Annotated in this window: 97 protein-coding genes and 4 pseudogenes; 70 read left to right on the top strand and 31 right to left on the bottom strand. The window is 70.9% G+C overall.

Annotation, left to right across the window (positions count from 1 at the left end; all coding sequences use genetic code 11):
* The first annotated feature begins 330 nt into the window (after nucleotides 1–330).
* The 7 genes from AB0M95_RS16160 to AB0M95_RS16130 all read left to right on the top strand — a co-directional run bounded on the left by AB0M95_RS16160 (nucleotide 331) and on the right by AB0M95_RS16130 (nucleotide 9853).
* Nucleotides 331–1062, top strand: a complete 732-nt coding sequence (locus AB0M95_RS16160; RefSeq protein ID WP_363764507.1) for a metal-dependent hydrolase — start codon at nucleotides 331–333, stop codon at nucleotides 1060–1062.
* Nucleotides 1063–1279: 217 nt separating this feature from the next.
* The gene (acnA, locus tag AB0M95_RS16155) at nucleotides 1280–4015 is read left to right on the top strand and encodes an aconitate hydratase AcnA (protein WP_363764504.1); all 2736 of its coding nucleotides are present in this window, start codon (nucleotides 1280–1282) and stop codon (nucleotides 4013–4015) included.
* Nucleotides 4016–4279: 264 nt separating this feature from the next.
* A complete protein-coding gene (locus tag AB0M95_RS16150) occupies nucleotides 4280–5005 on the top strand; it encodes a TSUP family transporter (RefSeq protein ID WP_358510269.1) in 726 nt (241 codons plus the stop codon).
* A 229-nt stretch (nucleotides 5006–5234) separates the two neighbouring features.
* Nucleotides 5235–6359 carry a substrate-binding domain-containing protein gene (locus AB0M95_RS16145; RefSeq protein WP_363764501.1) on the top strand — a complete coding sequence of 375 codons (1125 nt, stop codon included), beginning with the start codon at nucleotides 5235–5237 and terminating at the stop codon, nucleotides 6357–6359.
* 100 nt (nucleotides 6360–6459) lie between these two features.
* Nucleotides 6460–7236: an ATP-binding cassette domain-containing protein gene (locus AB0M95_RS16140; protein WP_358510264.1), complete on the top strand. Its 777-nt coding sequence runs from the start codon at nucleotides 6460–6462 to the stop codon at nucleotides 7234–7236.
* Complete coding sequence (locus AB0M95_RS16135; protein WP_363764498.1) at nucleotides 7233–8486, top strand: ABC transporter permease; 1254 nt, start codon at nucleotides 7233–7235, stop codon at nucleotides 8484–8486. Before AB0M95_RS16140 ends, AB0M95_RS16135 begins: the two co-directional genes overlap by 4 nt.
* Nucleotides 8487–8650: 164 nt before the next feature.
* The gene (locus AB0M95_RS16130; RefSeq protein WP_363764570.1) at nucleotides 8651–9853 is read left to right on the top strand and encodes an ROK family transcriptional regulator; all 1203 of its coding nucleotides are present in this window, start codon (nucleotides 8651–8653) and stop codon (nucleotides 9851–9853) included.
* A gap of 29 nt (nucleotides 9854–9882) precedes the next feature.
* Here the strand turns inward: AB0M95_RS16130 and AB0M95_RS16125 are convergent, their stop codons facing one another.
* Entirely contained in the window at nucleotides 9883–10659 is a 777-nt protein-coding gene (locus AB0M95_RS16125) for a neutral zinc metallopeptidase (protein WP_363764496.1), read from the bottom strand.
* A 178-nt stretch (nucleotides 10660–10837) separates the two neighbouring features.
* Between AB0M95_RS16125 and dxs the strand changes: the two genes are divergently transcribed.
* The 3 genes from dxs to AB0M95_RS16110 all read left to right on the top strand — a co-directional run bounded on the left by dxs (nucleotide 10838) and on the right by AB0M95_RS16110 (nucleotide 15514).
* Nucleotides 10838–12793 (top strand): 1-deoxy-D-xylulose-5-phosphate synthase, encoded by a 1956-nt coding sequence (gene dxs / locus AB0M95_RS16120; protein ID WP_363764493.1) that lies wholly within the window; start codon nucleotides 10838–10840, stop codon nucleotides 12791–12793.
* 142 nt (nucleotides 12794–12935) lie between these two features.
* Complete coding sequence (locus AB0M95_RS16115; protein WP_363764490.1) at nucleotides 12936–14420, top strand: amino acid permease; 1485 nt, start codon at nucleotides 12936–12938, stop codon at nucleotides 14418–14420.
* Nucleotides 14421–14506: 86 nt separating this feature from the next.
* The gene (locus AB0M95_RS16110) at nucleotides 14507–15514 is read left to right on the top strand and encodes a LacI family DNA-binding transcriptional regulator (protein ID WP_363764487.1); all 1008 of its coding nucleotides are present in this window, start codon (nucleotides 14507–14509) and stop codon (nucleotides 15512–15514) included.
* 52 nt (nucleotides 15515–15566) lie between these two features.
* On the opposite strand, the gene AB0M95_RS16105 is transcribed toward AB0M95_RS16110, so the two are convergent.
* Complete coding sequence (locus AB0M95_RS16105) at nucleotides 15567–16838, bottom strand: HRDC domain-containing protein (RefSeq protein ID WP_363764484.1); 1272 nt, start codon at nucleotides 16836–16838, stop codon at nucleotides 15567–15569.
* Nucleotides 16835–17437: a DUF3000 domain-containing protein gene (locus AB0M95_RS16100; RefSeq protein ID WP_363764481.1), complete on the bottom strand. Its 603-nt coding sequence runs from the start codon at nucleotides 17435–17437 to the stop codon at nucleotides 16835–16837. The genes AB0M95_RS16105 and AB0M95_RS16100 overlap by 4 nt, the downstream gene beginning before the upstream one ends.
* 757 nt (nucleotides 17438–18194) lie before the next feature.
* Here AB0M95_RS16100 and hemE point away from each other — a divergent pair.
* Nucleotides 18195–19232, top strand: coding sequence for a uroporphyrinogen decarboxylase (gene hemE / locus AB0M95_RS16095; RefSeq protein ID WP_363764478.1), 1038 nt, complete (start codon nucleotides 18195–18197; stop codon nucleotides 19230–19232).
* Between the two features lie 6 nt (nucleotides 19233–19238).
* Here hemE and AB0M95_RS16090 read toward each other — a convergent pair whose 3' ends face one another.
* Entirely contained in the window at nucleotides 19239–20303 is a 1065-nt protein-coding gene (locus AB0M95_RS16090) for a DUF4349 domain-containing protein (protein ID WP_363764475.1), read from the bottom strand.
* 162 nt (nucleotides 20304–20465) lie between these two features.
* On the opposite strand from AB0M95_RS16090, the gene hemG reads away from it, so the two are divergent.
* The 5 genes from hemG (at nucleotide 20466) to ligD (ending at nucleotide 25600) form a co-directional block, all read left to right on the top strand.
* Complete coding sequence (gene hemG / locus AB0M95_RS16085; RefSeq protein ID WP_363764472.1) at nucleotides 20466–21914, top strand: protoporphyrinogen oxidase; 1449 nt, start codon at nucleotides 20466–20468, stop codon at nucleotides 21912–21914.
* 81 nt (nucleotides 21915–21995) lie between these two features.
* Entirely contained in the window at nucleotides 21996–22700 is a 705-nt protein-coding gene (gene hemQ, locus AB0M95_RS16080; RefSeq protein WP_358510230.1) for a hydrogen peroxide-dependent heme synthase, read from the top strand.
* A gap of 231 nt (nucleotides 22701–22931) precedes the next feature.
* Nucleotides 22932–23492 carry a hypothetical protein gene (locus tag AB0M95_RS16075; protein WP_363764468.1) on the top strand — a complete coding sequence of 187 codons (561 nt, stop codon included), beginning with the start codon at nucleotides 22932–22934 and terminating at the stop codon, nucleotides 23490–23492.
* Between the two features lie 102 nt (nucleotides 23493–23594).
* Nucleotides 23595–23996 (top strand): peptide-methionine (R)-S-oxide reductase MsrB, encoded by a 402-nt coding sequence (gene msrB, locus AB0M95_RS16070; protein ID WP_358510224.1) that lies wholly within the window; start codon nucleotides 23595–23597, stop codon nucleotides 23994–23996.
* A gap of 584 nt (nucleotides 23997–24580) precedes the next feature.
* Nucleotides 24581–25600, top strand: a complete 1020-nt coding sequence (gene ligD, locus AB0M95_RS16065) for a non-homologous end-joining DNA ligase (RefSeq protein WP_363764465.1) — start codon at nucleotides 24581–24583, stop codon at nucleotides 25598–25600.
* Between the two features lie 85 nt (nucleotides 25601–25685).
* Here ligD and AB0M95_RS16060 read toward each other — a convergent pair whose 3' ends face one another.
* Nucleotides 25686–26525 (bottom strand): LLM class F420-dependent oxidoreductase, encoded by an 840-nt coding sequence (locus tag AB0M95_RS16060; protein ID WP_363764462.1) that lies wholly within the window; start codon nucleotides 26523–26525, stop codon nucleotides 25686–25688.
* 139 nt (nucleotides 26526–26664) lie between these two features.
* Nucleotides 26665–27813 (bottom strand): PfkB family carbohydrate kinase, encoded by a 1149-nt coding sequence (locus tag AB0M95_RS16055; protein WP_358510215.1) that lies wholly within the window; start codon nucleotides 27811–27813, stop codon nucleotides 26665–26667.
* A gap of 199 nt (nucleotides 27814–28012) precedes the next feature.
* Between AB0M95_RS16055 and AB0M95_RS16050 the strand changes: the two genes are divergently transcribed.
* On the top strand, nucleotides 28013–28345 hold the full coding sequence (locus AB0M95_RS16050; protein WP_363764458.1) for a hypothetical protein: 333 nt from the start codon (nucleotides 28013–28015) through the stop codon (nucleotides 28343–28345).
* Nucleotides 28346–28388: 43 nt separating this feature from the next.
* Nucleotides 28389–29741: a 6-phospho-beta-glucosidase gene (locus AB0M95_RS16045; RefSeq protein WP_363764455.1), complete on the top strand. Its 1353-nt coding sequence runs from the start codon at nucleotides 28389–28391 to the stop codon at nucleotides 29739–29741.
* A 183-nt stretch (nucleotides 29742–29924) separates the two neighbouring features.
* Here AB0M95_RS16045 and AB0M95_RS16040 read toward each other — a convergent pair whose 3' ends face one another.
* Nucleotides 29925–30401 carry a hypothetical protein gene (locus tag AB0M95_RS16040; RefSeq protein WP_363764452.1) on the bottom strand — a complete coding sequence of 159 codons (477 nt, stop codon included), beginning with the start codon at nucleotides 30399–30401 and terminating at the stop codon, nucleotides 29925–29927.
* Between the two features lie 237 nt (nucleotides 30402–30638).
* On the opposite strand from AB0M95_RS16040, the gene AB0M95_RS16035 reads away from it, so the two are divergent.
* Both AB0M95_RS16035 and AB0M95_RS16030 read left to right on the top strand, forming a co-directional pair.
* Nucleotides 30639–31373 carry a BTAD domain-containing putative transcriptional regulator gene (locus tag AB0M95_RS16035; RefSeq protein WP_358510203.1) on the top strand — a complete coding sequence of 245 codons (735 nt, stop codon included), beginning with the start codon at nucleotides 30639–30641 and terminating at the stop codon, nucleotides 31371–31373.
* A 143-nt stretch (nucleotides 31374–31516) separates the two neighbouring features.
* Nucleotides 31517–32038 (top strand): hypothetical protein, encoded by a 522-nt coding sequence (locus tag AB0M95_RS16030; RefSeq protein ID WP_358510200.1) that lies wholly within the window; start codon nucleotides 31517–31519, stop codon nucleotides 32036–32038.
* Nucleotides 32039–32131: 93 nt separating this feature from the next.
* Here the strand turns inward: AB0M95_RS16030 and AB0M95_RS16025 are convergent, their stop codons facing one another.
* From AB0M95_RS16025 to AB0M95_RS16010, 4 genes are all read right to left on the bottom strand, one after another.
* On the bottom strand, nucleotides 32132–33202 hold the full coding sequence (locus AB0M95_RS16025; RefSeq protein WP_363764567.1) for an ATP-dependent DNA ligase: 1071 nt from the start codon (nucleotides 33200–33202) through the stop codon (nucleotides 32132–32134).
* A 26-nt stretch (nucleotides 33203–33228) separates the two neighbouring features.
* Nucleotides 33229–33951, bottom strand: a complete 723-nt coding sequence (locus AB0M95_RS16020; RefSeq protein ID WP_363764447.1) for a pyrimidine reductase family protein — start codon at nucleotides 33949–33951, stop codon at nucleotides 33229–33231.
* A gap of 73 nt (nucleotides 33952–34024) precedes the next feature.
* A complete protein-coding gene (glgX, locus tag AB0M95_RS16015) occupies nucleotides 34025–36157 on the bottom strand; it encodes a glycogen debranching protein GlgX (protein ID WP_363764444.1) in 2133 nt (710 codons plus the stop codon).
* A gap of 390 nt (nucleotides 36158–36547) precedes the next feature.
* Nucleotides 36548–36976, bottom strand: coding sequence for an OsmC family protein (locus AB0M95_RS16010; RefSeq protein ID WP_358510191.1), 429 nt, complete (start codon nucleotides 36974–36976; stop codon nucleotides 36548–36550).
* On the opposite strand from AB0M95_RS16010, the gene AB0M95_RS16005 reads away from it, so the two are divergent.
* Nucleotides 36951–37343: a hypothetical protein gene (locus AB0M95_RS16005; protein WP_363764440.1), complete on the top strand. Its 393-nt coding sequence runs from the start codon at nucleotides 36951–36953 to the stop codon at nucleotides 37341–37343. The genes AB0M95_RS16010 and AB0M95_RS16005 overlap by 26 nt on opposite strands.
* Before the next feature lie 200 nt (nucleotides 37344–37543).
* On the opposite strand, the gene AB0M95_RS16000 is transcribed toward AB0M95_RS16005, so the two are convergent.
* Nucleotides 37544–38188, bottom strand: a complete 645-nt coding sequence (locus AB0M95_RS16000) for a hypothetical protein (RefSeq protein WP_363764437.1) — start codon at nucleotides 38186–38188, stop codon at nucleotides 37544–37546.
* Nucleotides 38189–38419: 231 nt separating this feature from the next.
* On the opposite strand from AB0M95_RS16000, the gene AB0M95_RS15995 reads away from it, so the two are divergent.
* Nucleotides 38420–39193, top strand: coding sequence for a CPBP family intramembrane glutamic endopeptidase (locus tag AB0M95_RS15995; RefSeq protein WP_363764435.1), 774 nt, complete (start codon nucleotides 38420–38422; stop codon nucleotides 39191–39193).
* 98 nt (nucleotides 39194–39291) lie between these two features.
* Here AB0M95_RS15995 and AB0M95_RS15990 read toward each other — a convergent pair whose 3' ends face one another.
* The gene (locus tag AB0M95_RS15990) at nucleotides 39292–39849 is read right to left on the bottom strand and encodes an ATP-binding protein (RefSeq protein WP_363764432.1); all 558 of its coding nucleotides are present in this window, start codon (nucleotides 39847–39849) and stop codon (nucleotides 39292–39294) included.
* Nucleotides 39850–40617: 768 nt separating this feature from the next.
* Here AB0M95_RS15990 and AB0M95_RS15985 point away from each other — a divergent pair.
* The 5 genes from AB0M95_RS15985 to AB0M95_RS15965 are packed head-to-tail and all read left to right on the top strand — an operon-like array spanning nucleotide 40618 to nucleotide 47098.
* Nucleotides 40618–42159 (top strand): ABC transporter substrate-binding protein, encoded by a 1542-nt coding sequence (locus tag AB0M95_RS15985; RefSeq protein WP_363764429.1) that lies wholly within the window; start codon nucleotides 40618–40620, stop codon nucleotides 42157–42159.
* Between the two features lie 4 nt (nucleotides 42160–42163).
* On the top strand, nucleotides 42164–43153 hold the full coding sequence (locus AB0M95_RS15980) for an ABC transporter permease (RefSeq protein ID WP_363764426.1): 990 nt from the start codon (nucleotides 42164–42166) through the stop codon (nucleotides 43151–43153).
* Entirely contained in the window at nucleotides 43150–45102 is a 1953-nt protein-coding gene (locus AB0M95_RS15975) for a dipeptide/oligopeptide/nickel ABC transporter permease/ATP-binding protein (RefSeq protein WP_363764423.1), read from the top strand. Before AB0M95_RS15980 ends, AB0M95_RS15975 begins: the two co-directional genes overlap by 4 nt.
* Nucleotides 45102–45917, top strand: a complete 816-nt coding sequence (locus tag AB0M95_RS15970; protein ID WP_363764420.1) for an ATP-binding cassette domain-containing protein — start codon at nucleotides 45102–45104, stop codon at nucleotides 45915–45917. Before AB0M95_RS15975 ends, AB0M95_RS15970 begins: the two co-directional genes overlap by 1 nt.
* Nucleotides 45917–47098: a M20 family metallopeptidase gene (locus AB0M95_RS15965; RefSeq protein ID WP_363764417.1), complete on the top strand. Its 1182-nt coding sequence runs from the start codon at nucleotides 45917–45919 to the stop codon at nucleotides 47096–47098. The genes AB0M95_RS15970 and AB0M95_RS15965 overlap by 1 nt, the downstream gene beginning before the upstream one ends.
* A 63-nt stretch (nucleotides 47099–47161) precedes the next feature.
* Here the strand turns inward: AB0M95_RS15965 and AB0M95_RS15960 are convergent, their stop codons facing one another.
* Nucleotides 47162–48637, bottom strand: a complete 1476-nt coding sequence (locus tag AB0M95_RS15960; RefSeq protein WP_363764414.1) for a hypothetical protein — start codon at nucleotides 48635–48637, stop codon at nucleotides 47162–47164.
* A 244-nt stretch (nucleotides 48638–48881) separates the two neighbouring features.
* On the opposite strand from AB0M95_RS15960, the gene AB0M95_RS15955 reads away from it, so the two are divergent.
* On the top strand, nucleotides 48882–50330 hold the full coding sequence (locus AB0M95_RS15955) for a hypothetical protein (RefSeq protein WP_363764412.1): 1449 nt from the start codon (nucleotides 48882–48884) through the stop codon (nucleotides 50328–50330).
* A 70-nt stretch (nucleotides 50331–50400) separates the two neighbouring features.
* Here the strand turns inward: AB0M95_RS15955 and AB0M95_RS15950 are convergent, their stop codons facing one another.
* Nucleotides 50401–50775 carry a hypothetical protein gene (locus AB0M95_RS15950; RefSeq protein ID WP_363764409.1) on the bottom strand — a complete coding sequence of 125 codons (375 nt, stop codon included), beginning with the start codon at nucleotides 50773–50775 and terminating at the stop codon, nucleotides 50401–50403.
* A gap of 13 nt (nucleotides 50776–50788) precedes the next feature.
* Between AB0M95_RS15950 and AB0M95_RS15945 the strand changes: the two genes are divergently transcribed.
* Nucleotides 50789–51013 carry a hypothetical protein gene (locus AB0M95_RS15945; protein WP_363764406.1) on the top strand — a complete coding sequence of 75 codons (225 nt, stop codon included), beginning with the start codon at nucleotides 50789–50791 and terminating at the stop codon, nucleotides 51011–51013.
* Between the two features lie 107 nt (nucleotides 51014–51120).
* Here the strand turns inward: AB0M95_RS15945 and hisC are convergent, their stop codons facing one another.
* On the bottom strand, nucleotides 51121–52191 hold the full coding sequence (gene hisC / locus AB0M95_RS15940; protein WP_363764403.1) for a histidinol-phosphate transaminase: 1071 nt from the start codon (nucleotides 52189–52191) through the stop codon (nucleotides 51121–51123).
* 116 nt (nucleotides 52192–52307) lie between these two features.
* Nucleotides 52308–53033, bottom strand: a complete 726-nt coding sequence (locus tag AB0M95_RS15935; protein ID WP_363764400.1) for an FCD domain-containing protein — start codon at nucleotides 53031–53033, stop codon at nucleotides 52308–52310.
* Between the two features lie 174 nt (nucleotides 53034–53207).
* On the opposite strand from AB0M95_RS15935, the gene hpaD reads away from it, so the two are divergent.
* The 12 genes from hpaD (at nucleotide 53208) to AB0M95_RS15875 (ending at nucleotide 67759) form a co-directional block, all read left to right on the top strand.
* A complete protein-coding gene (gene hpaD / locus AB0M95_RS15930) occupies nucleotides 53208–54053 on the top strand; it encodes a 3,4-dihydroxyphenylacetate 2,3-dioxygenase (RefSeq protein ID WP_363764397.1) in 846 nt (281 codons plus the stop codon).
* Nucleotides 54054–54174: 121 nt separating this feature from the next.
* The gene (locus AB0M95_RS15925; protein WP_363764395.1) at nucleotides 54175–55341 is read left to right on the top strand and encodes an aromatic ring-hydroxylating dioxygenase subunit alpha; all 1167 of its coding nucleotides are present in this window, start codon (nucleotides 54175–54177) and stop codon (nucleotides 55339–55341) included.
* 11 nt (nucleotides 55342–55352) lie between these two features.
* Nucleotides 55353–56270, top strand: coding sequence for a PDR/VanB family oxidoreductase (locus AB0M95_RS15920; RefSeq protein WP_363764392.1), 918 nt, complete (start codon nucleotides 55353–55355; stop codon nucleotides 56268–56270).
* A 19-nt stretch (nucleotides 56271–56289) separates the two neighbouring features.
* Nucleotides 56290–57927 carry a thiamine pyrophosphate-dependent enzyme gene (locus tag AB0M95_RS15915; RefSeq protein ID WP_363764390.1) on the top strand — a complete coding sequence of 546 codons (1638 nt, stop codon included), beginning with the start codon at nucleotides 56290–56292 and terminating at the stop codon, nucleotides 57925–57927.
* On the top strand, nucleotides 57924–59366 hold the full coding sequence (locus AB0M95_RS15910) for an aldehyde dehydrogenase family protein (RefSeq protein ID WP_363764387.1): 1443 nt from the start codon (nucleotides 57924–57926) through the stop codon (nucleotides 59364–59366). Before AB0M95_RS15915 ends, AB0M95_RS15910 begins: the two co-directional genes overlap by 4 nt.
* Before the next feature lie 97 nt (nucleotides 59367–59463).
* Nucleotides 59464–60627, top strand: a complete 1164-nt coding sequence (locus AB0M95_RS15905; protein ID WP_363764384.1) for an ABC transporter ATP-binding protein — start codon at nucleotides 59464–59466, stop codon at nucleotides 60625–60627.
* 76 nt (nucleotides 60628–60703) lie between these two features.
* The gene (locus tag AB0M95_RS15900) at nucleotides 60704–61858 is read left to right on the top strand and encodes an ABC transporter substrate-binding protein (protein ID WP_363764382.1); all 1155 of its coding nucleotides are present in this window, start codon (nucleotides 60704–60706) and stop codon (nucleotides 61856–61858) included.
* Nucleotides 61859–61893: 35 nt separating this feature from the next.
* A complete protein-coding gene (locus tag AB0M95_RS15895; RefSeq protein ID WP_363764379.1) occupies nucleotides 61894–63339 on the top strand; it encodes a fumarylacetoacetate hydrolase family protein in 1446 nt (481 codons plus the stop codon).
* 34 nt (nucleotides 63340–63373) lie between these two features.
* Nucleotides 63374–64306 carry a 4-hydroxy-tetrahydrodipicolinate synthase gene (dapA, locus tag AB0M95_RS15890; RefSeq protein ID WP_363764377.1) on the top strand — a complete coding sequence of 311 codons (933 nt, stop codon included), beginning with the start codon at nucleotides 63374–63376 and terminating at the stop codon, nucleotides 64304–64306.
* Nucleotides 64303–65781 (top strand): 5-carboxymethyl-2-hydroxymuconate semialdehyde dehydrogenase, encoded by a 1479-nt coding sequence (hpaE, locus tag AB0M95_RS15885; protein ID WP_363764374.1) that lies wholly within the window; start codon nucleotides 64303–64305, stop codon nucleotides 65779–65781. The genes dapA and hpaE overlap by 4 nt, the downstream gene beginning before the upstream one ends.
* A gap of 64 nt (nucleotides 65782–65845) precedes the next feature.
* The gene (locus AB0M95_RS15880; RefSeq protein ID WP_363764372.1) at nucleotides 65846–66427 is read left to right on the top strand and encodes a hypothetical protein; all 582 of its coding nucleotides are present in this window, start codon (nucleotides 65846–65848) and stop codon (nucleotides 66425–66427) included.
* A 153-nt stretch (nucleotides 66428–66580) separates the two neighbouring features.
* On the top strand, nucleotides 66581–67759 hold the full coding sequence (locus tag AB0M95_RS15875) for an XRE family transcriptional regulator (protein WP_363764369.1): 1179 nt from the start codon (nucleotides 66581–66583) through the stop codon (nucleotides 67757–67759).
* A gap of 456 nt (nucleotides 67760–68215) precedes the next feature.
* Here the strand turns inward: AB0M95_RS15875 and AB0M95_RS15870 are convergent, their stop codons facing one another.
* The gene (locus AB0M95_RS15870) at nucleotides 68216–68530 is read right to left on the bottom strand and encodes a hypothetical protein (protein ID WP_363764366.1); all 315 of its coding nucleotides are present in this window, start codon (nucleotides 68528–68530) and stop codon (nucleotides 68216–68218) included.
* A gap of 146 nt (nucleotides 68531–68676) precedes the next feature.
* Here AB0M95_RS15870 and AB0M95_RS15865 point away from each other — a divergent pair.
* From AB0M95_RS15865 to AB0M95_RS15770, 20 genes and pseudogenes are all read left to right on the top strand, one after another.
* A pseudogene (locus tag AB0M95_RS15865) lies at nucleotides 68677–68907 on the top strand (aldehyde dehydrogenase family protein); the annotation flags it as partial.
* A 149-nt stretch (nucleotides 68908–69056) separates the two neighbouring features.
* Nucleotides 69057–69278: pseudogene (locus AB0M95_RS15860) on the top strand (aldehyde dehydrogenase family protein); the annotation flags it as partial.
* Between the two features lie 87 nt (nucleotides 69279–69365).
* Nucleotides 69366–70952 carry an ABC transporter substrate-binding protein gene (locus AB0M95_RS15855; protein WP_363764363.1) on the top strand — a complete coding sequence of 529 codons (1587 nt, stop codon included), beginning with the start codon at nucleotides 69366–69368 and terminating at the stop codon, nucleotides 70950–70952.
* Nucleotides 70934–71932 carry an ABC transporter permease gene (locus AB0M95_RS15850; protein WP_363764360.1) on the top strand — a complete coding sequence of 333 codons (999 nt, stop codon included), beginning with the start codon at nucleotides 70934–70936 and terminating at the stop codon, nucleotides 71930–71932. The genes AB0M95_RS15855 and AB0M95_RS15850 overlap by 19 nt, the downstream gene beginning before the upstream one ends.
* Nucleotides 71932–72777, top strand: a complete 846-nt coding sequence (locus tag AB0M95_RS15845) for an ABC transporter permease (protein ID WP_363764357.1) — start codon at nucleotides 71932–71934, stop codon at nucleotides 72775–72777. Before AB0M95_RS15850 ends, AB0M95_RS15845 begins: the two co-directional genes overlap by 1 nt.
* Complete coding sequence (locus tag AB0M95_RS15840) at nucleotides 72774–73730, top strand: ABC transporter ATP-binding protein (RefSeq protein WP_363764354.1); 957 nt, start codon at nucleotides 72774–72776, stop codon at nucleotides 73728–73730. The genes AB0M95_RS15845 and AB0M95_RS15840 overlap by 4 nt, the downstream gene beginning before the upstream one ends.
* Nucleotides 73717–74376, top strand: coding sequence for an ATP-binding cassette domain-containing protein (locus tag AB0M95_RS15835; RefSeq protein ID WP_363764351.1), 660 nt, complete (start codon nucleotides 73717–73719; stop codon nucleotides 74374–74376). The genes AB0M95_RS15840 and AB0M95_RS15835 overlap by 14 nt, the downstream gene beginning before the upstream one ends.
* Before the next feature lie 137 nt (nucleotides 74377–74513).
* Nucleotides 74514–76679, top strand: a complete 2166-nt coding sequence (locus tag AB0M95_RS15830; RefSeq protein WP_363764348.1) for a heavy metal translocating P-type ATPase — start codon at nucleotides 74514–74516, stop codon at nucleotides 76677–76679.
* Between the two features lie 7 nt (nucleotides 76680–76686).
* A complete protein-coding gene (locus AB0M95_RS15825; protein ID WP_363764564.1) occupies nucleotides 76687–77376 on the top strand; it encodes a 3-oxoacyl-[acyl-carrier-protein] synthase III C-terminal domain-containing protein in 690 nt (229 codons plus the stop codon).
* A 5-nt stretch (nucleotides 77377–77381) separates the two neighbouring features.
* Nucleotides 77382–77627, top strand: a complete 246-nt coding sequence (locus AB0M95_RS15820) for a phosphopantetheine-binding protein (protein ID WP_363764345.1) — start codon at nucleotides 77382–77384, stop codon at nucleotides 77625–77627.
* Nucleotides 77628–77675: 48 nt separating this feature from the next.
* Nucleotides 77676–78539: a TauD/TfdA family dioxygenase gene (locus AB0M95_RS15815; protein WP_363764343.1), complete on the top strand. Its 864-nt coding sequence runs from the start codon at nucleotides 77676–77678 to the stop codon at nucleotides 78537–78539.
* Nucleotides 78536–78877 (top strand): annotated as a pseudogene (locus tag AB0M95_RS15810) (FcoT family thioesterase); the annotation flags it as partial. The gene AB0M95_RS15815 and the pseudogene AB0M95_RS15810, both read left to right, overlap by 4 nt.
* Nucleotides 78878–78899: 22 nt before the next feature.
* Nucleotides 78900–79691 (top strand): annotated as a pseudogene (locus AB0M95_RS15805) (AMP-binding protein); the annotation flags it as partial.
* Nucleotides 79689–80138, top strand: coding sequence for a hypothetical protein (locus AB0M95_RS15800; protein ID WP_363764561.1), 450 nt, complete (start codon nucleotides 79689–79691; stop codon nucleotides 80136–80138). The pseudogene AB0M95_RS15805 and the gene AB0M95_RS15800, both read left to right, overlap by 3 nt.
* Nucleotides 80139–80162: 24 nt before the next feature.
* A complete protein-coding gene (locus AB0M95_RS15795) occupies nucleotides 80163–80414 on the top strand; it encodes a phosphopantetheine-binding protein (protein WP_358510081.1) in 252 nt (83 codons plus the stop codon).
* Nucleotides 80407–84801: an amino acid adenylation domain-containing protein gene (locus tag AB0M95_RS15790; protein ID WP_363764341.1), complete on the top strand. Its 4395-nt coding sequence runs from the start codon at nucleotides 80407–80409 to the stop codon at nucleotides 84799–84801. The genes AB0M95_RS15795 and AB0M95_RS15790 overlap by 8 nt, the downstream gene beginning before the upstream one ends.
* The gene (locus tag AB0M95_RS15785) at nucleotides 84798–86246 is read left to right on the top strand and encodes an MFS transporter (protein ID WP_363764339.1); all 1449 of its coding nucleotides are present in this window, start codon (nucleotides 84798–84800) and stop codon (nucleotides 86244–86246) included. The genes AB0M95_RS15790 and AB0M95_RS15785 overlap by 4 nt, the downstream gene beginning before the upstream one ends.
* Before the next feature lie 85 nt (nucleotides 86247–86331).
* Nucleotides 86332–87414 (top strand): ABC transporter substrate-binding protein, encoded by a 1083-nt coding sequence (locus tag AB0M95_RS15780; RefSeq protein WP_363764337.1) that lies wholly within the window; start codon nucleotides 86332–86334, stop codon nucleotides 87412–87414.
* A 3-nt stretch (nucleotides 87415–87417) separates the two neighbouring features.
* Entirely contained in the window at nucleotides 87418–88539 is a 1122-nt protein-coding gene (locus AB0M95_RS15775; protein ID WP_363764335.1) for an iron ABC transporter permease, read from the top strand.
* On the top strand, nucleotides 88536–89309 hold the full coding sequence (locus AB0M95_RS15770) for an ABC transporter ATP-binding protein (RefSeq protein ID WP_363764333.1): 774 nt from the start codon (nucleotides 88536–88538) through the stop codon (nucleotides 89307–89309). Before AB0M95_RS15775 ends, AB0M95_RS15770 begins: the two co-directional genes overlap by 4 nt.
* Nucleotides 89310–89446: 137 nt before the next feature.
* Here AB0M95_RS15770 and AB0M95_RS15765 read toward each other — a convergent pair whose 3' ends face one another.
* The 5 genes from AB0M95_RS15765 to AB0M95_RS15745 all read right to left on the bottom strand — a co-directional run bounded on the left by AB0M95_RS15765 (nucleotide 89447) and on the right by AB0M95_RS15745 (nucleotide 93182).
* On the bottom strand, nucleotides 89447–90028 hold the full coding sequence (locus AB0M95_RS15765) for a sigma-70 family RNA polymerase sigma factor (protein ID WP_363764330.1): 582 nt from the start codon (nucleotides 90026–90028) through the stop codon (nucleotides 89447–89449).
* A gap of 126 nt (nucleotides 90029–90154) precedes the next feature.
* Nucleotides 90155–90709 carry an MFS transporter gene (locus AB0M95_RS15760; protein ID WP_363764328.1) on the bottom strand — a complete coding sequence of 185 codons (555 nt, stop codon included), beginning with the start codon at nucleotides 90707–90709 and terminating at the stop codon, nucleotides 90155–90157.
* Nucleotides 90710–90934: 225 nt separating this feature from the next.
* Nucleotides 90935–91495 carry an MFS transporter gene (locus AB0M95_RS15755; protein ID WP_363764325.1) on the bottom strand — a complete coding sequence of 187 codons (561 nt, stop codon included), beginning with the start codon at nucleotides 91493–91495 and terminating at the stop codon, nucleotides 90935–90937.
* 108 nt (nucleotides 91496–91603) lie between these two features.
* Entirely contained in the window at nucleotides 91604–92236 is a 633-nt protein-coding gene (locus AB0M95_RS15750; protein WP_363764322.1) for a cadmium resistance transporter, read from the bottom strand.
* A 145-nt stretch (nucleotides 92237–92381) separates the two neighbouring features.
* A complete protein-coding gene (locus AB0M95_RS15745) occupies nucleotides 92382–93182 on the bottom strand; it encodes a thiolase family protein (RefSeq protein ID WP_363764558.1) in 801 nt (266 codons plus the stop codon).
* Between AB0M95_RS15745 and AB0M95_RS15740 the strand changes: the two genes are divergently transcribed.
* Genes AB0M95_RS15740 through AB0M95_RS15720 form a run of 5 tightly spaced genes read left to right on the top strand, consistent with a single transcriptional unit; the run spans nucleotide 93063 to nucleotide 99163 of the window.
* The gene (locus AB0M95_RS15740) at nucleotides 93063–93920 is read left to right on the top strand and encodes a phosphate acyltransferase (protein WP_363764555.1); all 858 of its coding nucleotides are present in this window, start codon (nucleotides 93063–93065) and stop codon (nucleotides 93918–93920) included. The genes AB0M95_RS15745 and AB0M95_RS15740 overlap by 120 nt on opposite strands.
* Nucleotides 93921–93925: 5 nt before the next feature.
* The gene (locus AB0M95_RS15735) at nucleotides 93926–95524 is read left to right on the top strand and encodes a carboxyl transferase domain-containing protein (RefSeq protein ID WP_363764319.1); all 1599 of its coding nucleotides are present in this window, start codon (nucleotides 93926–93928) and stop codon (nucleotides 95522–95524) included.
* Between the two features lie 11 nt (nucleotides 95525–95535).
* Complete coding sequence (locus AB0M95_RS15730; RefSeq protein ID WP_363764316.1) at nucleotides 95536–97548, top strand: biotin carboxylase N-terminal domain-containing protein; 2013 nt, start codon at nucleotides 95536–95538, stop codon at nucleotides 97546–97548.
* Nucleotides 97545–98309, top strand: a complete 765-nt coding sequence (locus AB0M95_RS15725; protein ID WP_363764314.1) for an enoyl-CoA hydratase-related protein — start codon at nucleotides 97545–97547, stop codon at nucleotides 98307–98309. The genes AB0M95_RS15730 and AB0M95_RS15725 overlap by 4 nt, the downstream gene beginning before the upstream one ends.
* The gene (locus AB0M95_RS15720; RefSeq protein ID WP_363764312.1) at nucleotides 98306–99163 is read left to right on the top strand and encodes a TIGR03084 family metal-binding protein; all 858 of its coding nucleotides are present in this window, start codon (nucleotides 98306–98308) and stop codon (nucleotides 99161–99163) included. The genes AB0M95_RS15725 and AB0M95_RS15720 overlap by 4 nt, the downstream gene beginning before the upstream one ends.
* Before the next feature lie 216 nt (nucleotides 99164–99379).
* Here AB0M95_RS15720 and AB0M95_RS15715 read toward each other — a convergent pair whose 3' ends face one another.
* The 4 genes from AB0M95_RS15715 to AB0M95_RS15700 all read right to left on the bottom strand — a co-directional run bounded on the left by AB0M95_RS15715 (nucleotide 99380) and on the right by AB0M95_RS15700 (nucleotide 108811).
* A complete protein-coding gene (locus AB0M95_RS15715) occupies nucleotides 99380–100273 on the bottom strand; it encodes an IS5 family transposase (RefSeq protein WP_363764310.1) in 894 nt (297 codons plus the stop codon).
* A gap of 126 nt (nucleotides 100274–100399) precedes the next feature.
* Nucleotides 100400–100732: a snapalysin family zinc-dependent metalloprotease gene (locus AB0M95_RS15710; RefSeq protein WP_363764307.1), complete on the bottom strand. Its 333-nt coding sequence runs from the start codon at nucleotides 100730–100732 to the stop codon at nucleotides 100400–100402.
* Nucleotides 100733–100946: 214 nt separating this feature from the next.
* Entirely contained in the window at nucleotides 100947–101300 is a 354-nt protein-coding gene (locus AB0M95_RS15705; protein WP_363764304.1) for a colicin immunity domain-containing protein, read from the bottom strand.
* A gap of 50 nt (nucleotides 101301–101350) precedes the next feature.
* The gene (locus AB0M95_RS15700; protein ID WP_363764301.1) at nucleotides 101351–108811 is read right to left on the bottom strand and encodes an RHS repeat-associated core domain-containing protein; all 7461 of its coding nucleotides are present in this window, start codon (nucleotides 108809–108811) and stop codon (nucleotides 101351–101353) included.
* 232 nt (nucleotides 108812–109043) lie between these two features.
* On the opposite strand from AB0M95_RS15700, the gene AB0M95_RS15695 reads away from it, so the two are divergent.
* Nucleotides 109044–110123 carry a Dyp-type peroxidase gene (locus AB0M95_RS15695; protein ID WP_363764298.1) on the top strand — a complete coding sequence of 360 codons (1080 nt, stop codon included), beginning with the start codon at nucleotides 109044–109046 and terminating at the stop codon, nucleotides 110121–110123.
* A gap of 299 nt (nucleotides 110124–110422) precedes the next feature.
* Here the strand turns inward: AB0M95_RS15695 and AB0M95_RS15690 are convergent, their stop codons facing one another.
* The gene (locus tag AB0M95_RS15690) at nucleotides 110423–110701 is read right to left on the bottom strand and encodes a hypothetical protein (protein WP_363764295.1); all 279 of its coding nucleotides are present in this window, start codon (nucleotides 110699–110701) and stop codon (nucleotides 110423–110425) included.
* A 231-nt stretch (nucleotides 110702–110932) separates the two neighbouring features.
* On the opposite strand from AB0M95_RS15690, the gene AB0M95_RS15685 reads away from it, so the two are divergent.
* Entirely contained in the window at nucleotides 110933–111976 is a 1044-nt protein-coding gene (locus AB0M95_RS15685; RefSeq protein WP_363764292.1) for a DUF6461 domain-containing protein, read from the top strand.
* Nucleotides 111977–112364: 388 nt separating this feature from the next.
* Nucleotides 112365–113678, top strand: coding sequence for an ISL3 family transposase (locus AB0M95_RS15680; RefSeq protein WP_363764552.1), 1314 nt, complete (start codon nucleotides 112365–112367; stop codon nucleotides 113676–113678).
* Between the two features lie 128 nt (nucleotides 113679–113806).
* Here the strand turns inward: AB0M95_RS15680 and AB0M95_RS15675 are convergent, their stop codons facing one another.
* Genes AB0M95_RS15675 through AB0M95_RS15665 form a run of 3 tightly spaced genes read right to left on the bottom strand, consistent with a single transcriptional unit; the run spans nucleotide 113807 to nucleotide 115042 of the window.
* On the bottom strand, nucleotides 113807–114283 hold the full coding sequence (locus tag AB0M95_RS15675; RefSeq protein WP_363764289.1) for a hypothetical protein: 477 nt from the start codon (nucleotides 114281–114283) through the stop codon (nucleotides 113807–113809).
* Entirely contained in the window at nucleotides 114271–114468 is a 198-nt protein-coding gene (locus AB0M95_RS15670) for a hypothetical protein (protein ID WP_363764286.1), read from the bottom strand. Before AB0M95_RS15670 ends, AB0M95_RS15675 begins: the two co-directional genes overlap by 13 nt.
* Before the next feature lie 19 nt (nucleotides 114469–114487).
* Nucleotides 114488–115042, bottom strand: a complete 555-nt coding sequence (locus tag AB0M95_RS15665; RefSeq protein WP_363764283.1) for a hypothetical protein — start codon at nucleotides 115040–115042, stop codon at nucleotides 114488–114490.
* Between AB0M95_RS15665 and AB0M95_RS15660 the strand changes: the two genes are divergently transcribed.
* A partial coding sequence (locus AB0M95_RS15660; protein WP_363764280.1) for a hypothetical protein occupies nucleotides 115041–115343 on the top strand: 303 nt, incomplete at its 3' end. The genes AB0M95_RS15665 and AB0M95_RS15660 overlap by 2 nt on opposite strands.

Raw genomic sequence — 115343 nt, 5'->3', positions numbered from 1 at the left:
GGATGCGAACCTTCCGTCACCGTACGGCGGAACGTGCCAAAAAATAGTGACGCAGCTCACGAAAATCCGGGAACAGGTCCTGAGATTCGAGCGTTACCACCTATCGACGGGTCCGTTCTGCTTTGAGAGGGCTGGGGGGTGCTCTTGGAGCGGAACGGTCCCGTCTGTCTATTTCCGGCCTCTTCCCGTCGCCGCCCCTACTGCCGAGTGACCTTCCGGTCCCGGTCAGGGTCACCTATCTCCGGGGCAAGCGACACGCCGGGCCGTTGGGGGCACGCTTCCCGGATATGACCGGGATTTTGCCGTAAGGTGCCCGAACGTGATCTACGCATGATGGGGCATACGCACGCGCTGAGCGGGGCTGCCGCCTGGTTACTCCTCGCGCCGGCGCTCACCGCCCTTCCCGCGCTCGGAGGTCCCGCCGCCGACCTCGCCCCCATGGTCGCGGGCGTGCTGTCGCCGGGCGAGCTGATCGCGGGAACGCTCGTCTGCGCCGGGGGCGCGATGCTCCCGGACCTGGACCATCCGCACGCGACGATCGCTCAGACCTTCGGCCCGGTGACGTGGGTGCTCAGCAAGGTGGTCAACTGGGTCAGCGGCGGCCACCGCCACGCGACCCATTCCCTGGCGTTCGCCGTCGCCGCCGGTTTCGGGGCATATTTCCTCGCCGACCGTTATCCCGTCGGCCGCGACATCGTCGTCATCCTCATGATCGGCCTGGCCGTCCGCGCCATCGGCATCGGCATCCCCGGCAAGACCGTCGTCTCGGCCCTGGTGAACATCGCGATCACCGCGGGGGCGTTCATCCTGTTGCAGTCGCGCGGGGTGGACTACCTCTGGCTCGGCTTCGCCGTCGCGATCGGCTGCCTGGCGCACGTGGTGGGGGACTGCCTCACCGAGCGCGGGTGCCCGGTGCTGTGGCCGCTCCAGCACCGATGGCTCCTGCCGTGGAAGATCGGCATCAAGACCGGCCGGGCGTTCGAGGTGAAGATCCTCGGGCCCGTCCTGTCGGTGGTCGTGATCGGCCTGTTCGCCGCCCGGCTCATACCGGTCGCCACGTGAGGCGCGCGACGCGGCGGTAGGCTACTCACTGTTAACTTGATGTCGAGATACATGACCAGATATCTTGATATCGAGACATCCTTCGCGCGTGCGAGGTTAGGTCCACCTAACTGCGGTGGTTACTCCGCCGGTGCGGCAGGATCTATGGGGCGAACCCGGCATTACGTGTGCGACCCACCATCAGTGGCGATGAGTTGGAACAAGGAGGCGAGTCCCTGTGTCCGCGAACAGCTTCGGTGCCCGTGACACACTTCGCGTCGGTGACGCGGCCTACGAGATCTACCGGCTGGACGCCGTCGAGGGGTCGGCGCGCCTCCCGTACAGCTTGAAGATCCTCCTGGAGAACCTGCTCCGCACCGAGGACGGCGCGAACATCACCGGCGAGCACATCCGCGCGCTCGGCCAGTGGGACCCGAAGGCCGCCCCCAGCGTGGAGATCCAGTTCACCCCGGCCCGCGTGATCATGCAGGACTTCACCGGCGTGCCCTGCGTGGTCGACCTCGCCACGATGCGCGAGGCCGTGCGCGACCTCGGCGGCGACCCGGCGAGGATCAACCCGCTCGCCCCCGCCGAGATGGTCATCGACCACTCCGTCATCGTCGACTTCTTCGGCGGCCCCGACTCCTTCCAGCGCAACGTGGAGCGCGAGTACGAGCGCAACCGCGAGCGCTACCAGTTCCTGCGCTGGGGCCAGACCGCCTTCGACGAGTTCAAGGTCGTCCCGCCGGGCACCGGCATCGTCCACCAGGTCAACATCGAGCACCTCGCCCGGGTCGTGATGACCCGCGACGGCAAGGCCTACCCCGACACCTGCGTCGGCACCGACTCCCACACCACGATGGAGAACGGCGTCGGCGTGCTCGGCTGGGGCGTCGGCGGCATCGAGGCCGAGGCCGCCATGCTCGGCCAGCCGATCTCCATGCTGATCCCGCGCGTGGTCGGCTTCAAGCTCACCGGCGAGCTCCCGCCGGGCGCGACCGCCACCGACCTGGTCCTGCGCATCACCGAGATGCTCCGCCGCCACGGCGTGGTCGGCAAGTTCGTCGAGTTCTACGGCGAGGGCGTCGCGGCCGTCCCGCTGGCCAACCGGGCCACGATCGGCAACATGAGCCCCGAGTTCGGCTCCACCTGCGCGATCTTCCCGATCGACGACGAGACCGTGAAGTACCTCAAGCTCACCGGCCGCCCGGACGAGCAGGTCGCGCTGGTCGAGGCGTACGCCAAGGCCCAGGGCCTGTGGCACGACCCGTCCCGCGAGCCGGACTTCTCCGAGTACATCGAGCTGGACCTGTCCACCGTCGTGCCGTCCATCGCCGGGCCCAAGCGCCCGCAGGACCGCATCGCGCTGGACGCCGCCAAGGAGACCTGGCGCCGCGACGTGCGGGTCTTCGTGCCGGACGCCGACGGCGTGGACGAGGAGGGCGAGGAGTCGTTCCCCGCCTCCGACGCGCCCGCGTCCAACTTCCGCGCCGACGGCGCGCGCCCGCACAACCCGACGCCGGTCACGCTCGCCGACGGCACGTCCTTCGAGATCGACCACGGCGCCGTCGTGATCGCCGCGATCACGTCCTGCACCAACACCTCCAACCCCTACGTCATGATCGGCGCCGCCCTGCTCGCCAGGAACGCCGTGGACAAGGGGCTGACCCGCAAGCCGTGGGTGAAGACCTCGCTGGCCCCCGGCTCGCAGGTCGTCACCGGCTACTTCGAGCGCGCGGGCCTCACGCCCTACCTCGACAAGCTGGGCTTCAACCTCGTCGGGTACGGCTGCACCACCTGCATCGGCAATTCCGGCCCGCTGCCGGAGGAGATCTCCGAGGCCGTCCAGTCCGGCGACCTCGCCGTCACCGCCGTCCTGTCCGGCAACCGCAACTTCGAGGGCCGGATCAACCCCGACGTCAAGATGAACTACCTGGCCTCGCCGCCGCTCGTCGTCGCCTACGCCCTGGCCGGCACGATGGACCTCGACCTGAACACCGAGCCGCTCGGCACGGGCGCCGACGGCGAGCCGGTGTACCTCAAGGACATCTGGCCCTCCCCGGAGGAGGTCAGCGCGGTCGTCAACTCCTCGATCGGCGAGGACATGTTCAAGCGCGACTACGCGGACGTCTTCACCGGCGACGAGACCTGGCGCTCGCTGCCGATCCCGACCGGCGACACCTTCGAGTGGGACCCGTCCTCCACCTACGTCCGCAAGGCGCCGTACTTCGACGGAATGCCGAGCGAGCCCGAGCCGGTCACCGACATCGCGGGCGCGCGCGTGCTCGCCCTGCTCGGCGACTCGGTGACGACCGACCACATCTCGCCGGCCGGTTCCATCAAGTCCGACTCGCCCGCCGGTCGCTACCTCAGGGAGAACGGCGTCGAGTTCAAGGACTTCAACTCCTACGGCTCGCGCCGCGGCAACCACGAGGTCATGATCCGCGGCACGTTCGCCAACATCCGCCTGCGCAACCAGATCGCGCCGGGCACCGAGGGCGGCTTCACCCGCGACTTCACCCAGGACGGCGGCCCCGTCTCCACGATCTACGACGCCTCGGTGAACTACCAGGCGGCCGGGACCCCGCTGGTCGTGCTCGCGGGCAAGGAGTACGGCTCCGGCTCCTCCCGCGACTGGGCGGCCAAGGGCACCGCGCTGCTCGGCGTCCGCGCCGTCATCGCCGAGTCCTACGAGCGGATCCACCGCTCGAACCTCATCGGCATGGGCGTGCTGCCGCTGCAGTTCCCCGAGGGCCACAGCGCGGCGTCGCTCGGGCTGACGGGCGAGAAGACGTTCGACATCACCGGCGTCGAGGAACTGAACGCGGGCACCATCCCGGCGACCGTGACGGTGACGGCCGACGGCAAGGAGTTCCAGGCCGTCGTCCGTATCGACACGCCCGGCGAGGCCGACTACTACCGCCACGGCGGCATCATGCAGTACGTCCTGCGCTCCCTGCTCGCCAAGAGCTGAGCAGGGTCACCGGGGCGCTCCGGCCCCGCACTCGGGGGTCACGAACTCCGACGACGACGGCCCGGCGTCCCACCCACACGCCGGGCCGTCCGGCTTTCCCGCCCCGGAGCCGTCCGGCGCGGTCCTACGGACGCTCCAGGTCGTAGGCGAGGGTCGGCCACGCGGACCGTCGCGACCACCGGTGCCGTTTCCGGGCGGGAGGCGCCTCGTCGCGAGGGATGACCCTTTGCGATGGGTGGGGCGCCGGAGTCTACGGTGCTATGCATGGGTCACGAGGTACTTCTGATATTTCTGGGTGGTTTGGCGGTATTCGTCGGGGCGGTGGTGCAGGGAGGGGTCGGGTTCGGGCTGGGCTTGCTGGCCGCGCCGATCATCACGGTGCTGGACCCCACGGTCATGCCGGGCGGCGTCCAGGTGGTCAACGCCACCCTGCCGCTGCTGACGCTGGTCGCGGAATGGCGCGCGATCGACTGGCGGGGGCTGGGGTTCGCGCTGCTCGGCAGGCTGCCGGGGACGGCGCTCGGCGGGCTCGTCGTCCTCTACGTCAGCACGCGGGCGCTCGGCGTCCTGGTCGGCGTGATGGTGCTCGTGGCGGTGGCGGTCACGGCCTCGGCCCTGGCCGTGCCCAAGAACGGCTTCACGCTGACCGCCGCCGGGCTCATCTCCGGGATCACGGGAACCGCCACCGGCATCGGCGGGCCGCCGCTCGGCATCGTGTACCAGCACGAGAAGGGGCCGAGGATCCGCGCGACGCTGGCGCTGTTCTTCTTCCTGGCCGCCCTGCAGTCGCTCGGCGTCCTCGCCGTCGTCGGCAGGCTGCCGCTCCGGTCGGTCCTCTGGGGCGCGGCGCTGATCCCGTTCATGGTCGCCGGGTTCGCGGCGTCGGGGCCGCTGCGGCGGTTCATGGACGGGGGAAGGATCCGGACCGGGATCCTCGTGGTGGCCGCCGTCTCGGCCTTCGTGCTGATCACGCGCAGCCTCGCAGGTTAAGCATGCGTTTCCCGATTGTTACCGGCGGCAACAAATTTTGACGCCCGGAGGTCTGGCGCACCGGCCCGGATCGGAATACGTTGCCGCAAACAACATTCAAGAAACGGCCAAGCCGCGACCCGGTGGAAGCCGTTCCTTCCCCCGGTCAGAGCTCGGCCGGGCACCTTCCACCCAGACCCCCAACGCCACGCCTCCCGTGGCGATCTCTGCAGAAAGGACCCGTGCACCCATGCGCAAGGGGATCCTCGGCCTGACCGCCGCCGCGGCGGCGCTCACTCTCGGTCTCACCGCCTGCGGGGGCAGCGACAGTGGTGACACCAGCGCGGCACCGTCCAGTGGGGGCGCCTCCACGTCCTCCGAGGCCAAGCCGGGCAAGATCGGCGTGATCCTGCCCGACAGCAAGTCGTCTCCCCGCTGGGAGACCGCCGACCACAAGTTCCTCGAAGAGGCGTTCAAGGCCGCGGGCGTCGCCTACGACATCCAGAACGCGCAGAACGACAAGACCGCGTTCCAGACGATCGCCGACCAGATGATCACCAACGGCGCCACCGTGCTGCTGATCGTCAACCTGGACAGCGGCACCGGCAAGGCCGTCATCGACAAGGCCAAGGCCCAGGGTGTCCCGGTCATCGACTACGACCGCCTGACCCTCGGCGGCGGCGCGTCGTACTACGTCAGCTTCGACAACGTCAAGGTCGGCCAGCTTCAGGGCGAGGGCCTGGTCCAGTGCCTCACCGACAAGAAGGTCGACAAGCCCATCATCGCCGAGCTCAACGGCTCGCCGACGGACAACAACGCGACGCTGTTCAAGCAGGGCTACGACGGCGTGCTCCAGCCGAAGTTCGACTCCGGCGAGTACACCAAGGGCCCGGACGAGTCCGTGCCGGAGTGGGACCCGGTCAAGGGCGGCACGATGTTCGAGCAGATGCTGACCTCCCAGCCCAAGATCGCGGGTGTGCTCGCGGCGAACGACAACCTCGGCAACGCCGCCATCACCGTGCTGAAGAAGCAGAAGCTCAACGGCAAGGTGCCGGTGACCGGCCAGGACGCGGGCGTCCAGGGCCTGCAGAACATCCTCACCGGCGACCAGTGCATGACCGTGTACAAGGCCGTCAAGAAGGAGGCCGACGCGGCCTCCCAGCTCGCCATCGCGCTCGCCAACGGCGAGAAGCCGACCGTGAGCGGGGTCACCAAGGACGCCCAGACCAACCAGGACGTCCCGTCCGTCCTGCTGGACCCGCAGGCGATCACCTTCGACAGCGTCAAGGACGTCGTCGCCGACGGCTTCGTCAGCAAGGACGAGCTCTGCACGGGCGAGTTCGCCGACCTCTGCACCAAGGCCGGAATCCAGTAGAACCGAGGTCCGGTACGGCCGCCGCTTCCCGGGGAGGCCTCCCACAGGAGGTCTCCCCGCCGGGGTGCGCGGCGTGTACCGTCAATCTCTTAGGAGCAACGTGTCATCGCAACCCGTCCTGGAGATCCGCGGGCTCGACAAGAGCTTCGGACCCGTGCAGGTCCTGCACGAGGTCGCCTTCTCGGCGTACGCCGGAGAGGTCACCGCACTTGTCGGCGACAACGGCGCCGGCAAGTCCACCCTGGTCAAGTGCATCGGCGGCACCTACCCGATCGACGCGGGCGAGATGCTGTTCGACGGCCGCCCGGTGCAGGTGAACAGCCCGCGCGAGGCCGCCGACCTCGGCATCGAGATCGTTTATCAGGACCTCGCCCTGTGCGACAACCTGGACATCGTCCAGAACATGTTCCTGGGCCGCGAGAAGAGGAGCGGGCTCGTCCTGGACGAGGCGACGATGGAGGAGATGGCGGCCAAGACCCTCGACAGCCTCTCCGTCCGCACCGTCAAGTCGATCCGGCAGCTCGTGTCCAGCCTGTCCGGCGGCCAGCGGCAGACCGTCGCCATCGCCAAGGCCGTGCTGTGGAACAGCAAGGTCGTCATCCTGGACGAGCCCACCGCCGCGCTCGGCGTCGCCCAGACCGCCCAGGTGCTGGAGCTGGTGCGCCGGCTGGCCGACAACGGCCTGGCGGTGATCCTCATCTCGCACAACATGAACGACGTCTTCGCCGTCTCGGACCGGATCGCGGCGCTGTACCTCGGCCGCATGGCCGCGCAGGTGAAGACGGCCGACGTCACCCACGCGCAGGTCGTCGAGCTGATCACCTCGGGACGCAGCGGCGAGCTCGGCCTGCAGAACGTCAACGGAGTCACCGCATGAGTACGACGATGCTTCCCGGCACGAAGACCGCCGCGCCGTCGCCCGGCATCGGCGAGAACGTCCGTGCCTACATCGGACGGGTCCGGGGCGGTGACATGGGCGCCCTGCCGGCCATCCTCGGGTTGCTCGTGCTGTGCACCACCTTCGCGATCCTGCGGCCGGTGTTCCTATCGGCGATCAACTTCGCCAACCTGTTCACCCAGGGCGCCGCGATCAGCGTGATCGCCATGGGACTGGTCTTCGTCCTGCTCCTCGGTGAGATCGACCTGTCCGCGGGGTGGACCAGCGGCGTCTGCGCGGCGGTGCTCGCCGTCGCCATGACCCAGAACGGCCTGCCGTGGTACGTCAGCGTCGGCGCGGCGATCCTCACCGGCGTCGTGATCGGCCTCGCGCTCGGCGCGCTGGTCGCCAAGCTCGGCATTCCCTCCTTCGTGGTGACGCTGGCCGCCTTCCTCGCCTTCCAGGGCGCGCTCCTCGTCCTGGTGCGCGAGGGCAACAACATCGCCATCCGCGACCCGGTGATCATCGCGATCGAGAACAGGTACCTCCCGCCGGCCCTCGGCTGGATCTTGTACGCGGTGTGCGTCCTCGCGTACGCCGCCCTGCAGATCGTGCGGGCGCGCCGCCGCGCCGGCCGCGGCCTCTCGGCCGACCCGGTCACGCTCATCGCCGTCCGGGTGGGCGCGCTGGCGATCCTCGGCGGGCTCGCGGTCTACGCCCTGAACCTGGAGCGCAGCCGCAACGCCCTGCTGGTCTCGCTCAAGGGCGTGCCGATCGTCGTCCCGATCATCCTGGCGCTGCTGATCTTCTGGACGTTCGTCCTGCGCCGCACGGCCTTCGGCCGGCACATCTACGCCGTCGGCGGCAACGCCGAGGCCGCCCGCCGCGCCGGCATCAACGTGGACCGCATCCGGGTCAGCGCCTTCGTCATCTGCTCCGGCATGGCGTCCGTGGGCGGCATCGTCCTGGCGTCCCAGGCCAGTTCCGTCGACCCCAGCACGGGCGGCAGCGACGTGCTGCTGTTCGCGGTCGGCGCCGCGGTCATCGGCGGCACCAGCCTGTTCGGAGGCAAGGGCAGGGTGCTGGACGCGCTGCTCGGCGGCGCCGTGGTCGCGGTCATCAACAACGGCATGGGCCTGATGGGTTACAGCGCGAGCGTCAAGTACATCGTCACCGGGCTGGTCCTGCTCCTGGCCGCCGGGGTCGACGCGCTCTCCCGCAAGCGCGCCGCCGCCTCTGGTCTAGGGTGATTCCTGCCTGTCCGTCCCAGTAATTTGCCAAGGAACGTCTATGGTGTTCATATGAACACCGGCGGGGTTCCCGTGCCGGTGTGCCGCCGGCGCGCGGCCTGTCCGGGGACGGCCTCGCCGCTCCGCCTATGTGACAGCACGAACGAACCAGAGGACCAACGATGATGCGCGCGGGGCCCTCGCAGGAGGAGATCCGGCGCCAGAACCTCGGGGCGCTCCTGCGGCACGTCCATCTCAGCGGGCCCACCTCCCGCGCCGAGCTCACCAGCAGGATGGGGCTCAACCGCAGCACGATCATGGCGCTCACCGCCGACCTCACCGCGGCGGGCCTCGTCCGCGAGGAACTGCCCGGGGAGACCGGGCGGGCGGGCCGCCCGTCCCTGGTGGTGCGTCCCGAGTCGTCCCGGGTGTACGTCCTGGCGTTCGACATCGGCGTCGACCGGCTCGTCGCCGCCCGGGTGGGCCTGGGCGGCGTGATCCTCGACCGCGTCGAGTCCCCGCGCGAGCGTGGCCCATTCTCGCTCGGCGAGGTGTCCGGCCTGCTGGCGGGCTTCACCGGCCGGATGCTGAAGAAGGTCGGCGCCGACGCGGTGTGCGTGGGCGCGGGCGTCTCCTTCTCCGGCGGCGTCCGCCGGCTCGACGGCGTCGTCAGATTCAGCCCGAACCTGGGCGTCTCGGACGTTCCCCTCGGCGCGGAGCTGGAGTCCAGGCTGGGGCTCGGCATCCCCGTCGCCGTGGGCAACGACGCCAACCTCGGCGCGCTCGCCGAGCAGGCCCGGGGCGTCGGGGCCGGGTCCCGTGACCTCATCTACCTGCACGGCGACGTCGGCATCGGCGGCGGCATCATCGCCTCCGGTCAGTTGCTCGGCGGCCACGGCGGCTACGGCGGCGAGGTCGGGCACATGGTGGTCAACGCGGGGGGACGGCCGTGCGGCTGCGGGTCCCGCGGCTGCCTGGAGGCCGAGGTGGGGGAGCGGGCGCTGCTGGAGGCCGCCGGGCGGTTCGGCCACCAGGTCGGCCGTGACGCCGTGCGCGCGGTCGTGGACGCCGCCGACCGCGGCGACGTCGTCGCCCGCGAGGCTCTGCTGCGCGTGGGCGACTGGCTCGGCCTCGGCGTGGCCAACCTGGTGAACATCTTCAACCCCGAGATCGTCGTCTTCGGGGGCATGCTCAGGGAGATCTACCTGGGCGCCGCGGCCCAGGTGCGCAGCCGGATCAACACCGACGTCCTGCACGCCTCCCGCGAGCACCTGCGGCTGCGCACCCCCGTGCTCGGGGACGACACGACGCTGGTGGGGGCCGCCGAGCTGGCCTTCGCCCAAGTGCTCGCCGACCCTCTGGACGCCCTCGCCCGCGTGGGCGCCTAGCCGGGCCGCTCTCTGCCGGGGACCGCTCTCTACGCCACCATCGAGGCGCCGGCGATCCAGGAGTTGCACGCGGCCGGGCCCGCGGCCTTGAAGCCGCGGTTCAGCCAGTTGGCGATGTTGCGGCCCTTGCCGTGGTCGCGCGCGTCGGTGGTCTCGTCGCCGCTGCGCCGGTCGGCTTCCAGCAGCGCCCGCCAGTCGTCCGTGGAACGGTCGAGGGAACTCCAGACGCTGCCGATGAAGGCGCCCGCCAGGCATTCGGCCTGGAGTTCGTGCCTGCGGGTCTGCTCGTCGTACTCCGACCGGCCGCGGCCGGGGAGGTTGTTGTAGGCCTTCCACATGCCCGCGAGGTTCTGGACGTGGTGGCCGTACTCGTGGGCGATCACGTCCATGAGGAAGAGGTCCTCGGCGTTGCTCATGACGGACTTGTCCAGCAGGAACACGATCTGGCGCGTCGGGTTGCAGTAGATCGCCTGGACGTACTTGCCCCACTTGTCCCCGCACGCCCGCTGGGGCTTGGTGATGAACTTCACAGTCGGCGCGACGAACGGGATGCCCGCCCGCTTGAACTGGGCCGACCACACGTCGTTCAGGCACGAGACCAGCGGAGTCAGGTAGCGCTTGGCCGAGGCGACGTCCCCCGCCTCCACGGGCTGTTCGGGACAGGACGTGCGGGGAAGAGGCCCGGAGGAGTACAGCGGGCTCCCGGTGAGGACCGGCGCGTTCTTGATCGGATAGGCCCAGGATGTGCCCTGGAAGAGCAGCGGTGCGACCAGGGCCAACAGGACGACAAGGGAGAGCTTGCGCATGACCCCATGAGGGTACGCGACACGCCCACACCTCGTAAAACCGATCTAATGTGGGCAAGCTGTGAAGGTTTGGCGAGGCTCTCACGGGAGCGCCGCCGGGGTGGGATCCTTGGGCAAATAGACTTCGGGCCAGGTCGGCGAACAGGTAAACAGGCGAGCAAGTGGAGGAGATGATTCCGTGAGCGAGCGGAGCCAGCGGAGCGACGGTCCTGATGACGGACAGGCCGACCTTCTCGCCTCGGTGAAGGGTCCAGGGGACCTCAAGCGGCTGGAGCCCGGCGAACTGCCCCTCCTGGCCGCCGAGATCCGTGACCTTCTCGTCTCCACGACCTCCCGTACGGGCGGTCACCTCGGCCCCAACCTGGGCGTCGTCGAGCTGACCATCGCGCTGCACCGCGTGTTCGACTCCCCGCGCGATCGCATCCTGTGGGACACCGGCCACCAGGCGTACGTCCACAAGATGCTCACGGGCCGCGCCGGCGACTTCGACACCCTGCGCAAGGAGGGCGGCCTGTCGGGGTACCCGAGCCAGGCCGAGTCCGAGCACGACATCATCGAGAACTCCCACGCCTCGACGGCCCTGTCCTACGCCGACGGCCTGGCCAAGGCCTACAAGCTGCGCGGCGAGACCGGCCGCACGGTCGTCGCGGTGATCGGCGACGGCGCGCTGACCGGCGGCATGGCCTGGGAGGCGCTCAACAACATCGCCGGCCACGCCAAGGACCCCGACCTGCCGCTGGTCATCGTCGTCAACGACAACGGCAGGTCCTACTCGCCCACCATCGGCGGGCTGGCCTCCCACCTGGCGTCCCTGCGCATGACGCAGAACTACGAGCACATGCTGGAGTTCGTCAAGCACAACCTCGGCCGCGTCCCCGTCGTCGGCGCCCCGCTGTACGACACGCTGCACGGCGTCAAGAAGGGCATCAAGGACGTCCTGGCGCCCCAGGTCATGTTCGAGGACCTCGGGCTGAAGTACGTCGGCCCGATCGACGGCCACGACGAGCAGGCGGTCGAGGCGGCCCTGCGCAAGGCGCGCGACTTCCGCGGCCCCGTCATCGTCCACGTCCTCACCACCAAGGGCCACGGCTACGCGCACGCCGAGAACCACGACGAGGACTGCTTCCACTCGCCGCAGCCCTTCGACCCGCTGACCGGCGAGGAGCAGCCCCGGCCCCACGGCTGGACCAACGTCTTCGGCCAGGAGCTCGTCCGGCTCGGCGCCGAGCGGCCCGACCTGGTGGCGATCACCGCCGCCATGCTGCACCCCACCGGCCTGGCCGCGTTCGCCGAGGCCTACCCCTCGCGCATCTACGACGTCGGCATCGCCGAGCAGCACGCCCTGACCAGCGCGGCGGGCCTCGCCCTCGGTGGCGTGCACCCGGTCGTCGCCGTCTACGCCACGTTCCTCAACCGCGCCTTCGACCAGCTCCTGATGGACGTCGCGCTGCACCGCCTGCCCGTCACCGTCGTGCTGGACCGCGCCGGCGTCACCGGCGACGACGGCGCGAGCCACAACGGCATGTGGGACCTGTCGATCCTCCAGGTCGTCCCCGGACTGTCGATCGCCGCGCCGCGCGACGCCTCGCGGCTGCGCGAGCTGCTCGGCGAGGCGGTCGAGGTGGACGACGGCCCGACCGTCCTGCGGTTCCCCAAGGGCGCGGTCGGGCCCGAGATCCCCGCCACCGGAAAGCTCGGCGCGATGGACGTCCTGCGGGACGGCGGTGAGAGCGCCGACGTCCTGCTGGTGGCCGTCGGCCCCATGGCCGCGATCTGCCTGGAGGCCGCCGCACTGCTGGACGCGCACGGCATCTCGGCCACCATCGTCGACCCGCGCTGGGTCAAGCCGCTGGACGACGCGCTGGCGGGCGCCGCGCGCGCCGCCCGGCTCGTCGCCGTCGTCGAGGACAACGGCCGGGTCGGCGGGGTGGGCGACGCCGTGGCGCGCCTGCTCAGGGACGCCGAGATCGACGTCCCGGTGCGCACGTTCGGCGTCCCCCAGCGGTTCCTCGGCCACGCCAAGCGGCCCAAGATCCTCGCCGAGGCGGGCCTCACCGGGCAGGACATCGCCCGCCGGATCACCGAGACCGTCACCCGCGGCGCGCCCGTCCTGGAGGAGCACCCCGCCTCCTGACCGACGCCCGTGATCCTCCTTTCCGCCGGTCGGCGCCCGGCGGAAACGGGGAGGAATGTTCGGTCTGACCTGGGGTACTCGTGGTGTGCGCTTTCCTCGTGAAGGTGTAGCACATGGTCGAGGGCGATCAGGGGCGTGCCGAATGTCTGTGCTGCGGACGATGTTCCGGACGAAGCCGGTCGAGCTGTCGATCGAGGACACCGAGGGTTCCGGGCATCGGCTGCGGCGCCACCTGAGCGCGCTCGACCTGACCGTGTTCGGCGTCGGCGTGATCGTCGGTACGGGCATCTTCGTCCTGACCGGGCAGGTCGCCCGGGAGACCTCCGGCCCGGCGGTCGCGCTGTCGTTCGTCATCGCCGGCGTCGTCTGCGCCCTCGCGGCCCTGTGCTACGCCGAGTTCGCCTCCACCGTGCCGGTGGCCGGGTCGGCGTACACCTTCTCCTACGCCACGCTCGGCGAGTTCCCGGCGTGGATCGTCGGCTGGGACCTCATGCTGGAGTTGGCCCTCGGCGGGGCCGTGGTCGCGGTCGGCTGGTCGGGGTACTTCGCCGAGCTGCTGGCCGCCATGGGCGTCGACCTGCCGTCGTCGCTGACAGGGGAGAACGCGACGTTCAACGTCCCGGCGGCCGTCATCGTGCTGGCGCTCACGGCCGTGCTGGTGGCCGGCATCAAGCTGTCCGCGCGGTTCAACCTCGTCATCGTCACCGTCAAGGTGGCCGTGATCCTGCTGGTGATCGTGGCGGGGCTGTTCTTCGTGAGGAGCGCGAACTTCACCCCGTTCATCCCGCCCGCGCACCCCACGCCGGCGGTCGAGGGGCTCAAGGCGCCGCTGATCCAGACCCTGTTCGGCCTCACCCCGGTCGCCTACGGGGTGCTCGGCGTGTTCTCGGGCGCCGCCATCGTCTTCTTCGCCTTCATCGGCTTCGACATCGTCGCCACCGCCGCCGAGGAGACCCGCCGCCCCCAGCGCGACCTGCCGGTCGGCATCATCGCCTCCCTGGCCATCTGCACCTTCCTGTACGTCGCGGTGTCGCTGGTCGTCGTCGGCATGCAGCGGTACGACCGGCTGAACAGATCGGCCCCGCTGGCCGGCGCGTTCCGCGCGCTCGGGCAGAACTGGCTGGCCACGATCATCAGCGTGGGCGCGCTGGCGGGGCTGACGACGGTCGTGATGATCCTCATGCTCGGCCAGAGCCGCGTGTTCTTCGCGATGAGCCGCGACAACCTGCTGCCCCGGCCCCTGGCCGCCGTCCATCCCCGCTTCGGCACGCCGTACGTCATCACGATCATCATCGGGGCGGTCACCGCGCTGCTGGCGGGGCTGATCCCGCTCTCGGCGCTGGCCGAGCTGGTCAACATCGGCACGCTGTTCGCGTTCGTCCTGGTGTCGGTGGGCGTGGTGATCCTGCGCCGCACCCGCCCCGACCTGCCGCGGGCCTTCCGCACGCCGCTGGTGCCGCTCGTCCCCGTCCTCTCGGTGCTGGCCTGCCTCTACCTCATGCTCAACCTGCCGGCGGAGACCTGGCTGCGCTTCCTGGTCTGGATGGGCGCCGGAGTCGTGATCTACTTCCTGTACGGCAGGCGGCACAGCCGCGTCGAGCGGGAGTCCCGGGTGCCCGTCACCTGATCGTTGCCGGGATCGGTTACCGTGCGTATGGGGGTCTGGGCCGTCGGTCCGGCCCCGCGGCGGCACGCCGGCCACGGGAGGCGATCATGGCCACGCTCGAAGACATCGCCAGGCACGCGGGGGTGTCGCTGGCGACCGCCTCGCGGGTCCTCAACGGCAGCACACGTCACGTCGGCGCGGTCATGCGCGAGCGGGTCGAGTTCTCGGCCGCCAAGCTCGGCTACCGCGTCGACGCCGCAGCCCAGACCCTGGCGCGCGGCGCGAGCAACGTCGTCGGCATCGTGATCCAGGACCTCACCGACCCCTACTTCGCCGCCATCGCCGACGGCGCGATCCGCGCGGCCGACGGCCACGACATGGTCGTCACCCTGGGCACCACCTACCGCGACCCCGAGCGCGAGATCGCGCTGGTGGCCACGCTCAACGCCCAGCGCGCCCGGGCCGTGCTGATCGCGGGCTCCCGGGTCACGGACGAGGCCGTCCTGCGCCGGCTGCGCGCCGAGCTGGACGTGTACCGCGCCGGCGGGGGACGCGTCGCCGTCATCGGCCAGGACATCCTCGGCACCGACACCGTGGCCCCGCTGAACCGCGAGGGGGCCTACGACCTGGCGGTGGCGCTGGCCGGCCTCGGGCACCGCCGTTTCGCGACGCTCGCCGGGCCGCCCAACCTGCTGACCGCGATCGACCGCGCCGGGGGGTTCGCCGCCGCGCTCTCCGACCTCGGGCTCCCGCCGCCGCTGGTGGTGCGCGGCGCGTTCGACCGCGACGGCGGGCACGCCGCCACCTGCGAGCTGCTGGCCCTGCGCAGTGACGTGACCTGTGTGTTCGCGGTGACCGACGTCATGGCGACCGGAGCCCTCGCCGCCCTGAGGGAGAACGGCGTCGAGGTGCCGCGCGACATGTCGCTCGCGGGGTTCGACGACATCGCCCCCCTGCGCGACCTGGTCCCCTCCCTCACGACCGTGCGGCTGCCGCTGGCGCGCATGGGCTCGCTGGCGCTGGACCTGGCCCTCGGCCACGAGGGCGTCCCCAGGCGCGAGACGGTCGGCGGAGAGGTCGTGCTCCGCGACAGCGTGAGGCCGGTGACCGGCTGACCGGCCCCCCGCTGTGCCGAAGGTCCGCGGGCGCCGTGGCGGTGCCCGCGGGTCAGTTCGTCAGGGACGCGGGCGGGGGCTCGTCGATCTCGCCCTTGACCACGAGGCGGATCAGCGCCTGGGACAGGGGATGCGCCGTCAGCTCGATCTGCCACCCGCGCGCCCCGAGCTCGCGCAGCCGCGCCGCCACCCCCTCGTCGCCGAGGTCGGCGGGCGGCTCCCAGGTCAGGCGCCGGATCGCCTCCGGCTGCAGCAGGTTCTCCGTGGGCATGCGGTTGGCGTCGGCCAGGGCCGCCACGGCGGCGCGGGCGGCGGCCAGGCGCCTGGCCGCCGCGGGGTCGCGGTCGGCCCACCGGTTGGCGGGGGGAGGACCCTCGCCCGGCCCGCTGGGCTGCGGGAGCTCGGTCTCGGCCAGCGCGCGGGCGCGGCCGATGGCGTTCAGCCACTCGCGCAGGTGACGCCGGGCGCTGCGCCCGGTGAACGGCGCGATCTCGGTCAGCGCCTTGGTGGTGCGCGGCTGGTCCAGCGCCGCGGTCACGATCGCCGAGTCCGGCAGCACGCGGCCGGGCGCGAGGTCGGACTCGCGGGCCAGTTCGTCGCGCAGCGTCCACAGCTCGCGCACCACGGCCAGCCCGCGCAGCGTGCGCACGCGGTGAATGCCGGAGGTGCGCCGCCATGGGTCGGTGCGCGGCGGCGACGGGGGAGCGGCGAGGATGGCGGCGAACTCCTCCTGCGCCCACGTGAGCTTCCCGCCGGTGGAAAGCTCCTCGTACAGCTTGTCGCGCAGCTCGATGAGCACCTCGACGTCCAGCACGGCGTAGCGCAGCCAGTCCTCGGGGAGGGGGCGCTGCGACCAGTCGGCCGCCGAGTGGCCCTTCTCCAGGCGCAGGCCGAGGACGTTCTCGACCATCGTGCCGAGGCCGACGCGCTCGTACCCGAGCAGGCGCCCGGCGAGCTCGGTGTCGAACAGGGTGCGGGGGGTGAAGCCCAGCTCGGCGAGGCAGGCGAGGTCCTGCGTGGCGGCGTGCAGCACGATCTCGGCGTCGGCCAGCGCCTCGTCGAGCTCCGACAGGTCGGGGCAGGCGACCGGGTCGACGAGCACGCTGCCCGCCCCGGCGCGGCGGAGCTGCACCAGGTAGGCACGGCCGCTGTAGCGGTAGCCGGAGGCGCGCTCGGCGTCGACGGCCACCGGGCCCGTGCCCTTGGCGAACGCGCGGACGGCCGCCGCGAGCGCGCCGGCGTCCTCGATGACCGGCGGGATGCCCTCGCGGGGTTCCAGGAGCGGCACTATTTCGGATGCGGGGATGATTTCGTCGTCGGTCACGTCCTGAAGGGCTCCGGGTCTTCTCGACGCGCGGACCGCGGCGGGAGGGCCGCGACGTCAGGTGGCAGGGGTGGGATGCCCGCCGCGAGGCACATCAGGTCGCACCATGCGGCGACGTGGGCCGACAGGTCCTCCTCCAGCGGGGACCACGACGCGCGCAGCTCCAGCTCGGTGGTGATCGGGTCGTCGGCCTTGTTGCCGAAGCCCTCCGACACCGCGCGGGTGACGGTGCCGCCCGCCGCGGCGTACCCGGCCCCGTGGGAGTCGAGGGCCTCGGTCAGCCAGCTCCACGCCACAGGCCCGAGCATCGGGTCGGAGGTGATCTCGGGCTCCATGTCGGCGCGGACGTAGGCGACCAGGCGGAAGGGGCCGTCCCAGCCGCGCTGGCCGTCGGGGTCGAACAGCATGATCAGGCGGCCGACGGCGAGCTCGTCGTCGCCGCGGTAGACCGACGCGCCGACCGCGCCGGAGTAGGGGGCCAGCCGCTGCGGCGCGGGGATGTCCTCCAGCTCGATCTCCGGCCTGACATCGGCGGGACGCAGGCTCGCCAGGGCCCGCCGGAATGCGGCGGGGGCCGGCGGCGCGTCACCGATGGTCATGATTGCAGCGTAGGCCGGAACGGGTGGTGCCGGGAACAGGGGGGTATGCGCGGAATGCATGGATGGTGATCAAGCTCTCGTCACCGGGGCGCCGCCACGCTCCGCACACCCCAGGAATCGGCGGCCGTCGTGCGCGTCGAGGCGAGGGAGCCGCGCCACGCCCCGTTCGACGGCAAGGTGCGCACAATGCACAGTGCGGTGCTCGGAGGAACTCCACATCGCGGTCATCGCGGGCCTTTCGTCGGGTCCCAAGATCGAGAGTTCGCGCGGACAAGACTGCGCGCCGCCTGGCCGACGCTCCCCCCGCGGGCCCTGTCCGTGAACTCGGGGCTGGTCCGACGTTGACACGTCACGGCGACATTTCCCCGCAACGCGCTCGGCGTGTCCCGAAAGTGGTCACCGAATCGCCGCCGCGCGGCGATTTGACGAACATTTGAACCAGCCGCGACATGATCACGGACCTCTCGTGAGACGTACTGTACCCGTGCCTGGGAGCGCGTTGACGCGGCCTGCCCTCCGGTGCGGGCCCTCGGCCGGCCGTCGAACCAGACATAGTGTACGGATCGCGGCTTCCATCATCATCGCCGGACATCCGCCCGGTAAATATCGTTTTCGCGGCAAGCTTTGGTATTGCCCCCGGGACCACCTCCGGTGCCCGCGAAACCGCCCGGACCGGCCCCCGTCGCCCTCCCGGGCGGCGAGATCTGAGCACGCACGCGATACGTGGACCGGCACCCCTCCATGGCACTCTGGAAGGGTGAACTCCGAGACCGCCGAATCCCTGTTCATCCGCGCCTGCCGCCGCCTGCCGGTGCCGCACACCCCCGTCTGGTACATGCGGCAGGCGGGCCGCTCACTGCCCGAGTACCGCGCCGTCCGCTCCGGCGCGCCGATGCTCACCGCGTGCGCGACCCCCGACCTCATCGTGGAGATCACGATGCAGCCCGTGCGGCGGTACGGGGTGGACGCGGCGATCTTCTTCAGCGACATCGTCGTGCCGCTCAAGGCCATCGGCGTCGACCTCGACATCAAGCCCGGCGTCGGCCCCGTGGTCGCCGAGCCGGTCCGTGACCGCGCCGCGCTCGACGCGCTGCGCCCCCTGGACCCCGACGACGTGCCCTACGTCACCGAGGCCGTCCAGGCGCTCGCCAAGGAGCTCGGCCCCACCCCGCTGATCGGCTTCGCGGGCGCGCCGTTCACGCTCGCGTCCTACCTCATCGAGGGCGGCCCTTCCAAGAACCACGACCACACCAAGGCCATGATGTACGGCGACCCCCGGCTGTGGCACGCGCTCATGGGCCGCCTCACCGACATCACCATCGCCTACCTGCGGGTGCAGGCCGACGCGGGCGCCTCGGCGCTCCAGCTCTTCGACTCCTGGGTCGGCGCCGTCGCCCCCGAGGACTACCGCGAGTTCGTCCTCCCGTACACCAGCCGCATCTTCGCGGGCCTGGCCGACCTGGACGTGCCGCGCATCCACTTCGGCGTGGGCACCGGCGAACTGCTCGGGCTGCTCGGCGAGGCCGGCGCCGACGTCGTGGGGGTCGACTGGCGGGTGCCGCTGGACGAGGCCACGCGCCGCGTCGGCCCCGGCAAGGCCCTCCAGGGCAACCTCGACCCGGCGATCCTGCTCGCGCCGTGGGAGGTCGTCGAGCGCCGTGCCCGCGACATCCTGGCGCGCGGGCGGGCGGCCGAGGGGCACGTGTTCAACCTCGGCCACGGCGTGCTGCCGTCCACCGACCCCGCCCAGCTCGCCCGCCTCACCGACCTCGTCCACGAGGCCTCCGCCCGCTGACCGCCGTCACGCCTCCGGCCGCCCTGGCTCGGGGGCGGGCGAGCCCTCCGCCGCGGCCTCGCGACGCTCGCCCTCGCCGTCGGGGGCCGCGGGCGCGGCGGCCACGGCCACGACGCGCTCGGCTTCCGCGCGCTCGGCCTCCGCGCGCCGGCGCCTTGCGCGGCGGCGTACGGCGGAGACGGCGAACCACACCACCGCCAGCACGACCAGCCAGGGCAGCAGCGCGCCCAGCACCGTCAGCACGACCTTGAAGCTCGTCACCAGGGCGTCCCAGCCGTCCCTGAGACCGCTCAGGAAGCCCGGCGGGTCGTCTTCCGGATCCGGGATGACCGCGGCGGGCCCGACGACGCGCAGGGTGAGCGTGGCCTCGGCGGTCCGCGCCGCCAGCGACTTCTGCCGGGCCTGGAGCGACTCCAGGTCGGCCTCCCTGGTGGAGATCTCCCGTTCGACCGACAGGACCTCCCCGATCGTCTTGGCCTTGCTCAGCAGCGAGCGGAGCTGGTCCAGCGAGGACTGCGCCGACTTCAACCGGCTGTCGACGTCGGCGACCTGCTCGGTCACATCCTCGGTGGCCTGGCGCAGCGCCTCCCGCTTGCCGAGCTCCTTGCCGAGCCGCCCGAGAAGGGCCTGGTAGCCGTCCGGCGGCACCTTGAAGACCAGCGTCGCGCCACCCCCGCCCTCGTCCGAGGTGGACTCCTCGGTGTCCAGGCGCCCGCCCGACGCGGCGACGATCTGCTTGGCCTTCTCCGCGGCCGCGGTCACGTCCTTCGCCCGGACCGTCATGTCGCCGGTGTAGACGATCGACCGCACCGGTTCGGCGATCTTCACGGGGGAGCCCGCCTCACCGGCCGCCGCGTCCCGCTGAGGGGCCGCGCCGCCGGAGCCCGCCGAGCCGCTCGCCACCTCCGCACTCGCGTCGGCCGGGACCGGCATCCGCGCCGCGTCCTGGCGCGCGGCGGGCGCGCTGCCGACGGCGACCATGCCACCGTCTCCGCCTCCGCAGCCCGCCAACAGGACGACGGCCCCTGTGAGGGACGCCAGCAGGGCCGCACGGCACCGTAATCTGCTCATGCCCCTGTTGACGGGTGCGGCGGGCCCGCGGTTGGGTGGCGCACGTCACAATGCCGTCACGTTCTGGGCGGCCGCCCGGCCCCCTACCGCCGAGGGGTTCGTCCCCAGGCCGGGCCCGGCCGCCGTCCGGGGCGACGCCCTAGGCGGGTAACGTCTTGGGGCATGGAAGGGACTCGGCGGCACGTCGTGGTCGTGGGCGGGGGCATAGCGGGCCTGGCCGCGGCGTGGCATCTGCGGCACGAGGACCCCGGCCTCGCCGTGACAGTCCTGGACGGCGCTCCCCGCGTCGGGGGCAAGCTGCGGACCTCGGAGGTCGCGGGCATCCCCGTCGACGAGGGCGCCGAGGCCATGCTGGCCCGCCGTCCCGAAGGCCGCGAGCTGGCCCGCGCGGTGGGCCTCGGCGACGAGCTCGTCCACCCCGCCCCGGCCGGCGCCTCGATCTACAGCAGGGGCGCGCTGCGCGCCATGCCGAAGCGGCAGGTCATGGGCGTCCCCGCCGACGTCGCCGAGCTCGGGCGCTCGGGCATCCTCTCGCCGGCCGGGCTGGCCCGGGTGCCGGTCGACCAGATCCTTCCGGCGACGCTGATCAGCTCCGACGTGTCGGTGGCCGCCTACATCCGCGCGCGCATGGGCGGCGAGGTCGTCGACCGCCTGGTCGAGCCGCTGCTCGGCGGGGTCTACGCCGGCCGCGCCGAGACGCTCTCGCTGGACGCCACCATGCCGCACATCGCGGCCGTGGCCCGCACCGAGCGCTCGCTGCTGAGGGCCGCGCGCGGCATCGCCGACGACGCCCCCAAGGACGCCGGGCCCGTCTTCACCACGCTGAGCGGCGGCATGGGCGGCCTGCCCGAGGCCGTGGCCCGCGCCTCGGGCGCCGAGATCAGGACCGGCGTCATGGTGCGCGAGCTCGCGCGCACGCCCGAGGGCTGGCGCCTGGTGACCGGTCCCACGAGGTCGCCGGAGGTCGTCGAGGCCGACGCCGTGGTGATCGCGGTCCCCGCCCCCGCCGCGGCCCGGCTGCTCGCCGCCGAGGTGCCCAAGGCCGCCGCCGAGCTGGCCCGCATCGAGTACGCGAGCATGGCGATCGTCACGCTCGCCTACCCGCGCGCGGCGTTCCCCGAGCCGCCGGCCGGCAGCGGCTACCTGGTGCCGCCGGTCGAGGGGCGCGCGGTCAAGGCGGTGACGTTCAGCTCGGTGAAGTGGCCCCATCTGGCCGACGCCGACCCCGGCGTGCTGGTGCTGCGCTGCTCCGTCGGCCGCCTCGGCGAGGAGTACCTGCTGCAGCGCGCCGACGACGAGCTGGTGGCCCTGGCCATGGGCGAGATGGCCGAGGTCATGCGCGTGCGCGGGCTGCCCCTGGACAGCCGGGTGACCCGCTGGGGCGGCGCCCTGCCGCAGTACGAGGTCGGCCACCTGGACCGGGTGGCGCGCGTCCGCGCGGCCGTGGCCGTCCAGCCGGGGCTCGCGGTCTGCGGCGCGGCCTACGACGGGCTCGGCGTGCCCGCGTGCGTGGCCACCGCGCGCACGGCCGCGGCGGGCATCCTCGCGTACCTCGACGAGCGGCGCGAGGGAGAATGGCGGGAGGGGCATCCCGCGGCCGGCGCCCGCTGAGCGGCCCCGCACCCAGCTGAAGAACGGCGCCGGGTCGACCGCGCCGGGAACGACGAACGCTTCGATGGAAGGCGAGTTCAAGTGACGACGGAGAGTGGCGCGCGGCCGAAGGCCCGCGATCTCAACCAGGTCATCCGCTACACCATGTGGTCGGTCTTCCGGGTGCGCGAGCCGCTGCCGGGCGACCGGCAGGAGGCCGCGCACGAGGTCGAGTCCGTGCTGTCGCAGGCCGCGCAGAAGGACGTCGTGACGCGCGGGGCCTACGAGGTGGCGGGGTTCCGCGCCGACGCCGACTACATGTTCTGGTGGCACGCGCCCACGCCCGAGGACCTGCAGGAGGTCTACGGCCGCTTCCGGCGCACGTCCCTGGGCCGCGCCAGCGAGCCGGTGTGGTCGGTCATGGCGCTGCACCGGCCGGCCGAGTTCAACAAGTCGCACATCCCGGCGTTCCTCGCGGAGGAGGAGCCGCGCGGGTACGTCTGCGTGTACCCGTTCGTGCGCTCCCTCGAGTGGTACCTGCTGGAGGACTCCGAGCGCCGCGCCATGCTCGCCGAGCACGGCAGGCTCGCCCGTGACTATCCCGACGTGCGGGCGAACACGGTGGCGTCGTTCGCGCTCAACGACTTCGAATGGATCCTCGCGTTCGAGGCCGACGAGCTGCACCGCATCGTCGACCTGATGCGTCATCTGCGCGCGTCGGAGGCCCGCAGGCACACCCGGCTGGAGGTGCCGTTCTACACCGGCACGCGCAAGCCGCTGGAGGAGCTGGTCACCGCCCTGCCGTGACCGTCGAATCCCCCAGAACGGGACATCCGTCACCGACGCCTCAAAAGCGACCACGTCTGATATTTCAGGAACAACCCACGCGGGCTCGCGATCTTTGGCATACTCGTGGGTGATTCCCGTGTCGATGTGAGGCAGAGGGTGAACAGGGGCAATGGCCTGGTACGTTCCAGGCGAGGGGGGCACAGGCGGCGCAAAAGCCGCCGTGCGTGGTTATTGCAGATCTTCTCCGGGGTGGCGGCCGTAGTGGTGGCGGCCCTCGCGGTCGTCGCCGTGTTCGCGCGCCCGCAGGACGGCGCCGCCGCCGCGCCCGCGCCGGCCGGCGGGGGCGTCGCGCCGTCCGTCCCGGCGGACCTGGGCGTCACGGCGGGTCCCAAGGCCACGGCGGGTTCCGACGTCACGGCCGCGGAGGCCGCTCCCGCCAAGAAGGCGAAGAAGAAGCGCCGCGACCCCGCCGACACCGCGTCGGGGCCGAGCCGGCACACCGACGGCAAGGCGATCAGCTACTTCAGGCAGCGGTGGGCGGACGACAAGGCGGTCAAGCGGATCACCGACATCAGGACGACCGGGAAGTACCTTCGCATCTACACCGACCTGCCGCAGTCGGCGCACAACTCCAAGTCCGCGCTCGACCTGTGCAAGCGGGGCATGGAGTACCTGCTCCAGGAGGTCGGCGACCAGAGCCCCGTGGTGTTCGTCCAGGCGAAGTACGGGCAGAACGGCAACCCCGTCCTCGCCAACATCGCCGGCCCGGACGACACCTCCTGCCGCCTGTCCGCCCCCTCACCCAAGTAGGCGGCAGCCCGGCCACGGCAAGGGATTACGAGGCCCTTACATGTCCCCGCGGCGCACGCCCGCGGACGGCGGCCCCGCCCCGGCCCGCATAGGCTTGAGGGCATGGAAAAGGTGGTCAAGAGCGACGCCGAGTGGCGGGTCCAGCTGTCTCCCGAAGAGTTCCGCGTCCTGCGCCAGGCGGGCACCGAGCGTCCGTTCACGGGGGAGTACGTCGACACCAAGACCGTGGGGGTCTACTCCTGCCGCGCCTGCGGGGCCGAACTGTTCCGCTCCGAGGCCAAGTTCGATTCCCACTGCGGGTGGCCCTCGTTCTTCGAACCGGCCGAGTCCGACGCCGTGACGCTGATCGAGGACCGCTCGCTCGGCATGGTGCGGGTCGAGGTCCGGTGCGCCCGCTGCGACTCCCATCTCGGGCACGTCTTCCACGGTGAGGGCTACCCGACCCCCACCGACGACCGGTACTGCATCAACTCCGTCTCCCTCCACCTCGAACCGGTCGGCTGACCGGCCCGTGGTCCGCCAGGGTGATCGCTCGCGTTCGAAGAGTAACGAACGGCGCATGGCCGCGTCATGCGCGGGTAGAGACGCTTGTGGGGTGGTGCCACCCGCAGACTCTGGTTTGGTTCGGTCTGGAGCTCTGTGCACATACGCCACAGGTGGGACACCATCGAGGCCATCGGCCAGGTGGTGACGCAGCGCTGCGAGATCTGTGGCAAGACCCGGGTACGGGTGAGGAAGCCCCGCAAACCCCCTCGACCCCGACCGGACTGACCGGGCGGTGCACAACCCCGGGCGCGTATACGGACCGTCGGCCCGGCGGAAAGCTTTCCGTCGCGAGCATCCTGCCGGCCCGGTTCCGGCGTCTTCACCGGTATGGGGGCTGATCACCTCCTACGAGGAAGATCGCCGGTACATCCCCGCTTCCGCGCGCCGTTCGGGGAGGTCACCGGGCGGGGGAGACGTCAGCGCCCGTCCGGCGGGCGATCCCGGGGGGTCCGTCCCGTCCGAGCGCGGTCCGCCACAGAGGCGCTCCGGGACGGACCGTCCCCCGCCCGCCTTTTGTCACAGCCGGAGGGTACGGTCGGAGCATGGCGTCGCCGTTCATCGAGCTCAATGTCGGAGACCGGGTCATCAAGGTCACGAACCCGGACAAGATCTATTTCCCCGAGATCGGGGCGACCAAGCGCGACCTGGTCGAGTACTACATCTCCGTCGGCGATGGCGCGCTGCGCGCCCTGAAAGATCGCCCGACCTACCTCAAGCGCCACCCCGACGGCGTGGCCACCGAGGCGATCTACCAGAAACGCATGCCGCCCAAACACCCCGAGTGGCTGCGGACCGTCACGATCCGTTTCCCGAGCGGGCGCACGGCCGATGCCCTGCGGGTGACCGAGGTGGCCGCGATCGCCTACTGCGCCAACCTCGCCACGATCGACTTCCACCCCTGGCCCACGCGCGCCGACGACGTCGAGCATCCCGACGAGCTGCGCATCGACATCGACCCCCAGCCCGGCACCGGCTTCGAGGACGCGCGGGCCGCCGCGTTCGTCGTCCGCGAGATCCTCGACGAGCTCGGCATGCGCGGCTTCCCGAAGACCTCCGGCAGCCGGGGCATCCACATCAACGTGCGCATCGCGCGCGACCGGTCCTTCACCGAGGTCCGCCAGAGCGCCATCGCCCTCGCCCGCGAGGTCGAGCGCCGCCGTCCCGACCTCGCCACCACCGCCTGGTGGAAGGAGGAACGCGGCGAGAAGGTCTTCATCGACTACAACCAGAACGCCCGCGACCGCACGATCGCCAGCGCCTACTCCGTCCGCGCCAAGCCGCACGCCCCGGTCTCGGCACCCGTGACCTGGGAGGAACTGGCCGAGGTCGACCCGCGCGACTTCGACATCCGCACCGTCCCGCCCCGCTTCGCCGCGCTCGGCGACGTCCACAGAGAGATCGACGACCGCGCGTTCACCATCGAGCCGCTCCTGGAGTGGTACGCGAAGGACGAACGCGGCGACCTGCCGTACCCGCCCAACTACCCCAAGATGCCCGGCGAACCGAAACGCGTCCAACCCAGCAAGGCCCGCCCGTCCGCCCCTGAAACGGAGGCGGGCTGACCGGGTCCTCGGCCACCACGTCGCCCCCCCGGATGGGCCGCGGCGACTTCGGCGGCCCCTCCGGTGTCCGGGCGTGAGACCCGGTTCAGGAGAACAGCACCTCGGCGAGGGCGCGGTACCCCGGCAGCGGGTCCTGGTCTTCGGCCGTCAGGAGCTGGACGCTCACGTGGTCCGCGCCCGCGGCGAGGTGCTCGTCCACGCGGCGCTTGATCGTCGCCGGGTCGCCCTGGGCCACGAGCGCGTCGACGAGCCGGTCGCTGCCCCTGCCCGCCAGGTCGTCGTCGCCGAACCCGAGCCTGCGCAGGTTGCTGGTGTAGTTGCTGAGGCGAAGGTAGAAGTGCACCGTTTCCCGCGCGATCCGCCGGGCCGCCTCGGCGTCCTCCGACACGACGACCTTCTGCTCAGGGGCCAGCAGGACCCCATCGCCGAGGATCTCCCGCGCCTGCCGGGTGTGCTCGGGAACGGTCAGATACGGGTGCGCGCCCGCGCTCCTCTCGGCGGACAGCCGCAGCACCTTCGGCCCGAGCGCGGCCAGCGCCCTGCCCTCGACCGGGACCTTCGCCGCGTCGAGCCCGTCGAGGTAGGCCGCGAGCGCATCGTACGGCTTGGCGTAGCGGGCCGTGGCCTCGCGGTGTCCGGCGCCGACGCCGAGCAGGAAGCGGCCGGGATGGGCGTCCGCGATGCGGTGGTAGGCGGCGCCGATGGCGGCGGCATCGTCCTGCCAGATGTTGACGATGCCGGTGGCCACGGTGAGCGTGGCGGTCGCGGCGAGGATGTCCTCGGCGATCCGCAGGTCACCGCCGGGGGATCCGCCGAGCCAGACGGCGCCGTAGCCGAGTTCTTCCAGTGACGCCGCCAGGGCGGGCGTCACCTGCGACGCGTTGCGCCACACCCCGACCTTGCCGAGCGCGGGCCATGTCGTCATGGTGCTCCCCTTCTTCACAGTCGTTCCGAGACCAGGCGCGGGAGGACACCCGGGCGCCCGACGGGCCCAGGCGCGACAACCCCCGCCGCCGGAGGGCTATTCCCTGTGAGAAATGTAGGGAATTCCGGGCGGTGCGCGCTCAGTTTCCCTTCTTGTCGACCGGCTCGGCTCCGGCGGAGACGTCGGCGTGCAGGGACATGGTGGCGGCCGCGCGCCGGACGGCCCCCACGGGCACGGTCGGGACCAGGGTGTCGAGGAAGGCGTAGCGGCGGGCGAGCGATTCGATGTAGGCCCCGCTGTGTCCCGCGGCCTCCCGGACGTCGTGCCACCAGTCGGCGATGTCCCCCCACCCCGGCGCGGCCAGCGACCCGCCGAACTGCTGCACGGCCAGCGCCGAGCAGACCCCCGCGAAGGCCAGGCGGTCGCCGAGCGGCCAGTGGGCCAGGGTGCCGAGCACGAGCCCGGCCCCGAAGACGTCCCCGGCGCCGGTCGGGTCGAGCGCGGTCACCCGCAGCGCCGGGACGTACGCCTCCTCGCCGGTGGTGGAGTCGATGGCCATCGCGCCGTTGGCGCCGTCGGTCACCACGGCGAGCGGGACGCGGTCGGCGATGGCGTACAGGGCCTCGCGGGGCGTCTCGGTGCCGGTGTAGGACATGGCCTCGACGGCGTTCGGCATGAACGCGTGGCACACCTCCAGCTGGTCGAGCAGGGAGGGCGCCCAGGTCTCCGAGGGGTCCCAGCCCACGTCGGCGAAGATCAGGGCGCCGTCCTTGCGGGCCTGGTCGGCCCAGGTGCAGGAGTCGGCGCTGCCGAGCGGCTCCTCGATGGACAGCGGCGCGATCACGGCGCTGGAGCGCGGGGGACGTCCGATCATCTCGGTCGCGGCCATGGGCGGGGGGTGACCGTGGGTGACCATGCTGCGGTCGCGGTTGACGGCCATGGAGACGGTCACGGGGGAGTGCCACTGCTTGAAACGGCGCGATCTCGACAGGTCCACGGATTCCTGCTCGGACAGGATGCGCCAGTTGAAGTCGGCGTAGTCGTCGTCCCCGAAGGCGGCGGCCATGGAGGTGCGCAGCCCGAGGCGGCCGGCGGCGATGGCGAGGTTGGCGATGCCTCCGGGGCAGGACCCCATCCCTTCGGCCCAGACCTCGGTGCCGGCGGCGGGCATCGCCTGGAGACCGGTGAAGACGATGTCCAGGAACACGGTGCCGGCGGTGAACACGTCGAACTCCGGCCCGTCTGGACGGCGTAGAGCGGCGAGTGGGTCGTAGGCCTGGACAGACACGGAAGTGGGTCCTCCTCGACGGTGAGAAGAATGTGCGCACTCTTGCATGTTTTGGCCGCCTATATCAAGAGTCGACGGATGATCGTGCGCATTTTTGCTTAATTGTGCTCACACATGACTGATACGATCCTTGAGTGCTCCAGCGCGTCCGGCATGCCGAGATCATGCAGCGTGTCCGCCTCGCCGGGGCGACGGCGGCATGCTTCGCCGCGCCTACCATTCCCTTGTGGGCGTGCTCACCGAGCAGGCCCTGCGCCAGGTCTGCGCCGACCGCCTGTTCCTGAGCGCCAGCGGCGTGCGGCCCGACGGGCAGGTGACCGACTCCACCGTGGCGGAGGTTCCCCTGAAGCGGGCCATGATGGCGGCCGCGGGCCAGGTCGTGCTGGTCGTCGACCGGCACAAGTTCCCTGGTTCGGGCGCGCTGCGCGTGTGCGGGCCGGACGAGATCGACGCCGTGGTGACCAACGACGGCGCCGACGAGGCGACCCTCCGCGCGCTCGGCGAGGCGGGCGCCGAGGTGCTGCTGACATGAACGGCCGCGCCGCGAGGCGGACGGGCGAGCACGAGGAGCGAGCATGAGGTTGACCATCCTCGGCGGCGGCGGTTTCCGCGTCCCGCTGGTGTACGGCGCGCTGCTGCGCGACACCGGCAGGCCGCGGGTGGAGGAGGTCGTCCTGTACGACCTGTCCGAGGAGCGCCTGACCGCCATGGGCCATGTGTGCGCCCAACTCGCGGCCGGGCACGACGACCCGCCGCGCGTCCGCGCCACCACGGACCTGGACGACGCCCTGCGCGACGCCGATTTCGTGTTCTCGGCGATCCGCGTCGGCGGCCTGGAGGGGCGCACGGCGGACGAACGGGTGCCGCTCGGCCTCGGACTGCTCGGCCAGGAGACGGTCGGCCCCGGGGGCATCGCGTTCGGGCTGCGCACGATCCCGGTGGCCCTGCGCGTCGCCGAGCGCGTCGCCGCCGTCGCCCCCCGGGCATGGGTGATCAACTTCACCAACCCCGCGGGCATGATCACAGAGGCCATGCAGCGGGTGCTGGGCGACCGTGTGGTGGGCATCTGCGACTCCCCGCTGGGGTTGGTCCGCCGGGCCGCGCGGTCCCTCGGCCTGGACCCCGGCAGGACCGCCCCCGACTACGTCGGGCTGAACCACCTCGGCTGGCTGCGCGGCCTCGTCCACGACGGGCGGGACGTCCTGCCCGACCTTCTCGCCGACGACGCGGCGCTCAAGGGAGTGGAGGAGTCGCGGTTGTTCGGCCCCGACTGGGTGCGGTCGCTCGGCGCGCTGCCGAACGAATACCTCTATTACTACTACTTCACCCGCGAGGCCGTGGCCGCGATCGGCGGCGCCCCGCAGACCCGGGGCGAGGCGCTGGTGCGGCAGCAGTCGGAGTTCTACGCGGCGGTCGCGCGCGAGCCCGGGCGCGCCCTGGAGGTGTGGCGGCGCGCCCGCCGGGAGCGCGACGCGTCGTACATGGCCGAGACCCGCGAGACCGCGGGGGCGGGGGAGCGCGACGCCGCCGACCTGCTGGCGGGCGGGTACGAGGGCATCGCGCTCGCGCTGATGACGACCATCGCGCGGGGCGGTACCGACACCATGATCCTCAACGTGCGCAACGGTACGGCGGTCCCCGGGCTGCCCCCGGAGGCGGTGGTGGAGGTGCCGTGCGTGGTGGACCCCGGCGGGGTGCGCCCGCTCGCCACCCGGCCCCTGCACGGCCAGTTCCTCGGGCTCGTCCAGCAGGTCAAGGCCGTCGAGCAGCTCGTCATCGAGGCCGCCGTGACCGGCTCGGCGACCGTGGCCCTGCGGGCGTTCGCCTCCCACCCGCTGGTGGACTCGGTGTCGGTGGCCCGTTCGCTGTTGGACGGCTACCGCGCCCGCATCCCCGAACTCGCGGCCGTCCTGCACCCCGCCGGATAGCTGAGACGCCTTTCTCGCGGCGGGCTCAGGCGGCCAGGCGCGGAGAGGTCGGCTCGGCACCGAGGCGGGGGACGTTCACTGGGTACGGCCCGTGCTTGGCGGGCACGGGCCGTGGGGTTCGCCGGTTTCAGGTGTCCGGGCCGGGTGGGCGAGACCAGGTCCGGGGGCGGTGTGGGCCGCCGGTCACTGGGACGGGGTCTGGATGTTCTGGCCGGTGCTCTCGGTGCCGGTGCTCTCCGTGCCGGTGGTCTGCTCGCCGGTCATCTCTTCACCAGTGGTGTGCTCGCCGGTCATCTGCTCCTCGGTCATCTCCTCGCCGGTGGTCTCCTCGCCGGTCGTCTTCTCGCTCTGTTCGGCGGTGGTCTGTTCGTCGGTAGCCTCGCTGCCGTTCGACTGCGTGCCGAGGGATTCGGTGCTGTAGACGCCCCACATCGTGCCGGGGGTCTCGGCGGTCGAGCCGCTGTAGGACTTGCAGACCAGGCTTCCTATGGAGAACCCCTTCTGCTGGATTCCGGGGATGGCGCTCTGGCACGCCGTCAGGGACGTGTAGCCCGGCTTGACCAGGTCGTCGGAGGCTACGGACGCGTGCGCCGCCGTGGCGGCCGCGGGAAGGACGAACGCGCCGCTCAAGACGAGCGCGGCGAAGGCGTTTCTCCTCATGGAGGTCTCCTCTCGTGCCGCCGCGGAAGATGGCGGCACCGTGAGCGTGCCTGGGCCGCCGTCACCCCGGCATGACGGGCGCGTGACGTGGGCGCGCCGCCGCCGGTGCGCCTCTGTTCCGCAAACGATGCGCATAGCCGCGCGAATCACCACGAACTGGGTACATAGCGGGGAGGAACGGCGACGGGAGGGGCTGCTTACCAGACGAATCGCTTTCCAGTGAGAGGCAGTGCGACTATGGAGAGCGGCGACCGGCCCGCGCTGCGGGTCGTTCTTCTGGGTGGCTTCCGGCTGCTGGCCGGGGACGAGCAGGTGACGGTCTCGGGCGGATCCGAGCGTCTTCTGTCCTTCGTCGCGCTCTGCGGCCAGGCCGTCCCCCGCACCCTCATGGCGGGCACGCTGTGGCCGGACCGGCCCGAGCGGCGCGCGTACGCGAGCCTCCGGTCCGCCCTGGCCAGGCTCGAAGGGGCCGGGAGGGAGATACTCGACATCGGCACGACCGAGGTGCGCCTGAGCCAGGACGCCCAGGTGGACGTCGAGGAGGCCCGCGCGCTGGCGCGGCGCGTCCTGGATCCCGAGGCGCCCACCCCCGCCGAGGACCTCACCGCCGACTCCGTCGAGAGCCTGTCGGTGGACCTGCTCCCCGGCTGGTACGACGACTGGGTGGTCCGGGAGGCCGAGGACTGGCACCAACTGCGCCTGCACGCCCTGGAGGCCCTCGCGGACGAGTTCATCGCGGGCGGGCGCTTCGCCGACGCGGTCGCCGCAGCCGGGATGGCCGTCCGCGCCGAGCCCCTGCGCGAGAGCTCCCACGCCGCGCTGATCCGCGCCCACCTCGCCGAGGGGAACCAGGCCGAGGCGCTGCGCGACTACGAGCGGTACGAGCACCTCCTCGACGCCGAACTGGGCCTCCGGCCGACGCCGCTGGTGAGCGATCTCGTCGCGGGGCTGCGCGCGGTCGCTCAGCCCTGAGGCGGGCGGGGAAGGCGCTCGCCGGTCACGTCGGTGTCACGGTCCGGTGGCGGGCGGCCCGCCAGGCTGTGGTTCGACGCCACGGAGGCCACCTGGAGCGTCGGAACGATCAGCGTGGGTGGCCGCGACGAAAGGAATCGGCCATGGTCAGCAAGCGCTGCTTCATGGTTCTGGGGCCTGTGGTCCTGTCGTTCACGTTCTGGCAGGCCGCAGTCGCACAGGCATCGGCCGATCAGCCCTCCCTCGACAGGCCGGTCGTCGCCGCCGGCGCCGTGACGGCGCCGCAGTCGGACGGCTACGACGAGGACGACTACGGCTACGGGTACGACAGGGACCGGGGCAGGTACTCCGAGCGGGGCCGGTTCTCCGAGCGGCGCCGCTTCGAACGGGAAGAGCGAGGCCGGCCCTCCGAACGGCGCCGGTTCGAGCGGGAGCGCGAGCGCGGCCGGATGGAGCGGGGCCGGTTCTTCGAGCGCGAGGAGCGCGGCCGGTTCGAGCGGCGCCCGTTCTTCGAGCGCGAGGAGCGCGGCCGGTTCGAGCGGCGCCCGTTCTCTGAGCGGGAACGAGAGTTCGGCCGGATGGAGCGGGGCCGGTTCTCCGAGCGCATGGGCCGGATGGAGCGCGGCAGCGAGTCCGAGAGGTTCAGGTCGATCTTCCTCGACTAGCCGTCACCCCGGCGATCGTCTCCGATTCTCGCACCCGAAGAGGGACATGAGCACTGCTCATGTCCCTCCCCCACGCCCGCCGGCGCCCGGCGCTCAGCGCGCCAGGATGTCGTCCAGGTTGTAGTCCACCGGCCGTTCCAGCTGCTCGTAGGTGCACGACTCCGGGGTCCGGTCGACGCGCCACCGGCGGAAGTGGGCGGTGTGCCGGAACCGCTGCCCCTCCATCTGCCCGTAGGACACCTCGACCACCAGCCGCGGTTCGAGCGGGACGAACGAGAGGTCCTTGCCGGCGCTCCACCGGGAGATCGCGCCGGGCATGCGCTGCGTGGTGTTCTCGTCCTGCGCCATCCAGGAGCTCCACGGGTGGGCGGACAGGTCGGCCGGCAGGTACGGCTTGAGCTCGTCGATCAGCTCGGCCCTGCGCTTCATCGGGAACGACGCCGACACGCCGACGTGGTGCAGCACGCCCGCCGCGTCGTACAGCCCGAGCAGCAGCGACCCCACGATCGGCCCCGACTTGTGCTCGCGGTACCCGGCGACGACGCAGTCGGCCGTGCGCTCGTGCTTGACCTTCAGCATCGTGCGCTTGTCCGGTTCGTACGGCTGGTCGGAGTGCTTGGCGACGATGCCGTCGAGGCCCGCCCCCTCGAACATCTCGAACCACTCGGCCGCCCGCTCGTCGTTGCTGGTGACCGGGGTGAGCCGGATGAGGTCGCCCGCGTCGGCCAGCGCGCCGACGAGGCGGGCGCGGCGCTCGCCGAACGGGGTCTCCATGAGGTTCTCGTCGCCGATGGCCAGCAGGTCGAAGGCGATGAAGGACGCCGGGGTCTGCTCGGCCAGCAGCCGCACCCGGGAGGCGGCCGGGTGGATGCGCTGCTGGAGCGCGTCGAAGTCGAGGATCTGGCCGCGGCGTAGGACGATCTCGCCGTCGAGGACGCAGCGCTCGGGCAGTTCGCGCTTCACCGCCTCGATCAGCTCGGGGAAGTAGCGGTTGAAGGGGCGTTCGTTGCGGCTGCCCAGGTAGACCTCGTCGCCGTCGCGGAAGACGATGCAGCGGAAGCCATCCCATTTCGGCTCGTACAGCATGGTGCCGTTCTGGGGAGGCACGTTCTTGATCGCCTTGGCGAGCATGGGCGCCACGGGCGGGACGACCGGCAGGTTCATCTCGGGGACGGGCTGGACGGGAAGGGTCATAGCGGCTCCCGGGTGTACTTGCAGAAGAGGAAGCCTTCTTCCTCCAGGACGTGCGCGAGGTGCAGGCGGACCTGTGAGGCCGGGCCGTTGAGGATGCGCGCGGCGTCCCCGCCGGCCATGATCGGGCTGATCGTGAGGCACAGCTCGTCGACCAGCCCGGCCGCCGCGAGCTGGGCGTTGAGGCGGGGGCCGCCCTCGCACAGGACGCGGCCGAGGCCGCGCTCGCGGAGCTGGGCGATCGCCAGTGGCAGGTCCACCCTCTCGTCGCCCGCGACGATCACCTCGGCGTTCCTGGCGGCCTCGTCGCGCCGGTCCTTGGGGGCGCTCTCGGTCGTGATCACGATGGTCCGGGCGTAGGGCTGCGCCTCGGTGAACAGCGGGCCGCCGAGGTCGAGGTCGAGCTTGCGGGTCACAACGGCGATCGGGGGGACGGGCGGGCGTCCGGCGCGCAGGTCCGGCCACGACGCGCGGGGGCGGGCCGGGCCGTACCCCTCGGTGCGGACGGTCGCCGCGCCGGCCAGGATCACGTCCGACAGCGCCCGCAGGATGTGGAAGACCCGGCGGTCGCCCGCGCCGGACAGGCCCTCGGAGAGCCCCTTCAGCCACGCGCCCCCGTCGACGCCGGCCACCATGTTGAGGCGCAGCCACGCGTCACGCGGGTAGGCGTACGCCTCGGCGAGGTTCACGTCGTCGGCGGGGCCGGGCAGGATGCGTCGCACGCTCTCTACCATGGCACAGACGGGCCGCCGGGTACGCGCGGGGCCGGTGGGGACGTTCGCAGGACGCGGCCGGTCAGCGGCGCGCGGTCGAGCGCAGGATGCGCATCGAGCGGCCGGTCACCGGCACCGGCGCCCCCGGCTCCCACGACTGGTCCGTGCGGCCGTCGTCGCAGGGCCTGTCGTCGGCGGTGTCCAGGACGGGCGCCCAGCCCGGCCCGAACTCGCGGCCCGGCAGCGTGAACGTGATGCTCTCGTGGTGGCCGTTGACCGCCAGCAGGAACGAGTCGTCGGAGATGCGCTCGCCCCGGGGCCCCGGCTCGCTGATCGCCTCGCCGTTCAGGAACACCGCCATGGCCTTGCCGAAGCCGCTGTGCCAGTCGCCCGAGGTCATCTCCTTGCCCGACGGCGTGAGCCAGACGATGTCCCCCATGTCGCCCCCGCTGCTCTCGGGGCTGCGCCCGAGGAAGAAGCGGCGGCGCCGGAACACCGGGTGGTCCCTGCGGAACTTCGCCAGCGCGCGGACGAACTCCAGCAGATCGGACTCCTGGCGCAGCAGCGACCAGTCCACCCAGGAGACCTCGTTGTCCTGGCAGTAGGCGTTGTTGTTGCCCTGCTGCGTGCGGCCGATCTCGTCGCCGTGCAGCAGCATCGGCACGCCCTGCGACACGAACAGGGTGGTCAGCAGGTTGCGGCGCTGCCGGTGGCGCAGCTTGACGATCGCGGGGTCCTCGACGGGGCCCTCGGCGCCGCAGTTCCACGAGCGGTTGTCGTCGGTGCCGTCGCGGTTGTTCTCGGCGTTGGCCTCGTTGTGCTTGTGGTTGTAGGAGACCAGGTCGGTGAGGGGGAAACCGTCGTGGCAGGTGACGAAGTTGATGGAGGCGACAGGGCGGCGGCCGCTGCTGGCGTACAGGTCGGAGGATCCGGCGAGGCGCGAGGCGAACTCCGGCAGCACCGAGGGGGCGCCGCGCCAGAAGTCGCGCACGCTGTCGCGGTACTTGCCGTTCCACTCGGTCCACAGCGGGGGGAAGTTGCCGACCTGGTAGCCGCCCGGCCCGACGTCCCAGGGCTCGGCGATCAGCTTGACCTGGGAGATCACCGGGTCCTGCTGGATGAGGTCGAAGAACGCCGACAGGCGGTCGACGTCGTGCAGCTCGCGCGCCAGGGCGGCGGCGAGGTCGAACCGGAAGCCGTCGACGTGCATCTCCAGCACCCAGTAGCGCAGCGAGTCCATGATGAGCTGGAGCGCGTGGGGCGAGCGGACGTTGAGGGAGTTGCCGCAGCCGGTGTAGTCGAGCAGGAGGCGGCGGTCGCCATCGATCAGCCGGTAGTAGGACGCGTTGTCGATGCCGCGGTAGGCGAGGGTGGGGCCCATGTGGTCGCCCTCGGCGGTGTGGTTGTAGACGACGTCGAGGATCACCTCGATGCCGGCCTCGTGCAGCGACTTCACCATGGCCTTGAACTCCAGCACCTGCTGGCCGCGCTGGCCGGAGCTCGAATAGGCGTTGTGCGGGGCCAGGAAGGCGATGGTGTTGTAGCCCCAGTAGTTGGTGAGGCCGCGGGCGACCATCGCGTGCTCGGGCACGAACTGGTGGACCGGCATGAGCTCGACCGCCGTGACGCCGAGGCTCTTCAGGTGGTCGATCACGGCGGGGTGGGCGAGGCCGGCGTAGGTGCCGCGCTGGGCCTCGGGCACCTGGGGATGGCGCATGGTGAGCCCGCGCACGTGCGCCTCGTAGATCACCGTCTCGTGGTACGGCGTGCGGGGCGGGCGGTCGTTGCCCCAGTCGAAGAACGGGTTGACGACGACGTTCTTCGGCATGTTGGGTGCGCTGTCCTCGGTGTTGCGCCGCCCGGGGTCGGTGAACTGGTAGGAGAACAGCGAGCGGTCCCAGCGGACCTCGCCCTCGATCGCCTTGGCATAGGGGTCGAGAAGCAGTTTGGAGGGGTCGCAGCGGTGCCCGGCGGCGGGGTCGTACGGCCCGTGCACGCGGTAGCCGTACCGCTGCCCGGGCTGGACGCCGGGAAGATAGCCGTGCCAGACGAAACCGTCGACCTCGGGCAGGTCGACGCGGCTCTCGCGGCCGTCGTCGTCGAAGAGACAGAGCTCGACCCGCTCGGCGACCTCGGAGAAGAGCGAGAAGCTCGTTCCGATGCCGTCCCAGGTCGCGCCCAGGGGGTATGGCTCTCCAGGCCAGACCTCACGCATGTAGCCTCATTGTGGTCGTGGAACGGTCCGCGGTGCCGCTCGATCGCGTGGCTTGTGTCCCTCTCGTGATCCGGTGCCTCGTGTTCCCTCCCTGAAGGCTCCCGTCCGCGTCCCCTGGCTGTGAGTTCCGGCTCTACTGTCGATAGTAGGGCCGCGGGCCTGATTTTCCAGGGCTTTACCGCCAGGCGGGGGTGCCCGCTGTACGCCCCTGGGGTGGGCGCGGGCGGTCCTCGTCTCCTGGGTGCTCCACCAGGGGAGAGTCAACAACGTACACGTAAACGGATATATTTGTACATATCGCCTTTACTGCCACTTGACTGTGCAGAAATCCGCAAAGCGGACATGCCGCGGCCCCCGTGCGCCGTGACGCACGGGGGCCGCGGGCCGTTCTCAGCCGAGCAGTTCGGCGTTCAGGGTGATCGTGGTGCCCGTCAGGGCCTTGCTCACCGGGCAGTTCGCCTTGGCGGTCTCGGCGGCGGTCTGGAAGTCCGCCGCGGAGATGCCCTCGACCTGCGCGCGGACCGACAGCACGATGCCCGTGATGCCCTCGCCCGGCTGGAAGGTCACGTCGGCCTTCGTCTCCAGGCTCTGCGGCGGGGTGCCCGCCTGGGCAAGGCCGTGCGAGAGCGCCATGGAGAAGCACGACGAGTGCGCCGCCGCGATCAGCTCCTCAGGGCTGGTCTTGCCGTTGGCCTCCTCCGAGCGCGAGGCCCACGTGACGTCGAACGTCCCGACCCCGGAGGTGTCGAGCGAGACGGTGCCGGAGCCGTGGAGCAGCGGGCCCTTCCACTGCGTGGTCGCGGTACGTGTCGTCGCCATTGCGATCATCCCTTTCGATACTGAGGTGGTTCAAGCCGAACCTACATGCGCGCCTGACGGGCGCGGTGCTCGGCACGTTGAGATCCTCCACCTCCGCGCGCAACGCGAGGAACGCCGGCGAGCGCTCGTCCGCGAGCGTGCGGTCGGCGGGCAGGTCGACGGCGAGGTCACGGGCCACGCGCCCGGGATCGCAGGACAGGACGATGACCCGCCGCCCCGGGAAGACCGCTTCCTCGACGTCATGGGTCACCATGATCACGGTTGTGCCGACGTCCCGCCACACCTGGCGGATGAACACCTGCATGTCCTCTTTCGTCTGAACGTCCTGCAAGTCCAGCGCGTCGAACGGCTCGTCCAGCGGCAGTAAGGGCGGTGAGCACGCCAGGGCCCTCGCGATCGCCCACCCGCTGCCGCCGGCCGCCCGGAGAGGCAAAAGCGACATGTCCTATTATTTGATCTACAACGTAAAGATGGCGGTGCGAGGCGCCTTGGGCGTCGGGGCCGTAGCCGAGCAAGGGCGAGCGCGATGGTGTACATCGCCGCGCGAGAGCCTTGCCCACCCCGCGATCAGATGTCGCCGCGCTCGATCGCCGTCTTGAGCCCGCGCTGCGTCTGCTGATGCGACGAGACGCCGCTGGTGACGACGAGATCGATCAGCGAGGTGTCCGCGTCGAAGACGAGGTGCTCGGTGACCTTGGTCTTCCCGCTGGACAGCCTCTTGAAGACGATCTTCTGGTGCGTGACGATGCCGGGCAGCGACCAGGTGTCCGTCTCGTAGTAGAGGTCCTCTTCGTGGATGCGCTGCTGCGCGTGAGCGTTGCTGAGGACGATCGCGCCGTTGTACGGGATCTCGTCGACGGCCGTGAGGTTGACGTAGCGCGTACCGTGCCGGCACCACTCCCGGTGGGTCACGATCCTTTTCAGGAACGGATGCATGCCGATGTGGTTGTTGAAATTCGAATACTTCTCGAAGACGCGCTTCACGGGAGCGGAGATCTCGATGGAGATGTCGGCCGTGGCCCGGCTCCGTCCCGATTCCGGGGCGGGCGGTGTGGTGTCGTAGAACTTGTAGGTGTCCCACGCGTCCTGCCACTGGAGTGCCAGTTCGGCGTCACCGTCCGCGGTGTCCGCGTGGACCGGGACGGTGAAGGCGGCGAGAACGAGGGACGCCGCTAACAACGGGGTTGCGAGCAGTCGCAGGAGATTCTTCACGTATGCCTCACGAGTTTGACAGAAGGCCGAAATCATCTTCTATCGCAGGGAATGGTGATTGAGAACCCTGCACGCTCATGCGGCGCTTCAAAGGACGCTTCAAAGGACGCGGTAGGCGGCGGCCTCGGGGCGCAGGGTCATGCCGTGCAACTGGGGTTGTGACCGCCACGGCGGAGCGCGTCGGCCGGATCGCGGCCGATAGGGTGACCGCGTACAGGGAGGCGGTTCACTGTGGCGGCTCGCCCATCGGCCGGCGAGGCGAATCGGCCGATCGGGTTGTTCGCGGCTCTCGTCTTCGCCTTCGGCGCGGTGTTCTACGTCCTCGGCCCGCTGCTGGACGACCCGTCGCGAACGGTGCTGCCCCGGCTGCCGGCCTCGGCGTTGATGTTCGTCTGCCCGGCCGTCGCCGCGGCCGTCCTGGCAGGCGGTCGTGAAGGCGTCCGCGCCTGGCTGCGGGGAGCCTGGCCCCGCCCGCGCGCCGCCGGCACGCCGTGGTACGTGGTGTCGGTCGCGCTCATGCCGCTCGTCGTCGCCGTTACCGCGATGGCGGCCGGGACCGGGCCGTCGGGCGCGATGATCGCCTGGGGCGCCGTTCCCGGCTTGATCGCGATCTTTCTGATCAGCGCCGCAGCCGAGGAGCTGGGCTGGAGCGCGTATGCCACCGGTCCGCTGCTGCGCCGGCTCGGCGCGCTGCGGGCCGGTGCGGTGCTGGGCGTGATCTGGGCGGCCTGGCATGTCGTTCCGTACATCCAGCAGGGACACGGGCCCGGCTGGGTCGTCGGCCAGTGCGTGTTCACGATCGGATTCCGCATCGTCCTTGTCCATCTCTACGCGGCCGGGACGGGGGCGACGGGGCCGACGCTCGCTCACGCCGCCTATAACGTGTCGTGGTCCGTGAGCCCGGTCTACGACCCGGCCATCGCCGCGGCGTGCGTGCTCGCCGCCGCCATCGCGATCGGGACGGCACGATCTCTGATCGCACCGGCCGGTGGCCCCGGCCTTTGACCGCCGCCGGCTCGTCGGCGGCCCGGTGTGGTGTGAGCCGCACGGGGCGCAGGACGCGAGCGGCCGGCACCTCGTCAAGGAGGCCCGGTTGCGGGATTTCAGAGAGTGCCGGGAGCCGGGGCCAGTGGGAGGCGTACGACGAACCGGGCGCCGTGGGGGCTGTCCTCGGCGGTCAGGGTGCCACCGTGGAGCTGGGCGATCTGCCGGGCGATCGGCAACCCGAGTCCGGTGCCGCCGGGGTCCCTCGCGCGCGAGGCCTCCAGGCGCGCGAACCGCTTGAAGATGACCTCCCGCTGCTCGGGGGCGATGCCCTCGCCGTCGTCGCACACCTGGAGTACCGCGGTGCCGGGGTGGAGCTCCAGGGTCACGGTGATCGCGGATGCGGCGTGCCGTTCGGCGTTGTCCAGCAGGTTGTTCAGCAGCCTGGTCAGGCCGATCCGGTCGCCGTCCACGGTCACCCCGGAGGCGAGGTGCTGGTCTACGGTGACCTTGCGCGGCTGCCGGTCCAGCTCGTGCCGCACCAACTCGGTCAGGCTGATCGCCTCGCGGTTGCCGGTGACGCCCGTGTCCAGGCGGGCGAGCGTCTGGGTGGGAGCGAGGCGCGACCCCGGGGCCACTGAGACCGCTGCGTCGAGGTTCTCGGGCGCCTTGTCCACGCCCTCGACGGAGTCGTCGAACCCGACGGTGATCTCGACCTGGGGTGTCTTGTTCGCGGACCGCTATCGATTCGCGCGGTACGGCCGATGTCGGTGACCTTGCCGTTGACCCGCTTGCCGGCATGGAGCCTGGTGGAAGGCCGCGATGCGCACCTGGGGTGTGCTCCAGGGCGGCGACCTCGCGACGCGAGCGATGCGGCGGACCGGCGCGTCACGATCACGCAGGTCGTCCATGGTTGCCATAAATCATTGTAACGAATACAGTGTTCCGCCATTAGCGGGAGGGGTCCGATGAGGGAACAGGCCGGTGATGATCTGCATCGCAGATGCACCAATCGCCCATGTGGTCTCCCGCGTCTTCGGCATCCCCGGGGTCCGGCTCGATGTCGCCTCCCGGCCGGGTGCTCGGCGAACTCGACCAAGCTCCTCATCGCCGGGCGGATCGGCTCTCGTGCCATCGGCGAGCACCTCGGAGTGCCGCATGAGGATCCCGGATCGGACTGGCGCGACGTCGGCGCCCCGTACGGCGGCTCTGGGCGGTCGGGGCTCGGCCGTACGGGAGAGAGGGCCGCGGGTTCGAGCAGTGCATCGAGGACAAGCCGGTGAGGGGTGCGGCCTCGCGTGCGTGAGGTTCGTGTCGCGAATCGTTACACCAGCGAAACCTCGGTATCTACATAATTCATAACATTCATTTAGTGCCGGGCGCGCGCTCCGCGTCCGTGTTGAAGGACCACCATGAAACGAAGCACTGTTACCCTCCTCGGTGTCGTGAGTGCGACCACGCTCGCGCTGACCGGCTGCACCGCGACGGGCAATGGCGACGCGGCGTCGGACAGCGTCACATACGCGCTCGCCGGCGACCCGGGCCAGCTCAACCCCATCAAGAATGCGACCGTGGCGTCTCAGAACCTCGCCGCGTTCGGCTACGAGTCTCTCGTGTCCTTCGTTGCCGGTGCCGACCCCCAGGGACTGCTCGCCGAGAAGTGGGAGGAGTCGACCACCGAGCTGAGCTTCACCCTCAAGAACGGCATCGTCTGCGCCGACGGATCCCCGTTGGCCGCGAGCGACGTCAAGGCGAGCTTCGAATATGCCGGCCGCAAGGAGACCGGATCCCCGTTCCGTGGCGTGTACTTCCCGGCCACCGGACTCAAGATCGACGCCGATGACGCGAGCCGCACCGTCACGTTCCATAGTGATACCCCGCAGAGCTTCCTGCTCGCCACGGTCGGCCTCATGCCGATCGTCTGCCGCGCAGGCTCGGCCGACCCGAAGCGACTCGACGCCGAGTGGCTCGGCACCGGCCCGTACAAGCTCGCCGGGTCGTCGCCCGGCCAGAGCTACACGCTCAAGCTTCGCCCTGAGTACGCATGGGGCGCCGGTGGAGTGACCGCCAAGACGCAGGGCCTGCCTGCCACCGTGACCGTCCAGGTCGTCGAGAGTGAGTCGACGATCGCCAACATGCTCCAGTCGGGCGAGGTGAACCTCGGGCTCGTCGCCGGCGACGACCGCGCGCGTCTCGACTCGCTCGGCCTCAACAAGATCGACGTGCCGGCTCGCCCGGGCCTGGTGTTCTTCAACCAGGCCAAGGGGCGCGCGACCCACGACCTCGCCGTACGCCAGGCGCTCGCCGGTGCCATCGACCGCGACGCGGTCGGCAAGGTGAGCACGGGCGGTCGCGGCACGCCGATGAAGAGCCTCACGACGTCGTACAGCAACGTCTGCAAGGCGACCGACATCACTCCGGCGCTCACGGCGTTCGATCGGGATGCCGCGGCGGCCGCGCTCGACAAGGCCGGCTGGGTGAAGGGCGCGAACGGCACCCGGGCGAAGGACGGCACCCCGCTGTCGCTCGTGCTGCTCTATCCCGCGAACTCCGACAAGTCGGCTGTCTCGGGTATCGAACTCATCCAGCAGCAGCTCGCCGAGATCGGGGTGAAAGCGACCCCGACGCCGTCGCCGTCGTACACCGACGTCATCTTCCAGGGGGGCGACTGGGACTTGCTGTGGGCTCCCATCTCGACGACCCTGCCGAGTACGTGGCAGGGCATCCTCTCGGGTGACTTCCCCCCGAAGGGCGGCAACTGGACCTACAACACCAACAAGGAGTTCTTCGATCTGGCCGCCACGGCCCAGGGCCACGCCGGCGAGCAGAGCTGCGGCAGCTGGGAGGCCGCGCAGCGCTCGCTGGTCAAGGACCTCGAAGTGCTGCCGCTGCATGAGTCGACCGAGACCGCCTACGGCAACGGCGTCAAGTTCAACCTGAACTCGAATACGCTCGTAGTGCCCACCAGCCTGCGCGTATCGAAGTAGCCCGATGACGCGCTCGACATCCGCGACCGGTCGCCGCCCCGGCGGCAACCGGTGGCTCGGCTTCCTTCTGCGCCGCACGGGGCGAATGCTCGTCGCCATGTGGGTGATCATCACCGTCGCGTTCATCGTGCTGCGGATGGCGGGGGGCGACCCCGTCCGTTCCGCGCTCGGCGCGACCGCCGACGCGAGCGTGGTGCAGGCCCGACGGGAGCAGCTCGGCCTGAACGATCCCCTCATCCTGCAGTACTTCGACTACCTCGTGGGTCTGTTCCGCGGCGATCTCGGCGCCTCGATCATCACCGGCCGCTCCGTCACAGAGCTCGTCTCGCACCGGCTGCCCGCGACGCTCGAGCTCGCCGGCATCGCCTTCCTCGTCGTGCTGCTCGTCGCCGTCCCCGTGGGCCTCGCCATCGCGATCATCACCCAGGGCAACGGCCGTCGCGGCGCCGAGACGGTCTTCACGGGGGTCACGGCGTTCATCGCGGCCATCCCCGAATACCTCCTGGGCGTGGTCCTGGTCATCGCCTTCGCCATCACGCTGCACGCGTTCCCTGTCGCCGGGCGCACAGGCCCGGCGTCGTACGTACTGCCCGTGATCGCCCTGTCCGTCTCAGCGGCCGCGTCCATCTCGCGTATCGCCCGTATCGAGGCTCTCAACACGCTCAAGGACGACTACGTGCGCACGGCGCGCTCGAAGCGACTTCCCGCCTGGATGGTCTACTTCCGGCACGCCCTGCCGAACATGCTCACCGCGACGCTCACGATCGGCGGGACGCTGCTCGCGGCGATGATCGCGGGCAGCGTGCTCGTCGAGCAGGTGTTCAACTGGCCGGGGCTCGGAATGGCCTTCGTCGGAGCCATCACCACGAAAGACTACGGCATCGTCCAGGGCCTCGCGCTCGTGTACGCCGCGATCATCCTCGTCGTCAACCTGCTCATCGACGTCGTGCTCTCCCTGCTCGACCGGCGCACCTCGCTCCTGGAGACCTCATGACGACCCGCCGTTCCGGGCTGTTGCGACAGCCGATGGCGATCATCGCCACGTGCATGCTCGGGGTGCTCGTCCTGCTTGCGGTGTTCGCTCCGGTCCTGTGGGGCGAGGACGCCGTGGCGGCCCATCCCGACGCCATCGCGCTGCCCTCGTCCGCTGAGCACCTGCTCGGCACCGACAAGCTCGGTCGCGACATCCTCCTGCGCACACTCGTGGCCACGCGGCTTTCGCTGGTGATGGCCGTCGCGGCGACACTCATGGGCGTGTGCGCCGGCCTGGTGCTCGGGGCCCTGCCCGCGGTGCTCGGCGCTCGCGCCCAGCGTTGGTTCGCGAGCGTCGTCAGTACATGGCTCGCGTTCCCCGTGCTCCTCGTCGCCATGCTCACGGTGATCCTCCTCGGGCCGGGGGCCACGACCGCGGTGGTCGCCCTCGCGCTCACGATGACACCGTCGTTCGCGCGCCTCGCGCAGACGCTCTCCTCGCGGGTCGGCGGCTCCGAGTTCCTTGCCGCCGCGCGTATGCTCGGCGTCTCCCGGGGGCGCCAGTTCACGCGGTACGTGCTTCCGAACATCGCCGAGCCCGTCATCGTCAACGTGACCACCTCGATCGGAGGTGGCCTGCTCGCGCTGTCCAGCCTGAGCTTCCTCGGCGTCGGCGTGCAGCCACCGGACTTCGACTGGGGCCGCCAGCTCAGCGAGGGATTCGGCCAGGTGTACAGCTCGCCCGTCGCCGCCATCGGCCCCGGTGTGGCCGTCGTGTTCGCCGGCCTCGCGTTCAGCATGCTCGGTGAGTCGCTCGCCGCGCAGCTCCGCGACCGCGAGCACAGGAAGGCGCTGTCGCCTCGCCGGCTTGGTCCGGCACCGGTCGCCGAGCGCCCGGCGCAGACGCCGTCCACGACCGCGACCGAGCGCGCGGAGACGACCGTCCCGCTCCTCGAGGTCGACGGACTCTCGGTGTCCTTTCCCGGACCGGACGGCTGGATCCGCCCCGTCCAGGATGTTTCCTTCCGTGTCTTCCCAGGTGAGATCGTGGGCGTGGTCGGCGAGTCCGGCAGCGGCAAGAGCGTCACCATGATGTCGGTCGCGCAGCTCGCCCCGGCCGGTGCGGCCGTGACCGCCCGACGGCTCCGTTTCGACGGCGAGGACCTGACCGGCCTCACGCCCGCGGAGAGGGGCAAGGTGCTCGGGACCCGCGTCGGCGTGGTGTTCCAGGACTCCCTCACGGCGCTCAATCCCGCCCTGCGCGTCGGTACCCAGCTCGCCGAGATCCCGCGCGTCCATGGCGGCGCCGGCCGTAAGAAGGCGCATGAGATGGCGGTCCGAGCGCTCGACGACGTGCAGATCCCCGATGCCGCGCGCCGCGCTCAGCAGTTCCCCCACGAGTTCTCAGGAGGGATGCGCCAGCGTGCGCTCATCGCGATGTCGCAGATCGGCTCGCCGTCGCTCATCATCGCCGACGAACCCACCACGGCGCTCGACGTGACCGTCCAACGGCGTGTACTGGCGCTCCTGCGTCGCGAGTGCGCCGAGTCCGGCGCGGCCGCCATCGTCGTGTCGCACGACGTCGCCGTCCTGGCCGAGCTCTGCCGGCGAATCCTCGTGATGTACGCCGGCCGTATCGTGGAGGACGTCGACGTCGCCCTCCTGGCGACCCCCGAGCGGCTCGCGCATCCCTACACGAGGGCGCTCGCGGCATCGCTTCCGGATCTCGACACCGACCGTACCAAGTCGCTGGTGACGATCCCCGGCGAGCCGCCGGACCTGTCGCGTCCCATGACGGGGTGCGCCTTCGCCGCCCGCTGCGCGTTCGCGACCGACCTCTGCCGGACCGAGACCCCCGTCCTGGCTTCGCACCGCCACGGAGGCCGGGTCGCGTGCCGGCATCCGCAGGACGCGGTCGAAGCCGACACCGCACCTGTCACGGCACCTGGGCGCGAGGAGGTAGGAGCCTGATGGCCGAGCTCGTCATCGAGGACTTGGTCGTGACCTTCGGTCACCGTCACCGAGCCTTCAACGCCGTCGATGGGATTTCACTGACCGTACCGCACGGCACGATCGTGGGTCTGGTCGGTGAATCGGGGTCGGGCAAGTCCACCGTCGCGCGCACGGTCGCCGGGCTGCAGCGGGCGACTTCCGGGCGCATCACGCTCGACGGCGACGACCTGCTGCGTACGCGCGGCGTTGACCGTCGTCGCCGGGCACGGGACGTGCAGATGATCTTCCAGGACCCCTACTCGTCGCTGAATCCGCGCATGACGGCCGGCGAGACCATCGAGGAGGCCCTGACCACGCACGGTGACCTCGACGCGAGACAGCGGGCCGCGTCCGTTCGCGAACTGCTCGAACTCGTGCGCCTGAAGTGGGCGGTCGCCGACCAGTACCCGTCGCAGATATCGGGCGGGATGCGGCAGCGCGTGGCCATCGCGCGGTGCCTGGCCGTGCGTCCGCGACTCATCGTCGCCGACGAGATCACTTCTGCGCTCGACGCCTCGGTCCAGGGCGCGGTGCTCAACCTCATCCGCGACCTGCAGCGGGAGCTCGAACTTTCGATGATCTTCATCACCCACAACCTCGCCGCCGTCCGCTACATCGCCGATACCACCGCGGTGATGAGCGGCGGACGTGTGGTCGAGCACGGTGACGCGGAGGCGATCGTCGCGAATCCGCGGCAGCCGTACACCCAGGCGCTCGTATCGGCGATCCCGCGTATCGAGAACGCGGGCACCGATCACCTGCTGCGACTCGCCGATGCGGACGGTGTCCGTTGATGCGCGAGGACGCCCGTCTGATGCTGCCCGAGCTCATCCGCCTGCGCCGCGAGATCCATGCCGACCCCGAGCTCGGTCTGAGCCTGCCGAGGACCCAGCGGCGGGTCATCACCGCGCTGGCGGACCTCGACCTCGAGGTCACGCTCGGCAAGGGACTGGATTCGGTCGTGGCGGTGCTACGGGGCGGCCGTCCCGGGCCGGTCGTGCTGCTGCGTGCCGACATGGACGCGTTGCCCATGCGCGAGGAGGTCGACCTGCCATACCGCGCGCGTGGAGACGCGATGCACGCGTGCGGACACGACCTGCACGTGGCCGGGCTCGTCGGCGCCGCGAGGCTCCTGCACGGGCGGCGGGAAACGCTCGCCGGTGACGTCGTGTTCATGTTCCAGCCCGGTGAGGAGCTCGGAGACGGCGCTGCCCGCATGATCGCGGAGGGGGTGCTCGACGCGGCGGGAGCGCGCCCCGTGGCGGCCTATGGCATCCACGTGGTGCCGGGTGAGTTCGGCGTCTTCTCGACGCGTCCCGGACCGCTCATGGCCGGATGCGCCGAGCTGGATGTCGTCGTCCGGGGTCGAGGCGGCCACGCGTCCGCCCCGCACCTCACGATCGATCCCGTGCCCGCCGCCGCCGAGCTCGTCCAGGCGCTCCAGACGTTCGTGACGCGCCGGTTCGACGTCTTCGACCCTGTGGTGCTCACCACGACGCAACTGCACGCGGGCGGAGCGGCCCGCAACATCATCACCGACGAGGCCAAGCTCGGCGCGACGATCCGCATGCTGTCCGCGGATGTGCTCGACCGGCTGCAGGCCGAGCTTCCGGGCCTGGTCAGGGGCGTCGCCGCCGCCCACGGGTGTGACACCGACGTCGAGGTCCGCGTGGTGTGCCCCCCGACGGTCAACGATCCCGCCCTCGCGACCGACGCGCTGGCCACGCTGTCGGCGACCTTCGGCGGCGAACGCGTCCGCGTCTCACCCGCCCCCGTCATGGGATCCGAGGATTTCAGCTACGTCCTCCGCGACGTGCCCGGGGTCTTCGTCTTCCTCCGCGCGACACCCCGCGACATCGATCATGAGATGGCCTCGCCGAACCATTCGCCGCACGTCGTCTTCGACGACGCCGTACTCGCCGACCAGGCCGTCGCGCTGGCCTCGCTGGCGATCCGCCACCTCGGCCCACCGTGAGGACGTCGCGAGCCGTGCGGTGTTCCTGCCCGCGCGGCTCGCTCTCCCTCACGCGCCAGGTCGTCAGGAGGGATCGACCGGCCTATGGTCGGTCGATCGGGCATAGAAGGCCGCGAGGTCGGCCTTCATCTTCGCTACGACGGCCTCGTCGACGAACGTCATGTGGCCCGATTCGTAGAAGCGGAACTCGATGTTCTCGCGCAGATGCGGGGCGAGATACAGCTTGGCGATGTCGACTTCGGCGCCGAAGAACGGAGTCGCGAGGTCGTAGATGCCGCCCATCACCGCGACCCGCAGGTTCGGGTTGCGGCGAATGGCCGCCGAGAGGTCGAGGCTCACGACGGGCACCGGCATCGGTTCGTCGATGCCGGGGGCCTTGTGGTGCCAGTCCCATGCGCGCGAGATCACCATGTTGTACAGGTGACGGTAGTGCAGGTCGCTCGTGTAGCCGAGATCGCTCGCGATGTGCTCCCGGAACGCCGAGAGGTGTGCGCTGTTGACGCCGGCGGTCGCCGCGTCGTCGGTGGCGGGATCGTGCGAGCCGGTGCCGACCACGTACTGGTGATCGGCGACGAAGCGAGTGTCGAAGCGGCCGACGACCTGGCCCTGGTCGGCGAGGAGGGCGTAGCGGAACGGCTCCATGCCGATGCGGAACCGACGCCGGCGCACGAGGTCGGCGTCGAGTCCGGTGAACGCGCCGAACCGCTCGGCGACCGCCTGCTCGCGATCGGCGGGGAGCCGGTCGCCGAGCTGGAGCGCGGTCGCGTATTCGACCTGTGCGAACTCGCGCGCCTGATCCAGCACCTGCTGGATGCTCGTCGCGCCGATGCGGGACCGGCCGTGGTACCAAGCGGTCGCGGCGAGCGAAGGAAAGAGATTGATGTGCTCCTGGTCGAGACCGAGGTGGTTCTCCGCCCAGTTGAGCATGGTCGAGAGCAGCACGACGCCGTTGAAATCGAGCCCCTGGTTCTGCAGCCGATGCACGAGCGCGGCCGCCCGGGTCGTGCCGTACGACTCGCCGAAGAGGAACCGGGGCGCGTTCCAGTTGTTCGTGAGGGTGAGGTAGCGAGTGATCGCGCGGGCGAACGCGTCGACGTCCTGGTCGACGCCCCAGACCTCCGCGGCCGGCGTGTCGCCGAGCAGGCGCGAATAGCCGGTGCCGGGAGCGTCGAGGAAGACGAGATCGCTGTGCTCGAGCAGGCTGTGCGGGTTGTCGCCGACGGTGTACGGCGCGGGCGGGGTCGCCGCCGGGGTCGCGGTCGGGGTGCGCTTCGGCCCGAACCCGCCGATGTTGAGCCAGAGGCTCGCCGAGCCGGGTCCACCGTTGAAGAGGAAGGTGATCGGTCGCCTCGCGGCGCCTTCCTCGCGGAGAGCGGAGTACGCGACGTAGAACATGCTCGTCCTCGGGCGCCCGTCGTCGTCGCGGACGACGACGGTTCCCGCGGCCGCGGTGTACTCAAGCGTGCGCTCGCCGAATCGGATCGTGTGCCGGGTCTCGACGCGTTCCTCCGCGTCGACCGCGGTTTCGCGTTCGGTCATCCCGCTCCAATCAATGTATACGATTATTGTGAATAGCCTAGCGGAAGGCTCTGTCGCGCAGAATCGGCCGTGGTGGCGACCGGCCGCTCGACCGGCCGCTCGACCCGTTCGCGCGAAGGCGCGGCTCGGTGGTCCGCGGGCCCTCGCCTCCGCGTCCTGGGTGCTATTGACACCTGTAACTCTGGTTTCATATGATCTTAATTGATTATAACCATTTACGTGATGGCTTCGCGAGGATCACGACATGCCCCAGCACTACACGAGTCGGCACTCTGCGGTGATTCGTGACACCTCGATTGACTTCACGGCGGAGGCGCGTCGCATCTCGATCGCCGACGAGTGTGGGCGCACACTCGGCGACGCGTGGACATTCGCATACGTCCGGGACAGTGCAGAACGGGACAGTGCAGAACGGGACAGGGCAGAGGCGGAACGCCCGGTGCTCTTCCTCTTCAACGGTGGGCCGGGCTGTTCCTCCGTGTGGCTCCACCTTGGTGGGCTCGGCCCCTGGCGCGCCGCGGCTCCTCGCGAACTCGACGCCGCACCCATCGTGCGAGACACGCTGGCACCGAGCCCCGACGCCCTCATCGACACCGCCGACCTGGTGTTCATCGACCCGATCGACACCGGCTTCGGCCGGCTCGCCGACGGCGTCGAACCCGCCGCGATCTCGAGCGTCGACCGCGACGCCGCGATCACCGCGCAGATCGTGCGGTTGTGGCTGGAGCGCCACAACCGGCTCGAATCACCCGTCTACCTGCTTGGCGAGAGCTACGGTACGACCCGCGCCGCACTCACCGCCACAGCCCTTCTCACCGCCGACGAGCCGGTCGCGGTCTCCGGCATCGCCATGCTCGGCCAGTGCGTGAACGCGCAGGAGACCACGCAACGCCCCGGCAACCCGATCGGGTTCATCGCCGCCATCCCGCTGCTCGCCGCCACCGCGTGGTACCACGGGAAGAGCGCCCACGGCGCGCTCACCCTGGATGAGGTGGTGCGCCAGGCGCATGCGTTCGCCGTCGGCGAGTACGCGGCGGCGCTGCTCACCGACGAGATGCCCGACCCCGTCGTCGAGCGGCTGGTGGGCTTCACCGGACTCGGCGCCGCGGAACTGCGGGCGCGCCGCCTCCGCGTCGACAAGGAGGAGTTCCGTACGCTGCTCCTGGCCGACCGAGGGCTCGTGCTCGGGCTGACCGACGCGCGCTACACCTTGCCCGCGCCGGCCGGTGCGGGCGAGCCGCATGTCGACGCCGCGTCCGTACGACTCGATCCCGTCTTCTACGCCGCCGCACGGCGATTGTTCACCGAGCACCTGGGGATCCCCCGCGAGCTCCGGTACCGCGTCGCCGTCGCCGCACATGAACGCTGGAACTACCTCGAGAACGCCGCCGTCGCACGGTTCGGCGGCAGCGCGATGCCCTCGCCCTTCGCGGTGTTCGACTACCCGGCGCACCTGGCGGCGCTGCTCCGCGCGAACGCCGACGCGCGCCTGTTCTTCGGCACCGGATACTTCGACACCCTGACGACCGTCGGCTCGCTCGAGCACCTGCGCTCGCAGTATGGACTGCCGGCCGCGCGTCTGCGCGAGGGGCGCTACCCGGCAGGGCACATGATGTACACCGATCCCCACAGCTCGGCCGCGCTGTCGGCCGACCTCAGGGCCTTCCTCCGCGAGGGCAGGGAAGGGAGGTGAACGTGGCGGAGGTCGCATTCGCCGGTGGACGCGTGGTGACCGGCGCCGGTCGTATCATCGGCCGCGAGGTCTACCGAGTTGAGAACGGCGCGCCGATCGTGGCGGATCGGTGGGCCGAGCGATGACCGTGTCGACGCCGGAGTCGCTGCGCGAGGACGCCGCCGGACTCGCCGAAGGCCTCGTCGCACTTCGACGCCGTCTGCATCGCGAACCCGAGGTGGGCTTCGAACTGCCGCGCACCCAGGCGGCGATCATCAACGCACTCGAGCCGCTCGAGCTTGAGATCCGCACGGGCGCGCGACTCGGTTCCGTGACCGCCGTCCTCCGCGGAGAGCACCCCGGTCCCTCGGTGCTGCTGCGGGCCGACATGGACGCGCTGGCGATCCGCGAGGAGACCGGACTGGAGTTCGCGTCGCGGAACGGTGCGATGCACGCCTGCGGTCACGACGGCCGACCGCGTGCGTCTGCTCGATTCGCCCGTGATGGCCTCGGAGGACTTCTCGTTCGTGCTCGACGAGGTGCCCGGAGCCTTCGTGTTCCTGGGGGCGACGCCCTCGCACATCGACCCGGCGCGGGCCGAGATGAATCACTCGCCTCGTGCGGTCTTCGACGATGGCGTGCTCGCCGACCAGGCTGTGGCGCTCGCCGCGCTCGCGCTGCGACACGTCGCGGCTCGGGGCTGAGCGCCTCGGCGTGTCACGCCGCGAGGTCGGCGTATCGACGCCGCCTGCCGTCCGCCCTCGGCGCCGGCGACACGCGGTGGACCGCGCCTGCGCCGGCGCCGACAGGGTCAGGGTCGCCGCAGCAGTTCGGCGGCGAGGGTGAGGAAGCGGTCGTTCTCCTCGGTCGTGCCGATGGTGACGCGCAGCCCGTCCGTGGCGTACGCCCGGAGGATCACCCCGCGCTCCTCGAACGCGGCGGCCATGGCGGGGCCGTCGGGCATCGGCATGAACACGAAGTTGGCCTGGCTGGGCACGACGGGCACGCCCAGGTGGATCAGTTCGTCGGTCACCCGGGTGCGCTCCTCGACGACGTGCGCGATGCGCTCTTTGAGCTCGACGCCGGCCTCGGGGGTCAGCGCGGCGAGGGCACCGGCCTGGGCCAGGGTGGAGACCGAGAACCCGACGATCGCCTTGCTGATCAGCTCGGCCGTCTCCGGCCGGGTCACGCAGTATCCCACCCGCAGCCCGGCCAGGCCGTACGCCTTGGAGAACGTGCGCAGCACGGCGACGTTGGGCCGCTCGCCGACGAGGTCGAGGCCGCGCGGCGAGCGGAGGTCGGTGACGAAGTCCTGATAGGCCTCGTCCAGCACGAGCAGCACGTCGTCGGGCAGCGCGTCGAGCAGCCGGCCCAGTTCGGCGCGGGACACCATGGTGCCGGTCGGGTTGTTCGGGTTGCACACGATCACCATCCGGGTTCGGTCGGTGACCGCCGCCGCCATCGCGGCCAGGTCGTGGGCGTACCGGCCGTCCAGCGGGACGGTGACCGCGGTCGCCCCCGAGACCGCGGTCACGATCGGGTAGCTCTCGAAGGCCCGCCACGCGTAGATGATCTCGTCGCCCGGGCCGGCGATGACCGAGGCCAGGACCTGCAGCAGCGCGCCGGAGCCGTTGTCCACGACCACCTGCGACGGATCCACGCCATGCCGGCTCGCCAGTGCCTCGGTCAGCTCCAGCCGGTGGAAGTCGGGGTAGCGGTTCAACGTGGTGGCGGCCCGTGAGATCGCGTCCAGCACGGCCGGCAACGGCCCGAACGGCATCTCGTTCGACGAGAGCTTGACCTTGGGACGGCCTGCCACCGGAGCCCGGCCCGGCTTGTAGGCGACCAACCCGTCGATGGGGGCGCGGTGCTTGACGGTCATCTCACTCCTCTGATGACAGAAAGAATCACATAAATCTATATAATGATTCTCCTTGATCTGCAAGACGGGGAAGGGGCCGGCGCCCACCGGCGCCGGCCCCTTCCAGGTCGCGGAGGTCAGCGGTCGTCGCGCGTCAGCCCGCGGTGGCGCAGGGCCATGGCCTCGGCGCCGCGCTGGTCGCCCCGGATGACCGCTTCGACCAGATCGACGTGCACCTGGAGCCGGTCGGCCGAGCCCTTGCGGAAGTCCTCCGCGGTTATGGCCGAGGACAGGTCTCCGCTGATGTAGTCGACCAGCCGGGTGTACATGGTCCGCAGCAGGACGTTGGGGGAGATCAGGGCGAGCCGGCGGTGCAGGTCCCAATTGCAGCGCTGGGCTTCGGCCGCGTCCGGCCAGGACCGCCGCAGGTGCTCGATCATCTCGGTTAGCTCGTCGATGTCCTGCTCGGTGCGGTGGGCGGCCGCGTCGAGTGCCACCTCCTGGTCGAGCACGTCCACGACGGCCAGGCAGTGCTTGACCGACGCGCCGTCCGCGCCGAGTTGGAGCATGTCGTGGCCGAGCCGGACCAGTGGCGACTGCTCCGCGACGAAGATGCCGCCGCCCGGCCCCGGGCGCACGTCCAGCACGCCGCGCAGCCGCAGTACGCGGATCGCCTCGGCCAGTGTCGCGGGGGCGACTCCGAACTGCTGACGGAGCTCTTCCTTGGTGCCGAGGCGGTGGCCCGGCGCGAGGCTGCTGCGGCGAATCGTGTCTTCGAGGCGCTCGACCAGCGTCTCGGCGATCGACGACCGTGCGTCGCTGCGATCGAAGGTCACCTGGGTGACCGTGTCTGCATCGTACATGCCGGCTTCTCCCGTGGACGGCGATCTGTCAACTGTAGATCGTTCGCCGCGCGGCTGTGTGCCTGTCCCCACGTCCTCGATCCATAGAAACCATACTAATGGTTGACACTCTCCCCGAACTGTAATAACCATATGAATGGTTTCTGTCGGCTTGGTTTTTGGAGGAGGTGTGCGATGGGCTCGGTCGTCCTCGCCGCGAAGATCACGCATGTGCCGTCGATCTGGCTGTCGCTGCAGACCGGCACCAAACACGAGGGCATCCGGCAGAACGCCGTGGACGGCCTGGTCGAACTCGGTCGCCGGGCACGCGAGCGCGGTGCGGACACCTTCATCGTGCTGGACGTGCACTGGCAGAACAACGCCGGATTCCACCTGAACGCGCGGGAACATGTGACGGGGAGCTACGCGTCCCACGAACTCCCGCACTTCATCTCGGGCCTCCGCTACGACTACCGGGGCGACCCCGAGCTGGCCCGGCTGGTCGTCGACGAGATTCGCGCCGCCGGGATGAAGGCCCTCGCGCACGACGTGCCCGACCTCGGTTTCGAGTACGGCACGCTCGTGCCGATGCACCTGATGAACCCGGACGGTGATCTGCGGGTGCTGTCGGTGGGCGTGAACATCTATGCCTCGATCGAGGAGCAGCGCCTGGTCGGCGAGGCCCTGCGCCGGGCCGTGGATGCGAGCGACCGAGATGTGGCGCTGCTCGCCAGCGGCTCGCTCTCGCACGAGTTCCCGCCGAACGCGATCTCGGAGACCAAGCTCAACGAGCACACCAACGAGTTCAACCGTCAGGTCGACATGAGGGTGCTGGAGCTGTGGCAGGCGGGCCGCATGGCCGAGTTCATCGCGATGCTGCCCGAGTACGCCAAGCGCTGCCACGGTGAGGCCGGCATGGGGGACACGGCGATGCTCTTCGGCGCGCTCGGCTGGGATGCCTACCGCGGCCGGGGCGAGCTGCTCGGCCGGTTCTTCGGCAGCACCGGCACCGGCCAGGCCAATGTCGAGTTCACGCTCTGAACTTCGCGCCGCGACCCCAAGCTGACGCCTGCCGGTCCCGGCACCCCCGCCGGAGACCGCTCGCCACGCACCTCGTTCACCACTTCATGCAAGCCCTGCCGAGAGGCAGAAAGGAGACCGCGTGCTCACGGGAACCGCGTACGGCCGGCGCGCCGCCTCGCACAACCCCGAGTTGACGCTCGCCGGCGCCGGCACCCCCGCCGGAGAGTTGCTGCGCCGTTACTGGCAGCCGGTCGGGACGGCGGGCGACGCCACCACCACGCCGCGGCCGATCAGGATCCTCGGTGAGGACCTCATCTTGTTCCGCACCCGCAAGGGCGTGCCCGGGCTGCTGCACCCCAACTGCGCGCATCGCGGCACCTCGCTGTACTACGGCAGGGTCGAGGACGACGGCATCCGCTGCTGCTACCACGGGTGGCTGTTCGGTGCGGACGGCGCCTGCCTGGACCAGCCCTGCGAGCCTGACGGCGGACGGCACCGCGACCGCATCCGCCAGCCGTGGTACCCGCTGCGCGAGTGGGCCGGGTTGATCTGGGCCTACATGGGCCCGCAGGACCGCATGCCGGTCTTCCCCCGGTTCTCGATCTTCGAGGATCTGACGGAGGGCGAGGAACTGGTCGCCGACGACAGGAGCGTCGGGTCCGGCGGCCCGGTGATCGTCGACTTCAACTGGCTGCAGCACTGGGAGAACGTGATGGACCCGTTCCACGCGCCCATCCTGCACGGCTCGTTCTCCGGCGTGCAGTTCGTCAAGGAGATGGGCGTCCTGCCCCAAGTGGAGTGGGAGGTCACCGAACACGGGGTGCGCAGCATCCAGGACCGGAAGCTGGACGACGGCCGGATCTACCGCCGCCGCACCCAGGTGGTCTTCCCCAACCTGCGCGTCGTGCCGAACCCGCGCCTCGAAGTGCTCGGCGCGGCCGACTCCATCGGCTGGGTGGTGCCCATCGACGACACCACCTTCCGCATCTACTCGGTATTCCGCACCCGCGACCCCGAGGCCATCGCCCGGATCCGCACCCTCTTCGACGGCCGCCCCTGGGCGGAACTGACCGAGGAGGAGCACCAGCGCATGCCGGGCGACTACGAGGCGCAAAAGAGCCAGGGCGACATCGCCGACCACGCGGCCGAGCACCTGGGCACCACCGACCGCGGCATCGTCATGCTCCGCAGGTTCCTCAAGCGGCAGATCGACGCCGTGGCCGCCGGGCAGGACCCGGTCGGTGTCGCGTTCGATGAGCAGAAGGCGCTGATCCAGCTGGACGCGGCCGCCTTCATGGTGGAATGAGCACGGGCCGAATGAGCACCCTGCGGGTGCGCTCCATGACCTGGGAGGCCGACGGGGTTCTGGCGGTATGCCTGGCCGACCCGGAAGGGGACGTGCTGCCCCGCTGGGCCCCCGGAGCGCACATCGACCTCGTCGCCGAGGGCGTTCCGACCCGGCAGTACTCCCTTTGCGGAGATCCGGCCGACCCCTTCCTGTGGCGCATCGCCGTGCTGCGCGAAGAGGACGGCCGGGGCGGCTCGGCCTTCGTGCACGAACGGCTCCGCCCGGGCGCGCTGGTCGGGGTAGGCGGTCCGCGCAACAACTTCCCGCTGTTCCCGGCCGCGAGCTACCTGTTCGTGGCCGGGGGCATCGGCGTCACTCCGCTGCTGCCGATGGTCCGCGCCGCCGCCGCCGCGGGGGTGCCGTGGCGTCTGCTGTACGGCGGGCGGACCCGGACGTCGATGGCGTTCCTGCCCGAGCTGGCGCGGCACGGCGAGCACGTCGTGGTGCGGCCGCACGACGAGTACGGCCCGCTGGACCTGGACGCGGCGCTGGCCGCGGCGCCGGGGGCGGCGGTCTACTGCTGCGGCCCCGAGCCGCTGCTCGCCGCCATGGAGGAACGCGTCCCGGATGTGCACGTGGAGCGGTTCAGCCCGAAACTCCGCCCGGAGGCGGCCGAGCCGGGCGCCTTCGAGGTGGTGCTGAAACGGTCGGGCCTCAGCCTGACGGTTCCGGCCGACCGCACGGTGCTGTCCGTACTGGAGGAGGCGGGGGTCGAGGTCCCCACCTCCTGCCTGGAAGGCGTGTGCGGGTCCTGTGAGACCAGGGTGCTCGAGGGCGAGGTGGAGCACCGCGACTCGGTGCTCACCGAGGCCGAGCGCGCCGCCGGGGACACGATGTTCCTCTGCGTCTCCCGATGCCGCTCGCCGCGCCTGGTCCTCGACCGATGAAACTTCCCTAAGGAGACCCATGGAGATGACGGGCGGCGAGGCTCTCGCCCGTTCGCTGGCGGCCAACGGCGTCAGCCAGATATTCGGCATCCCCGGCGTGCAGCTCGACCATGCCGCGGACGCCCTCTACCACGCGAGCGACGACATCGCCTTCACCTGCGTGCGTAACGAGCAGGCCGCCACCTACATGGCCGACGGCTACGCCCGCTCCACCGGCCGGCCCGGCGTCGCGATGGTGGTGCCGGGGCCGGGCATGCTGAACGGCCTGGCCGGCCTCGCCACCGGGTACGCCTGCTCCTCGCCGCTGCTCTACATCTGTGGGCAGATCGATTCGGCGGCGATCGGCAGAGGACTCGGCGTGCTGCACGAGATCCCCGACCAGAGCGGCATCCTGCGCACGCTCACCAAGTGGAGCGGCCTGGCGGAGCGTCCCGAGGACATCCCCGGCCTGGTCCACCGCGCCTTCGCTGAGATGCGCTCGGGGAGGCCCCGCCCGGTCGGCCTGGAGATCCCTCCCGACGTGCTCGCCGCGCGGGCCGACGTCCAGATCCCGGGCGCCGCTCCGCACGCGCCCGTTGTCCCGGACCGGAAGCTGATCGACGCCGTGGCCGAGCTGCTGCGCGGCTCCCGGCGGCCGTTGATCTACGCGGGTGGCGGCGTGATCGCCGCCGACGCCTCGGAGGAGCTGCGCGAGCTGGCGGAGATCCTGCACGCGCCGGTCGTGATGAGCGAGAACGGCCGCGGCGCGATCTCCGCCGGACACCCGCTCGCCTTCGACGCGCTCGCGTTCCGCCGACTGCGCGAGGACGCCGACATCGTGCTCGCCCTGGGCACCCGCTTCGTGACCGCGTTCAGCACCCAGGTGAACACGGCCGGGGCCCGGCTGGTGATGATCAACGCCGAGGCCGCCGACCTCGGTGAGCCCCGGACCCCCGACCTCGCCGTGCACGGCGACGCGCGGCTGGCGCTCGCCGCGCTGGCCGAGGAACTGCGTGGCGTAGACCGTGAGTGCCGCGTGGCGGAGTTCGACGCGGCGCGGGACTGGCTGGAGGAGCAGTACGCCGACATCGCCCCGCAACGGGCCTACCTGCGGGCGATCCGCGCCGCGCTGCCGGACGACGGCGTCCTGGTCAGCGAACTGACCCAGGTCGGCTACGCCGCCAACGCCTGCTTCCCGGTCTATCGGCCGCGCACCTTCCTGACGCCGGGATACCAGGGCACGCTGGGGTACGGCTTCGCGACCGCGCTCGGCGCGAAGGCGGCCGACCCGGACCGGCCCGTCGTCTCCATCACCGGCGACGGGGGCTTCTCCTGGACGCTCCAGGAGCTCTCCACGGCGAAGAAGTACGGCCTGGCCACGGTGACGGTGGTCTTCAACGACGGCTTCTTCGGCAACGTGCGGCGGATCCAGAAGAACCGTTTCGGCGCCCGTTACTTCGCCAGTGACCTGGTCAACCCCGACTACGCCAAGCTCGCCGACGCCTTCGGCGTCGCCGCGGCCCGGGCGACCGGTCCCGAGGAGCTGGAGACGGTGCTGAAGGAGGCGCTGGCCGCCGGTGAGCCGGTGCTCGTCGACGCTCCCGTCAAGGAGTTCCCGGGCCCCTGGCATCTGATCCATGAGGGCGTGCCGCGCCCCGCACCGCTGGAGGAGTCATGATCGAGCGCGACGACCTGCTGATCGGTGGCGAGTGGACCGCCGCGCACGGCGGCGCCCTCGGCACCTCCGGCACGCTCGACGTGGTCGACCCCGCCACGGACGAAGTGGTGGGGCGCGTCCCGATCGCGTCGGCCGAGGACGTCGACGCCGCGGTCCGGGCCGCCGCCGCGGCGTTCCCGGCCTGGTCCGAGGTGCCGATGACGGAGCGGGTCGCGCTGGTCGAGCGGATCAGGGCCGGAGTCGAGGAACGGCGTGAGGAACTGGCCGCGCTGCTCACGCTCCAGATGGGCACGCCCATCACGTTCGCCAGGCAGGCGCAGCTCGGCGTCGCGCTGGCCGACCTCGACGCGATCGTCAAGGCCGGGCGCGACTACGCCGCCGAGGAGGTCATCGGCGGCGCCCTGGTCGTGCGTGAGCCCGCCGGGGTCGTGGCCGCCATCACCCCGTGGAACTTCCCGTTGCACCAGGTCGCCCTCAAGGTGGGCGCGGCGCTCGTGGCCGGGTGCACGATCGTGCTGAAGCCGAGCGAGCTGACGCCGCTGGACGCCTACGTCTTCGCCGAGATCGTCCAGGCCGCGGGGGCGCCCGCGGGCGTGTTCAACCTGGTGCCGGGCGACGGGCCCGTGACCGCGGAGGCGCTCGCCGCGCATCCGCTGGTGGACATGGTCACGCTGACCGGATCCGTTCGCGCGGGGGCGCGGGTGGCCGAACTGGCCGCCCGCACGATCAAGAGGGTCACCCTGGAGCTCGGCGGGAAGTCGGCCGGCATCGTGCTCGACGACGCGGACCTGGCGACCGTCGTTCCGCAGGCCGTCGGTGGCTGCTTCGCCAACTCCGGCCAGATCTGCGCCGCGCTGACCAGGGTGCTCGTCCCCGAGCACCTGCTGGGAGAGGTCGAACGGCGCGCGGTCGAGGCGGCGTCCGGCTGGGTGCCCGGCCCGCCGTCCGACCCGGCCACCAGGCTCGGCCCGCAGGCGTCGCGACGGCAGCAGCGGATCGTCCAGGACTACATCGAGGCCGGGATCGCGGAGGGGGCGCGGCTCATCGTGGGCGGCGCCCCGATAGAAGGCCCGGGGGCCTATGTATCGCCGACGATCTTCTCGGGCGTGCGCCCCGAGATGACGATCGCGCGTGAGGAGATCTTCGGCCCGGTCCTCTCGATCATGAGCTACACCACGGAAGACGAGGCCGTCGCCATCGCCAACGACTCCGAGTACGGGCTGTCGGGCGGCGTGTGGTCGGCAGACCCTGCCCGGGCGCTGGCGGTGGCCCGCCGTCTGCGCACCGGGATGGTGAGCGTCAACGGGGCCGGGCTCAACGTGGCGGCGCCCTTCGGCGGCTACAAGCGGTCCGGCGTCGGCCGCGAGGGCGGACGCTACGGCATCGAGGAGTTCCTGGAGACCAAGACCGTGGTCGGCATGCCCGAAGGCGTCGCCTGAAGCGTCACCGGCCGCGTCGCGTGACGGGTCGTCCCGCGGTCCTCGTACAGGGCCGCAACATCAGAACAATCTTCTCTTTGGTTTGGTTGGAGCGGGCATGGCAGAAGTGCGGATCACCGGACTGGTGAAGCGCTTCGGGGACGTCACCGTGGTCCGGGACGTCGAGCTGACGATCTCCGACGGCGAGTTCCTGACGCTGCTCGGCCCGAGCGGCTGCGGGAAGACGACCACGCTACGCTGCCTCGCCGGACTGGAGACGCCGACCGCGGGCGAGATCACCATCGGAGGCGACACCGTCTACTCCGCCGCGCGCGGCGTGTGCCTGCCGCCGGAGCGGCGTCGCGTGGGGATGGTGTTCCAGAGCTACGCGCTCTGGCCGCACCTGACGGCCGGTGCCAACGTCGGTTACCCGCTCCGCGCGGCCCGGATGAGAGCGGCCGAGCGCAGGGCGAGGGTGGCCGAGATGCTGGGGGCGGTCGCCCTGGCCGACCACGCCGGGCGCTACCCGGGCGAGCTGTCCGGCGGGCAGCAGCAGCGGATCGCGCTCGCCAGGGCGATGGCCGCACACCCCCGGCTCATGCTCTTCGACGAGCCGCTGTCGAACCTCGACGCCAAGCTGCGGGTCGGCATGCGTACCGCGATCCGCCGGCTCCAGCGGGAGATCGGCACCACCGCCGTCTACGTCACGCACGACCAGGAAGAGGTGATGGCGCTCTCGGACCGGGTCGTGGTGATGAGCGAGGCGGTGATACAGCAGGAGGGCACGCCCCGCGAGGTCTACACGCGCCCGGCCAACCGGTTCGTGGCGGACTTCATGGGGTTCGAGAACATCTTCGACGGGACCGTGTGCGAGGCGGACGGCACAGGGTTCTCCTTCCACCCGTCCCCGGGCGGGCCGCCCCTGAGGGTCGCCGGGCCGCCGCCGGGCCCGTCCGGTTCCGCCGTCGAGGTCGCCGTACGGGCCGCCCACGTGCGGATGGTCCCGGAAGGGGCGGCGGGCGAGGAGCCCGGCGTGCGCAGGGCCGTGGTCCTCGACGCCGTCTACCTCGGCGGGCGGACCGAGCTGACGGTGGACGCGGAGGGGCTGCCGATCACGGTGTCCGTGTCGCACGGGTACAGCGCCGGGCACGCGGACGTACCCGGGCACGAGGATGGCGGCGTCCGGGTTCCCCGTACCGGGGAGCGGATCGCGGTCGCGCTGAGCGCCGGGCACGCCGTGGTGCTCGGGAGGGCCGGAACCTCGGCCGGGGTGGGCGCGTGACCGCCGATGGCCGCGTGACCGCCGGGGCGCCGCCGTACCCCGGCGTGCCGCGGGGCCTTCCCCGCCGCCTGGTCGCGTGGGCACGGCGATGATCGCGCTGCAGGCGCTGCTCGCGCTGGTGCTGCCGCTGGTCCAGCTCTACATCGGCAGCTTCCAATCCTTCTTCGGGCTCTACGACAACTGGACGCTCGACAACTACCGCAAGGTGCTCGACGACCCGGACACGATCGACGCGATCATCACCACGTTCGGCCTGGCCTTGGTCGGAGGGTTCGTGACCATGCTCCTGTGCGTACCTGCGCCTGCTCATCCCCGGCTGAAGATCGTCGCGTACATGCAGGGGTGGGAGCAGTACCAGAAGGTGTGGGACGCCTTCGAGAAGCGCTTCCCCGGGATCACCACCAAGGGCCTGGCGGTCAACGGCCCCGAGTTGACGACCAAGCTGTCCGCCGAGCGCTCCTCGGGCAAGCACGTCGGCAGCCTGCTCGGCGGTCCCGACTTCCAGCGCAAGGAGGTGCTGAAGCCCCTGGACCTGCCGACGGCCAAGACGCTGGGCGCCGCCTACCGCGAGGACTCGCGCATCTTCTACGCGCCGACGACCACGGTCTGGGGCATCGAGTACAACTCGGATAAGGTGGCCGGCGCCGACGTGCCCAGGAAGTGGGCCGATCTGCTGGACCCGAAGTGGAAGGGCCGGATCGTGGCGGGCGACCCCACCACGCCGAGCGCCACCTCCGGCACGCTCATCCGGCTGTACGGCGGGCACGCGATCGACGACGCCTGGCTGGACCGGCTGAAGGCGCAGGACGTCACGTTCAAGTCGTCACTGGAGATCGCCGACCAGTCGGTCGCCCGCGGCGAGTTCGACGTCCTGCTGACCACGCTGTCGGACTTCTTCTTCCCGTCCAAGGCGAAGGGCGCGCCGATCGGGTTCGCCTTCCCGCTGGAGGACGGCAACGTCTCGACCCCGACCTACTTCGCCGCGCTCAAGGACGGCGCCGCCCCCGCGGACACCGAACTGCTCATGAACTGGCTGTTCACCGCCGAGGCGCAGCAGGCGTTCGCGCAGATCGACGCGCTGCCCACGATGCCGGGCGCGCCCGCGGTCCAGGGCCTGGTCCCGCTGGACCAGGTGAAGTTGCTCGACATCCCCGGGCCGGAGGAGATCACCTCCCTCTGGGACCCCATGACCACCAAGTTCAAGGACGTCTTCGGCTCTCCCAAGGGCTGAATCGCGCCGCCGAGTCGCGCCAAGGAGCACTTCCCGTGACACATCCGCTGGGATTCGCGCCGTCGAAGATCATCGCGGTGCATCTCAACTATCGGAGCAGGGCGGAGGAGCGGGGCCGCCTGCCCGAAACTCCCTCCTACTTCCTCAAGCCGCCCTCGTCGCTCAGCCACTCGGGTGTCCCGGTGGTCCGGCCGCGCGGTTGTGCCTACCTCGCCTTCGAGGGGGAGATCGCGGTCGTCATCGGGCGGCGGGCACACCGGGTGCGCGTCGCCGACGCGCTCGACCATGTGGCGGGCTACGCCGCGGCCAACGACTTCGGCGTGTACGACCTGCGCCACGCCGATCGCGGCTCCAACGTCCGCTCCAAGGGCGCCGACGGATTCACCCCCATCGGCCCCACCCTGCTCGACGCCCGCGAGGTGGACCCGAACCGCCTCACCCTGCGTACATGGGTCAACGGCGAGCTGGTGCAGGAGGCGTCCACCGAGGAGCTGCTGTTCCCGTTCGCCGTCCTGGTCGCGGATCTGTCCCGGCTCATGACGCTGGAACCCGGTGATGTCATCCTCGCCGGAACCCCGGCGGGGTCTACCGTGGTCCGTCCGGGTGACGTCGTCGAGGTCGAGCTGGAGAACTCCGGCCGGCTGTGCAACGAGATCGTCGAGGCCGATCACGACCTGGAGCCGATCGGCGCCATGCCGCGCGTCTCGGCCGCCGACCGGGACGCCGCCCTCGGTGGGCGCGCCGCACCGGCCGTCGATCCGGCTCCCGATCTCGTACGGCCCGCGGTGCCCGAGGAGACGCTGGCCGCGCTGCGCACGGTGTCCACCGCCACGCTTTCCAGCGTGCTGCGCAAGAAGGGCATCGAGCACCACTTCATCGAGGGCGTGCGCCCGGCCCGCCCCGATCTGCGGATGGTGGGCTTCGCGCGGACCCTGCGGTACGTGCCCCTGCGCGAGGACGTCTTCGCCGAGATCGGCGGAGGCATGAACGCTCAGAAGCGCACCGTCGAGGAGATCCGGCCTGGCGAGGTGCTCGTCATCGAGGCGCGCGGCGACCACGGCGCGGGCACCCTCGGCGACATCCTCGCCCTGCGCGCGCTGCGGCGCGGCGCGGCGGGTGTGGTGACCGACGGCGGGTTGCGCGACAGTCCCTCGTTCGCCTCCCTCGACCTGCCGACGTACTACGGAGTCCCGCACGCCGCCGTGCTCGGGCGCAGGCACGTCCCCCTGGAGGGCGACGTGCCCGTGGCGTGCGGGGGAGTCCTCGTCATGCCGGGTGACCTGCTGGTCGGGGACGCCGAGGGTGTCGTGGTCATCCCGCCCGCGCTGGCCGTGGACGTGACCGCCGAGGCGGTCGAGCAGGAACGTCAGGAGCGGTTCATCTACGAGCGGGTCGCCGCCGGGGAGAGCGTCGACGGGCTCTACCCGATCGGCCCGCGATGGCGGGACGCGTACGACGCCTGGGCCGCGAACCACAGCTGAGCACGTTTCCGAATATTTCCCGAGGAGAGATGACGTGAAGTTCCGATCAGTTCCCGCATCCATCCGGGGCTCGATCGCCCCTGTGGTCACACCGTTCACCGCCACCGGCGACGTGGACCTCGACGGGCTGCGCGGACTCGTCCGCTGGCAGTTGGAGTCCGGTTCGCACGGCATCTCCCTGGGCGGTTCCACCGGAGAGCCCGGCGCGCAGAGCGTCGACGAGCGGATCGCCGCGATGGAGGCCGTCGCCGAGATCGTGGCCGACAGGGTGCCGTTCCTGCCGGGCACGGGGTCGGCGAAGCTGGAGGAGACCCTCCGCCTCACCGCCGCCGCCCGCGACCTCGGTGCCGATGCGGCTCTGGTGATCACGCCGTACTACGCCCGGCCCACGCAGGAGGCGCTGCACACCTGGTACACCACCGTGGCCCGGGAGTTTCCCGACCTGCCGATCGTGATCTACAACGTGCCGTCCAGGACGGCCGTCGACATCGATCCGGCCACGGTGGCGCGGATCCGACGTGACAACGACAACGTCGTCGGCATCAAGGAGACCACCAAGGACTTCGAGCACTTCTCGCGGGTGCTCCACGCGTGCGGGCGCGACTTCCTGGTGTGGTCGGGCATCGAGCTGCTCTGCCTGCCGCTGCTCGCGCTCGGCGGTGCGGGATTCGTCAGCGCGGTCGCCAACATCGCCCCGCGCGCCGTCGCCGGCATGTACGAGGCGTGGACGGCCGGAGACACCGAGACCGCCCTCGACCTGCACTACGCCCTGCACCCCCTGGTCGACCTGCTGTTCGTGGAGACCAACCCGGCACCGGCCAAGTCGGTGCTCGAACGGCGTGGCCTGATTCGGTCCGGCCACGTGCGCCCGCCGCTCATCACGCCCACGGCGGCGGGCCTGGCCAAGATCGACACGCTCCTCGCCCAGGGGAGCGACCTGCTAGCGAAGGAGCGGTACCCCCGATGACCGGACATCCGGAACTGATCGAGCACTACATCGGCGGACGCCTGGTGCCGAGCCTGGACGGCTCCGCCGTCGACGTGCTCGAACCGGTGCGCAACACGCCTTACACCAAGGTCGCGGCGGGCAAGGCCGCCGACGTCGCCCGTGCGGTCGCCGCCGCCCGGGAGGCGTACGAGCACGGGCCGTGGCCGTCGATGCGGGCCCGCGAGCGGGCCGGGATCCTGAACCGGATCGCCGACGCCATCGAGGCGCGCGGGGCCCGGATCGCCGAGATGGAGGCGCATGACACCGGCCTGCCCATCACGCAGGCGCGCGGGCAGGCGGCCCGCGCGGCGGAGAACTTCCGGTTCTTCGCCGACGTCATCGTGGCCTCCGGCGAGGAGGCGTACAGCGTTCCGGGCAGCCAGCTCAACTACGTGACGCGCAAGCCGATCGGCGTGGCCGGCCTGATCACACCGTGGAACACGCCGTTCATGCTGGAGACCTGGAAGCTGGCGCCCGCGCTGGCGTCGGGATGCACGCTGGTGCTGAAGCCCGCGGAGTGGTCGCCGCTCAGTGCCTCGGTGCTCCCCGAGATCATGGAGGAGGCGGGCGTCCCGGCCGGGGTGTTCAACATCGTGCACGGCATCGGCGAGGAGGCCGGGGCGGCGCTGGTCGAGCACCCGGACGTCCCCATCGTGTCGTTCACCGGGGAGACCACCACCGGAAAGACCATCATGAGGAGCGCGGCCGAGCACCTCAAGACCCTGTCCATGGAACTCGGCGGGAAGTCCCCCGTGCTGGTGTTCGCGGACGCCGACCTGGAGGCCGCCCTGGACTCCGCGGTGTTCGGCATCTTCTCGCTGAACGGCGAACGGTGCACGGCGGGGTCGCGGATCCTGGTGGAACGGTCCGTCTACGAGGAGTTCACCGCACGGCTGGCCAAGCGGGCCGACAACGTGCGGGTGGGCCTGCCCTCCGACCCGGCCACCGAGGTCGGCGCACTGATCCACCCGGAGCACCACGCCCGCGTGCTGGACTACGTGCGGATCGGCATCGAGGAGGGGGCACGCCTGGTCGCCGGGGGAGTGGTCCCCGACGACCTGGCGGGCGGCAACTTCCTGCGGCCCACGGTCTTCGCCGATGTGACGCCCGACATGCGGATCTTCACCGAGGAGATCTTCGGGCCGGTCGTCTGCGTGTCCCCCTTCGATACCCAGGAGGAGGCGATCGCGCTGGCCAACGCCACCCGGTACGGCCTGGCCGGGTACGTGTGGACGAGCGACCTGAAGCGGGGCCACCAGGTCGCCGACGCCGTGGAGTCGGGGATGCTCTGGCTCAACTCGCACAACATCCGCGACCTGCGCACGCCGTTCGGCGGGGTCAAGGCCAGCGGCCTCGGCCGTGAGGGCGGACGGCACAGCATCGACCTCTACACCGAGCCGAAGATCGTGCACGTCGCCCTCGGCGACACCCATGTGCCCAGGTTCGGCGTCTGATAGAGCGATTTGTACGCCGCCTGCGAGGTGCCCGAGCCCGAGGTCTTCGAGCCGGACCGGTTCCTTGGCGTGGATCTGGGGCATCGCCGACATCGCCGGCACCTCTGATGGCCTCCGGGAGGCGGGCAGGCAGTCGAACCAGGTGCGGCACCGTAACCGCCGCCTTCGCGCCCGCCTCCAGGCCGAGGGCGCCACGTCGGCCAAGCGGCTGCTTCGCAAGCTGTCCGGGCGCGAGGTGCGTTTCGAGGCCGGCACCGACCACCGCATCGCGAAAATCATCCTGACCGAGGCGCAACGCACCTGTCGCGGGATCGCCCTGGAAGACCTGGGCGATATCCGCGAGAGGGTTCGGCTCCGCCAGCCCCAGCGGGTCACCCCGCATGTACACGCTGCCGATGCCCCCTGCCGAACGCGGTGCGTTCGCAATGCCCCGCTCGCCGGCGACCGAACCTCCTCGGCGGTGGTGTCGAAGGGCCGCTCGCGGGTTGCCCAAAGCCGCCCGGCGTCGCTACGCATGATCCGCCGGCCCACCGGCACATTCTCGAACAAAGCGACTGTCCGGTTCTGCATAGTCAGGGAACCCCTCCTGGTCAAGGAAGCCCGCTCGGTCTCCACGACCGCAGCGGTGCCGGTTTTCGCTGTGTGAATCCATGACAACGCTTCGTGATCGTGCTCGACAGGGGAGACTGGAGGAGACAGGAGGCGATCCCCCATCCCTGAGGTAGCGATGAACGAGCGTCAGATTTGGGCGGCCCGGCTACGCGCGGAGAGGCAGGCCCGCCTGTGGAGCCTGAAGGACATGGCCGTACGGCTGAACGCGGCAGCCGACGAACCTACTCGTGAACGGTTGCCGCACGCCGAGAGCCTGCGGCGGATGATCCGTTCGTGGGAGGCGGGTGAGCACCGTCCGAGCGAGCTGTACGCGGAGCTGTATCGTCGAGCATTCGGAACCGTGACGGAGACCGCTTTCGACGCCGCCGCACGGGGCGGCGATGACGCGGACGGCATCGGCGGCTTCGTCGTCGCTGACTCTGTTCTCACGCTCGACGATGAAGAACGCCTGGTGCGCGCCGCCCGAGCGCCCCGGCGCCTGGACTCCGCCGTCATCGACTCGCTGGCGGTCGTGCTGGCCGAGCAGCGTCGTACGGAAGACAGGATAGGTTCGGTGCCGCTGATCGCGCCGGTCCGGGCGCAACTCGCTGTCGCGGAGAAGCTCGTCAGCGACGCGCGGGGTCCGCTGCGCGGGCGAATGCTCGACCTGGGCGGGCAGTGGGCACAGTTCGCCGGCTGGCTGCACGCGAGCGCGGGTCGCTGGGCCGAGGCCGACCGGCACTACGACCGGGCGCTCCAGTGGGGGAGCGAAGTGGGAAATGCCGACTTGATCGCCACCGCGCTCAACATGAAGGGACACCTGGCCTGGCTGAGCCGTACGGCGGGTCCTTTGATCAGCCTCTCCCAGGCCGCGCAGCGGGACCGGGCGGTGAGCCACGGCGTGCGGGCCTTGGCCGTGCAGCAGGAGGCTCGCGGGCTCGCGCTCGCCGGGGAGGCCGATTCGACGGACCGCAAGTTCGACGAGGCCGCAGCCCTAACGTCGCGGGCCGCCGAGCATCCCGAAGACGAGCCGCCCTGGATCTACTTCTTCGGCCTCGGCTACCTCACCCTGCAGCGCGGGCTCGCCTACCGCTACCTCGGCCGCTACGGCGAGGCCATCGAATTGCTGCATAGAGGGCTGCAGGCGCTTGATCCGCAGGCGCGCCGTGCCGAGTGGGCGGGAGCGTACATCCTGCAGATGGCGATCGCCCACGCCGCGCTGGGCGACATCGAACAGGCGTGCTCAGCGGCTGGACAGGTTGCGGACATCGCCGATCAGACCGAGTCGACTCGTCTCAGGGCCCAACTCCTTGATCTTCATCGTCGTCTGCTTCGAGTCCAGCCGCGTCACTCCGCGGTCGCGGTGCTGGGTGAACGACTACGCTGATCACTGCTTGTGACTGCGACAGCTACGCATGGTCAGGATGCGATCATTTCTGCACACTAACCTCGCACCGCCTATGTACGGCGTGCGACATCAACGGCCTACTACGCGCTCTTGCACGAACTCGTTCAGCACGGTGCCAAGCGCGCCGCCAGGAAAGGATCGAGGTAGCACCAGGCGATTGGCCGCTGATCCGCTCATGGCAACTTCAAGAAAGCCGCTCGGTGGGTGCAGCACATCGCCGCTGGCCGGACGACTCTCAATCCCGTTCGGCTCCTTCTCGTCGATCCCGACAGCCAGCGGTCCCAGCGGACCTCGAAGTGCTGTCCGACGCTTAGGTCTCGTAGCGGCGTCGATCGGAAAGGCGCACCCTCTGCCACTGTGTCAACTGGCCTGCCGCAGCCGATCAATTAAACCGTCCTGACCCCACGATTTGCCTGGACGGTCAACCGTTCCTTCTCAAACTCGGTGCTTGTTGCGTTTCTTGAGTCCCCACAACTCTTCCCCCTCCGGGGACAGCCAAGAAAGTGCTCCGGCTCCGAGAAGGAGCTTGCGTAGTTCATCGTCTTCGAACGCGCCGACTCGACGCTTGATGGCGTCGAAACTACGAAGCTCCCATCTTTCGTCGGAGAGGAGTTCTTTGATGGCCTGTTCGGCGTGCAACTGTGGCCGCATGGCCTCACGAAGACGCTTCGCCTCCCTACGTGCTGTCATCAGACTGCCCACAGTCGAGACGATTATCGATACGATGCCTGCCACCACAGCTTCGATCACAAGTCATCCATACACGCTAATGCCACGAACGACAAGAAGCTTCACCCGGAGAACAATCTGGCAACCTCTCAAAACGCCCAGATGGTCCCCGGCTGCCATGATCGACCGCCTCGTTTAGCATGCCGAAGTGATCTTACTCAAGGTAGATGGCTACCATCTCAAGAACCTCGACCTCGGCAGGCATCTCTGGGGGACCACTACGATATAAACAGACAACCTCTATTTGGTCCCTTCACCATTCAGGGATACTCGCCGAGGCCGGTGTGCCGGAGGGCGTGGCACAGATCGTGCCGGGCGGACGGGAGACCGGGGAGGCCCTCGTCGGCGACGGCCGCGCCGACCTCATCGTGTTCACCGGTCACCACGAGACGGGCAGGGTGATCGCCAAGGCCGCGGTCGATCGCCTGATCCCCACCGCGATGGAACTGGGCGGCAAGTTCCCCAGATCGTCTTCTCCGACGCGGACCTGGGCCGGGTCGTGGAGGGGGTGGTCAACGGCGTCTTCGGTGACTGAGGCCAGGCCTGCGTCGCCGGATCCCGCCTCCTGGTACAGGACGACGTGTACGACGTCGTCCTGGAGCGGGTGGCCGCCCGCACCAGGGAACTCGTCGTCGATGATCCCCGCCTACCGGGCGTGCACGTCGGGCAGCAGGCGACCGCGCACACCTACAAGGTGATCTCCAATCTCGTTCCTTTCGGTGGGAACCCTGTTCGTCGTCGCCCACCGCGCTGGGCCCTGCTCCGATGAGCCACGGCCTATCGGTCATCCTCTAGCCAGATTCTGGCAACTGCGAATTACTTGCAATAATGATCGATCTCGTTCTACCTTCGCCCCATGAAGCTCACCCGTGCCGGTTTCGTCCCCATTACAGTGCTCATAGTGGCGCTCGTCCTTTCCGCCTGCGGAAGGCCGTCGGCCCCCGGGACGGGGGAGAAGCCGCGTGACACGTTCGTGCTCGGGCTCGGATCGGAGCCGGACACGCTCAACCCCGTCCTCGGCTACGCGCCCGACGGAGGGTCGTTGCTGTTCGACGGGCTGGTCACCAGGAACGCGGATCTGACCCTGAAGCCGGCGCTCGCCGAGCGGCTGCCGGAGGCCACCGGCACCACCGTCACCTTCACCCTGCGCCAGGGAGTGAAGTTCCACGACGGTACGCCGCTGACCAGCGCGGACGTCGCTCATACCTACCAGGCGGTGCTGGACGCGAAGAACAACTCGACCATCCGCGGCGACTACACCGCCATCGAGTCCGTCGAGGCCACGGACCCGGCCACGGTCGTCTTCCACCTGAAGTACCCGTACGCGCCGATCCTCCAGCGTGCCACCCTGGGCGTCGTCCCGCGGCACCTGCTCGACGGGCAGAGCCTGGAGAAGGCGGCGTTCAACACCAAGCCCGTCGGCACCGGGCCGTACCGCTTCGTCTCCTGGACGCCCGGGGACAAGATCGTGCTGGAGGCCAATCCTCAGTACTGGGGCGGCGCCCCGGCGATCAAGCGGCTGGTGATGGCGTACGCCGCCGACGACAACGTGCGCGCCACCCGGATGGCGGCGGGTGAGTTCGACGCCACCGAGCTGCCGCCCAAGGCCGCCGCCCGCTTCGACGGCCAGGCCGGCATGACCGTCTACCGGGCGCCGAGCGCCGACTACCGCGGCGTGATGTTCCCGCTGGAAGCTCCCGTGACCGGCGACAGGGCCGTACGCCGGGCGCTCGGCCTGGGGCTGGACCGCCAGGCGATGGTCGACACGATCCTGGCCGGAGCCGGACGCCCGGCGTTCGGGCCCATCGCCCCTGACACCACCTGGCACAACCCGGCCGTCGACGGCTCGCCCACGCCCGACCAGGTCGGCGCGACCCGGCTGCTGGAGGAGGCAGGCTGGAAACCCGGCCCCGACGGCATCCGCCGCAAGGACGGCAGGCCCGCGAGCTTCACGCTGATGTACCCGGCGGGGGACTCGCTGCGCAAGGAACTGGCCCTCGCGTTCACCTCCGACGCCAAGAAGCTCGGCGTCGACGTCCGGCTCGCCGGGCTGGACTGGGACGCCATCGTGCCCCGCATGGCCAAGGACGCCCTGGTCATGGGGTACGGAACCCCGTTCGACCCCGACTACACCAACTTCGAGCTGTTCCATTCGAGCTTCTCGGGCCAGGGCTTCTTCAACCCCGGCCACTACAAGGTGCCCGAGGTGGACGCGCTGCTGGAGAAGGGGCGCGAGCAGACCGACCCGGCGGCGCGCAAGCAGGCCTACGACGCCTTCCAGCAGCGCATCCACGACGACGCCGTGTGGGCGTACCTGGTCTACCTCAAGCACGTGTACGTCGTCCGGGGAACGTGGACGGGCATCACGCCGGGGGTGGAGGCGCACGAGCACGCCACCGCCGGCCTGTTCCGCAACCTCGCCGAGTGGAAGCCCGGCCCGTGACGCGCGCCCTCGCCCGGATGGCGGCATGGCGGCTCGCGTTCGCCGCCCCGCTGGTCCTCGTGGTCACGCTCGGCATGTTCGCGCTGGCCAAAGCCTCGCCCTTCGACCCGGTCCGCCAGTACCTGGGGGACCGGGCGCTGACGACCAGCCCGGAGATCGCCCGGCAGATCCGCGAGTCCTGGGGCCTGGACCGGCCGGTCGCCGAGCAGTACCTGACCTGGCTCGGCAACCTGCTGCGCGGCGAGTTCGGAGAGTCGCGCAGCATGCACCGGCCGGTCGCCGAGGTGATCGGCGAGCGGCTCGGCTGGACGCTGCTCGCGGCAGGCTGTGCCGTCGTGCTCATGCTGGTCGCGAGCCTGGTCGTGGGGGCGGTGGCGGCCTGGCGCCAGGGCTCGTGGATCGACCGGCTGATCACCGGCACGGCCTACGCCAACGAGGCCGCCCCCGTCTTCTGGACGGCGCTCATCGCGATCTGGGTGTTCGCGGTGAAGCTGCGCTGGCTGCCCGCGGGCGGGCTCACCGACGCGGCGACCGGCGCGGTCGAGCCCGGGGACGTGCTGCGGCACATGATCCTGCCGGTGGCCGTGCTGGCGTTCTCGCAGTCCTCCTGGCTGCTGCTGTTCGTCCGGGAATCGCTGATCACGACGCTGCGGGAGGACTTCGTCGTCGGCGCCCGGGCCCGCGGCCTGCGGGAACGTACCGTGATCGTGCGGCACGCCCTGCGCTCGGCGCTGCTGCCGTTCATCACGCTGCTCGGTGCGCGCGTCCCCGAGCTCGTCACCGGCGCGATTCTCGTAGAGACGGTGTTCTCCTGGCCCGGCGTCGCCTCGGCGTCCGTCCAGGCGGCGCTGGCCGCCGACTTCCCGCTGCTCGCCGCGCTCACGCTGCTGGCCACGCTCGCGGTCGTCGCCGGGAACCTGCTCGCCGACTCCGCCTATGCCATCGCCGATCCGCGGGTGCGGGTCCTGGGGGTCAGTTGATGACGGCCCACACGCACATCACCCCGGTACGGCGGACCCACTGGCTCGCCGTAACCGTGCTGGCCGCGCTCGCCCTGGCCGTGCTCGTCGTGCCGATCCTCGCCCGGCTCGACCAGCAACTGGTCGACCTGCGTCTGGCCTCGCTCCCGCCGAGCCTCGCGCACCCGTTCGGCACCGACGAGGTGGGACGCGACGTGCTGCTGCGCGCCGTCTACGGACTGCGGGTCTCCCTGCTCGTCGGCCTGGCGGCGGCGCTGGTGTCCGTCACGATCGGCACCCTGGCGGGCCTGGTGGCGGGCGCGCTCGGTGGCACCGCCGATCGCGTCCTCATGCGGGTCGTCGACGGCTTCAACTCGGTGCCGCACCTGCTGTTCGGCATCTTCATCGTGGCCCTGTTCTCCCCGAGCGCCACCGCCGTCGTCGTCTCGGTCGCCCTCACGCACTGGATGACCGCGGCCCGCATCGTCCGCTCCGAGGTGCTGTCCCTGCGCGCCCGCCCGTTCGTGGACGCGGCCATTTCCGGCGGGTCGAGCAGGCTGCGGATCGTCCGCCGCCACCTGCTGCCCCACCTCACCCCGCACATCGCGCTGGCCGCGGTGCTGATGGTCCCGCACGCCATCTGGCACGAGACCGCGCTGAGCTTCCTCGGCCTGGGCCTGCCGCCCCACCTCGCCTCGCTCGGCAACATGATCAACGACGGGGCGCGGTCGCTGCTCGCCGGGAACTGGTGGGCCTCGCTCTTCCCCGGCCTGTTCATCCTCCTGCCCACCCTGGCGATCTCGTCCCTCGCCCAGTACTGGCGGGACCGCGCCAACCCGCGCCGGCGATCGGAGCTCCAGCTATGACCACCTCCGCCGGATCCCGCCTGCGCGTCGACGGGCTGACGGTTCGCTTCCACCTTCCCGGCGCCACCGTGCACGCCGTCACCGACGCGCACTTCACGGTCGGACAGGGGGAGTGCCTGGCCCTGGTCGGCGAGTCCGGCTGCGGCAAGTCCGTCATGGCCCACGCGCTGCTCGGACTGCTCCCCGGCAACGCCACCATCACGGGGTCCGCACGGCTGGAGACCGGCGACGCCTCCCCGGTGGAGCTGATCGGCGCACCGGAGAGGCTGCTGGCCCGCACGGTGCGCGGGCGCCGCGTCGGCCTGGTCCCGCAGAGCCCCGCCGCGCACCTCACCCCCGTCCGGACGGCACGTGCCCAGCTCACCGAGGCGTTGCGCGAACTGGGCAACCCCGCCCCGGCGGACGACCTGGCCGCGCGGGCGGGGCTCCGGCCGCGGGACCTGGACCTGTACCCCCACCAGCTCTCCGGCGGCATGGCGCAGCGCGTCGTCAACGCGATCGCCCTCGCCGGAGATCCCTGGCTCGTCATCGCCGACGAGCCCACCAGCGGCCTGGACCGTCCTCTGGTGGACGCGACCATGGCCGAGCTGCGGCGGCTGACCGGCGAGGGGCGGGCCGTCCTGCTCATCACCCACGACCTGCGGGCCGCCGAGCAGGTGGCCGACCACGTCGCCGTCATGTACGCCGGGCGCATCGTGTCGCTGGACCTCGCAGGAGAGTTCTTCGCCGGTCCTCGCCATCCGTACGCCGCGGGCCTGCTGGACGCGTTGCCGTCCCGGCGCTTCACCGCGATCCCGGGACGGCCGCCCGAGCTCACCGACCTGCCCGCCGGGTGCGCCTTCCGTCCGCGCTGCGCGCGCGCCGACGCGGCCTGCGACGACGTGCCCTCGATGCCCGCGGGTGCCGGCCGGGTCGCCTGCCACCACCCTCTGGAGAGTCATGCTGCACGCTGAAGGCGTCACCGTCATCTACGGTCGCCGCCGGGTGCTCGACAACGCCGGGATCACCCTGCGGCCGGGAACCGTCACCGGGCTCGCCGGGCCCAGCGGATGCGGCAAGTCCACCCTCGCCCGCGTGCTCGGCCTCGTCCAGAAGCCCGCCACCGGCCGGGTCACCATCGACGGCGCCGAGGCGCGCCGCTGGCGCAGCCGAGCCGGCCGGGAGCTGCGCATCCGTATCGGGCTGATCTTCCAGCAGCCCCGGCTCGCGGTCGACCCCCGCTTTACCCTGCGGGAGATCATCGCCGAGCCCCTGCGCGCGACCGGCCGTAGTCCGGGCAGGGCCGGCGAACTGGCCGAGGAGATGGGCCTGACCTCCGACCTGCTCACCCGCAGGCCGCATGAGGTGTCCGACGGCCAGCTCCAGCGCGCCTGCGTCGCCCGCGCCCTCGCGCTGCGCCCCCGTTACGTGATCTGCGATGAGATGACCACGATGCTCGACGCGTCCACGCAGGCACACCTCGTCGCCCGCTTGGAGGCGTACCGGGAGGAGAGCGGCGCCGGGGTCCTGGCCATCACCCACGACGACGAGCTCCTGGCCCGGTGGGCGGGCGCCGAGGGGGCGATCCACCACATGGGGGCGGCGGAGCCGCGCGCCTGAGGGCGCGGCAAAGCGTCCTTACCGCAGGCCGGGAACCAGAGCCGGGTCGCGGCCGACTGATCTCTTGGTGGGCCTGAATCTCTCAGGCCCGTGGGTCGTACGCCCTGACGACACCTCAGGAAACTCGGGGACATCTCATGGACACCATCACGACGGATCTCGGCATCGGCGGCATGACCTGCGCCTCGTGCGCGTCACGGATCGAGCGGCGGCTGCGCAAGCTCGACGGGGTGTACGCCGTGGTCAACTACGCGACGGAGAAGGCGAGCGTCACACACCCCGCCGACATCGACCCGGAAGCGCTGGTGGCCGAGGTCGAACGCGCGGGCTACACGGCCCATGTCGCGCGTCCCGACCAGCCGGAGGAGCGGGACGGGATGGAGCTGTGGAGGCAGGAGACGCGGCTGCTCCTCTCCGCCGCCTTCGCGCTCGGCGTGGTCGTCCCCGCGATGGTGCCCGTTCTGTGGCTCCCCGGCTGGGAGTGGGTGTCCCTCGCGCTGTGCCTGCCGGTCGTCGCCTGGGGCGGGTGGCCGTTCCACCGCGCGGCGCTGACCAACCTCCGGCACGGGGCCACGACCATGGACACGCTGGTGTCGCTCGGCTCCCTGGCCGCGTTCGGCTGGTCGGTGTGGGCGCTGATGACCACGCCCGGCCACGTGGGCCATGGTTCGGTGTACTTCGAGGTGGCCGCCGGGGTCACCGTCTTCATCCTCGCCGGCCGTTACATCGAGGCCCGGGCCAAGCGCCGGGCCGGTTCGGCGCTGCGCGCGCTGATGGAACTCGGCGCCAAGGACATCGCCCTGCTGGTGAAGGGCCGCGAGATCCGCGTCCCGGTGACCCAGGTGAGGCCCGGCGACCGGTTCGTCGTGCGGCCGGGTGAGAAGATCGCCACGGACGGCGTGGTGACCGAGGGCATGTCGACGGTGGACGCGAGCCTGCTCACCGGCGAACCGGCGCCCGTCGAGGTCGCGCCGGGGGACGAGGTCGTGGGCGCCACGGTCAACATGAGCGGCCGGCTGGTCGTGGAGGTCACGCGGGTCGGCGCGGAGACGCGGCTGGCGCGGATCACCCGCCTGGTGGAGGCCGCGCAGGAGCGCAAGGCGCGGGCGCAGCGCCTGGCCGACCGCGTCTCGGCCGTCTTCGTGCCCGTGGTCATCGGCCTGGCGGTGCTCACGTTCGCCGCCTGGATGCTCGCGGGGGGCGACGGCACCTCCGCGACGCGCTCCGCGATCGCCGTACTGATCATCGCCTGCCCGTGCGCTCTCGGACTGGCCACGCCCACGGCCCTGCTCGCCGGTACAGGGCGCGGCGCGCAGCTCGGCGTCCTGGTGAAGGGGCCCGAGTCGCTGGAGCGGACTCGGCGCATCGACATGGTCGTCCTGGACAAGACCGGGACCGTGACCACCGGCGTGATGACGCTGTCCCATGTCGCGGCCGGGGACGGTGAGGACACCACCGAGGTCCTGCACCTGGCGGGCGCCGTGGAGAGCGGGTCGCAGCACCCGATCGGGCGCGCCATCGCCGAGGCCGCCGACTCGCCGTACACCGTGGAGGACTTCATCTCGCTCCACGGCCTGGGCGCCCAGGGGGTCGTGGCGGGCCGTGGGGTCCTGGTCGGACGCCCCAGCCTGGCGGCCGAGCGCTGGGGCGAGCTGCCGGAGACCTTGGCGAAGGCGGTCTCCGCCGCCGAGGCCGGGGGCGCGACCGCCGTCGTCGCGGGGTGGGACGGGGCGGCGCGCGGCGTCCTGGTGCTCGCCGACGAGGTCAGGCCGGGCGCCGCCCACGCCGTGCGGAGGCTGCGCGAGCTCGGCCTGGACGTGATGCTGCTGACCGGCGACAACCCTTCGGCCGCCGAGATCGTCGCGGCCCAGGTCGGGATCGGCCGGGTGGCGGCGGGAGTCCTGCCGGAGGGTAAGGCCGAGGTGATCCGGGGCCTGCGGGGCGAGGGGCGCGTGGTGGCCATGGTCGGTGACGGGATCAACGACGCGGCCGCCATCGCCGAGGCCGACCTCGGGATCGCGATGGGCACCGGTACGGACGTGGCGATCGAGGCGGCGGACCTGACGTTGATCCGGGGTGACCTGCTGGGCGCGGTCGACGCGATCCGGCTGGCCCGGCGCATGCTCGGCGTCATCAAGGGCAACCTGTTCTGGGCCTTCGCCTACAACGTGGCCGCGCTGCCGCTGGCCGCGTCCGGCGCGCTCCACCCGATGATCGCCGGCGGCGCGATGGCGGTGTCGAGCGTCTTCGTGGTCCTCAACAGCGTGCGGCTCTACCGCTTCCGGGCGGAGAGCCGTTCCTGACTTCGACCTGAGCGCGGTGTGCTCCGGCTTCCTCTACGGCCTCGCCGTGGCGGACGGCTTGATCGGTACGGGAGCGGCCGGCCGGATCCTGCTGATCGGCGCCGACACGTTCTCCACCATCCTGAACCCCGGCGACCGGAGCACCGGCGCGGTGTTCGGCGACGGCGCGGGCGCCGTGGTGCTGCGCGGCGGAGACCCCGCCGAGGCGGGCGCGGTCCGCCACGTCGAACTCGGCAGCGACGGCGGGCTCGCCGACCTGATCACCGTGCGGGCCGGAGGATCCCGGCTGCGGCGTCAGGACGCCTCGGCCGCCGAGGCGTGGTTCGCCATGCAGGGGCAGGCCGTGTACCGGCACGCCGTCCGGCGGATGACCGCCTCGGCCCGGGACGTGCTCGACCGCACCGGCTGGACGCCGGACGACGTCGATCTCTTCATCGCGCACCAGGCCAACCTGCGCATCCTCGACACGGTGGCGGCCGAGCTGGGCATCGGCCCCGATCGGGTCTACGCCAACGTGCAGGACGTCGGCAACACCGCGGCGGCGTCAATCCCGCTGGCGCTCGCCCACGCCGTGACGGACAAGGCCCTGGACGAGGGCCATCGCGTGCTGCTCGCCGCGTTCGGCGGCGGCGCCACCTGGGGAGCGGCCACCCTCGTCTGGCCGCGGCTGACGTCCGACCACTTCGAGCAGGGATGAACGACATGGATCCCGAGTACGTGTCCGAATTGATCGACGAGTTCGTCGCCGACCTGGCCCCCGACGTGCGGCGGCCCGTCCCGCCGACGGCGGCACTGAAGGACGTGGGGATCGACTCGCTGAGCCTCATGGACCTGCTGTCCCTGCTGGAGCGCAGGACGGGGGTCGAGATCCCCGACGACGCGCTGCCGGAGATCTCCACTGTTCAGGACCTTCTGGATCATCTGGCCGCCGCGCGGCCCCGCGTCTGACCGGCTCTCCAGCTGCCACCCACCCCGCACACGTACAAAGGGCGCACCATGAAGATCACACCGCAGGACGGCGGTTTCGGTGTCATCGTCGAGGACTTCGACCCGACCTCCGAGGCCGACGTCAAAGCTCTGAAGGACACGGTGTACCGCGAGAAGATCGCGGTGCTCAAGGAGCAGGACCTGGCACCCCGGGCGTTCCTCGCCCTCGGGAGCAGGCTGGGCACGCCCGAGGCGTACTACGAGCCGATCTACCACCACCCCGAGGTCAAGGAGGTGTTCGTCTCCTCCAACGTCGGGTCGGGCGAGCAGCGGATCGGGGTGCCCAAGACGGGCAAGTTCTGGCACGCGGACTACCAGTTCATGCCCCGGCCGTTCGACATCACCCTGATCTACCCGCAGGTCGTGCCGGCGAAGAACCGGGGGACGTACTTCATCGACATGTGCCGGGCGTACGAGAACCTCGGCGCGGACCTCAAGCGGGCGGTGAAGGACACGACCGCGACCCACAGCGTCCGGCGGTACTTCAAGATCCGCCCCACGGACGTGTACCGGCCGATCTCCGAGGTCCTGGACGAGGTGGACCGCAAGACGCCGCCGGTCGAGTTCCCGACCGCGCTGCCCCACCGGCACACCGGCGAGACCGTGCTCTTCGTCAGCGAGGGCTTCACGCAGTCGGTCCGGGACGCCGACGGCAGGGAGGTGCCGGACCTCCTCCACGAGCTGCTGGCGGCCAGCGGCCAGCTGGACACGACGTTCGAGCACCCCGCCATCCACCTGCAGACCTTCGAGCGCGGCGACCTGCTCGTCTGGGACAACCGCAGCCTGGTGCACCGGGCCCTGCACACGACGGCCCCCGAGCCCGCGGAGTCGTTCCGGGTGACGGTGTACGACGAGCCGGGGTCGCCCTCGTGACCGCTTCGGCGCTCGCGGTGCGTCACGACCACGACGAGGCGCTGCTGTCGCGGGTGCTGCGGTGCTACAAGCCGCACTGCCGGTACCTGAAGTCGATGACCGTGGACGTCGAGGGCGAGGTCGTGCGGGGCACCGGGGTGTTCTCGATCCCCGAGTCGTGCTACATCGACGACACCGGGCACCTCAACGCCGTCGAGGTCAACATCTGTTACAACCAGATGCTGTACCAGGTCGTCGCGACATCCGTACGGCACGGGATCGGGCCGGTCTTCGGGACCTGGACCATGGACGACTACTGGCGGCGTCAGCTCCCGGACATCCTGATCGCCAGATTCCAGAGTTCCTTCACGGGACTCGGGCAGCCGCCTGCTGTTCGTCGACCAGGATCTGCGCGCGGTGGCGGACAAGGCGTCCCCCTCGCCGGACCTGGCGGTGGTCGGGGCCGATCCCGAGGACTTCGCCGCCTGGAAGGCGCCGCACCCTGGAAGCGACCTCGCGCCGGACGCGGGGCCCGAGACGCCGATCGTCCAGCTGTACACGAGCGGCACCACCGGGCTGCCCAAGGGCGTGGTCCTCGCGCAGCGCAGCCTCTTCGCCATCCGGGACGCCCTCGCGGGCGAGGGGCTGGACTGGATCGACTGGCGCGCGGGGGACCGGAGCCTGATCGGCATGCCCGGATTCCACGTCGGCGGCGTCTGGTGGGCCATGCAGGGGTTCAGCGCAGGTGTGACCAACGTGGCCATGCCCTGGTTCGAGAGCGCGGGCGCGGTCCGGCTCGTCCGGGAGCTCGGCGTCACGACCGCGTGCGTGGTGCCGTCGATGCTGCGGCTCATGCTCGTCGAGCCGGGCGCGGACCACGAGACGTTCGCCGGCGTCCGGAAGATCGTCTATGGCGGGTCGCCGATCAGCGAGTTCCTGCTGGAGCGGGCGCTGCCGGTGTTCGACTGCGACTTCGCCCAGATCTACGGCCTCACGGAGACCGGCAACACCGCGGTCTGCCTCCCTCCCGCCGACCACGTGCCGGGCAGCCCCCGCCTGCGGGCCGCCGGGCGTCCGTACCCGGGAGTCGCCATCAAGATCATCAATGACGCCGGGGCGGAGCTGCCCGCCGGCGAGATCGGCGAGGTGTGCCTGCGGACGCCCGCACGCATGCTGGAGTACTGGGGGCTGCCGGAGGCGACCGCGGCCACCCTGGTCGACCGCTGGATCCACACGGGCGACGCCGGCTACCTGGACTCCGACGGTTACGTGTACATCTGCGACCGGCTGAAGGACATGATCATCGTCGGCGGCGAGAACATCTATCCCACCGAGATCGAGAACGTCCTGGCCAAGCACCCCGCGGTCGCCGACGTCGCCGTGATCGGGGTCCCCGACGACCGGTTCGGCGAGGCGGTGCACGCGTTCGTGGCCCTGCGCCCGGGGGAGGCGGCGCGGCCACGCGACCTGATGGTGTTCTGCCGGGACCGCATCGCGAGCTTCAAGATCCCCAGCCGGTTCGAGTTCGTCGACCGTGTCCCCCGCAACCCCAGCGGCAAGATCCTCCGCCGCGAGCTGCGCGACCGGTTCTGGGCCACGAGAGATCGCCGGGTCAACTGAGTCCGGGTGCCGAAAGGAACGACGATGACCATCCCGCTCACCCAGGCGACCGTTCGCGCCGACATCGCCGAGGCGCTGTACATGGAAGCCGACGAGCTCACCGAGACCGACAACCTGTTCCTCGCCGGCCTCGATTCCATCCGCCTGCTCACCCTCGTCGAACGCTGGCGCGAGTCCGGCGTGGAGCTGACGTTCGTCGAACTGGCCGAGCAGCCGACGCTCGCCGCCTGGTGGGAGATGCTTTCCACGCGCCAGGCGGGGTCGACCCATGCCTGACGGCGCCCCGCAGGCCACCTGGTGGCCGCTGTCCGCGGCGCAGTACGGCATCTGGACCGGCCAGCAGATCGACCCGCAGTCGCCCGCGTACAACACGGCCGAGTACGTGGACATCCGCGGCGACGTCGACATGGAGGTCCTCGCCGCGGCGATCCGCCGGGTGGTGGACGAGACCGAGGCGCTGAACGTCCGGTTCGGCGAGGACGACGGCACGCCCCGGCAGATCGCCGACCGGCCGGAGTGGTCGGTGCACGTCGCGGACCTGCGCGGCGCGCCCGACCCCCTGGCGGCGGCCGAGACGTGGATGGCCGAGGACATCGCGCGGCCGGTCGACCTCGGCGCCGACGTCCTCTTCGGCCACGCCGTGTTCCGGCTCGAAGACCGGCGGTACCTGTGGTACCACCGCGTCCACCACATCCTTCTCGACGGGTACGGCCTGGCGCTCGTGGCCCGGCGGGTCGCCGACGTCTACACGGCGCTGGCCGGGGGACGGGAGCCCGCCCCGCACTCCTTCGGCACCCTGCGGTCGGTCATCGACGAGGACCTCGCCTACGCCGCCTCCGAGAGCCACACGCGAGACCGGGACTTCTGGGTGGCCTACAACGAGGACCGCCCGGCGCCGGTCACCCTGGCCGGCCGCACGGCGCCGCTGGCCCGGCACGTGCTCCGCCAGGCCACCGACCTGGACCCGGAGACCACCGAGCTGCTGCGCAAGGCGGCGGCCGAGGCCAAGGCCAACTGGAGCGACGTCCTGGTCGCGGCCATCGCCGCCTACCTCCACCGCATGACCGGCGCGGCGGCCGTGTCCGTGGCGCTGCCCGTCATGCTGCGCATGGGGTCGGCGGCGCTGCGCGTGCCGTGCATGGTGCTCAACGTCGTGCAGCTCTGGGCGGAGTTCGACGAGCGGACGACCCTGGCCACGCTCACCGCCCAGGTCGCCGAGCACATGCGGCGCGGTCGGCGCCACCACCGGTACCGCTACGAGCAGTTGCGCCGCGATCTCAAACTCGTCGGCGGCGACCGCAAGCTGTTCGGGCCGTCGGCCAACATCATGCCGTTCGACTACGGGCTCCGGTTCGCCGGGCATCCGGGCGTCGTCCGCAACGTCTCCGCCGGGCTGGTCGAGGACCTCGCGTTCAACGTGTACGACCGGGCCGACGGGGACGGGCTGCGCATCGCCCTCGACGGGAACCCCAACCTTTACTCGCTTTCCGACCTGGACCTGCACGTCCAGCGATTCGGAGCCTTCCTGCGCCGGTCCGTCCTCGCCCCGGCCACACCCGTGCGCGAGGTGGAACTGCTGCTCGACGACGAGCGCCGCCTGGTGCTGGAGCAGTGGAACGACACGGCCCGGGCGTGGCCGCCGGCCACCCTGCCGGAACTGCTGCGGGAGCGCGCCGCGCGTACCCCCGGCCTGCCCGCGCTGGTGGCCCGCGACCGCGCCGGGGCGTCCGTCACGCTCACCTTCGCCGAGCTGGAAGACCGCGCGAACCGGCTCGCCGGGGTGCTCGCCCGGCACGGCGCGGGGCCCGGCGAGCGCGTCGCCCTGCTGCTGCCCCGGACCGCCGACGCCCTGGTCGCCCTGCTCGCCGTGCTGAGGACCGGCGCGGCGTACGTCCCCATCGATCCCGATTACCCCGGCCCCCGTGTGGCGTTCATGCTGGAGGACTGCGAGCCGCGACTGGTGCTCACCGTGGCGGAGCTCGCCGGTGACCTTCCCTCCGTGCCGGGCACAGCCGTGCTCGTGCTCGACACGCTGGACGAGATCGGCGGCGGGGGACCATCCGGCGGGCCCGATCCCGACGAGCCGTTGTGCCTCATCTACACCTCCGGGTCGACCGGGCAGCCCAAGGGCGCGGTGCTGACCCACCGGGGCATGGTCAACCTGTTCCACCACCACCGCACGGAGATGATCGAGCCGGAGGTGGCGCCGAGCGGCCGTCCCCGGTTCCGCGCCGCGCTCACCGCCTCGCTGTCGTTCGACACCTCGTGGGAGGGCCTGTTCTGGCTGCTGGCCGGCCACGAGCTGCACTTCGTCGACGACGACGCGCGCCGCGAGCCGGAGGAACTGCTGCGCTACATCGCCCGCCACGACATCGACTTCCTCGACATCACCCCCACCTACGCCGAAGAGCTGATCACCGCGGGACTGCTGCGACCCGGCGTCCGGCGGCCGGCCGTCATCGCGCTCGGAGGTGAGGCGGCGGGCGCCTCGCTCTGGACGGCACTGCGCGGCGCGTCCGGGATCTCCGCCTACAACCTCTACGGACCCACCGAGTGCACGGTGGACACCGTCTGGGCGCGGCTGCGCGACAGCGATTCCCCGGTCATCGGCCGCCCGGTCGCGAACTCCCGCTGTCACGTGCTGGACGACGCCATGCACCCGGTGCCGCCGGGCGCCGTCGGCGAGCTGTACCTCGGCGGGACGCCGGTCGGCCTCGGCTATCACAGGCGGCCCGAGCTGACCGCTTCCAGATTCGTCGACGACCGGTTCGGATCGCCGGGCTCCCGGATGTACCGAACCGGCGACCTCGCGAGATGGCGGCCGGACGGAACGCTGGAGTTCCTCGGACGCGCGGACGACCAGGTGAAGATCCGCGGCTTCCGCATCGAGCCGGGCGAGATCGAGGCCGTGCTGGCCGGGCATCCCGGCCTCGCGCAGGCGACCGTGGTGGTCCGCCCGGACCACAACGGCCAGGACCGTCTGGTCGCGTACGTCGTGCCCGAGCCCGGCGCGGCGCCCCCGGATCCGGCCGCGCTGCGCCGGTACGCGGCCGAGCGGCTGCCGGACTACATGGTGCCGCCCGCGTTCGTGATCCTCGACCGGCTGCCGACGAACGCCAACGGAAAGCTCGACCGCGCCGCCCTCCCCGCGCCGGCGACCGAGCTCGCGGCCGTGCGCCGCCCTCCCCGCGATGAGCGGGAGCGCGCCCTGTGCGACCTGTTCGCCCAGGCCCTGCGCCTTCCCGAGGTCGGCGTCGACGACGACTTCTTCGTCCTGGGCGGCCATTCGCTGCTCGTGGCCCGTCTGCTGAGCGGGATCAGAAACCTGTTCGGCGTCCGGCTGGGGATCCGGGACGTGTTCGAGTCGCCGACCGTGGCCGCCCTCGCGCGGCGCATGGACGCGGCCGAACCGGCGGACGGCCACCCGTGGGCGGGCGTCGATCTCGACGCCGAGGCCGTTCTGGACCCCGGCGTCACCACCGAGGGGGCCGCCCCCGTGGACCCGGTGACGGCCCGCGAGCCGCGGAGCGTCCTGCTGACCGGAGCGACCGGCTTCCTCGGCGCCTTCCTGCTGCGCGAGCTGCTGGATCGCACCCGGGCCCGGGTGTACTGCCTGGTACGCGCCGAGGACGAGCGGCAGGCGGACCTGCGCCTGCGCGCGACGGCGCGCCGTTACCTTCTCCCGGAGGACGGCTTCGACGAGCGCGTGGCGGCGGTGCCGGGCGACCTGGAACGGCCCGCGCTCGGCCTGACCCCCGATCGGTTCCTGGAACTGGCCGAGGAGATCGATCTCGTTGTGCACAACGGCGCCAGGGTGCACCACCTGGAGCCGTACGCGCGGCTGCGGGCGGCCAACGTCGCGGGAACCGCCGAGATCCTGCGGCTCGCCACCACGGGCAGGCTCAAGCCGGTCCACTACGTGTCCACCTGCGACACCGCCTACGCGACCGACGGCAACCCGCCCACGTTGACGGAGGACCGGCGGGTCGGATCCGGATCCTTGACGCGCAACGGATACGTGGCCAGCAAGTGGGTCGCCGAGGGCCTGGTGCTGGACGCCGCCCGGCGCGGCCTGCCGGTGATGATCCACCGTCCGAGCCGGGTCGGCGGACACTCGGTCACCGGCGCGTGCGGTCCCGACGACGCCTTCTGGAACCTCGTCCGGGCCATGATCGTCCTCGGTGCCGCGCCGGACGAGGGCGGCGGCACGGCCGGGCACGTCGACCTGGTGCCGGTGGACTACGTCGCCGCCGCCATCGTCCACCTGACCCGCGGCGGGACCCCGGGCGCCACCTACCACCTGACCAGCCCGGATCCGCCGGCCGTCGCCACCGTGCTGGACACGCTGCGCGAGCTGGGCCACGACCTGGAGCGCGTGCCCGCCGCCGAGTGGAGCCGCCGCCTGGCCGCGGAGGCGGAGCGCGCGGCCGACGCGGGCGACTACACGCTGGCGGTGGCGAGCACGCACAACGGCCGGCCCGCCGGGGGCGGCGGCCCGGTGGTGTTCGGCCGGGAGAACACGGTCGCCGCGCTCGGGGATTCCGTGCCCTTCCCCGCCGTCGACGCCGCCGCCATCAGCGCGTGCGTCGGCTACTTCCGCGACGTGGGGCTGTTCCCGCGCCCCGCTCGTTCCGCCCTCTCGACACCGGAACAGGAGACATGACCACCTCGCAGCTCGACCAGCCGGTCGCGACCCGGCGCGACTGGGCGGGCCTGGCGGTGATCCTCTGCGCGACCTTCATGGGTCAGGTGGACGGCTTCATCGTCACCCTCGCCGCCCCCTCCATCCAGCGCGACCTGCCGGCCGGCTTCGACCAGATCCAGCTCGTCGGCGCCGCGTACGTGCTGGCCTGCGCGGCGGGGCTGATCACCGGCGGCAGGATCGGCGACCGGTACGGCCGGCGGCGCACCTTCCTGGCCGGCGTCGCCGTCTTCACCGCGGCGTCGCTGGCCTGCGGGCTCGCGCCCAACGCCGACCTGCTCATCGCCGCCCGCTTCCTCCAGGGGGCCGCCGCGGCGGCGCTGGTCCCGCAGGAACTGGCGCTGATCCGCGCCATGTTCGCGCGGGACGGCGAACGCACCCGGGCCATCGGCGTCTACGGTGTCGTCATCGGCCTCGGCGTGATCTGCGGGCTCGCCGGTGGCGGGTTCCTGGTGCGCATGGACGTCGCCGGGCTCGGGTGGCGGACGGCGTTCCTGATCAACGTGCCCATCGGCGCGGTCATCCTGCTGCTCGGCCGGGGCACGATTCCGGAGAGCCGGTCCAGCCGTGCTCCCACGCTGGACCCGGCCGGGGTCGCGCTCACCGCGGTCGCGCTGCCCGCGCTGCTCCTGCCCTTGGTCATCGGCTCCGGCTGGGTCTGGCTGAGCGTCGTGGTGGCGGTGGCCGCGCTGGCCGCGCTGGTGCCGCAGCAGCGGGCCGTGGCCGCCAGGGGAGGAGAGCCGCTGTTCCCCCCGCGCGTGCTCGGCGCCCGGGGAATGCTCGCCGGGCTGGCCGCCATCCTGACGTTCTTCGGCGGGAACGCCGGCCTGTTCCTGGTCTTCACCTACTACGTGCAGACCGGGCTGGGCATGGATCCCCTCGCCGCCGGGTTCATGCTGGTCCCGCTCGGAGCGGGATTCTCCTTCGGCTCGTCGGTCAGCGGGCGCCTGGTGGCCCGGTTCGGCCCCTTGGTGCCGGTGGCCGGTTACGCGTTCCTCGCGCTGTCCCTGCTCGCCCACATCCCGGTCGTGTGGGGGGCGCCGGGGGCTCAGCCGGTCCTGCTCGCCGTGGCGATCGGGGTGGTCGGGCTCGCCGAGGGGCTGGTCGTCTCGCCGCTGATCGCCGGCATCTTCGACCAGGTGGCCCCCGACGACGCCGGCGCGGCGTCCGGAGTCGCCTCGACCGTCACCCAGTTCGGCCTCGGCACGGGGTACGCGGCGATCGGCACCTGGTACGGCCTCGTCCTCGGTGGCACGCCCGGTGCCGCCGACGCGCCGTCCGACCTCGGAGCGCACGTCCAGGCGTACACCGCAGCCATCCTCGTCCTGAGCACGCTCGCATTGATCACCAGCGGCTTGTGCGCGTTGCGCCTCACCGGGCGGCGCCGGCTCGAACCCGCAGGCTGACGCCGGGTTCGCGGGAACCGGAACGAGCCGCGAAACGACCACTTCTTCAGGACGTCCGAAACAAGATTTCAAGGAAAGGCCCGACATGATGCTCAAACCGGTCATCGTTGCTGGGATGGTGGCGATGGTCGTCATGACCGCGACGGCATGCGGGGAGACCCCGCGAGGGGACGGCCAGTCCGCCGCGCCCGCTGCCACCGCGACCCCCGTCGCGGCCGATGCCACGCGGTCGTCGGGCGAAGGCAAGACCCGGTACCCGCTCGTTTTCGACAACTGCGGCAAGCAGTACACCTTCGCCAAGGCGCCGAGCCGGGTGGTGGTGATGAACGGCGGATCGGTCGCCGAGGTCTCATCCCTGCTGGAACTGGGGCTGGGGGATCGGATCACGGTCAACGCCCAGTCCTATGGCGCCTCCGACGTACCCGGCCGCGCCGAGGCGATCAAGGTGCTGCCCACCGGCGGCATCAAGCTGAGCGAGATGCAGGACATACCGCGCGAGACGATGCTGAGCCTGCGCCCGGACTTCGTCATCTCCACCTACGACGGCGGGTTCGCTGCCAAGTCCGGGTACGCCACCCGGGAGGACCTGGGCAAGATCGGCGCGAACACCTACGCCCCGGCCAGCGCCTGCGGCGAGTCCGGCATGGTGACGGGCTCGCCGACGGTCGACAGCAGCTACCAGATGCTGCGCGACTTCGGCCAGATCTTCGACGTCCCCGGCCGCGCCGAGCAGATCATCGCCGCCTCGGAGCAACGCATCAAGGACGTCACCGCCAAGGTCGCCGGGAAGCCCGCCAAGAACGTCATGATCGTCTTCCCCGGCATGGGCGCCGACGACTTCAGCTCCATCGCCGCGGCCGGCATCTGGAACGACGTCCTCGGCAAGGCCGGGGCGGTCAACCCGTTCGCCGCCGACGCCAAGGGCGCCCCGTTCGTGACCGTGGGCAAGGACGAGCTGGCCGCGGCCTCGATCGACGCGCTCATCGTGGTCAACTACATGAACCCCGACCCGGAGGGCAGCGCCAAGAAGATCCTCGCGCAGTTCCCGCAGTGGGAGGCCACGAAGAGCAACCGCTTCCTGATCCTCTCCGACTCCATCTACTTCGGGCCGAGCAACGACGTGGCGGTGGACAAGATCGCCCGTCTGGTCCATCCGGACGCCTTCTGACCCATGGCGCGCACCCCACTCCCCAGGCTCACCGGATCCGGCCCGCCTCCCGCGCCCACCGCTTCCGGCGGGCACGGCGGGCCGGCCCATCCCGCCCCGCTCGGCCGGACCAGTCGTGCCGCTGCCGTGGCCGCCTGCGCGGCCGTCCTGGTCGCCGCGGCGCTGGTCGCGGTGTGCGTCGGATCGGTCACCGTGACGCTCCCGGACACCTGGCGGGTGGTGGCCGGGCATCTGACCGGGGAAACCGCTCACCTCGACCCGGTCCTCGACCAGATCGTGTGGGAGTTCCGCATCCCCCGCACGCTGCTCGCCGTGCTGTGCGGCGCGGGGCTGGCGGTCGCCGGCGCGGTACTCCAGGCCGTGGCCGACAATCCGCTGGCCGACCCGTACGTCCTCGGCCTGACCTCCGGGGCCTCCCTCGGCGCGGTGATCGTGATCACAACGGGCGCGGGGGTCGCGGGCGGCGTCGGAGTGTCGTTCGCCGCGTTCCTGGGCGCCATGGCGGCCGTCGGGCTGGTGTTCCTGCTGGGCAGGCAGCACGGCGGCATCAACCCCAGCCGGCTCATCCTGGCCGGCGTCGCCGTCGGGTACCTCCTGCTGGCCGTCACCAACTACCTGCAACTGCGGGCCAACCCGAACGAACTGCGCGCGATCATGTTCTGGACGCTCGGCAGCGTGGCGGGCGCGACCTGGAGCCGGCTCGGGCTGGTCGCCGTCGTCGTCATCGTCACGGTGGGCGCGCTGACGCTGTCCGGCAGGCGGCTCAACGCCCTGGCCACCGGCGACGAGCAGGCGATCGCGCTGGGTGTCGACGTGCGCGTCGCCCGTCTCGTCCTGCTCGGGCTCTCCTCGCTGGTGACGGGCGTCCTCATCGCCGAGGTGGGAGGCATCGGCTTCGTGGGGCTCATGATCCCGCACCTGGTGCGGCTGGGATTCGGGGCCGACTACCGGCGGGTGCTGCCGCTGTCCGCCCTCGTCGGGGCGTCCTACCTCGTCATCGTCGACCTCCTGTCGCGTACGGTCGACTCCCCGAACGAGCTGCCCATCGGCATCTTCACCGCCGCGTTCGGCGCGCCGTTCCTCCTGTGGCTGCTCCGCCGGCAGAACGCGGGGTCCGGCCCATGAAGCTCGATCTGTCGGACATCGAGGTCGAGCTCGGCGGCGTCTCGGTGCTCCGCGGCGTGACCATGACGGTCCCGCCGGGAGGCGTCGTCGGCCTGGTCGGCCCCAACGGCAGCGGCAAGACCACTTTGCTGCGGACGGTGTACCGATCCCTGCGCCCCGCCACCGGCGCGGTGCTGCTCGACGGTGACGACATCTGGCGCCGATCCGTGCGGGAGGCCGCCCGGACCACCGCGGCGGTCCTGCAGAACGGCTCGGGGTCCGCCGGGCTGTCCGTCACCGAGGTGGTGGCCCTCGGCCGCACCGCCCATCACGGCCTGATCAGCCGTGAGACCGCGGCCGACCGCGCGATCGTCGCCGAGTCCCTGGAACGGACCGGCGCGGAGGACCTGGCCGGCCGGATGTTCGACTCCCTCTCGGGCGGCGAGCGTCAGCGGGTGCTCCTCGCCAGAGCCCTGGCGCAACAGCCACGCCTGCTCGTCCTGGACGAGCTGACGAACCACCTCGACATCCGCGCCCGGTTCGAGATGCTGGACCTGGTCCGGGACCTGGGGATCACCACGCTGGCGGTTCTGCACGAACTCGACTTCGCCGTCCGGTACTGCACCGGACTGGTGGTGCTGAACCGAGGCGAGGTCGTGGCCGCCGGCCCGGTACTGGAGGTCCTGACGCCGACGGTGCTCCGCGAGGTCTTCGGAGTCGATGCCACCGCGGAACGCCACCCGGACGGCGTCATCCGCATCACCTACCACGCCAAGCCCCTCGCCGGCTGAGCTCAGCGGTGGTGCGCTCCGGATGCGAGGCCGGGGCCGCTCCGGTCCGGGGCCGCCAGAGCGAGCCTGCGGCCCGCCACGGGTTCGAGGACCTGCGGGCCCGGCGGCATCGCGCCGGGGCCCGCACCGGTCATGGGTCAGGCGGCCTTCTCGGCCTCGGCCAGGGATGTCATGAGCTGGTCGCGGGCCCGGGCCACGCGGGAGCGAATCGTCCCCACGGGACAGCCCATGAGTTCGGCGGCCTCGGCGTAGGGCAGGCCCGCGAGCTGGGTGAGGACGAACGCCGTACGCCGCTCGTCCGGCACCTTGTCCAGCAGGTCGGCCAGGGCGACGCCGTCGTCCGCGCCGGGCAGGTCGCGCGGCTGGTGTCGTTCGGCGGCGATCTGCCAGTCAGGCACGTCGGCGATGACCGGGCGCGCCGCCGCCGTCCGGAATCGGTCGGCGACGACCCGGCGGACGATCGAGAACAGCCACGTGCGCGCCGAGCAGCGCCCGGCGAACCGGGGGAGGCTGCCCAGGAGCCGTAGGAAGGTCTCCTGGGTGAGGTCTTCGGCCTGCTGCGGGTCGGTGAGGTAGGCGGTGAACCGCCGCACATCTGGGTAGACCTCGCGGGCGAACGCTTCGACGTCCGCGGGTCTTCCTTCTCGTGCGGCGAGGGCGAGAACAGTCAGGCGCCCGTTGCGGTCGGAAGGTTCGTATCCGCCGGCGGCAAATTCCATTGGTGATCGATCCTTGAGGTCATGGGAGAGTGCGTGCGCTCCGGCCGGTCCTGGGCGCGCGGCGGCGGCCGGGCGGAGGGACTCCGTCCGGAGGGCACGATCGGGTGAACGGCTTGCCGCGAAAGGTCAGGCGGCGGCGAACCGCGGCGGGGCACGCCCGATCACGGTGTGCCGAAGCGGCGCGGAGCGCCGGGGCGCCGGAGCGCGGTCTCGCGCGCGTCCCAGCCGTGGTGGGGGATGCGCGAGCAGGACGAACACGACCGGCAGGAGGCGGACGGCGAGCCGGCGCAGGGTCGCCCAGAGGGCGGCCTCACCGCGTGACAGCCACAGGGCCGACATCACCATGGCCCAGCCGTGTGTCACCACCATGCCGAGGCCGGGCACCAGCTCCGAATGGGCATGCGTCCCGGCCGTCCCGGCCAGTGGTGCGATCAGCGGTGCGGCGGAGAAAACGACATGGAGGACGGCCTGTACTCCTGCCAGGAGCGGCAGTACCACGGCCATGCCTCGTTCGCGGCCGGTGACGGGCAGCGCCGCCGCCAGCGCGATCCCCGCGGCGAGCACCGCCACATGGGGAGACACGGAGCCCCCGCCGAGCAGGTGGCCGAGAACGCCCAGGCCCAGACAGACCACGGCGAAGACGGTGGCGCGGGCCAGGCGCAGCATCACCGCGGCGGACATGACACGTAAGACCGGCCGCGGGCGGCGCCGGGGGAGGGAAAGCCCCTACCCGGCCGGCGGACCGCCGCGCCCATCGGTACGGCGGAATTCACGGCGGGAGTCTTGGTACGCGAAACCAACGCGAGCTCCAAGGTGAAAGTCCCGGACAAATCCAGGCATGACCGGATCGGCGCCGCGCGGATCTGCGGGGCGCCCGCTCACCGGTGTGCCGGCCTCGCGGACGAGTCAGCCGGCGATGGCGGGCAGCGGCGGTCCGCGCCGGTGGATCCCCGGCGCCGTCTCCCACGCGGGATGAGGCCGGGGCACGGAGGGCGGCACCGCCGGAGCGCCCGGGAAGACGGTACGGTCCGCCGTGGCGAGCGACCAGCGCAGGAGCGGGAGAGGGGCTGCGGCCCACAGGCGTATCAGGAGCCATGCCGCGCTCTCGCCGCGGTAGAGCCACCATCCGGACACCAACGCCACCGTGAGGTGGGCCAGCGTCATGCCGAACGAGAGGTGACCGTGCTCTTGTCCCAGCAGGGTCGGCAGCGGGTGCGAGGTCCAGGCGAACATCTGGTGGAGCAGGAACTGCGCCGCGGCCGATGTCCCCAGCATGACCTCGGGCCCGCGCTCCCGTCCGTTGAGCGCGTACGCCAGGCCGCAGACGCCGGCCGCCCCGGCGAGCAGGACCGCCGGATCGACGTGCCCGCCGCCGGCGAAGGCGTGCCCGGCCGCGGAGGCGATCAGGCACACCGTCGCGAAGACGATGGCCCGCGCCAGGCGCAGGAGCGGCTTCGCTGCGGACACGATCACCATAGTGACAGGCGGACGGCACATCGAGAAGAGCGATGACGACTATTGAGATCGGCAAGCCGCGGGCGCAGGCCGTTTCAGGCCGACGATGGACGAGCAGGCTCAAAAGATCTTGCCGAGGACGCCGGACTCGATCACGATGAGCGATCCGATGAGCATGAACACCGCCGGGACGATCCAGTGTCCGTACCGCTCGACGATGGTGACGACCTTCTGATGTGAGCCCAGCCAGGAACCGGCCAGGCACCACACGGCGACCCCGGCCACGAACACGGCGATGGTCACCAGCGTCGCGCCCATGCCGATGGAACGGAAGACGGGCGTGTAGACGGAGATGTTGTCGGCGCCGTTGGCGACCGTCACCCCCATCACCGGCACAAGTCCCGAGGCCACCGCCGGTGAGGGATCGTCGTCTCCACCGGCACGGGCCCGGATCGCCTTGACCATGCCCCAGCCGCCGAGCGCGAACGGCACCAGGCCGAGCAGGCCGACATGGTCGTCCGGCACGATGGTCAGACCGAGCGCGGCCACCACCGACACCAGCACCAGCACACCGACGCCCAGGTACTGGCCGGCCCAGATCTGCCAGGCCTTCGGCAGGCCGCCGGCCCGCATCGACAAGAACAACACCGTCAGCACGATGATGTCATCGACGTTCGTACCGGCGAATATGCCCGCCGCGGCCACCACGGTGCCCCAGAGCCCGTCCACGAGGGCCCAAGCTACAGTGCACATCACCAAACGGTTAAAAGTTCTCGGGTTCCTTCATGATCGACCTCAGCACGTCCAGCGCGGCGACGTTGCCGGACCCTCTGCTCATCCCGGCCTCGGCCGCGCTCCGTGGACTGCAGCGCCGTCCACGTGCCGAAGAGCCGGGCGGTCACACGCGGCGGAAGAGCGCAGCGAGCGCCTGGCCCCCGCCGATGCACATCGTGACGACGCCGAGTTCCAGATCGTGGTGGACGAGGTATTTGGCGACCCGCAGGGTGAGGATCGCGCCAGTGGCCCCGACCGGATGGCCGAGTGCGATGGCCCCGCCGTAGGGGTTGGTCTTGTCCGGGTCGAGCCCGGCATCGCGGATCACCGCCACGGCCTGCGCGGCGAACGCCTCGTTCAACTCGATCACGTCGATGTCGCGCGGGCTGGTGCCTGTGTGCTCGAACAGCTTGCGCAGCGCGAAGACGGGGGCGTAGCCCATGAGCTCCGGCTCCATGGCCGCGGTGGCCACGGCCTCGAGGCTGACCAGGCCACGCAGTCCTCGCTGCTCGGCGACCGACTCCCGGGCGAGCACCAGTGCCGCCGCGCCGTCGTTGATGCCGGAGGCGTTGCCCGCGGTGACGCTGCCGCCTTCCTCGAACGCGGGCCGCAGCCGGGCCAGGGCCTCCAGCATGGTGTCTGGCTTGGGGTGCTCGTCCGTCTCGACCATGTACCGCCGGCGGCCGCTCACCTCGACCGGCGTGATCTCCTCAGGGAAAGACGCTGTCGCTCGGTCTGCTCGAACTGCGGATCCCGGTGACCGACGACGACTCCGCTGCCGTGGCGGGGACCGACCGTGCCGCGCATCGCCTTCGGTGACGCCACGGACCGGCGCGTCCTCGACGCCGCGGCCATCGTGCGGGACGCGGGCATCGTGCCGGTGCTGGTCCGGCCCGACTGTACGCGCACGTCCTCGCTGGGGAATGTCGCGCCGGGCATCGAGACCGTCGATCCCGGAGATACGGATCCGTTGGCCTTCCTGGCCAGGTATGTGCGCAGCGGAGCGGCCGACGCGGGCATCGCGGGCAGCCTCAGCACCAGCGCATCCGTAATCCGTGCGGGGATTCGGGGCCTCGGTGCCACCGGCTTGGTGACCGGTTGCTTCCTGATCGACCAGGGTGGCGCGGCGGTTACGTACGCGGACTGCTCGGTCGTGCCCGACCCGACCGCCGAGCAACTCGCCGAGATCGCGGCCGCCGCTGCCGATCATCACCGGGCACTCACACGTGAGGTCCCCCGGGTCGCGATGCTGTCCTTCTCCACCGGCGGCAGTGCGGAACATCCCGCAGTCGAGAAGGTGCGCCGCGCCACAGCCCTGGTCCGGCGGCTGCGACCCGATCTGACGGTCGAGGGCGAGCTTCAGTTCGACGTCGCGGTCGATCCGGGTGTGGGGAGCCGGAAGCTCCCCACCTCCGAGGTGGCGGGCCGAGCCAACGTGCTCGTCTTTCCCAGCCTCGACGCGGGCAACATCGCCTACAAGGTCGCCGAGCGCGTGGGTGGGGCGCGGGCCATCGGCTCTTTCGTACTCAACCTTTCCGCCCCCTGGGCCGACGTGTCGCGCGGCTGCTCCACGGCCGACCTCGCCGACACCGCGCGCCTGCTCGCGCGGGCCGCGTGCCTGCGGCGGCGGAACCGCTGTGAACCGAGTGAGAGGACGACTTGACCGCGATGAGGGTCCTGAAGAGCAGATTCGACTTCACGTCGGAGACGGCGAGAGCCAACCGCGCCGGGAACAGCGCTCATGTGGCGGAGCTGGAGCGCCAGCAGGCGCTTGCCGTCGCCGGAGGTGGTGACAAGTATGTGAGCCGGCATCGGGACCGTGGCCGGATGCTTGCCCGCGAGCGCATCGAGTTGCTGCTCGACCGGGACGCTCCTTTCCTCGAGCTCGCCGCGGTCGCCGGATGGGGGACCGGATACACGGTGGGTGCGAGCGTCGTGACCGGTGTCGGAGTCGTGAGCGGCGTCGAGTGCATGGTCGTCGCCCATGACCCGACCGTGCGGGGTGGCGCGTCGAACCCCTACACATGGAAGAAGGTCCTCCGCGCGATGCACATCGCCCGGGAGAACCGCCTCCCCCTGATCAACCTCGTCGAATCCGGTGGCGGTGACCTGGAACGGCAGGCCGAGCTGTTCGTGCCCGCCGGCCGGCTCTTCCACGACCTGTCGGCCCTTTCGGCCGCGGGCATCCCGACGATCGCGCTCGTGTTCGGCAATTCCACAGCCGGCGGAGCCTATGTGCCCGGCATGTGCGACTACGCGGTCATGGTGCAGAACCAGGCCAAGGTGTTCCTCGGTGGCCCGCCCCTGGTCAAGATGGCGACCGGCGAGGACGCCGACGACGAGAGTCTTGGCGGCGCCGACATGCACGCGCGCGTCTCCGGCCTGGCGGATTACCTCGCCCGCGATGAGCACGAGTGCATCGCCATCGGCCGTGAGATCGTCGCGCATCTCAACTGGCGCAAGCTGGGCCCCGGCCCGACCGACCCCGCCGACGAGCCGCTCTATCCGGCCGAGGAACTCCTCGGCATCGCTTCGGTCGACCTCAAAGTGCCGTTCGACCCCCGGGAGGTCATCGCCCGCATCGTTGACGGGTCCCGCTTCGAGGAGTACAAGCCGCTGTACGGCACCGCGCTCGTCACCGGGTGGGCCTCCGTGCACGGGTTCCCCGTCGGAATCATCGCCAACGCCCGCGGGGTTCTGTTCAACGAGGAAGCGAAGAAGGGAGCCGAGTTCATCCTGCTCTGCAACCAGACGGACACCCCGCTGATCTTCCTGCAGAACACGACCGGGTTCATGGTCGGCACGCAGTACGAGCAGGCCGGCATCATCAAGGACGGCGCGAAGATGATCAACGCCGTCACCAACAGCGGTGTCCCGCATATCACGATCAACCTCGCCGCCTCCTACGGTGCCGGCAACTACGGAATGTCCGGCCGCTCGTACGACCCCCGCCTTCTCTTCAGCTGGCCCAACTCCAAGACCGCGATCATGGGCCCGGAGCAGCTGGCCGGCGTCATGTCCATCGTCGCGCGGCAGACCGCTGAGGCGGCCGGCCGCGCGTTCGACGAGGAGGCCGACGCCGTACGGCGGGCAGCCCTGGAGGAACGTGTGGAAGCCGAGTCCCTGGCGCTCTACATGAGCGGTCAGGGGTACGACGACGGAATCATCGACCCCCGCGACACCCGTTCGGTGCTCGGCATCGCCCTGTCCATGTGTCACTCCAACGAGATCGCCGGAACCCGTGGGTTCGCCGTCTTCCGGATGTGAGAGAAGCAACCATGATCAAAAAGGTTCTGGTCGCGAATCGCGGCGAGATCGCTCGCCGTGTCTTCCGTACCTGCCGGGAGATGGGCATCGCGACTGTCGCCGTCTACTCCGACCCCGACAGCGCGATGCCGTTCGTCAGGGAGGCGGACGAGGCCGTTCCGCTCGGCGGTGCCACCCCTGCGGACTCCTATCTGCGTGCGGACCTGGTGCTGGAGGCGACCCGCCGAGTCGGTGCCGACGCGGTGCACCCGGGCTACGGCTTCCTTTCGGAGAACGCGGAGTTCGCGAGGGCGTGCGTCGAAGCCGGGATCACCTTCATCGGTCCCGGGGCCGAGGCGATCGAGCTGATGGGATCCAAGCTCACCGCCCGGGCCATGATGGAGCGGGCGGGTGTGCCCGTGCTTCCCGGCCGTGACCTGACCGGCGTCGACGGCGAGAAGGCGGTCGCGATCGCCGCGGAGGTCGGGTGGCCGGTGCTGGTCAAGGCATCCTTCGGGGGCGGCGGCCGGGGTATGCGGATCGTCCGCCGACCGGAGGATCTTTTGGAGGCGATCGCCTCGGCCCGGCGTGAGGCGGGGGCGGCGTTCGGCAACGACACCGTGTTCCTGGAGCACTATGTGGACGAGCCTCGCCACGTCGAGATCCAGATCTTCGGCGACCGGCATGGCACGATCGTTCACTTGAACGAACGCGAGTGCTCCATCCAGCGGCGACACCAGAAGATCATCGAGGAGTCCCCCTCTCCGGCGATCTCGCCCGAGGCGCGCGAGCGGATGGGCTCGGCGGCGGTCGAGGCGGGCCGGGCACTGCGATACGTCGGCGCGGGAACGGTCGAGTTTCTGCTGGCTCCTGACGGGCGCTTCTACTTCCTGGAGGTCAACACCCGGCTGCAGGTCGAGCATCCGGTCACCGAGCTCGTCACCGGTCTCGATCTGGTCCGGCTGCAGATCGAGGTCGCCGCCGGAGCGCCGTTGCCCCCGGGCGCGCTCACGCCCGGCCTGCGAGGTCACGCGATCGAAGCCAGACTTTACGCCGAGGACGTCGCCAACGACTTCCTGCCGGCCGCCGGACGGCTCGACCTGTTCGAGGTCCCGGCTGGCGACGGCGTGCGCGTCGATTCCGGTGTGGTCTCCGGTGACGTCGTCTCGACCAACTACGACCCGATGCTAGCCAAGGTCATCGCGCATGGGGCGACCCGCGAGGAGGCGGCGGCGCGGCTCTCGCGCGCGCTGCGGCGCACCCGGGTGCAGGGCGTCACGACCAACCGCGCCCTGCTGGTCGGAATCCTGGAGCACGAGGAGTTCGCCGCCGGACGCGTCGACACGCACTTCCTCGACAGGCTCGATCCCCGTGAGCTGATGGGCGCCGAGCTGGAGGGTATGGGCGGCATTGTCGCTCTCGCCGCCGCGCTCGCTGAGCAGGCACGTGACCGAGCCCAGGCGAAGGTCCTCACAACGGTCGAATCGGGGTTCCGCAACAACCGTTCACAGTTGCAGCGCCGTGACCATGTGCTGGGCGAACGTCAGATCGGCGTCGGCTACGCGCTCGGCCGAGCTCCGCGGTTCGAGGTGGACGGCGCCGAACTGGATGTGACGGTGGTGTCCGCGGCCCCCTCGGCCGTCGACCTGGTCGCGGACGGAGTCCGGCGAAGGTTCGCCGTGGAGGTGTCGGACGACACGACCTATGTGTCGTGGGCCGAGGGGTCGGCGGAGCTCAGACCGGTGCCCAGGTTCCCCGAGGCTCCCGAGCAGATCCAGCCCGGTTCCCTGGTCGCGCCTATGCCGGGCACGGTCGTACGTGTCGCGGTCTCGGCGGGGGAGCCGATCGCGGCCGGTCAGACAGTGATCGTGATCGAGGCGATGAAGATGGAGCACGCCATCGCCGCGGTGGCCGAATCAGTCGTCGCGGCCGTCCCGGTCGTCGTCGGTCAGACGGTCGACACAGGCCAGGTTCTGATCGTGCTCGACGAGGTGGAGACCGCCGGGGTAGAGGTCGACGCTGTCGCGCAGGAGGCGGGCTTGTGAGCGGCGAGGTCCTGTACGAGGTACGCGACGGCGCGGCGTGGATCATGATCAACCGGCCGGAGGCACGAAACGCCCTCAACCGAGCGGTCCGTGAGGGTCTGAAGGCGGCCTTCCTCCGGGCCGAGGCCGACCCCGCGGCGGCGGTCGTCGTCTTGACCGCGGCGGGGGACAAGGCGTTCTGCGCCGGGGGCGACCTGAAGGAGATGGCCGACGTCGGGCTGACGATCCCACCACCCGATTACGTGCCCCAGCCGAACCGGACGGTCGAGGTCACCAAGCCTGTCGTCGCGGCGGTCAACGGAGGAGCGTTCGGGGGCGGGTTCCTGCTCGCCCAGTCGGCCGATCTCGTCATCGCGGCCGAGTCGGCCCGCTTCGGCATCTCGGAAATCAAGATCGGGCGTGGGGCGCCCTGGGCGGCGCCGCTACCCTGGCTCGTGCCGCCGAGAATCGCCATGCAGATGCTGGTCACGGGCGATCCGATCACCGCCCGTCGCGCGTACGAGGTCGGGCTCGTGAACGAGGTGGTTCCCCTGCCGGAGCTGGCCGGCCGTACGACGGAGTTGGTCGCGACGATCGCGGCGAACGCGCCGTTGTCCGTCCGGGCGGGGAAGAAGATGGTGTACGCCGTCGCCGAGCACAGCCGATCCGATGCCTTCGACGTCGCTGAGCGAATCTGGGAGCCGGTTTACCTGAGCGAGGACGCGCAGGAAGGGCCGCGGGCGTTCGCGGAGAAGAGGAAGCCGTTGTGGAGAGGCCGATGACTTCGGACGTCGTCACCGGGTTGGTGGCGGACTTGCACGATGAGTTCGGCGAGCTGGCGGCGCTGCTGGAGCCGCAGCCCGAGTCGGCCTGGCGCCGCGACACTCCCGCGACGGGCTGGACCGTCCGCGATCAGGTGGCGCACCTCGCTCACTTCGACCAGGTCACCCGGCTGTGCATTGCCCAGCCGGCGGCCTTCGTCCTGCTTCGCGACGGCCTCGTGGACCTACAGGCTTACGTCGATGGGATCGGCCTCGACCATGCGTCGCGCGCGGGGGCCGACATGCTGCGCTGGTGGTCACGGGAGAACGCTCTACTGAGGGCGGCGGCTCTCGAAGCGGATCCTGCGGTGCGCGTGCCGTGGTTCGGGCCATCCATGAGTCTCGCGTCGAAACTCACTGCCCGAATAATGGAGACCTGGGCGCACGGGCAGGACGTGGTCGACGCCCTCGGGCTGACCAGGGAGCCGACCGGGCGCCTGCGTCACATCGCACGCATCGGCATACTCGCCTTCGCGAACAGCTTCCGTGTCCGGGGCCTGGAGGTTCCGGAGGTGCCACTCCTCGTCCGGTTGGACCCACCGGGTGGCGGAAAGCATTGGATCTGGGGCGATCCGGCGGCCGCGGACGTGGTCACCGGTTCCGCGGAGGACTTCTGCCTGGTCGTCACGCAACGGCGTCACGTCTCTGACACCGCACTGGATGTCCAGGGTGAGGCGGCGACGAGGTGGATGGCGATCGCGCAGGCGTTCGCCGGCCCTCCGGGTCAAGGCCGTGAGCCGGGACAGTTCCCCGCCCGCGTCCGGCCGGCTCGACCTCCGCGAAGAACGCGTCGAGGTTCTCGGGTTCCTTCATGATCGACCTGAGCACGTCCAGCGCGGCGACGTTGCCGGAGCCCTCCCATCCCCCCAAATACGCTCCAAATGCCTAGAATTTCGGTAAAACCGCAGTTCAAAGGCATGTTGATCAAGGAGTGGTGGAGTCTGGTGCAGGGCTGTGTTGAGCAGTTCGTTAGCGGGTTTGCTAGCTCCTTTGATCATGAAGAGGAGCTAGGCCGTGTTTCATAAGCGGGTTCAGAGCCATTCGTTGATCGCGACGATCTGGAGCGTGGCCTGGTAGCGGACGGCGGGTTTGTCGTAGCGGGTGGCTACGGCTCGGTTGCGTTTGAGCTGGTTGATGCCACATTCCACCGCGTGACGCTGCTTGTAGGTGTGCGGGTCGAAGGTCGGTGGCCGCCCGCCTTTGGAGCCCTTCTTGCGCCGGTTGGCGGCCTGGTCATCCTTGATCGGGATGGTCGCCTTGATCCCTCGCCGGCGTAGATGCTCCCGGTTGGCCTTGGAGGTGTAAGCCTTGTCCGCCAGGACCCGATCGGGCCGGGTACGCGGCCGGCCGCCGTCCAGACGCGGCACCCGAATCCCGGCCAGGACCGGAATGAACTGCGGACTGTCTCCTCGCTGACCTGCGGTGAGCACGATCGACAACGGCTTTTGACCCTGCTCACAGCTCAGGTGCAGCTTGGTGGTCAGCCCGCCCCGGGAGCGGCCCAGCGCGTGATCGGCCGGCTCGACGTCGACCCCGCCTGGCGGTTCAGCCTGCAACTGCGGCCACCTGCGGGCCCCGGCCGCGTGCTGATGCGCCCGGCTGATCGTGGAGTCCACGCTGACATCCCAGGTGATCAGTCCGGCCGCATCAGCACGCGCCTGCAACGCCGAAACCACCTGCCGCCAGGTCCCATCCCGCTGCCACCTGCGGAACAGCCCGTACACCGTCTGCCAGGGGCCGTACAGCATCGGCACATCCCGCCACGGCGAGCCCACCCGGGTACGCCACCGGATACCGTCTATGAGCTGCCGTTTTGTCCACTTCGGCGGACGTCCTGACCTGCGCGGCCTGGGCAGCAGCGGCTCCAGCGCCGCCCATTGCGCGTCAGTCAGATCGAACCGCCTCGTCACCGGTATCGTGGCCACGAGGTCTCCGTGCAGATGGTCTTCTTGGTCGATGACTCATCTACCGGAGACCTCACTCATTCGCGATCTCTGACACGCCCGGCGTCCGTACCCAACAGACATCGAACGCGGCTTATGAAACACGGCCTAGTAGCCCTGGGAGGTCGCCTGCCTGCCCATCCAGATGGTGCCCCGGCCGAGGCCGGTGACGCTCGCGCGAGGCCAGTTGTTGTCGGCGAGCACCACGAAGTCGGCGGGCGTCCCCGCCACGAGCCGGACGTTGGTGACGCTGGCGTTCCAGACCTGCGCGGCCTGGTCCACCACGCTGCGGAACTCGGCGGCCCGGCTGGCGTCGTACCGCAGGACGCGCACCGCGGCGGCGTCGGTGCGCGCGTCCGCCTGAGCGGGTGTGACGGTGGACAGGAAGGCCAGTCCCAGAAGCAGTACCGAGACGGCGCGGAGGAACCTTGCGAAGAGCATCGGGGTCTCCTCAGTCGGGGGGTGCCCACCACGAGGCACACCGAAGAGATCACCGGTACGAACGCACCGGTGATCGCTGGAGTCCTCGGGCGGGGCTCCCGCCAACGTACGCTCAGCGGCCCCCGCCGGGGATACGCCAGTTCCCCCCTACCACCGTGTTATGGGTCGCCCCCCCCGGACGACCGCGCCGTAGAACGGCCTCAGAGGTCGTGCATCAGGGGGACCGTTCGGAGGTGTCGAGCCGGGTGAGGACATCGTGGATGCGGGTCGTCATCTGGTCGTCGTCGAGGTCGCCAGGGTCGCGCAGCGCGGGATCCGCCACATAGTCCTCCACGGCCCAGAAGGCGTCCTCCAGGGCCTGTTCCACGGCGCCTCCGGCGCGTTCCCGCTCCTGAAGAGCGCGCCGCCGGGCGGCCAGCCAGGCGTGCTGGAAGGCGGGCGCCGTGACGCCGCCGCGCACGAGCGCCCGCATGAGGGCGAGCTGTTCGCCGATGCCCGAGCCCGGCGCGGCCTCGGCGGTGGTGGTCACGACGCGGTGGCGCGGCGCCTCGCGGCCGTGTTCCGTCATGGGCCGTGTTCCGTCATGGGCCGTGTTCTGTCATGGGTCGTGTTCCGTCATCAGTCCAGGTAACCGTTCGCCACTTTCACGAGCTGGGCCGGGGAGAGGTTCCACGCGGACCAGAACGTGCCGTCCGGATGGAACATCACCATCTTGCCGCTGCTGGTGTCGATGAACGCGATCGCCGTGCCCTGGCCCTTGTAGGTGAACTGGTGGATGGTGGTGCCGGGCGCCGCCATGTGCTCCCGCATGGCCGCCACGAAATCGCTCAGCGTGGATTTGTTGCGGTTGCCGCTGATGCCGAAATCGAGCGCGTGCGCGTCGAACTTCTTGCTCAGCTGCTTCATGTCGCTGAAGTCGGCGTGGGCGGGCCAGGACGGGGCCGGGCAGGTCGCGTTGTGGACGAGCAGGTCCCGGCCGCCCGTGGACACGTAGTACGTGTGCGTGTCGCCGACCGTCAGGTTGTGGACCCGCTCCCACTTGAGGACCTTCCGGATGGCGGTGACCTGGACGTAGGTGCCCGCGGAGGTGCGCAGCCAGGTCCCGGGGACCAGCTCGCCCGCGTCGACCCAGCCGCGCGCGGGGACCCAGAACGGATGGCCGTCGGTCGCGGTGACCGTGCCGGTGGCCGTCCCCCGGCCGCCGTCGACATCGACGGTGATCCGCACCAGGTCCTTGGCGCCGGTGCCCTCGATCACGGCGGTGACGGGCTCGCTCCGGGTGACCCCCGTCCGCGGGTCGGTGGCCGCGACCCGGTCTCCGACCCGGACGTCCCTGATCGGCTTGCGCGTCCCGTCCGCCATGAGGACCGGCGTGTCCCCGGTGAAGCTGTTGCCGACGCACCCGGCGAGCTTGCCCAGCTCGAAGGCTTTGCCCAGCATGCCGAATCCGCATCCGAGCGCGGCCTCTCTGGCCACCGAGCTCCAGCTGACCTTCCTGCCGGACAGCCGCTGCGACACGTACTCCAGCCCGCCGCCGCCGATGGCGCCGCCGACGCAGGCCACCAGCATCGGGTTGTTGCCGCTCGGGTCCGTCAGGTTGACGGGGTCGCCGGACGCGTACCCGTACAGGTTGGTCCCGCCCTGCACGCCGATCGGGTCCTCGCTGATGAACCGGCCGAGCGTCGGGCTGTAGTAGCGGGCGCGGTAGTACATCAGGCCGGTGCCGTCGTCCTCGCGGCCGGTGTAGGTGAACCGGTTGCCGCCGGGGTCCCCGGTGACCGTGGCGCCGCCGTACGGGTCGTAGGCGTACTCGGCCTTGAGGGTGCCGTCGGCGGCGCCGAGTCCGAGCGTGCTGCCGTGCAGGTCGGTCAGGTACGCCTGCGCGCCGGAGGCGGTGACGCGGCCGAACCACTGGTCGACCCCGGCGGTCATCAGGTCGGCGGTGACGTTCCCCGCGCCGTCGGTCTCGGCGAGGGGGTTCTCCCCGGGCGTCACGTAGCCCCTGACGTCGCCGCTCACCGACACGCGGTCGCGGCGTCCCTCGGCGTCGTAGCGGAACTGCGCGGTCAGGCCCTTGCGGCTGAGGCCGGAGAGCCGGCCGCGCGCGTCCCAGCCGTAGATCGTGGTGCCGTCGCCGGTGAGGTTGCCGTCGGGGTCGTACTCGAGGGCCTGCCCGCCGCGGCTGATCATGCGGTTGGCCTTGTCGTACACCATCGCGCCGCTCGCCGCGGGCAGCGCGACCCTGGCGAACGAGCCGTCCACCGCGGTGATCTGCCCGACCGGGTCGTAGGTGTAGGCGAGGTTCCCCTTGCCGGTGGCGCCGTGCCGGTAGGTGATCGCGGTGACCCGCCCGGTGTCGTCGTAGTCGTACGCCTGGCTCCATCCGCCGGGCAGGTCCAGCCGGTCCTGCCGCCCGGCGTCGTCATAGTGCGGTACCACCGCGAGGGCGCCGCGTTCGATGCGCGCGATCGCCCCGGCGTCGTCGTAGGAGTAGGTGACCGGGGGACGGCCCTGGACGGTCAGGCCGGAGGGCCGGTTCGCGCGGTCGTAGGTGTAGTCCACCCGCCCGGTGGGCTGGCCGACCCGGGTGACGCGGTCCAGCGGGTCGTAGGTGAATGTGGTGGCGCCCGCGGCGGCGGTGTCGGCGACGCTCTTGAGGTTGCCGTTCTCGTAGGTGAGGTCGACGCGGGACTCGGCGGTGGCGCCGTTCACGCCGTACTCGACCGTCCTGGTCCTGCCGAGCGGGTCGTAGGTGAGCCTGGTGACCTTGCCCCGGCGGCCGGTCGCGGTGGCGACCTCTCCGGCGGGCGTGTACGTCGTGGTGGTGGACGCGCCGAGCGGGTCGATGACCTTGGTGATCCGGTCGGAGTCGTCGTACTCCCAGCTGATCGAGTTCTTCCTGGGGTCGGTCAGCTTGGTGCGGTTGCCGTTGGCGTCGTAGGCGAACGTGAACACCCGGCCGAGCGGGTCGGTCGCGGAGGTGACCTGGTTGCGGGCGTCGTAGGCGATCGTGGCGGTCGACCCGGCCGGGTCGGTGGTCTGGACGACCCGGCCCGCCGCGTCGGTGAAGAACCGGGTGACGCGCCCGAGGGGGTCGGTGGTGCTGCGCAGGTCGCCGAGGCGGTAGGCGTTGGTCGTCGTCTCGCCCGCCGGGTCGGTGAGCGTCAGTATCTGGCCGGCGGCGTTGTAGGTCGCCGTGAACTCCCGCCCGAGGGGGTCGGTCTCCTTGAGGAGGTTGCCCCGCGCGTCGTACTGGTACCGCGTGACCTTGCCCAGCTCGTCGGTGATCGTGGCCGGCCGGTCGAGGGGACCGTAGGTGATCTTCGGGCCGTCCACCGCGTCCGGGGTGCCCGCGAGCCGGGTCTCGTGGGTGACCCTGCCCTGCGCGTCGTAGGAGAGCGCGGTCACGCGTCCCCGCGAATCGGTGAGGGAGTCGAGCCGCTGCCCGGCGCCGCGCGTGAAGGTGACGGACTGCGCCTCGGGCGTGCCGTACGCCTCGGTCCGGCTGGTCGCGGCGCCCTCGGCGTTGAACGTGACCCGTTGCACGGCGCCGCCCGGGCGGGTCACCCGCGTCTCGGTGATCCTGCCGCCGGCGTCGGTGACGTAGGCGAACCTGTAGACCTGCCCGTTGGTCAGCGTCTGCACGGAGACCCGGCCGGCGGCGTCGTACTCGTTGGTCAGGTAGACGATGCCGCGGGTGTCGGTCGCGGTGCGCATGCGCCCGGCGGCGTCGTAGGTGTAACGCATGGTCTTGCCGCCGGCGTCGGTGACGGTCTCCAGGTGCCCGCCGGCGTCGTAGGTGTAGGACACCGTCCGGCCGATGTTGTCGCGCAGCCCGGTGACGCGCTTGTCGGCGTTGTAGGTGAGCGCGATCCATCTGCCGTTCGGCGAGGTGACCTTGGTCAGCTTGTGCTCGCCGTCACGGGTCAGCGTGATCGTGTTGCCGTTGGGGTCCTTGATCTCGGTGAGCGGCGCGTACTGGGGGAAGAAGTACCGCATTCCGTCGCGGCGGCGCAGCTCCCATCCGGCGCGGTCGTTGTCGCGGCTGATCGTGGAGCCGCGGTACTCGCCGGGGGTGCCGGTGGCCGTGAAGATCGCGTCGTTGAACCCCGTCCCCGGAGAGGTACGGACGTAGTGGACCACCGCCCCGCCGGGCAGGTACAGGTCCACCTCCTGGTACTGCTCCTCGGAGTGCAGGAAGGCGTTGTAGCCGCCGATCTGCCCGACGCCGAAGTCACGCGGGGCCGTGTCCCCCTGGTAGAGGGTGCGGGTGATCTCGATGGGCATCACGTCGTCGACGGCGAGGTCGGTGCGCGCGTCCATGAGCTGCCCGGTGGAGAGCTCCACCGGGTCGCCGTTCACCCACTTCCACAGGTCCTTGAGCCACTTGAGCAGCCACTTGGGCAGAAGCTCGGTGTTGAACATGCCGCCGTAGAACGACCACACCTTGGTGCCGGGGTCCGGCACGACCTGCTTGCCGTCGGCGCTGACCTTGCCGTGGCCGTAGACGTGCCAGCCCTGCCGCTCGGGGTCGTAGTTCCAGAAGTCGACGGTGTGGCCGGGCGGCAGTTTGGTGTAGTTCGGGTAGACGACCCGGGCGCCGTCGGGGAAGACGAAGGTCCCGCCGGGCTGCACGGTGAAGTAGACGGGCACGATGCCGTTCGGCGGCAGCGGGAACGGCGGCCGGTCGATGGGAATGGGCGTGATGCCCAGCTCGGTGATGACCTTCCCGCTCTTGTCCCTGATGACGGACCCCGCGGGGATGCGCACCTCCAGGCCGGGGATCTTCGGCGTGGTGAGCACGACCTCCGCGCGGGTCGGCGAGTCGAACCTCACCATGTGCCGGGTGTCGAGCTGCTGCATCCAGATCGTGTACGGCAGGACGGTCGTCCGCCCGGCCGCCAGGTCGACCTTGACCGAGTAGAAGCCGTAGCGGTGGCCCTTCGTGCTCGCCGTCCCCCCGTCCACGTCGAGGGTCGAGGTCCCGGAGGGGAGACCGGCGAGCAGGAAGCGTCCCTTGCCGTCCGTGGTGGTGGTGACCCTGCCGGCGGTGAGGGTGACGCCGGGCAGCGCCTTGCCGTCGACGGTGCGGACCAGGCCCGCCAGGGCGGTGACCCCGGCGGGCGCCAGAGGCGGCGTCACGCGCGGCGGCCGGGCCCCGCGGATGTTCCAGTCGACACCTTGAAGGTTCGCCGTGTCGGGAGTCCAGTCGGCGTCGCTCGCGGCGGGCTTCTCCCCGGCGACGCTCGCCGCCGCGGGAGCGGGGGCCGCGGGACGGGCGGCGGGTGCCAGCACGGAGGAACGGGCGGCGGGCGCCTGGGCGCGGATGGTCAGGGCGACGCCGATCTGCCCGGTCCCCGCACGGTAGGGGTCCACCACGACGGTGTAGGTGCCGGCCACGGGCAGGTCGGCGACGTCGACGATCTGATCCTGGGAGACCCACCTGGTGTCGAGCTCGCTGCCGTCGGGCTCGTAGACGCCGACGTACACCCCGCCGCCGCCGAAGGCCGCGGCGCCGGTGAAGCCGAGGCTCGGCCGCTGCCCGGCCGTGCCGTCGAAGGTGAACACCGCGTCCTGCCCGGGCCGGGAGATCGTGGCGGTGCCGGCGGGGCCGCCCGGCGTGAGCGCGCCGCCGGAGACGCGCCGGGACAGGGTGAGGGTGACCGAGCCGGTGGCGGCCCGCGTCGGGCGGACCACGATCGTGTACGTGCCGGTTCGCGGCGGGTCGGGCAGGTCGATCTCGTCGGCGCCGTTCACGTAGTGGTCGTCGTCCACGACGGTCCCGTCGGGCGCGATGACGTCGACGTACGCCGGCTCGCCGATGGAGCTGGCGGTGAAACCGAGGCTGACGGGGATGTGGGCGGTGCCGGCGAAGGTCAGCTGGGCGTTCTGGCCGGGCCGGGTGATCGTGGCGGTCACCCCGGGGCCGGTGGGGGTGAGCGTGCCGGCGTCCACCCACGTCGACAGGGTGAAGGTGGCCGCGCCCGTCCCCGCCTGGACGGGGTCGGCCACCACCCGGTACGTCCCGGTCGCCGGCAGTGCCGCGATGTCGATCTTCTCGCTCTGTCCGGCGGAGACGTAGTGGTCGTCCACCACGACGGCGCCGCCGGGCGCGACGACGTCCACGTACGCGGCCTTGGTCAGCGAGTTGCCGGTGACCCCGAGCGTCAGCGGGACGCCGGCGGTGCCCGCGAAGGTGTACGCCGCGTCCTGCCCGGGCCGGGTGATCGTCGCCGCGACCCCGGGGCCCGTCGTCGTCAGCGTGCCCGCGCTCACCGGGGTCGAGAGGGTGAGCGTGACCGAGCCCGTGCCCGCCTGCGCCGGATCCACCACCACCCGGTACGTCCCGGCCTGGGGTAACCGGGCGATGTCGATCTCGCTCTCGTACCCATGGGAGACGTAGAAGTCGTCCTCAAGGACCGTGCCGTCGGGCGCGACCACGTCGATGGTGGTGGACCCCGCCATCGAGTTCGCCGTGATCCCGATGCTCAGCGCGCCCTCGGCCTTGCCGGCGAAGGTGTACACCGCGTCCTGACCCGGCCGCGTGATCGTCGCAGTGACCCCGGGGCCGGTCGACGTCAGCGCGCCGGCCGTCACGGGCGCCGACCGGGTGACCGTCACCGCGCCGGTGGCCGCGTACAGCGGTGCGACCAGCACCTGATACGTGCCCGTGGCCGGCAGCGCGGGCAGGTCCAGGTCCGCGTCGTATCCCCCGAGGACGTAGACGTCCTGGAGCACGGCGGCGCCGTCGGGCGCGGTCACGTCCACGTAGACGGCGCTCTCGAAGGTGTTGCCGGTCAGGCCCAGGCTCACCGTCTCGCCCGCCGCGCCGGTGAAGACGGCCCGGGCGCGCTGGCCGGCGCGGGGGACGGCGACGGCGGTGCCGGCTCCGGTGGCGCTCAGGTCGCCCGCGTCGGCGAGCTCGGACGCCGTCACCGTCACCTGGCCGGTGGCGGAGTCCGAGCTCGGGTCGATGAGGAGCTGGTAGGTCCTGCCTTCGAGCAGACCGCCGAGCCTGACCGCATCGGAGCCGCTGGTGTAGACGTTCTTGATCTCCCTGCCGGTGTGGTCGTAGGCGATGGCACGGACGCCGCCGATGGTGTTGCCGGTGAGCCCGAGGTCGGCGACGCCGGAGGCGGGCGCGTCGAACACGACGAGGGCGGATTTTCCGGGCGTCGCGACGACGATGGGCGTGGCCGGGCCGCCCACCTGCACGCGGGTCGTGCTCTCGATCGTGGCGGGGTCGACGTCGGGCAGCGGGACGGAGAAGTCGCCCGCCGAGACGACCTCCCCAGCGGGCGTCGCGATCACCAGCTTGCCGGTGGAGGCGTGGTCGGGGACGCGGAACCTCAGCGAGGCCGGGGTGGCGGAGACGACCTCGGCGCGGGCCCCGTTGACGCTGACGACGTCGTCCTGCGCGGCGGCGGCGAAGCCGGACCCGGTGACGGTGACCTCGGTGCCGGGAAGGCCGGACGCGGGGACGATCGCCGTGATCACCGGGCCGGGGGCGGCGGGCGTGAACGTTCCGGCCGGCACCGTGACGCCGTCCACGGTGACGGTGACCGTGCCCGCGCTCACGCCCGGCGGGACGGTCACGGTGAGCGTCGTCGCGGTGGCGGCGGTCACGGTGGCGGCGACGCCGTTGAACGCGACCGCGTCGGCGGACGGCGTGGCGGAGAAGCCGGTCCCCTGGAGGCGGACGGCCGCGCCGGGCCGGGCCGAGGCGGGGACCATGCTCATCACCGAGAGCCGCGACGCGGGGTAGCGCTCGACGTTCAGGATGTTGCCCGCCTCGTCGTAGGCGTACCGGGCCGCCTCGCCGCCGGGGCGCGTGACGCCGGTCAGCCGGCCGGCGGCGTCGTAGGCGTAGACGGCGGGGCCGGGGGTGTCGGCCAGGGCGGCCTTCGCGGTGCGCCTCGCCTCGGTGGCGCGCGGGCCGGCGGCGTCGTCCTTCAGGGCGAGCGGTGCGCGCTCGGCGGCGCGTGCCGGTGGCGGGGGTGGCGCGCTCAGTCCCTCCGCCGGGAGGGCGGACGCGGCGACGGTCAGGCCGACCAGGATCGCCAGGAATTTTCCGCGCACCAAAACCGGCATACCGCGCCCCCGTAATGCAATGCCCGGAGAAAGCCGAATTCAGGTCGACTCTCCCCTTTATATGGGCTTTACTCGCCAGTTGGGGATACTATGCGGGGTGATCGTCACGCACAAGAGCCCTTTTTTGCCATATGTCGGTGCGGTGCTAGATCTTGACAATGTGGGAAATTTGATGTCGCACGGTAAATCGAACTCGGCGTGTAATCCCGGTGACGCGCAGGTGACCCGGCGCGGAGCCATCACCCTCGGAGGCCTGGCCGCCGTATGCGCGGCCACGGCCGCCGACTCCGGACGGCCGCCCGCGTTCACCGCCGCCGACATCGGTGCGCTGCCCGGCGTCCTCCTCCCGCCCGCGCCGCACACCGTCATGACCGCGCTGGACGTGCCACCGGGCCGCGACGCCCTGCGCGCGTACACCATGCTCAGCCGCCTGACCCGCGCGGCCCCCGCCGGGACGCAGGTGTCCCTGGCCATCGGCGCGTCCTGGTTCGACAAGGCCGGGCTGGCGGGCGTCCGGCCGTCCGCGCTGGCGCCGATGCCCGCCTTCCAGGGCGACGTCCTGGACGCGGGGCTCGTCCACGGTGACGTGTTCCTGCAGGTCTCCGCCGCCACCGCCGAACCGGCCCGGCACGCCGCCGACGCGTGGACGCGCGCCGTACCCGGGGTCCGGGTGCGGTGGCAGAAGCGGGGGTTCCGGCCCGGCGGCCACGTGAGCGGCGGCCGGGCGCTGGCGCGCAACCTGTTCGGGTTCGTCGAGGGACACGGCAACCCGTCGTTCCAGGAGGACCCCTCGCCCGCCGACGTCGTGCGCGTCCCCGCCGGCGCGGGCGAGCCGGCCTGGGCGGTGGGCGGCACCTATCAGGTGGTCCGTGTCATCCGCTTCGCCACCCGGCTCTGGGACGCCGACCCGCTCCCCGTCCAGGAGCGGGTGATGGGGCGCCGCCGCGACGGCGCGTGGCTGGACGGCACGGCCCCCACCGGCCGCCCGGCCTTCGCGGACGACCCCGACGGCCGGATCACCCCCCTGGACGCCCACACCCGCCGCGCCAACCCCGGCACGCCCGGCGTTCCCGCGCCCCGCATGCTGCGCCGGGGGTACGCCTACCACGAGGGGCCGGACGCGCAGGGCATGCTGTTCGTCGCCTTCCAGGGCGACATGGAGCGCGGTTTCGCGGGCGTCCAGCGCCGCCTGGCCGGCCAGACCCTCGACCGGTACACGCTCACCATCGGCGGCGGATATTACTTTCTCCCCGATCCGTCCCACGGCGAACCCCACGAATTCCGCTCCGACGACGCCTGACGACCGCGCGATGTCACCGGAATTCCCCATAAATCACCGAAAGGCTCCAGCTCACCACGTCGAGGCGAACTTGCGACGGAGCCGCACGGGGAGCAACGGCGGCGGGCCGAGTGCCGCGCCTTCGTCGACTGCGCCCTCGACGGGTAAGTGACCTTCGACCGGCGCTCCGTCCAGTCGCCCTCGCGCCCGGCGAGCCGTTCGTCGTGCATCACCTCGTCATGATCGAACCTTTCTGACGCCTCGAGTGCGAGGCCCGTAGCGATGCTGACAGGGAGAGGAAGTCGGGGGACAGGGCGACGTCATATCGAGAGGGCCGGCCGGACCGGGTGGTTGGCGCGGATGACGTCCAGCGGGTCGTAGGTCTTCTTGATCTCCCGCAGCCTGCGACGCACCTCCGCGGGCTCGAAGACGAGCCCGGCCCCAAGCCGCTCGGAGAAGTTGCGGTAGGAGGTGGCCGCCCGCCAGGGCGCCAAGGCGGCTGCGAGGGCGTCGAGGGAGGCGTGCACGGCGGCGGCGGAGCCCGCGTCGACCGTGATCCCGCCGGAGAACAGGGCGAAGGCGGCGTCCAGCGAGGACACCGCGCCGCCCTCGCGCGCGCCCGGGGCGAGCGCGCCGCCGAGGATATTCCTCCGCCAGTCGAAGGAGTTGCGGCGTCATGTCAAGTAGATGAGATAGAACCGACGTTATAGCAAGGGCAATGGATAGGCCCGTGAGGCTAATCATGTCCGGCATGGCCGGGTTGATGCGCCTCGCGGGCCTTCTCGCGACACAAGCGGGAGCATGGTCAGATGGATAACGACGATTCGGCCGTGGCGGCGGATGACGTGTGGGAGTTGCTCAACGAGGCCACCTGCGTCACGTGGGTTCGCGGGGCCGAAACCGAGGACGTCGTTCGGGCCTTCAACGGCGAGCCCGCCGACGCAGCCCAAGGCCAGGTCACCAGTGTCGGCAACCATCTCGCGCTCCGGTCGGCCGAAGAGCCAGAACCGGTGGTCCTGCTGCGCAGGCAAGGCGAATGGATCATCGTGCTGGAACCGGACAGCACCATCGGCGCGCGCGATGACGTCCTGCTCGAGGCCTGCGGTTCCGGGGAGGGGCTCAACCTGACCTGGTGCGTCAACGCGAGCCTCTCCTACGCCACCGATTCGGCGATCGCCGTGACCTTCGACCCCGCCAGCATGGGTGACGACCGCCAGGGTCTCGACGACGCTCGCCGATGGAGCAGGTCCCTGGGGATCGATGACGGAGACTGGCGCACTTCATGGAAGGCCACAGCCTTCGCCCTCGCCGAGGCGGTCACCGGCATCGAGACCGACGACACCTGGACGGACCCGGTGTGGACGCCCATCCGGATACGCCCGTCCCGTCCTGCGCCTCAAGGCACCGTCCGGCTGCCGTACGCGGACATGCGGGAACTCCTGGCCCGGGCACCACAGATCCGCGACATCGTCGACCACCCCGGGCCAGAGCAGGTGCCCAGGATGCTGCGGATGTTCATCACCATCGGCCTGTCCACCGCAGACGTGCGCACTCCCCTCACCGAGGCAGCCTTGGCCGCCATCGATGCCAGACCGCCGGAAGCGGAGATCGAGCTCCTTGTTCAGCGGCTGTGGACCCTGTCCAACGAGTACGACCGCCAGATCGGCACAGCCGGTACGCAAGCACAGGTGGACGACCTGCACCGCAAGCGCAACGCGCTGTCGGCCGCCATTATCGCGCTGGGTCCCGACCCCCTGGATGCCTTCCCCCAAGTGGCCAGCCTCACCTGGGGCCTCGGGCTACGCCGGGACAACGACGATTATCTGAGTCTCGAAGTATTGAACATCTGCTACAGGCACATTGTCTCTACCTGAACCTGCGCCTGCGTGCGGGTCAGGGACTCGGCACTGAGCCTTTCGTGCGCGCAGCAGGGCAGGAGGCGGCCTGAGCGGGTTGCCAGGCGCTCGGATGGCCCACAATCCCTGTTTGACCTGGGGAAACACGTTTAAGATCATCCTGCGTATATCCCGTGATCACGGCCCTGCGGCTGCATGCAGGCGCCGTCTGCTGCCTACCAAGGCCGCAAAACGAAAGGGTGTAGCTCGTTCTCGGGGCGTTCACGAATGGGCCCCACCTGCAGCGGAGGGAGTACTACCTTGATCGCTTCCCGCATAGAGATTGATCGTTTCCACACTTAGAGGGCTCTGTCCCGTAATCGGTGGTGGCGATGAGTGATCACTGCCAGGCTGGGGCGTGCTAAAGATCGACGATCTTACGCGTGTAGTATTTGCGGGGCTGTCTGCCCTGGTCATCGAGGGTGTAAAGGACGAGGACGACCTCATTCGGGTCATGGCCCGTACTCGCGACGAGCCGGTACCGTGCCCGGTGTGCAGGGCGCTGACCGGTCGGGTGCACGGCTACTGCAGCCGGACGGTCACGGATATCCCCGTCGATGGGCGGCGGGTCGTGGTCTCGGTACAGGTACGGCGTCTGGTCTGCCGGGCACGGGGCTGCCCTCGGCAGACGTTCCGTGAGCAGGTACCCGGGCTGCTCGAGCGCTACCAGCGTCGAACAAGCAGGCTCACCGGCCAACTGGGCGCAGTGGTCAAAGAGCCGGCCGGCCGGGCGGGTGCTCGGCTCTCGGCGGTCCTCGCCGTCGCGGTCTCAAGGTCCACGGCACTGCGACTGCTCATGCGGCTGCCGCTGCCACCGCTGCGGATCCCGCGAGTGCTGGGTGTCGATGATTTCGCTCTCAAGCGCCGCCACCGCTATGCCACCATCCTCATCGACGCCGAGACCGGCAAGCGGATCGACGTGCTGCCCGGCCGTGGTACCGAAGTCCTGGAAACCTGGCTGCGATCCCACCCCGGGATAGAGATCGTCTGCCGCGACGGGTCGGGCGCCTACGGCGAGGCGATTCGACGTGCCCTGCCGGATGCAGTGCAGGTCTGTGACCGGTGGCACCTCTGGAAGAACCTCTGCGACAAGACCCTCGCCGAGATTCGTTCCCACAGCGCCTGCTGGGCCACGGTCAACCCGTCCCGGCCCGCCGGCGTCCGCGAACAGACCACCCGCGAGCGTTGGCGGTTCCGCGAGATCAAAGAGCTCGGCTATGCCGGCAGCCTCAACCTGCTCTACCGCTACATCACCCAAGGCCGAGCCGAAGGAGAGCGGCCCGTCATCACCCCGCGTTGCCTGGCCCGTCTCCTGCTCACCCACCCCGACCGGCTGCGTGATAGCGACACCCGGCTGTTGCAGGAGCTCACGGCCGCCTGCCCCGAACTGACCGCACTCGCCCAGCATGTCCGCAGCTTCGCCGAACTCCTCACCCCAGCCGAAGACAACGACACCAAGCTCACCGCCTGGATCACCACCATCCGAACCGCTGACCTGCCCCACCTGCACGGCTTCGCCAACGGCCTCGAACTCGACCGCGACGCCGTGAACGCCGCCCTCACCCTCCCGCACCACAACGGCCGAACCGAAGGCGTCAATACCCGCACGAAGAGGATCATGCGACAGATGCACGGACGCGCCGGGTTCGACCTTCTGCGCCACCGCATCCTGCTGCAATGAAGATCACTCAAAGCCACCACCGATTACGGGACAGAGCCCTTAGAAGTGTGATACCCCCCTCGCTCAGTCCGCCGGTGAATCGAAAGGGGGAGAGAGGGAGACGAGACAGGAGGTGGGAGAGGTCGCGGTCACCAGATCACCTCTTGAGAAGGCCCCGGATTCGGTGCTCGCATCCAGCCGTAGCCCTTCTTGGCCTCGGCGGACGGTTTGGCCAGCACCAGCCAGTCGCACTCGGTCACCACCTGGCCGGGCCGACCTCCCTGGTCCCGGACCCGGAAGTAGGGGTCGAAGACGTCCGGCTCCTTGGGGCGGGGGTTGTAGGAGATGCAGGTCAGGCCGCGCAGGGACGGTGAGGAGTTCACCGCCTGGACGTGACCGCGTACCCAGGCGTGGACGGTGCGCTGTCCGATCCTCTTGACCCGGCGATGCCCGGCCTCGGAGACGATGAGCTTCGCGCGGGTGACCGTCACGTCGTCCAGGTGGGCGATGACGCGGCCCTTGTGCGAGCCGGCGAGCGCGGTCACGCTCCACAGGTGCGTGCGGAGGTTGAAGTGGATCTGGAAGTAGCCGCCGAGGAGATCTGGCGGGTCCATCAGTTCTTCCATGCGATCTCCCCGCGTAGGTGGGCGGAGAGATCGAAGTCGCAGGACCAGCACGAGTCGTCGTCGCAGAAGCGGGCCTCGATGATGATGCCCCCACCGCGTTTGCCCGCGCTGATAGTGATGGTGTTGTGCCCGTGGATGTGGAAGGTGACTTCGGGAGTGAGACCGCGCAGGTCGGTATGGCTCATGTGGGTACTCCTGGGCGGGTCAATGGTCGAGGGGTGGAATGGTGAGGGTTGAGTGATTGCGCCACCAGCGGGCGATGCGGGGTTGCATGGGCTCGGGCGGCAGGATCTCCAGGTCTGCGGTGGGTGAGCCCGGCAGGGGGCGGAGCTGGATCGCGAGGGTGCGCGTGCGTGCGGGTGTAAGCCGGTGGTAGCGGTAGATCCAGGTGGTATCGAAGGCGCGGCTGGTCGCGAGGATCCGGGCGGGACCGGGTGACGGCGTGGCCAGGTGTGTCCAGTGCTCGTCCAGGAGTTGCAGGAGGAGACCGCGTAGCAGGTTCACTGCGGTCATTGACACCTCCGGGGGGAATCCCCGCGTGCACAGCTCGGGGAGACCGAAGCGGCTCAGCCCCCATGTCTCGGCTTTCAACGTCTCGCCGGTGCTGTCGTCCTGGGTGAGGAAGACAGTCACCCAGTGGTCGGCGGCGTGGAAGACCTCGCCCTCCTGGTCGAGGCGGTGGGCGTCGGGCACGATGTGGTGCGCCGCCATATCGGCCAGCACTCCGCGGGTATTGGCGGCCAGTACGCGGGCGATCATGCGAGACAGCTGGGCGGTCCGTGGCTGCTGCCCGGCGGGCGCCGCCACGGTGATGATCTGGTGGAAGCGGGCGGCGGTCAGTCTGGAGCTGATCGTCGGGGCCGGCGAGGTCGGCCAGTTCCTCACGCCAACCGGACTCGGCCGCGGGCACCGTCTCCAGCTCCACCTTCGAAGAGCGCAGCAGGGCGAGCGCGTCGGCGGCGAGCGGGTGGCCTTCGGCGTGGAGGCGTATGAGCTGGCCGGCGACCAGGTGGGCGGGCCGGCTGAGGTTCAGGTCGGTCGCGACCACGAAGTGGCTGCG

The organism is Sphaerisporangium sp. NPDC051017, assembly GCF_040683095.1.
Taxonomy (GTDB): domain Bacteria; phylum Actinomycetota; class Actinomycetes; order Streptosporangiales; family Streptosporangiaceae; genus Sphaerisporangium.
The sequence above is the reverse complement of the archived record's forward strand: the minus strand, read 5'-3'. Positions and strand labels throughout refer to the sequence as shown.

Excerpts from the sequence above, each read along its gene's own strand:
- AB0M95_RS15835 (WP_363764351.1), top strand. The coding sequence starts at position 73,717 with ATGCTGCACGCTGAAGGCGTCACCGTCATCTACGGTCGCCGCCGGGTG.
- hpaD (WP_363764397.1), top strand. The coding sequence starts at position 53,208 with ATGGGCTCGGTCGTCCTCGCCGCGAAGATCACGCATGTGCCGTCGATC.
- AB0M95_RS16145 (WP_363764501.1), top strand. The coding sequence starts at position 5,235 with ATGCGCAAGGGGATCCTCGGCCTGACCGCCGCCGCGGCGGCGCTCACT.
- AB0M95_RS16125 (WP_363764496.1), bottom strand. The coding sequence starts at position 10,659 with ATGCGCAAGCTCTCCCTTGTCGTCCTGTTGGCCCTGGTCGCACCGCTG.
- AB0M95_RS16035 (WP_358510203.1), top strand. The coding sequence starts at position 30,639 with ATGGAGAGCGGCGACCGGCCCGCGCTGCGGGTCGTTCTTCTGGGTGGC.
- AB0M95_RS16050 (WP_363764458.1), top strand. The coding sequence starts at position 28,013 with ATGCTTCGCCGCGCCTACCATTCCCTTGTGGGCGTGCTCACCGAGCAG.
- AB0M95_RS15675 (WP_363764289.1), bottom strand. The coding sequence starts at position 114,283 with ATGGAAGAACTGATGGACCCGCCAGATCTCCTCGGCGGCTACTTCCAG.
- AB0M95_RS16030 (WP_358510200.1), top strand. The coding sequence starts at position 31,517 with ATGGTCAGCAAGCGCTGCTTCATGGTTCTGGGGCCTGTGGTCCTGTCG.
- AB0M95_RS15830 (WP_363764348.1), top strand. The coding sequence starts at position 74,514 with ATGGACACCATCACGACGGATCTCGGCATCGGCGGCATGACCTGCGCC.
- AB0M95_RS15710 (WP_363764307.1), bottom strand. The coding sequence starts at position 100,732 with ATGCTCTTCGCAAGGTTCCTCCGCGCCGTCTCGGTACTGCTTCTGGGA.
- AB0M95_RS15840 (WP_363764354.1), top strand. The coding sequence starts at position 72,774 with ATGACCACCTCCGCCGGATCCCGCCTGCGCGTCGACGGGCTGACGGTT.
- ligD (WP_363764465.1), top strand. The coding sequence starts at position 24,581 with ATGGCGTCGCCGTTCATCGAGCTCAATGTCGGAGACCGGGTCATCAAG.
- AB0M95_RS15665 (WP_363764283.1), bottom strand. The coding sequence starts at position 115,042 with ATGATCGCCCGCGTACTGGCCGCCAATACCCGCGGAGTGCTGGCCGAT.
- AB0M95_RS15795 (WP_358510081.1), top strand. The coding sequence starts at position 80,163 with ATGACCATCCCGCTCACCCAGGCGACCGTTCGCGCCGACATCGCCGAG.
- hpaE (WP_363764374.1), top strand. The coding sequence starts at position 64,303 with ATGACCGGACATCCGGAACTGATCGAGCACTACATCGGCGGACGCCTG.
- AB0M95_RS15855 (WP_363764363.1), top strand. The coding sequence starts at position 69,366 with ATGAAGCTCACCCGTGCCGGTTTCGTCCCCATTACAGTGCTCATAGTG.
- AB0M95_RS16135 (WP_363764498.1), top strand. The coding sequence starts at position 7,233 with ATGAGTACGACGATGCTTCCCGGCACGAAGACCGCCGCGCCGTCGCCC.
- glgX (WP_363764444.1), bottom strand. The coding sequence starts at position 36,157 with ATGCGTGAGGTCTGGCCTGGAGAGCCATACCCCCTGGGCGCGACCTGG.
- AB0M95_RS15730 (WP_363764316.1), top strand. The coding sequence starts at position 95,536 with ATGATCAAAAAGGTTCTGGTCGCGAATCGCGGCGAGATCGCTCGCCGT.
- AB0M95_RS15935 (WP_363764400.1), bottom strand. The coding sequence starts at position 53,033 with ATGTACGATGCAGACACGGTCACCCAGGTGACCTTCGATCGCAGCGAC.
- AB0M95_RS16150 (WP_358510269.1), top strand. The coding sequence starts at position 4,280 with ATGGGTCACGAGGTACTTCTGATATTTCTGGGTGGTTTGGCGGTATTC.
- AB0M95_RS15720 (WP_363764312.1), top strand. The coding sequence starts at position 98,306 with ATGACTTCGGACGTCGTCACCGGGTTGGTGGCGGACTTGCACGATGAG.
- hisC (WP_363764403.1), bottom strand. The coding sequence starts at position 52,191 with ATGACCGTCAAGCACCGCGCCCCCATCGACGGGTTGGTCGCCTACAAG.
- AB0M95_RS16025 (WP_363764567.1), bottom strand. The coding sequence starts at position 33,202 with ATGAACCTGCCGGTCGTCCCGCCCGTGGCGCCCATGCTCGCCAAGGCG.
- AB0M95_RS15770 (WP_363764333.1), top strand. The coding sequence starts at position 88,536 with ATGAAGCTCGATCTGTCGGACATCGAGGTCGAGCTCGGCGGCGTCTCG.
- AB0M95_RS16115 (WP_363764490.1), top strand. The coding sequence starts at position 12,936 with ATGTCTGTGCTGCGGACGATGTTCCGGACGAAGCCGGTCGAGCTGTCG.
- AB0M95_RS15975 (WP_363764423.1), top strand. The coding sequence starts at position 43,150 with ATGACGACCCGCCGTTCCGGGCTGTTGCGACAGCCGATGGCGATCATC.
- AB0M95_RS15815 (WP_363764343.1), top strand. The coding sequence starts at position 77,676 with ATGAAGATCACACCGCAGGACGGCGGTTTCGGTGTCATCGTCGAGGAC.
- AB0M95_RS16090 (WP_363764475.1), bottom strand. The coding sequence starts at position 20,303 with ATGAGCAGATTACGGTGCCGTGCGGCCCTGCTGGCGTCCCTCACAGGG.
- AB0M95_RS15970 (WP_363764420.1), top strand. The coding sequence starts at position 45,102 with ATGGCCGAGCTCGTCATCGAGGACTTGGTCGTGACCTTCGGTCACCGT.
- AB0M95_RS15780 (WP_363764337.1), top strand. The coding sequence starts at position 86,332 with ATGATGCTCAAACCGGTCATCGTTGCTGGGATGGTGGCGATGGTCGTC.
- AB0M95_RS15775 (WP_363764335.1), top strand. The coding sequence starts at position 87,418 with ATGGCGCGCACCCCACTCCCCAGGCTCACCGGATCCGGCCCGCCTCCC.
- msrB (WP_358510224.1), top strand. The coding sequence starts at position 23,595 with ATGGAAAAGGTGGTCAAGAGCGACGCCGAGTGGCGGGTCCAGCTGTCT.
- AB0M95_RS16110 (WP_363764487.1), top strand. The coding sequence starts at position 14,507 with ATGGCCACGCTCGAAGACATCGCCAGGCACGCGGGGGTGTCGCTGGCG.
- AB0M95_RS15800 (WP_363764561.1), top strand. The coding sequence starts at position 79,689 with ATGCTGGAGTACTGGGGGCTGCCGGAGGCGACCGCGGCCACCCTGGTC.
- AB0M95_RS16100 (WP_363764481.1), bottom strand. The coding sequence starts at position 17,437 with ATGACCATCGGTGACGCGCCGCCGGCCCCCGCCGCATTCCGGCGGGCC.
- AB0M95_RS16060 (WP_363764462.1), bottom strand. The coding sequence starts at position 26,525 with ATGACGACATGGCCCGCGCTCGGCAAGGTCGGGGTGTGGCGCAACGCG.
- AB0M95_RS15765 (WP_363764330.1), bottom strand. The coding sequence starts at position 90,028 with ATGGAATTTGCCGCCGGCGGATACGAACCTTCCGACCGCAACGGGCGC.
- AB0M95_RS15845 (WP_363764357.1), top strand. The coding sequence starts at position 71,932 with ATGACGGCCCACACGCACATCACCCCGGTACGGCGGACCCACTGGCTC.
- AB0M95_RS15820 (WP_363764345.1), top strand. The coding sequence starts at position 77,382 with ATGGATCCCGAGTACGTGTCCGAATTGATCGACGAGTTCGTCGCCGAC.
- AB0M95_RS16010 (WP_358510191.1), bottom strand. The coding sequence starts at position 36,976 with ATGGCGACGACACGTACCGCGACCACGCAGTGGAAGGGCCCGCTGCTC.
- AB0M95_RS16130 (WP_363764570.1), top strand. The coding sequence starts at position 8,651 with ATGCGCGCGGGGCCCTCGCAGGAGGAGATCCGGCGCCAGAACCTCGGG.
- AB0M95_RS15980 (WP_363764426.1), top strand. The coding sequence starts at position 42,164 with ATGACGCGCTCGACATCCGCGACCGGTCGCCGCCCCGGCGGCAACCGG.
- AB0M95_RS15785 (WP_363764339.1), top strand. The coding sequence starts at position 84,798 with ATGACCACCTCGCAGCTCGACCAGCCGGTCGCGACCCGGCGCGACTGG.
- AB0M95_RS15705 (WP_363764304.1), bottom strand. The coding sequence starts at position 101,300 with ATGACGGAACACGGCCGCGAGGCGCCGCGCCACCGCGTCGTGACCACC.
- AB0M95_RS15905 (WP_363764384.1), top strand. The coding sequence starts at position 59,464 with ATGGCAGAAGTGCGGATCACCGGACTGGTGAAGCGCTTCGGGGACGTC.
- AB0M95_RS15965 (WP_363764417.1), top strand. The coding sequence starts at position 45,917 with ATGCGCGAGGACGCCCGTCTGATGCTGCCCGAGCTCATCCGCCTGCGC.
- hemG (WP_363764472.1), top strand. The coding sequence starts at position 20,466 with ATGGAAGGGACTCGGCGGCACGTCGTGGTCGTGGGCGGGGGCATAGCG.
- AB0M95_RS15955 (WP_363764412.1), top strand. The coding sequence starts at position 48,882 with ATGCCCCAGCACTACACGAGTCGGCACTCTGCGGTGATTCGTGACACC.
- AB0M95_RS15760 (WP_363764328.1), bottom strand. The coding sequence starts at position 90,709 with ATGTCCGCCGCGGTGATGCTGCGCCTGGCCCGCGCCACCGTCTTCGCC.
- AB0M95_RS15960 (WP_363764414.1), bottom strand. The coding sequence starts at position 48,637 with ATGACCGAACGCGAAACCGCGGTCGACGCGGAGGAACGCGTCGAGACC.
- AB0M95_RS15910 (WP_363764387.1), top strand. The coding sequence starts at position 57,924 with ATGATCGAGCGCGACGACCTGCTGATCGGTGGCGAGTGGACCGCCGCG.
- AB0M95_RS15790 (WP_363764341.1), top strand. The coding sequence starts at position 80,407 with ATGCCTGACGGCGCCCCGCAGGCCACCTGGTGGCCGCTGTCCGCGGCG.
- AB0M95_RS15670 (WP_363764286.1), bottom strand. The coding sequence starts at position 114,468 with ATGAGCCATACCGACCTGCGCGGTCTCACTCCCGAAGTCACCTTCCAC.
- AB0M95_RS16045 (WP_363764455.1), top strand. The coding sequence starts at position 28,389 with ATGAGGTTGACCATCCTCGGCGGCGGCGGTTTCCGCGTCCCGCTGGTG.
- AB0M95_RS15750 (WP_363764322.1), bottom strand. The coding sequence starts at position 92,236 with ATGTGCACTGTAGCTTGGGCCCTCGTGGACGGGCTCTGGGGCACCGTG.
- AB0M95_RS15875 (WP_363764369.1), top strand. The coding sequence starts at position 66,581 with ATGGCCGTACGGCTGAACGCGGCAGCCGACGAACCTACTCGTGAACGG.
- AB0M95_RS16040 (WP_363764452.1), bottom strand. The coding sequence starts at position 30,401 with ATGAGGAGAAACGCCTTCGCCGCGCTCGTCTTGAGCGGCGCGTTCGTC.
- AB0M95_RS16160 (WP_363764507.1), top strand. The coding sequence starts at position 331 with ATGATGGGGCATACGCACGCGCTGAGCGGGGCTGCCGCCTGGTTACTC.
- AB0M95_RS15915 (WP_363764390.1), top strand. The coding sequence starts at position 56,290 with ATGGAGATGACGGGCGGCGAGGCTCTCGCCCGTTCGCTGGCGGCCAAC.
- AB0M95_RS15920 (WP_363764392.1), top strand. The coding sequence starts at position 55,353 with ATGAGCACCCTGCGGGTGCGCTCCATGACCTGGGAGGCCGACGGGGTT.
- AB0M95_RS15735 (WP_363764319.1), top strand. The coding sequence starts at position 93,926 with ATGAGGGTCCTGAAGAGCAGATTCGACTTCACGTCGGAGACGGCGAGA.